The sequence below is a fragment of the Vibrio sp. 10N.261.51.F12 genome (genome assembly GCF_041471725.1).
GTDB lineage: Bacteria > Pseudomonadota > Gammaproteobacteria > Enterobacterales > Vibrionaceae > Vibrio.
Genome location: NZ_JBFROV010000021.1, coordinates 1 through 99468 on the forward strand (window position 1 = coordinate 1; position 99468 = coordinate 99468).

Here is a 99468-nt window from a genome sequence, read left to right on the forward strand (position 1 = left end):
ATTTTATAAATATAATTTTCCATATTTGCAATGAACTTTCTATAAAATTGAAATCGATCACATTTAAAAGCATATCGAGTTAGGAAATAGCAGGATAAAATGATATTGTCAGACAATTAATGTTGGCTTTTCGTTAATAACACTCGCGGAAAAATGTTAACAACCATGATGAGCATTGAGCATCTCGCAAATAAACAACCGAGATCGCCCCCGTCATGTGGTCGTTCTATCTAGCCTACTAGTGAGAAACACGATGACAAATCACCCACCTCTACTATGAAAAAGGCGCGCTTAAGACTTTAAACCTTTGCAGAAGTTCCACAATCCACCCATTTGTATTATAAAACATAGTAAAAGAACGGTAACGTGGCTCACAAAACCCACCCAATATCCGTGCTAGATAAAACCATCTTCCAAATTAAAAGTAATTAATAAAAACAGTAACTTAACTAAGGCTATTTATAATTTGTTTATATAAAAAACCCTAAAACCTCCTTTTTCGGTAGATCCAAATCACAGAAAAAAGTCATTTATAACCGTATTATATTTGTCATACATTAAAACAAACTAAAGTATTAAAGGGTTATAAATGAGTACTTTTAATAAGGTTACAGTAGCATTGGTATCAGTAATGGCAGCGGCTTCGGTAAGTGCTGCATCTGTCGATTTCCGTCAAGAATACAAAAATGAGTCCGGCGATTACGCAAGCCGTGTAAAGATTGGCTCTAGTGTTGGTAACCACTACTTTGGTGTGGAAGCAAAACAAAAAGGTAAGCCTTTCTCTGACCTAGAAGCGGGCGACAATGAATTTGAATATGGTTACAACTTTCAATTAGACGACCACTGGCGCGTACAAACTTCTATGCCTATTACCTTTGGTAATGGACAAACCACTTATAAGCCGCAAGTTCGTGTTCACTATAAATTTGACAGTGGTCTAACCGCTAAAATGCGTTATCGTCATGAGTTCAGAAACTATGCCGGAGATAACACAGCAACAGGTCGTGACGATGAGCAACACGGTTCCCTGAGCCGCAGCAAGTTAACCGCTAACCTTGATTACAACTGGAATGCGTGGCAACTAGGTGCAGAAGCCAACTATGCAAACGACCTACTCAACAAAGAATGGAAGATGGGCACTAACGAAGAATACGAATGGGATTACAACTTCAAAATTGGCTATAAAGAAGCGGATTGGGATTGGAGACCATACGTAGAAATGGGTAACGTACAATACAGCAATGGCGACGAAAAAGGCCGTCAACTGCGTGCTCGTGTTGGTATTACTTACAGCTTCTAATTGAGAAGTTAACAGCACATTCAATAAAAGAGGCGCTCCTAGGAGCGCCTCTTTTGATTTGATACATTAAATTAATCGCATCACGAGCTATTCGTACTTTATTACTCAGTCAACAAGACGCTTAGCCCGGCACACCTACTGACTGAGTCGGAACAACTTACCAATGCATGGGTATTGTTTGTGAAACAGGCGAGTACTTTGTGCAAGAAACAATTCCGCCGTCGCTATCGCATCAATGAGTGCATCGTGGCCATTATATTCGGGAAGCCCATATCTAGCGCGTGTTTCGGACAAGCGAACGTCTGTTTCAGTGTCTTTACTCACCGCATTCGCCATTGCCTTCTCAATCGCAAGAGTATCAAGCCACATAATGGGCAAGTTCTGCACACCGTAGTGGGTACTTAGATATTTTTCGACAAACGCCGCCTCTATCATCGACCCATGAGCAATGAGAATCCTATCTTTTGATGCACTGAAGAGCTGAGACATCGCATTATCCAAGGACACGCCATTTTGGAGCATTTCCGGGACGATATGATTAATGATAGCGGTTTCGGCCATGATACCTTCAGGCGACTCCACATAGATGTGCCTCGCACTATCAAGCTCAATAGTGTAATTATTAATGGCGACCCAGCCAAGGCTCAGTACAGAGTGTTGATCCGCATCCATACCTGTCGTTTCAAAATCCACCACGAGGTAATCGTGCATCGTGACAAGATCATCTATCTCAGGAGGGGCTGTTGTCAGGAACTCCGCAATATTGTCTGGCAATGCCGTCTGTGCCACATACTTCTGCCTTTGCTTTAAAAAATGCTGATAGACGTGAAACTGATTCAATACCGACTTTAACATGCTAGGCATACGTTATAGCCTCCCGCCAAATCGAACCTTCGCGGCTTCTTGCAAGTTCGCAATAATGCGGAATGCATCTTTTAAGTTACCGCGCTCAAAGCTACCAAAGCTGTCTGGGTTGATATGATTATCCGGTATCTCACCTTTCTTCAGTGCCTCGAGCTGATGATGCTGCCTAAACATCAAAATAAATTGATAAGCATTAATGATATTCTTCAGCGCATCGTCGCTTAACATACCGTGCTCATTTGCTCGAGTAAATCGCTCGTCGGTAGAGGACGAATCACACTCGACAGCCAATCCATAGATGCGAGCTAAATCAATGATTAAGTTAATGGCGTATTTCTTGATATTGAGTGTTTTCCGATTTTCACCCGTTTTTTGCAGTACCAGCTTGTTAAACACACCCAATGGTGGCTGCGTATTGATCGCATCCCGTACCAAGATACCCAAGAACTCACGGTTACTACGAATATTTGCGTGCAGTTCATCACGCAATACATCGGCATAATGAGCCTCACCAAAGACACAGCGAATCTCCAAAAACACGCTGATATTGAGAAGGCGCTCGTATTCAGGGTTCGCTACCCATTTCTTATAATAGTGCTTCCAAGTACTCAGTGGTTGACACCATTTAGGTGTCGCAGCCATATATTTGCCAGGGCATAACGGGTAGCTACAGGCATCTAGCCCATTGACTACATACTGAGAGAGGTGACGGAAATACACTTTATCGTTATCGGTCGCATCATCACTAAGCACGAGGGCATTATCTTGATCCGACAACATATGGACCTCATTTCGGGCATGCGAACCAGCAACAATCCATGCAAATTTACAAGGTGGTGGGCCAAGCTTATCAATCGCAATTTGAATCAAGCGACGGTTATAGGCATCCATGATCATGGACAACACTCGCCCAATAATCTCCGGTGCAACCTTGCCTTCAACCAGTGCTTCAAAAATAGCTTGTCGCTCAGCAGTAAAGCTCGATAGCGTTCGAACGCTCGTGGCATATTTGATTTTTTCAATCAAGAAGATGGCTTGCATACGGTGGTTTTGGACTAAATGCGTCGTTGTTAACAGACCAACAACTTCGCCGTTTGAGACGACAGGCAGCCCTCTAACATTGTATTGCATCATGAGGGAAGCCGCATGTAAGACAAGGTCATCTGGACTAACGACTAAAGGATTTTGAGTCATCACTTCTCGAATGGGGGCATTAATATCGTGCTCTTCGGCAATAACGCGCTTTGTCATGTCTCGGTCGGTCATCAAACCAACGAGCTTGCCATTTTCTCGAACTACGGCAGTAGAGCAGCGCTTTGTCACTCGCATTTCATGCGCGACTTTTTTGATTGGTGTATCCGCATCAACAACCGCAATCACACCACTTGCCACTTCCGAGACTTTCTTGACGAACAGGCCTTTTTCTTTGTTTGACCATACCACATCTAATGCCGACTTAAGACGCACCTGAGCTTGCGACGCAAAATGTTCCGCATACTCTGGGTGTTGTTTAAAAATACCCTCCAATACATTATGTGGTATCAGGTAGAGTAATGTATTTTCAATGGCGACGGCTTGGTAGCCCGTTTCCGATGTCACATCATCATCTAAGAACGTAAAACCAAACAAGTCTTCGGCGCCTAAGCGGGCACGAAGCACGCCGTCGGTCTTGCGTTGTTCCATTGAGCCCGTGCGAATGACATACAAGTACTTACGCTTTTTATCGCCGCACTCTTCTTGGTCTCCTTTGCTATGGGTGTCAACCAAACCGCTGCAAGGATCAATCACATCACCTTTACCCAGATAGATGATTTTTATTTCCGCTGCAATTTGTCTCAGCAGCGGATCAGAAAGCTTATCAAACGGGTCAATATGGCTCAAAAATTGGGTGATATTGGGTAACAAAGCGTGTGACATTGATGATCTCCTACGTTCTTTATGTCTTATTATATCAGTAGATAAACACTTTGGTCGTGACTGAGATAAGAATATCAAGATAAAAAAAGGGCAGCGAAAGTCGCTGCCCTTGATAAACGTTGTAAATTGGTTAGCTTGCGAGTGGCAAACGGTGATTTTCTTCTTTCAAATGACTTGCTGACGCTTCGCGAGCTTTATCACTATCTCCAGCCATGATGGCTTCATAAATAGCACGGTGCTCATTGATACATGTCGAGCCGCCTTCGGATGAATGCGCAATGAAGTTAACGAACATTGTCGTTAAAATATTGCCAAACGGCAGGAAGAAGTCATTCGCGGTTGCGTTAAAAATCAAACTATGAAAACGCATGTCCACGTCCAACCACTTATCTTGGTCGAAGTTTTCTTCTTTAGAAACTTCAACCATTTCTTGGAATGTTGCGGAAAGTTCAATGCGTTGATCGGCATCTGCAAATTTAGCCGCCAATGCGCAAGCCTCTGGCTCGATGGCACGGCGAAGGCCAAGGAATTGCGCACAAAATTGTTCTACGTCGTTTAAGCCATCCATCCACTCAATCAATTGTGGGTCAAGGAAATTCCAGTAAGCGCGGTCAACAACCTTAGTACCAATTTTCGGGCGTGACTCTAACAGGCCTTTCGAGGTCAATAGTTTTACCGCTTCCCTAAGTGCTGTGCGGCTGATACCGAATTGCTCACACAAGGCCATCTCGCCAGGGATAATTGAACCTTCAGGTAACCGACCAGAAAGAACACCACGAGCGATCTCTCGTGCAACCTGCACATGGATGCTTCGCTTGGAGCCTGAAATTGAATTAAACTTACTGCCTGACATATGTACTTCGCTTAGTGAAAGGTTTATGTATTATTTTAGCAGGTATTGTATCATCTAGCGTGCTTACCTCCTTGCGAAAATACCCATTTATTCGACATTCCTCTCTTTTTGTTCCACATTTTTAATACCGACATCACAGTAAACACCGCTTATTTTGAGACTTCCTTCACAACATTTCACCATTTACACAAATTATGTGACCGTAATTGTCTTTTTAAGCTAACAAACATTGACGCAATTAAGTGATATTGTATGATTAATACATATTGTAAAAATAGGTAATGCTGACATGTTCAATGATCTTAAGAACAAACGTGTTCTAATTACTGGCTCTACCGCTGGTATGGGTCTGGCAACCGCGCGCGTTTTTGCGAAATATGGTGCCAAAATTGGCATCAATAGTCGTCGCGCAGGGCCTCATGTTGAAGCAGCGATAACGGAATTAACCGAGCTCGGTGCTGACGTTGCCTATTTTCAAGCAAATTTAATGGATACGAATGAATGTGAAAAACTGATCGGCGAATTCACTGACCACTTTGGTGGCCTTGATGTACTGATCAACAATGCGGGTGGCCTTGGTGGGCGTGAAAACCTTGAAAGTATTGACGACGAGTTTTATGAACGGGTAATGAACCTAAACGCGCGCTCGGCCTTGATGACAACCAAGTTTTCCATTCCTCATCTACGCCAGTCGGCGCTTGAATCAGGCCAAACATCCTGTGTTATAAGTACCGGCTCGATTGCAGGGCGCGAAGGTGGCGGTGTTGGTGCGGGGATTTATGCAGCTTCCAAAGCGTGGTTGCACGACATTCATCGCAACTGGGTAAAAGAATTTACCAAGGACAATATCCGTTTCAATATCGTGTCTCCCGGTACTATTGATACTGCGTTTCACGACGGTAAGACTCACGAACTTAAAGAAGCCATTGCAAATGGGATCCCAATGGGCCGATTTGGCAATATTGATGAAGTGGCGCCATCATTTGCGTTTTTTGCCTCGCACGCTTGTAGCGGTTACATCACAGGTCAGATCCTTGACGTCAACGGCGGCCAATTAGCACCGTAGCAAATTCACGTTTCGCTTAGTGGTTAAGGGGAACGTTTTCTATTTATAAGGTCCATTTTATGGCTACTTTTCATGCAGTTGCAAGTTCAAGTCGACGAATTCACGTCCAGATAGCAAAAGAACTGGCAAGCAAAATATTAACCGGTGAGCTCAAAGAGGGAGAAAAGCTCCCGAGTGAACTTGAATTATGTGAACAGTTTGGTATCAGCCGAACCGCGTTACGTGAGTCGACAAAGCTACTTTCTGCTAAAGGGTTGATTGAATCAAAACCTAAAGTTGGTACCAACATCATGCCACGTCAGTCATGGCACTTTCTTGATCCTCAGTTTTTGGATTGGGTTAAAGATACGAACAACGTACAGCGATTTCTAACGCAGTTTTTAGGACTTCGTAAGGCTATCGAACCAGAAGCATGTGCGATGGCAGCAAAAAACGCGTCCATTGAACATCGCAAAGCACTATCTGTCAGCTTTCAGAATATGACACATGCGGCCGAAAATCATGACTATACTTCATGGACACTCAACGATCACGAGTTCCATAAGACGATATTCTTGGCGACTGCAAACCCGTTTTATATCCCTTTTTCTAATATTCTGGACGCCATTTTCAAAACCTTTATCGACGAAGCCGCTGTTGGCGGTCGATTCTGCCTTGAAGAACACCAAGATATCTATGAAGCCATTATGGCGGGCGACGCTCCACTCGCCCGCTCGGCTTCTCAACTACTACTCAACGACCATAATCAACGACTGTCGTCGTTAGATGTGGCTTGATAAACAAAGACACGAGGTTAGCAATGTTTGTATATAACAAAGATGTAGAATTAGAAGACTGTGGCGGCGGTTTACGTCGTAAAGTGATGGCGTACTGTGAAGACATGATGATGGTTGAAGTACACTTCGAAGACGGTACGGTTGCAGCGCTACATAGCCACCCACACGAGCAGATCACTTACGTTATCTCTGGTGAATTTGAATTCACTATTGGCGATGTAACTAAAATCGTTAAAGCTGGCGACGTAATGTACAAAGAACCAAACATTATTCACGGCGCAAAATGCATCAAAGCTGGTGTATTACTAGATAACTTCACGCCGATGCGTAAAGACTTTCTATAAAGCGTAAATATTCGCGATTATATAAAACGGCTAATCACTTGATTAGCCGTTTTTTTATGCAACCACTCAGGATTCTCTTACATATCGATACAAAAAAACACCCTTGCTCACACTATCAAATAAATGTAATTATAATAAGACAATATGCTTGATATTATATTCTTAATACCACATTGGAATATTTACGCATGGAAAGCAACTACATAAAAATATCTTACAGTATCGCAAGAAATATTATTACTGGCGCTTACAAAGAGAATGCACTTCCGACAGAGGTCGACTTATCCAAGCAGTATTCCGTTAGCCGGAGCAGCATAAGAGAAGCATTAAAACTTTTATCAGCGAAAGGGCTACTTGCATCTAAACAAAAATCGGGTACTCGTATTACACCGCGCTACCAATGGAATTTCGTGGACCCACAATTGTTAGAATGGTCATTTGACTTACCTGAAATGAAATGTGTTATCGATCGATTTGTTCGTGTTCAGGAGTTATTTGCCCCTGAAGTCTGCGCCGAGGCAGCAAATAATGCAACTATTGAGCAAAGAATTGAATTATCTAAAACGATTCAAGCTATGGAGACACATAAATCCAATTATGATATTTGGATAAAGCTATGTCATAAATTTCATTGCCTATTATTTTCCTCTTCGAACAATGAAGTATTCACTCCATACTCAAAAATATTTAACATTATTTATAGTAACGATAATGCGTCATCAATAAATATGTCACAAAGTAAAATGTCGCTCTATTTAGATGTCTACAATTCGATTATGGTTGCTGACCACACCAAAGCCAGGAAATGTGGGGCATTACTGTTTTCAAAAATTTAGCGCTTACCTGCTCATCAGTTAGAATGCCTATTGCCATTATTGGCAGTTAGGCGCTGACTATCCACACTATAACCGTATGTATTAGTACTGCTACTATCCATATTCAATGTATCTCAACCGCTAATATCCCTAACCTCTTCCATTAATATTGCAGTATTCGAATCGCAACGCTTGTCCTTACTATACGAATGGCCTATCACTATTCTTAACGGCGAATCCCAATAATACCTCTGGTTATTATTGGGTCATCCTCTACTTTTACTCATTACTTCACAGCATTGACGTAACAACAGATACGCTCTAAACAAGAAAACAGCGGGCCCTACTTACTTCCCACTCCGCACATAAAACCTGTGACATAGCATTGAACTCAATACAAAACTGATTAAGCCAAGTGAACGTCACTTTCTTTAGCCGGTGTCAGTCCTTACATTTTCATCCACTTTAATCTCCAAGTGACGACTTTATCACCAACGAAAGTAACCAGGCGAGAAAATTAAAGCAAAAAAAATGCGACACCCAAAGGCGTCGCATTTTCTGTTATTTATTTTCTATCAGACTTAGCTTTCTGTCGCTGCCTCTGCCTGTTTACCGCTATCGTCTACGGCTTTCACAAGCAGCACACCGACACCACCAACAATCAGACCACAGAGGATGAACACCAAACGTCCCCACATTGGGTTGCTTAGCAAGGCCATAAACATAATACCAATACCCGCTACTGCAATCAGTTTGCCTAGCATTTGACGTTGTTTGTTATCAAGTGCTTTTTGCTCTGCTGATTCAGAAACCAGAGGAGTAGATAGGTTGCCAAAGAACTTATCAACATCCGCTTGACGCTTTTCAGTAAGAGGCTTGTAGAACAGTGTCGACAGCATGAAGAAGCCGCCTGTCAAAGTAATATGTCCCATTAGGCCAATTGCTACTTTAACATCAGACCATTCACGTTTCGTTAGCTCTTCTAGGCCGAATACTGACGATACCATCTCTGCATTGATAACAAAGCCGACGTAGTAAGAGACAAATGCACCTACGATTAGCGTACCCCAACCAGCCCAGTCCGGAGTCTTTTTGATGAAGAAACCTAGGAATGCAGGAATAGTCATTGGGAAGCCGATTAGCGCACCAACATACATCATTGTATCAAATAAGCTCAGGCCTTTAAGTGAGTTGATAAACTGTGCAATAAGGATAATTGCAATACCAAACACGGTAGACGTAATCTTAGAGACGGTAACCAGTTCTTTCTCAGAAGCTTGTCCTTTACGAACAATAGTTTCATAGAAGTTCTTAACAAAGATACCTGAGTTACGGTTTAAGCCTGAATCCATTGAAGACATCGTCGCGGCAAACATCGCTGCCACTAGAAGACCCACCATACCTGCTGGCATGTATTCTTGAACAAAGTAAAGGTAAGCGAAGTCACCGGCTTTAGAACCTGCATCAGGGTATGCTGCCGCTAGGTCAACACCTTGACCAGCAATGAACCAAGAAGGCATAAACCAGATAAACACGCCGCAAAGCATAAGGATACAAGCTAGCAGTGCCGCTTTTTTCGCGTTCTTAGAATCTTTTGCCGCAAGATAACGGTAAGAGTTAAGCATGTTGTTCGTAATAGAGAACTGCTTAACAAAGATAAAGAATGCCCAGATGCTGAAGATGCTGAGGTAGTTAAGGTTATTACCAGAGATAAATGAACCATTGTCACCAACAGGGAAGTTGTTAACAATCTCACCAATACCGCCACCTTGAACAACCGCGACAACCGCACATGTTACGGTCACGGCCATGATGATAACCATCTGCATAAAGTCAGAGGCAATTACCGCCCAAGAACCACCTGTTACCGACATCGCCAGAACAACAAGACCCGTAACCCAAATGGTCATCGTCATATCAAAGCCAAAAATGCCTGATGCGATGATAGCCAGTGCATTTAGCCAAACACCTGCCGATACCACACTGTTTGGCATTGAAGACCAAGTAAATACTTGTTCGTTCGTTGCACCAAAACGCATGCGAATGGCTTCAATTACCGTCACAACTCGTAGCTGACGGAATTTCGGCGCAAAATACGCAAAGTTCATGAAATAACCAAACGCATTCGCTAGAAAAATAATAGCGACTGCGAAACCGTCGTTGTACGCTTTACCTGCTGCACCTGTGAACGTCCATGCTGAGAACTGGGTCATAAACGCAGTCGCACCAACCATCCACCACAACATGTTACCGCCCCCACGGAAGTAATCACTTGTTGTGCTGGTAAAAGTCCTAAACATCCATCCGATTGCCATCAGGAATAAAAAATAGACTCCAACAATGAGTGTATTCAGATCCATAACTCTATAATCCTTTTTAATATATTTATTTGCTGTTACAAATCAATATATCTCGTTACGACCCTTAATTGTAATACAATATACCTCAACGTGATCGAGTTATCGTTTTTTGACCAGAATGAAAGCCAGTTAGTTAACTGAGTCAAGTTTTGCTCTGCCAGCCTTGATGAATCATCGATTTATGTTCTCTTTTTGGTTTCTCAAACCATGAAACCAACTCAAGTCACTGATATTATTTCTAAAAATACATTATTGACACTAATGTCGATTAAATTTTAACCACGAACAATCAATGAGTTACAGATAAAACTTACTAACTATCTTTTTTCAGCTCAATGCATATACCCATACAATAACTGTGGTATAAAATTCTGAAACTATCTGTAATAAAGTGTGATCAAACCCCACCTATCGACAAAAACTCATTCCATCAATAGTAAATGTTGATGCATTTCACAGAATAATCCTGATATTCGAATATCATTTGTCATACATTAATTCAATACAACATGTTCGTGTTACACACCGCAGAAATGAGCGACGGTTAATAGCTGTTTAACATTTCAACAATGTTAACTGTAATCGCGAGCTTAATAGATATAAACGTACATAAAATGTAGCGAATTTGTATCGATAGTTAAGAAGCAAAAATAATAATCTAGCAATAATATACTTTATATAAGGGAAATATCAGTATGAAACTTAAGCAATCCGCAGTGGGTGTGGCACTCGTTTTATTGGCTGGTTCAGCGGCTGCAACGAATTTAGATTACCGTGCGGAATATAAGCACACTGATGAAAAATATGCGCACCGTATTAAAATTAGCGACTCTACTGAAGTTTTTGGTGGCAAGCTTGGGTTAGGTGTTGAGCAAAAATTCCAAAGTGAAGATCAAACTGACTTTTGGAAAAATGTATCACGTGGTGATTCAGAGTTTAGCTGGGACTGGACTAAGAAGTTTGATGATAGCAACTGGTATATACAGCCAGGTATGCCAGTTACATTTGGCTCAAATAAAACAACATGGAAACCTCAGTTCCGTGTTGGTTATAGAGCAGATTTTGGTTTGACAACCGCTCTACGTTATCGTCATGAGTTCCAAGTTTACGATTCAACAGCAGGCACTAAAACTACAACCGATGGTAGCAAACTTACTGTGGCGGATAGCACCGTTCAACAAGGTAAATGGACGCTAACAGGTGCCTACAAATTTAGTCAAGAATCTTTGAAGAACCTTAAGTTAAGCTACGAAGCAAACTTAAACAAAAACTATGATAATGTCCGCCTTGCGAACGGTAAAGACTGGGAGTGGGATTTAGGTCTTAAGATTGGTTACAAATTTGACGCTTTCACTCCTTACATGGAATTCTGGACAGTTGACGAAGGTTCATCAGCAGAAGACAACCGCCAGCTAAGAACTCGTCTTGGTGTGAAGTACAGCTTCTAGTCCCTTAATATTTAATTATGCACTGGTGAATAAATACATTCCTGCCTTAGTATTTATTCACCTTTATTCCCCCCTCAGTAAAATTAAAGTGATTCAAATATAGCAAGGAAGCTATATTGCTCCACTATATATAATGCGCTTCCTTCTAATTTTTTAATTTTATATTTTAAGCACTTCAATTTCGCTAGCGAGACAAGGAAAAGTTATGTCTGGTGTTCAGTTGAATAATATCGTTAAAGCGTACGGTGATATTAGTGTCGTACATGGTATTAATTTAGAAGTAAAATCAAAAGAATTTATTGTTCTCGTCGGGCCGTCAGGTTGTGGTAAGTCAACAACGCTACGCATGTTAGCTGGCCTAGAAGAAATTACCGAAGGTGATATTCATATCAATGATCGTCGCGTCAATGATATCGCCCCTAAAGACCGTGACGTTGCGATGGTTTTCCAAAACTATGCCCTTTATCCTCACCTCAGTGTTGCGGAAAATATCGCCTTTGGACTACGTATCCGTAAAGTACCCAAGGACCAAATTACCCAATCAGTTAACGATGTAGCAAAAATTCTTGGCCTTACGAATTTGCTTGAACGTCGTCCATCTGATCTTTCGGGTGGTCAACGTCAACGCGTGGCGATGGGACGAGCCATTGTTCGTCACCCAAAAGTGTTCTTATTTGACGAGCCGTTATCAAACCTCGATGCCAAACTTCGTACCCAAATGCGAGCTGAAATTAAACGCCTGCATCACCAACTCGGTGTCACCAGTGTTTATGTCACTCACGATCAAGTAGAGGCAATGACGCTCGCTGATCGTATTGTTGTCATGAGCGACGGAAAGATTGAACAGATTGGCACACCAATGGAATTATTCAATAACCCAGTCAATACGTTCGTTGCCACCTTCATTGGCTCACCACCAATGAACCTCATTGAGGCGACCGCTGAGCTCACACCCGACGGTTGGGTTGCCTGTTTTGGCGATTCGCGTTGCATACTTCCCCACGTCAAAGGCGTGGAACACAATCAGCCTATCTTGCTGGGCATCCGACCTGAATACACCGATATTACCTCTGTTCCCGACGCCTCCGCTATCTCTACTCACATTGATTTGGTTGAAACGTTAGGTTCCGAAGCGCTGCTTCATTGCCAGTTTGGAGGTAAGCCTTTTGTGGTTAAGACGGAAACACATGGGAAAGTCGACCACTTAGGGGGGATCGACACGCTCTATTTCCGTACCGATGCGATTACTGTGTTCGATAAAAACACAGGGCAAGCATTACCACGCGAAACGGTTAACTAACGGAGGTGTCACATGGACAATCTACAAGGCACTTCACAGCAAGGCACCTCGCAACAAATCATGCCACATGCTTCATGGCTTAGTGAACTCAAGGTTAAAGGTCGATGGCTACAGCGCCATTTCGCCAAGGAATGGCAAATCTATGTGCTGCTCGCCCCAATGGTTATTTGGTTCTTGGTTTTTTTATATAAACCTATGTATGGCTTGCAAATAGCCTTCAAGGATTACAGCGTTTTTAAAGGTATTTCGGCGAGCCCATGGGTTGGCTTCGAGCATTTCTTTACGTTGTTTGAGAACGATCAGTTCTTACGAGCGATTAAGAACACGGTCATGATTAGCGGTGCCAGTCTGATATTCGGGTTTCCCGTCCCCATCATTCTTGCGCTCATGTTCAACGAGATCCTCAACGCAAAATTTAAGCGTACAGCACAGACCATTGTTTATCTTCCCCACTTTATCTCTGCTGTCATTATTGCCGGTATTGTCATCACCGCCTTTTCCCCCTCGACTGGCGTCGTGAATTTAATGCTTAACGCACTAGGTTACGATTCGGTTTACTTTCTAACGAAACCAGAATGGTTCCGTACCATTTTTGTAGGGACAGGTATTTGGCAAGAAGCCGGCTTTAGTTCCATTGTATTTTTAGCCGCCATTGCCGGGGTTAACCCATCGTTGTATGAGTCAGCGGTTGTCGATGGTGCCTCTCGATGGCAAATGATGTGGCGCATAACCCTACCCTGCATTCTACCAACCATTCTTATCATGCTGATTATTCGCATCGGTAACATATTAGAAGTTGGGTTCGAGATGATCATCATGTTGTATCAACCCGCAACATATGAAACCGCAGACGTCATTAGCACGTTTATTTACCGACAAGGTATCCAAGCTGCCCAATATGATTTAGCCGCCGCCGCTGGATTATTTAACGCCGGCATCGCTTTCATCTTAGTGATGGTTGCGAATGGAATCAGCCGTCGCGTTTCACAAACGTCATTGTGGTAATAGGAGCCAGTTATGAGTCAAACAATGAACATGAACCTATACTCTCGCGGCGATAAAACATTTGTTTATATCAATATGTTACTGGTGGCGCTATTTACTATCAGTACGCTGTATCCCTTTATCTATGTCGCCTCTATGTCCATCAGTGCCGGGGATGCGGTTACGGCGGGAGATGTCGTCTTAACTCCGGTGGACATTACCTTCGCCGCTTATGAAAAAGTCCTCTCAGACCCCGCGTTTTGGGGATCATATAAGAACACGTTTATCTATACGTTTTTCGGTACATTAACGAGTTTGCTGATCATTATTCCCGGTGCGTATGCGCTCTCGCGTCCTCAGTTATTAGGGCGTAAGTACTGGAATATTCTTATCGCTTTCACCATGTGGTTCAACGCGGGTATGATCCCGTACTTCCTCAACATGCGTGACTTAGGGCTGTTAAATAGTTACTTCGGTATTATTGTTGGCTTCGCTTGTAACGCCTTCAACATCATCTTATTGCGTAACTTTTTTGAAGCGATACCGAAATCATTTGAAGAAGCCGCTCGCATGGATGGCGCGAACGATTTTCAGGTGCTTTGGAAGGTCTTTATTCCTCTGGCAAAGCCCGCGCTCGCCACTGTCGCTCTGTTTTGTATTGTTGCTCGCTGGAACGGATTTTTCTGGGCAATGGTCCTGTTGCGGGACGAAAGTAAGGTCCCTCTACAAGTCTATCTAAGGCAAGTCATTACCCAGCTAACCGACGATGATACGTTCGCCAGCTCACTGATCAATGCCGCCTACTCATTTGAAACGGTTAGTGCAGCCATCATGGTCTGTTCAATCATTCCTGTACTTCTTCTCTATCCGTTTCTTCAAAAATACTTCAACAAAGGGATCATGCTTGGCGGCGTTAAAGAATAACGCCCTAGCAATGAAATAAAGCAATAACAAAAACAAGGAAAAAAGGATGAATGTTAAAGTAACTACGACCCTATCTGCACTGATCGCAGCCGTCATTGCCTCCCCTGTTATGGCGCAAGATGGCGACTATAAAGTCTCGGATTCTCCACTCAAGTTGGATATCCACTTGCACCAAAAGAAGTTTGTCTACAACAACGATTGGCCGGTTGAAAAAGAGGCCGCGAGACTGACCAATGTGCACCTCAACAACGTTGCCTCAATGGCGACGACTAAAAGCGAAGAGGCGTTTAACCTCCTTATTGCTTCTGGGGAGTTACCCGACATTGTCGGCGGTTCCAGCATGAAGAATAACGTTAACACCTATGGTCCCGAAGGCGCGTTTGTGCCACTCAATGAGTTGATAGAAAAGCATGCACCAAACATAAAAGCATTTTTTGACGCCAACCCAGACATCGCCTCGTCAATCAAGGCATCAGACGGCAATATCTACTACATCCCATACTTGCCTGATGGAAAATACGGCCGTGGGTATTTTGTGCGCTATGACTGGCTGCAAAAGCTTGGGTTAAAGCCGCCAACGACTGTAGACGAGATGTACACTGTCCTTAAGGCGTTTCGAGACAACGATCCAAACGGTAATGGTAAAAAAGATGAAGTTCCCTTCTTTGCCCGTCATTGGCAAGAAATGGTTCGCTTGGTAACACTGTGGGATGGCAGAACCTCAGGTTCAGATGTCTTCCATGATTTTCATGTCGTTGATGGCGAGATTCGTCATGGTTACGCCGGTGAAGGCTATAAGGAAGGCATCAAAAACCTCGCCCAATGGTATGAAGAAGGCTTGATCGATGCAGAGGTTTTCACGCGAGGCAGTCGCTCACGCGAATATTTATTGTCGAACGATCTTGGCGGCATGACCCATGATTGGTTTGCCTCAACCTCTGGCTATAACGATTCACTTGACGATAAAGTCGCCGGATTTGAGTTCAAGGCCTTTGCGCCACCAGCGTCCATTTCAGGTCAACGAGTAGAAGAGCACCGACGTGCAAAAGTGAAACCAGACGGCTGGGCGATTTCTTACACCAATGAACACCCGGTTGAAACCGTCAAGTATTTTGATTTCTGGTTTACACAGCAAGGTAAGCGACTCGCTAACTTCGGTATTGAGGGTGAACACTACGACGTTGTAGACGGTAAGCCCACTTTCAAGAAGACGATCTTAGAATCAGATACCCCTGTCAACGCACAAATGTGGGCCATTGGCGCACAAATCCAGCGTGGTTTCCCAATGGATTACGCCAATGAAGAACAGTGGTCAAACAAACATGCACTGGAAGGCATTGCACTGTATGACCAGGGCGATTACTTACTTGAACCTTTCATGGGTGTCTCGCTCAATGCTAAGGAAAAAGATACGTACGATAAACACTGGATTACCATTCGTGACTTCATGGTCGAGAAGCAACAAGCGTGGATTTTAGGATCCCGTGATATTGAAAAAGATTGGCCAGAGTACATGGAGAGTATTGAAAGAATGGGTTATAGCAAAGTGGTTGCGGTCATGCAGTCTGCCTATGACCGAGCGTACGCCAGTAAATAAAGAAAACTGGGAGTAAATAGCCGACGCAAAACACTCAGCCTAGCAAGACTCACTAAAGGCTGAGTGTCATTGCGGGTAACCGGCACTTTTTACGACCTTTCGTACCGGAAGATTAAGTATCAAAAAATGCCCAAACACCTTTTTGATGGTTCACACTGGCATGAGATTACCTTCTCGATAGGTCTCGAGCAAGAATCAACGCCAATCCAAAAACCTGCAAAAACAAAGCAATATCTTTATAAAACGCCATTTGCTTCGTGATGAATTGCATCTCTTCAGCCAGCGACAGGTTATCGAGATACAGCTCATCAATGATGTCCCTTTGTGATTGCTGTGATTGATTAATAACTTGCATCAGATCAGGGAGGTTATTCATGGTAATGGCTGGAACAGGCTCTACTACCCATGCCGACAGTTGATGACGAAGGGCCTCTTGTACCACTGACTCCGATTGGTACAAACTGGCTTTTGGGGTATCCAAATGCAACATGACCCCTTCACGCTTACGCTCCAGCGTCTCTACTTGGTTCCAAGCCAATTGAATGGAATAGAGATTGGCTTCTTTTCTGTCTTCCAAGAGCGTCAATTCAGCCGTCATTTTATCCAATACCTGACTCGACATGACAATCGCCATAACGTTGAGGATTAACCCGATAGAAACCGTCACCCACGTTGGGGGAAATCGAAGCCTCATCGTTAAAATAATTGCTCAAAAGGCAAATACACAAGATTTGACACAATCAATGCAACCATCACCAATAGAGTCAATTGCATACCCAAGACTCGACCTTTGAACCATTGCGTTAGAATGCCTTTTGCATGAAGTATTCGGCCAAGTAGAAAGGCTATCCCCATTGCGTGAACCCAAAGCAAAGGTGCACCATTGTACTCAACAAAAGCCATTAAAATAATCGTGATGGGGATGTAGTCAACGGCATTGCCGTGTGCGCTACGTGCGATTTGTAGTCCTTCCACTCCCCCGTCGGCATAAGCAACTTGATTGCTTCTTCGTTGTTTAATGACTTGTATCGATAACCAAATCATCAGTATTGCGAGTAATGACGCGTACAAAGCGGTAACCATTAATAATCCTTATTTTTTGATGTTACTTTACGTTAAGTGCTGATTTTAAACATACAAGCACCTAGAGTATAGCGATTGCAGCATAGAGATTTGAGTGTAGAACATACCTTTGTTTTCTCCAGATATAACGAAGCCCAGCAAACGCTGGGCTTCGTTATCATCGAACGGTATCCGTTTTTCATCCATTGACGTGAATTACGACAATGGTGCGTCACCGGATAGCCCTCTTGTTGTTAGCCTTTATACTTGTAAAACACGGTCGATAACGGTGGTAGACGCAACGCAATAGATTGAGGTTGCGACTCACTTTCCACCGCTTCCGTACAAGCCTCTGCAACCACTTCAAAGCCACTGCCTGAGTATTTTACGTCATCCGTATTCAGCAATAACTCATAGCTTCCTGCCAATGGCATTCCCAAACGGAAGGCTTCATGAGGGACTGGCGTAAAGTTAGACACCACTAAAATACGTTGTCCATCTTCACTGATACGCTCATGTGCAAGAATACTCGCCTCTGCCGCATCTTGAAGACGCCATTCAAACCCTTTCGGTTCAGAGTCTAGTTCGAACAGTGGTTTCTCCGCTTTATACAGTGCATTCAGATCGCGAGTGACCGCTTGGACGCCCTGATGACGTTCAAACCCCAGTAAGAACCACTGTAATTGATCATCGTGGTTCCACTCTCCCGTTTGACCAAATTCAGCGCCCATGAAGTTAAGCTTTTTACCCGGTTGAGCATACATGTAACCCAAGTATGCTCTTAGGTTAGCCGTTTGCTGCCACTCATCACCTGGCATTTTGTTGTGAATAGAGTGCTTACCGTAGACCACCTCATCGTGCGAAAGCGACAGTACATAGTTTTCACTGTGTGCATACACTAATGGGAACGTGATCGTATCGTGGTGATACTTGCGGTTAATAGGGTCTTCTTGGATATAAGACAAGCTGTCATGCATCCAACCCATATTCCACTTAAACCCAAAGCCGAGCCCACCCATAAAGGTCGGTGCCGAGACGCCAGGGAACGCGGTTGACTCTTCCGCGATGGTCATCGCGTTAGGGAAGTGTTTGTAGACCTCTTCATTCATCCACTTTAGAGTCGCGATCGCATCGTAGTTTTCGCGTCCACCATCTGCATTGGGGATCCATTGATCATGACTACGCGAATAATCAAGGTAAAGCATCGATGCCACAGCGTCGACTCGAATACCATCAATATGGAACTGCTCAAACCAATACAGGGCATTAGAAACCAAGAATCGACGAACGTGTTCACGACCTAAGTCGTAAATGAATGAACTCCAATCTTGATGCCAACCACGGCGCGGATCGGGATCATGGTACAATGGCGTCCCATCAAAGTTTGCCAGCCCGTGATCATCTGACGGGAAATGCGCAGGCACCCAATCGAGCACCACGCCAAGCCCAGCTAAATGACACTGCTCAACAAAGTACTTGAAATCATCTGGTGAGCCGAAACGACTCGTCGGCGCAAATAAACCTACCGGTTGATAACCCCAAGACCCATAGAACGGATGCTCAGAAACAGGCATAAGCTCAACGTGTGTGTAACCCATATCCGTTAAATAAGGGATCAGCTCACTGGCAAGCTCTCGATAGTTAAGAAACTCACCTTGTTCATTTCGTCTCCACGAACCAACATGTAATTCGTAAAATGACAGTGCCTCGTTGCGCTTTTCGGTCACAGGACGAGTCTGCCATTGGTCATCTTGCCACTGATAGCGGCTATGATCATAGGTAACAGAAGAGAAAGAAGGGTGTTGCTCTGAGTAGAACCCCCACGGATCCGCTTTATGCGGTAAGCCTTCTCCGTTAGGACCTTTCATTTCAAATTTGTATTGTGCTCCTTCCTCTAGCTCGGGAATAAATAATCCCCAAATGCCGTAATCTAGTCGCTGCATTGGACTACGACGTCCATCCCAGGCGTTAAAATTACCGACTAAGCTCACCGCCGTCGCATGAGGTGCATAAACAAGAAAGCGCGTACCTGCGACCTGCTTACCTTCACGTTCTAACGAAATAAATTGTGCACCCATCTGATGATACATTGCTTTAGGGGTATGCAATTCTTCATATTCTGCGTACAACGCATGATATTGATATGGGTCATCAATAATCTGCTCGGTACCATTCCAATCAGCAGCCAACTGATAGTGGGTATATCTCAAATCGAGGTCTGATTCTAAGACAAAGCCGGATTCCGCTTCTCGTTTAAGCGGTAGACGTTCTCCCGACTCCAAAACAACAGCGACGCTATCTGCACCGGGGATCCATGTGCGCAGAGCAATACCATCATTTTGTAGATAAGGACCTAAGAACGAAAATGGGTCTGCGAATGATGCATTCGACAGTCGTTCATACGCCTGATCTTGTCTTTTAAGCCTTGTTTTATTCAACGTTCATCTCCCTCGACCAAATCTGTCTCCTAATTGTAATAATGTAAGCATTAGAGACATCATAAAAAAAGCCCGCGCAAGGCGGGCTACCAGCATTTTCATTGTACTTAAATCCAGTTATACAGGAAGTGATTCATTCGATATTTTTGTGTGCAAAATGTTATAACGCATCGGATTTACACTATAAACTGGACCGCAGCGTCAACGGCTCGAGTTCACCTCCAGCACATCTCTTTTTTTGAACACAAAAAAGCACAGCCACCCAGCTCGCTCAGCGCGATATCTGGATAGTACTGTGCTTTTTATTACTCAATTAATGCAAGAATAACCCAAAGGGATTAAACGTTATTCGCCGGCTTTCGAGCGCGCTTTAGACAGGCTCTTAGCAATACGATTGACGCTTTCTTTTGCAAAAACTTCGTCCAAATTCATCGACAGTTTACGACGCCAGTTAGGGTATTCATCGACGGTGCCTGGAATATTGACGGGTTTATCCATCTCTAACCAGTCTTCAAGTTGAACACTGAGCAGCGTTGATGACCCAGCGCCCAAATGCAGCTGCAGTGCCTCACTTAGGTGCGTATCCATAGGGACTAAACTTGCATCTCGACCCACACCTTCTGGTAGGTAACCGTGCCAAGCCACGCTATCTAAGATGCCTTGCTTACATTCTAGGCGGTCATTAAATAATTCTTTCAGCTGTGCTTCATCTGGATATAAACCAATGTCTTGACCCATTTTCAGATCATCACAATGCCAGAAGCCTCGTAGTGTTGGCATATCATGGGTACACAAGGCTGACATCGACTGTTCTGCATAGTGCTTAGGTGAAATAAAGCCACCATCTTCAGCGGTTTCGAAGAAGAACACCTTGTAAGAATGCACACCCGCATCACGCAAGATATCAACAATTTCATCAGGAACCGTACCCAAGTCCTCACCAATAACGCTGCATTGATGACGATGCGATTCTAATGCCAGAATGGCCAGCATATCTTCCACAGGGTAGTAGACATAAGCGCCCTTCGTCGCGTTCTCGCCTTTCGGGATCCACCATAAACGTAACAACCCTAACACATGGTCAATACGCAATGATCCACAATGCTTCATGTTGGCGCGCAACAGTTCAATGTATGGGTCATACGATGTGTCGCGTAACGTTTGAGGATTCAACGGAGGTAGCCCCCAGTTTTGCCCCAGTGGCCCCAAAATATCAGGTGGCGCGCCAATACTGGCATCCATCGCCAGGTTACCGTTGTCTGCCCATGTTTCTGACCCAGAATCCGCAACCCCTACCGCAAGATCACGATAAAGACCAACCGCCATGCCTTTCTCTTCAGCGAGTGCTTGCGCTTCATTTATTTGCGTATCAGCGACCCACTGCAGGTACATGTATAAATGAACTTTGTCCTGATTATCAGCGATGTATTTCTGTGTCGCCGCATTTTCAAAACGGCGATATTTTTCAGGGAATACTGGCCATCCCCACACGCTCGAATCTTCCGCGTGAAGGTCTGCATGGATGGCATCAAATGCCGCCTGATGAACGAGGCTTTCTCCGCCTTGTTCCACAAAATCTAGGAACAGGCTGCCGCGCTCAGACTGCTTGTCTAGATGACGCAATTTGAACTGAGAAAACAGCAGCGGCAGAACACTCATTTTCAAAGCCGCAACTTCTGTGTAATTGACCCAATGAGAATCACGTGCTTTTTGCAAACGAAGTTGGAACTCAGAACTGCCCACTTGTTGTTGAGCATCAGCGCTCAATGCAAATTCAGGCACAGAGCTCACGTCGATATACAGAATATTTAACCAACGACGTGACGATGGGCTGTATGGACTCGCGCCCTCAGGGTTCGCAGGGAACAACGAATGAATTGGGTTCAAACCAACAAAATCACCACCACGTGCGGCAATGTCGCTCACTAACTGCTTTAAGTCTCCGAAATCACCGATACCCCAGTTATGCTGAGTTCGCAACGTATACAATTGAACACTCGGTCCCCAAAGCTTTTTACCTTGATCAATCTGAGGTTGTTTGAAACAGGCTTTCGGTGTACAAATCAACGTCATCTCATAAGGTGTTTTACGACGCTTACGTTCCAAGTACAATTTGTGGTAACCCCAAGGGAGGTCACTTGGCAACGAAAATACTAAAGGGCCACCCTCGGCGCGCTCATCACGAACGATCTGAGATTGAAGATAGCCTTCAAGTACTTCTCCCTGCTCTGTTTCTAGGCGCCAACTAAAGTCACTCTCACGAGCACTCACACCAAGGTTAAGTTCTACTTCGATAGCATCGCCATCTTTCACTACTAGGACTGGCTCTAGAACTTCTTTCTTGTGTTTTCGTTCTGCTGACTTCAGCAGAGTCTCATCATTAGTCGTGTCATAGCCTAAAGACGCAAGCAAACGAAGAATAATATCGTCTTCTACTTTCGCTTCACTGCCCCACGCACTCACGTAGCTGTCGGCTATTCTTGCCATGTCAGCAACTTGCTTTAATGCTGTTTGTTCTTTCATCGCTCTCTCCGAAGGACATCATTACCTTCAAAACGGTAGGGTTATTAATAGATATAAGGAGTAAAAGCCAAGGCTCGAGGCCTTGGCTTAGGTTGCTTAACGAGTTACTGCTTCAAGCTTCCAAATATTGTTGACGTAGTCGCGTATTGAACGGTCTGACGTAAACTTGCCCACCAAGGCAGTATTTAGAATGGCTTTCTTCGCCCAACCCGCTTGATCTTGATACTGCTTGCCCATGTCTTCATGTGCTTGCACATAAGAGGCAAAATCAGCCAAACATAGATAAGGGTCACCACCATCTAGCAAGCTATCGTAGGTTGCACGAAGTAAACCTGGTTTACCTGGCGTAAATTCTTCGCCTAGCAGTAAATCCAAAGATGCTTTTAGTAGCGGGTCCGCGTTGTAGTAGTCGTAAGGGTTGTAGCCCTGAGCTTTCACTTCTTGAACGCCATCAACATCTAGGCCAAAGATGTAGATATTTTCGTCACCTACTTCTTCACGAATCTCAACGTTTGCACCGTCCATCGTACCGATAGTCAACGCGCCGTTAAGCGCCATTTTCATGTTACCCGTACCTGATGCTTCTTTACCTGCTAGCGAGATTTGCTGAGATACGTCCGCCGCAGGGATGATGATCTCAGCCATGCTCACGCGGTAATCAGGAATGAAGACCACTTTCAGCTTATTGCCGATGCGAGGGTCGTTGTTGATCTTCTCTGCAATCTTGTTCACCGCGAAGATGATCTCTTTCGCTAGGTGGTAGCCCGGCGCCGCTTTTGCTGCAAAGAAACAAACACGTGGCTCACACTCAAAACCAGGTTCGTTAAGAATACGGTGGTAGAGAGAGAGAATGTGTAGCAAGTCTAGGTGCTGACGCTTGTATTCGTGTAGACGTTTAATTTGAACGTCAAAGATCGCGTTAGTATCCAGCTCGATTCCCATGTTCTCTTGAACCCAATCAGCAAGACGCTGTTTGTTTTCTTTCTTAACGGCCATGAACTCTTTTTGGAATTTTGCATCGGTTGCAAACTGAGCAATACCTTCTAGCTGCTCTAGTTTCGCCGGCCACTCTGCACCGATCTTGTCAGTAATGAGTTTCGATAGACCTGGGTTACAGAACTTCAACCAACGACGTGGCGTGATGCCGTTTGTGACGTTAGTCAGTTTACCTGGGAAGATTTCGTTGAACTCTGGGAACAAGTCTTTCTTAACCAGCTGAGAGTGAAGTGCTGCTACACCGTTCACTTTGTAAGAACCAATCACACATAGGTTTGCCATGCGAACCATACGGTGGAAACCTTCTTGAATGATAGAAAGCTTCGCTTGCTTCTCACCATCACCCGGCCACATCTTGCGAACTTCTTGCATGAAGCGGTGGTTAATTTCAAAGATGATTTCCATGTGACGAGGAAGCAGACGGCTGATAAGAGATTCAGACCATGTCTCCAATGCTTCTGGAAGTAGTGTGTGGTTCGTGTATGCGAATGTGTGAGCACTGATTTCCCACGCTTGGTCCCAAGTTAGACCTTTCTCGTCAATTAGGATGCGCATTAATTCAGGAATGGCGATCGTTGGGTGCGTATCGTTAAGCTGAATCGTTTCCTGCTTAGGAAGATCCGCTAGTGCAAAACCAGCCGCTTCATGACGACGTAGAATATCGCGAACCGACGCCGCTGAGTGGAAGTACTGCTGCATTAGACGCAGAGTCTTACCTTTTTCGTGGTTATCATTCGGGTATAGAACCTTCGTGATGTTACCAGCATCGATTAGCGAGTGCTGTGCTTCAAAGTAATCGCCGTTGTTGAAGCTTGCTAGTGAGAAAGGTGCAATGGCCTGACATTCCCAAAGGCGCAGCGGGTAAACGGTGCTTGACTCGTAACCGACAATAGGTAGATCCCACGGCATTGCTTTTACTTCCATGCCTGGAACCCAAGTGCGTACTTCTTTACCGTCAACGTATTCAACATCTACACGACCGTAAAAACCAATCTGTTGTGCCAGTTCTGGACGAGCCACTTCCCACGGATAACCTTCAACACCGCGCCATGCGTCAGGTGCTTCTTTTTGACGACCATCTTGGAAAGATTGTTTAAAGAGACCGTATTCGTAGTGAAGACCGTAGCCTACTGTTGGGTATTCTTGAGCGGCACAAGAATCCATGAAACAAGCCGCAAGACGACCAAGGCCACCGTTACCCAATGAAGGATCACGTTCTTCTTCAAGCAGATCCGTTAGGTTGTGACCTAATTCTTTCATAGCTTGAGTGATTTGTTCATACAGGCCCATGCTGATCAAGTTGTTACCTGTCAGGCGGCCAATTAGGAATTCAAGAGATAGGTAGTTAACGCTTTTCGCGTTCTTGATGCGGTCGTCCGCTTCCGTTGCAAGTAAGTCAAAAGTGGTAAGCTCTGCCAGCGCGCGCCCCATTGCCAAATACCATTGGCGCTCGGTCGCGGTTTCTACTGTCGTAGCATAAGTCGCAGAAAGATGCTTTTTAACACTGTCTTGGAAAGAAGCTTTGTTGAATTTTTTCTGTTGCGCAGGTTTCATTAAGAAATCTCACTTTAAGTTTTATCCATCTGTCACATATCGTGCATGGTGACGTCTCCATAAACATCCTCCTACTTCCGACTCCTTGGAGGATGAGTGACGAGGGCGTAGAGGGCGTACTCCCCTTCAGAGAGTGATCAATATCCCATTTCAATTGGGCTTTGGCTTTTATCCGGTGATAACGATCACGCCAGCGTCACAATCACTGTAATCGCTAACTAAGACTGTACGGTTAAATAGGTGCATATCGAATTCGAAATTTGAGTCTGAGATCACAATTGAATTAAAAAATTCACCTAATCGGACGGTTTTTTTGTATACATGACGCCCAAGCAGTACGACCAGCACACAACTATTCGTGATAATGATCACAAATTCGTGGCGTAGTTGGCGTGTTGTTTGTTTTTAAAGCAAAATCTAGCCGTTGATCAAACACTGTAGAGCTAGACCTCGCCTAACATCAAAAAGGCAACTTTAAAGTCGTAGAATTCGTGTCTTTTTCCTCATCGAGGCCGCTCAGTATTAGCGAAGACACTAACTATAAAAATGATAGGAAATATCTATGTGGATTCCTTCAAAATTAACTCGCCCAGGACGCTTGCATAACGCTATCGTCCGTCCACGAGTTTTGGACCTACTTTCACAGGCCCCTTTTTACAAGCTTGTACTTTTTCGCTCCCCTGCTGGATATGGTAAAACCACCATGGCCGCACAATGGTTGTCTGACAAACCTCACGTCGGCTGGTACAGCGTCGATGAAAGTGATAACGACTCATTTCGCTTCGTCAACTATCTCTTACAGGCGATTAATAAAGCGACGCACAATAGCTGTCCTAATGCTCAGAAACTCGCAGAACGCCGTCAATTCTCCTCTCTTCATTCTCTACTCGGAGAAGTATTCTCAGAACTGACGAGCTACCACCACGAATGCTACGTCGTACTCGATGATTACCACCTCATCACCGATGAAGACATCCATGAAGCCATGCGTTTTTTCCTTAAGCACATGCCCGATAACATTACATTGGTCGTGACAAGTCGTGGTAATCCGCCACTAGGGACTGCAAACCTGCGTGTACGCGATTTAATGATTGAAATCGGCAATGAATTACTCGCGTTTGATACCGAGGAAACCACGCGTTTCTTTAATCTGCGTCTCGCGGATGATATCGATGATGAGACCGCTGACTCTTTGCGAACTTACGTCGAAGGCTGGCCTTCTGCTTTACAGCTGTTTGCCCTACAAGCTCAACATCAAAAGCGAACGTTAGCACAATCCGTCGAAACCATATCTCAGTTTAATCACGCTCACCTTTGGGACTACTTGATCGAAGAAGTGTTTGATTTACTAGATAAAGATACGCGTAATTTCTTAATGCAATGTTCCGTTTTAGATCACTTCAATGACGATCTGGTCACGGCATTAACCAAACGAAATGACGCGCTCAGCATGATTGAATCTTTAAATCGTTTTGGTCTATTTATCTATCCGCTTGAAGGCGAAAACCATTGGTTTCGCTTCCATAACTTGTTTGCTGAGTTCTTGTCGCATGAACGTAAAGCCAGAATTCCGCAGCAAGAATTGGATCTTCACCTCGCCGCGGCAAAAGCTTGGTTAGAACAAAGCGTTCCCCATCAAGCGCTCAGGCATGCAAGATTAGCCGCAAATAGCGAACTCACTGTGACCATCCTCAACGAGTTTGGTTGGAAAATGTTTAACCAAGGAGAGCTTGCTACGCTGGAGGAGGCCATTCAAATCCTAACGGATGATCAACTCTACAGTCATCCGAGGTTGTGTATGCTGCAAGCATGGTTAGCACAAAGCCAGCATCGCTATAACGAAGTCGGTGAGCTGATTGCTAAATCCGATAGCGAGATGGCATTACGCAAGGTAGAGCGTTCTCAAAAAGAAGATGGGGAATTCAACGCGCTGCGTGCTCAGGTTGCCATTAATCAAAACTCACCAGAAAAAGCACTTGAGCTGGCTGAACTGGCGTTAGGTGAACTGGATCATTCGGTCTATCGCAGTCGTATTGTCGCTACCTCGGTCGTTGGTGAAGTCAACCACGTCACGGGCCAACTCAGTCGCGCACTGCCAATGATGCAGCAAACCGAAAAGCTAGCGCGTCAGTATCATGTTTACCACCAAGCGCTATGGGCACAGCTTCAGCAAAGTGAAATTTTAATTGCTCAAGGCTATGTTCAAGCGGCTTATGAGGTGCAAGAAAGTGCGTTTAGACTGATCGAAGAACAACAACTGCACCAAGTCCCAATGCACGAGTTCTTGCTTCGTGTCCGAGCGCAAATCTTATGGTGTTGGAATCGCTTAGATGAAGCGGAAGAGTGTGCTTACAAAGGGCTAGATATCCTAGGTAAGCATGAGCCAAGTAAGCATTTACACAGCTACTCAATGATAGCTCGCATTGCCATTGGTCGTGGTGAATTAGACAAGGCTTCAAAGACCATTGAGCAGATTCAACACCTGATGAAACAGTCAACCTACCACGTAGACTGGACAGCCAACGCATCGCTTTCTTTGCTACTGTATTGGCAAGCAAGAGGCGACCAAGACTCGATTGAACAATGGCTTGAGACGGCGATCAGACCCGACAGCGCATGCAACCATTTCTTACAACTGCAATGGCGTAATATTGCTCGCGCTCAGATTTGCTTAAAGCAATTTGATGAAGCAAAAACAACGCTACAGTTTTTGGCGAAAGAAGCGGCGACCTATAACCTAGTCACTGACACGAATCGAAATCTCATTGTAGAAGCGATCTTATGGGTGCAACTTGGCGACGACGAAAGTGCCAAAGTACGCTTAAAAGAAGCACTCGTACTGACGAACCAAACTGGCATGATTGGTAACTTTTTGGTGGATGGTGCAACTATTGGTCATTTGCTTGAAAAACTCGCCTCACGCTCTGAGCTTGGCGACCTTGAACGTCATCGCGCCCAACTTCTGATGAAAGACATCAACACGACGCAACGCAGTCGTTCGGTGCATTTCAACGAGGAGTTTGTCGAGAAGCTCGTCAATCACCCCAATATACCGGAGTTAGTACGTACTAGCCCGCTAACCCAACGTGAATGGCAGGTTCTTGGGTTAATCTACTCAGGATTCAGCAATGAACAGATTGCTCAAGAGTTGGATGTCGCCGGCACCACAATTAAGACGCATATCCGGAATTTGTACCAAAAACTCAATATTGCCAATCGCAAAGAAGCGATCAGTACCGCAGAAAATCTGCTGCAACTGATGGGGTATTAACACACCCCGCACATGCCTCGGGTGGTTCACTCGCTATTAAGCGGGATAGCCAATACAGCCCAAGCACGAGATTCGCTTTTTCATAAAAATACGCCCAGCGGCTTACACCGTTTGGGCGTTTTTATTTATTCATATTTTACCTTTTTCGTACACCGTCTTCGCGGTGTAACCGGTTGCATTACAAAAGAAAGTCATGATTTATCGCTCGATGAGAAATGCGATTGCTTTTCTTGGCGGTTAGACGTACATATGAGCAGATTTCATCATTGAGCGCTTAACGTGCAACAACAGCTTGAGCCACTCTTCTTCATCATAACCCTCATCACGGTATTGCTGTTTAGCCATATCGTCGATGTCATTGGTTCGGAGCAAACAGCGTCCCATACCGTGGCAATAAGCCAACAAGGGACGCCGGATTTCACAATCGATACGTTGATATTACGTCACTCTAATTCTCGGGTTTTATCACAAAACGCTCAACCACCAGCCAAAGCTCGGCCTTCATGGTCATCGTTCATATTGACGCTTTCAGCGCTTCACGACCATGATCGTTTCACTCATTACGCCCCCTCTCGCTCCTTGACACTCAAAAACAACCGAATCGCTGGTTGGCAAGACGGCAACCTGCTATTTCGCTTTATTCACTCTCGCTGAACGCTTTCCATTCCCCACTAAGAATCCCCACCGTAATATTTACCGTTGGTATATGGAACCGCTATGTTTGAAACGATACAAGACGTCGTGATTGCCCTTTGGCATCAGGATTTTAATACGCTGCTGGCGCCAGAAAGCGCGATATTTATCTATATTTTGGTCACTTTTCTAATTGCCTTAGAAAGCAGCTTTTTACCCGCGGAGCCACTCCCCTGTGATAGCGTCGTTGTTCTCGTGGGCACCTTATCCGCTGTCGGAGTCCTCCACCCTTTTCTTGCCTTTCCGCTACTAATCATTGCCGCTGCAACAGGCAGCTGGTTAGCGTATTTACAAGGAAAGTGGCTTAATCGACTTCCTTGGGTTCGAGGTAGGCTCGCAAAAGTCCCCGAACGCAACATGCATACCGTTGACGCTCTACTTGGTCGCCATGGCTTAGTTGCATTGTTCAGTGCTCGCTTCATTCCGTGCGTGCGCTCTGTTGTCCCCATGATGATGGGGATGCGAACTCATGAAACGTCACGCTTTCATTACTTTTCTTGGCTTAGCGCTACCTTGTGGATTGCCCTGCTCGCGGGTTTCGGTTATTTACTGCCTTCGTTGCCAGAACCCATCAGCCGTTTCACAACCATGGGGCTAATGGCTGCACCTCTCATTACGCTAAGTGTCGCCGTTCTCAGTGTTATTACATGGCGAGTTCGTAAGGCCATCAGTGCAATAAAACGCGTCAAAAAAGAACCTATTTCATGAATGGTCACTTCATGACATGTCTACTTGGTCATTAACAACGTCTCTGTACAAGGAGGAGATTTGACGATCTCTTTATCAAAGTATTCCATGCCAAAATACCTCGCCCCACAGCTCGACAAGCCTATTTTGCTATCGATACTGTTACTTATGCTATTCAGCTCAATAACCATATGGAGTGCCAGTGGGTTTAGTGAATCAGTGATTAAAAATCATCTGATGCGCTGCGTCATCTCTGTGTTTTGTCTCGTTGTGATGTCAGCAATACCTGCGAAATTTTATCGTCGCGGTTCGCCCTACCTATACGTGCTGGCGGTGACGCTACTCATTGCCGTGATCTTAGTCGGCGATAGTACCAATGGCTCACAGCGATGGCTTGAAATTGGGGCATTTCGCTTCCAGCCATCAGAATTGATTAAGCTCGCAATTCCTATGATGATCGCTTGGTTAGTCCAAAAAGATGGCGAGCGTCCGACTATCACTAGAATACTTTACGCACTCGTACTAACGGCAATCCCTGCCGGGCTTATCTTCATTCAGCCTGATTTAGATGGCGCCATTTTCGGCGTTATTTATATGTTGTTCGTGTTGTACTTTGCGGGAATGAGTTGGACGATCATCGGTGGATTTGTTGGCCTCATAACCCTGCTAGTTCCGATGCTGTGGTTTTTTGTTATCGAGGCTTACCAAAAAAAACGTATCTTGCAGTTTCTTAATCCAGAGAGTGATCCGTTAGGTTCGGGCTATCAAATTATTCAATCCCATATTGCGATTGGATCGGGTGGCATGACAGGAAAAGGATGGGCCAATGCCACACAAAGTGCACTGGGGTTCATTCCCGAAAGTCACACCGATTTTATTTTCTCGTCTTATGCCGAAGAATGGGGATTTGCTGGATGCGTGGCCCTTTTGTCTCTGTATCTGTTTATCACGCTACGCACGTTGTGGCTGTCATGTGCGAGCCACCATATCTACAGTCGGCTAGTATGTGGTTCATTCGCATTAAGTTTTTTTCTCTATGCTTTTATCAATACTGGCATGGTGAGTGGACTGTTACCTGTCATGGGCAGCCCGCTTCCATTCTTTAGTTATGGGGGTACCGCGATGATTACTCAGGGAATTTGCTTTGGCATCATCATGTCGTTGTGCCGATCACCCTCGAGATATGCATAAGTCAGTAGATTAACTTGGCTCAAGTCCGCTTATGCTTATGCTTATGCTTATGCTTATGGCCATTATCTATTAACGAAATAGATAATAGCCACGCTACTCTCTTAATCTGGGAGGACAACCAGCCCTAGCGGCTCAAGCAACTGCTCTTGCTGCCATGAACAAATCTTAACCCCGCTGAGATCCACTCTTCTAGGATCGAGCCCCTCCAAATCAACATGGCACAGGTTCGCGTCTTGGAAACGAAATTGAGACCACGAATCCGCAGAAAACACACCACGGCTGAGATCAGAGCCTTTGAAAGATGCACCTTGAAGGTTTGCCCCTATCCATCGGTTCTCAAACAGGTCACATTTCTCAATGACCGCACGCTCAAGATTGGTGTACGACAGATTACAGTCCGTGATATATGCTGAGCAGAAATACATCTTGTGGCTGACTTGGTTTGCAAATCGAGCGCGTGAAAAATTGGCTCCCTTCAGGTCACACTCTCTCAACTCAATCCCGAAACAATCAGCCCCCTCAAAGTTGCACATTGCCATTTGACACTGTTTAAAGCTGGCATCTTTCAAGTTGGCATAATCAAAGTGACAACCTGCGAGATCGCTGGTTTCAACAAACTTACAGTTGAGAAAAGCACTGTCTCTTAGATCTGAGCGCGAAAAGTCGCAGCGCAAAAATTGGCAATGTTCGAAGTGATGATCGGACAAATCTTGATTAGAAAAATCATGGTGATCAAATATTTTGTTCTTAAAAATCATGTGAATGCTCCTGGCTATGACAGAAGACTACCACCCACCCTCATGACTTACTATTATTTTAACATCAATAAAATCAGTACATTAGGAGTTCGCCAAATCGCCATTTTAAGGCACTAAAGACGCCTGTTAAGGCGTCTTATTTTTATTGAGCGCACGCGGTTAAGAAAAAAATAGTTTGAACCAGTAGCGGCGCACTCAAGGTGCTTTCTTTGTTCAACACAAAAGCGCGGCTCTGGCTAAAAAACATCTTTCTCTGACTAGCCTTGAGTGCCGAACAACTGTTGAACGTCAACCCAACGGTCATTTTTCCTAATTAAATCAATGATCAATTGGTACTGACACCCATCTTTAAAGGTTTGATAAGGTGCCACTGAAACGCCACTAATATCTTTTACAAATTCGCTCGCTAAATGAGTCCAGCTTCGTTGGGTCTCACATTCGATATCCGGCAATTGTGCTCGAATGTCAGCCGGCAACGCCATTTCCTGCCACTGCCCATCTTGCCACAAGTATAACGGCCCATCGCCGTAGTGACCCTTAATATAGATGGACCCTTTTGTGCCATGAAACACAATGTGATCCTCATTAAAACGAGGCGTTAGACCACCATGCTTGAACAAGACTGAAACCGGTAGCGCCGCAGGTGTGCGACTTTCGATCTGCGCCAATACGGTATAAGACCATTCCACATCACAATCTCGCCACTCCAACGCTGGGTCGTTAATATCTTTAGGGATAAAGTTACGACGCTCTGTGAAATTATGGACACCTTCGACAACGGGGGCTTTTGGCATATCGTTGCGCACTTCTCCGCTGATGGCTAAGATATTATCGCCCACCACGGACGTAACAATAGACAATAAATGCGTAAAGTTATTGTTTAAACGCCCCCCACCCGCTTCAGTGCGGTGAGACCATCCAAATGGAATATGACGGTCAAGATTGAAATGAGAAATGCACTCAACCTCGGTCGGCTCACCAATGGCACCTGCCGCCACCAACTGCTTTGCATGTATGATTTCAGGAATGTATCGAAAGCTTGATGCAAAAGCGGTTTTTACGCCTTTCTCTTCCGCCAGACGATACAATTCAAGCGCCGTTTCACCACTTTCGGTTAAAGGTTTATCACAGAACACATGGCAACCGAATTGAATCGCTTCTTTGATGGCATCAACATGCGCCCCACCGGGCGTCGCGATTGATACAATATCGGGCTTACACAACTCGAGTGCTAAAGCCCAGTTTGTCCCTGAGTATGGGATCGCCATTTCCTCTGCGACACTTGTCACGATATGCTCAGTACGGCCTACGATACCGACAACTTCAGCACCGGCATCACGAAATGCCTTGGCATGGCCTTGACCCGCAAATCCCGTACCAAAAACTAACACTGTTTTCTTCATTACTTACCCTTAATTCAATGCTTACAACAAATACTCTTTCATCGAAAGAAAATGACCACCCTCGATGTGAGCAAAATAGTGATGAAGAAGGTCAACTTGCTCTCACGTACACTTTATTGAAGTGCTGCATTCGTTCGCTTTAACGACCTGCAACGTGAATGACCCGTTCCATGCTATTTTAACAATTGCTAGATCCTACCAATGCCACAACGTGCCATCTTCCAAACGGCTAACGGGTAAATACGAGCGCTTGTATGGGTATTGCTGTGCCGCAGTTTCATCAAACTCCACCCCTAAACCTGGAGCATCGCTCACTAGAATCATACCGTTTTCAAGTTTCATATCGTGGCTAAAAATGGACTGACATTCTTCGTTGCCAAAACCAACAAATTCTTGAATACCAAAGTTATGCGTCGAAATATTTAAATGCATATGAGCTGCGAAACAAATCGGTGATAAGTCTGGCGCGCCATGAGGGGCGGTACGGACATTGTAAACCGCAGCAAAGTCTGAGATTTTTTTCATTCCGGTGATTCCACCAGCATGCGTAGCAGCAGTGCGAATATAATCAATCCATTGATTTTGAATCAGGTCTTTACAGTCCCAGATCGTATTGTACGTTTCACCCAGTGCGAGAGGCGTGGTGGTATGGTGGCGAATTAACTTATAGTTCTCTTGGTTCTCTGCAATGGAAGCATCTTCCAAAAACAAAAGATTATAAGGTTCCAACATTTTGCCTAATTTGGCTGACTCAATCGGTGTTAAGCGACTGTGTGTATCGTGAAGAAACTCAGCTTGATCACCAAATCGCTCTTGTGCTTGTGCAAATAGCTCAGGAACCAATTTAAAGTATTTACTCGTTGACCATTCTTGCTCTGGTGGCAGTGGGCGATTGCCTTGCAACTCAAAGTAGTCTTTCTTATCACCAAGAACACCATACGTTTCAGATAAACCAGGAATAGCAGCCTGAAGACGCACAGCTTTAAAACCTTGCTCAATACATTGCTCTGCTTTATCAAGCGTATCTTCTATGGACTCACCGTTTGCATGAGCATAAAGTTTTACCCCTTCCCGGCATTTCCCGCCAAGAAGTTGATACACAGGAAGACCGGCCACCTTGCCTTTTATATCCCAAAGCGCCATATCAATGGCCGCGATGGCCGCCATTGTAATTGGACCACGTCGCCAGTACACACCCATGTATAAATATTGCCAGATGTCTTCAATTGAATGAGCATCTCGCCCAATCAAACAAGGCTTAACATGCTCTTCCAAGTACGTAGCCACAGCCATCTCACGGCCATTGACTGTCGCATCACCTAGCCCATAAACGCCTTCATCAGTCATCACTTTTACCGTGACAAAGTTACGGCCAGGACTGGTAACAAATACCTTCACATCTTCAATTTTCATTTCAATCTCTCTAATCTACAAAACAAGTAAATCGATTTAGTAAATCGGTTTACTTGCTATCATCTAGATCCATCGATAGAATGTCAACGTTCTGATTTTGAGCCAGTTAACAGTTTTAAGAAGCCAGTATGAAGAAAGTGCGAATTATCGATGTTGCCACACATGCAAGCGTGTCCAAAAGTACCGTTTCTCAGTATTTAAATGGTCGTTTTGGGCATATGTCTGCCGGGACAAAACAGAAGATCAAGTCCTCGATCGAAGAATTAAATTATGTACCGAACCCGATCGCGCGTAGCTTAAAAGTAGAAAAAACGAAGACCATTGGTGTGGTCGTTCGTGATATTGCCGGTTACAACACCAGCCGAGTATTGCGAGGGATTGACGATTTCTGTAAGAGCAACGGCTATAACGTGCTCATTTATAATAGTGATTTTGATGGGGAGGCTGAAAAACGAGCGTTGCTCTCTCTAAAGCAGATGTGTGTCGATGCCATTATCATCACCTCATCAGGTTTAAATTCTGAGTTGATCAATCAATTTATAGGCGGTGGCATGCCCGTGGTTCAATTTCAGCTAGAGCACCCTGATTGTCAGAGTCATATCGTACTATCGGATTACCGAGAAGCCGCATTCAACGCCACGGAACACCTACTACTCTTGGGACACAAGCGTATCTGTTTTATGACCCAAGAGTTTGAAAGTAGTTTGTCACGTAACGCCCGCTTTCAAGGCTACAGTAACGCATTGGCAAAACACGGCATTGAACCAGATAACGAGCTCATACAGTTTTGGGATAGAGAAACTGGCTTCAGGCACTCCCCAGTATCGTTAATTCAGGGGCCCGATGCCCCTAGCGCTATCTTCACTCAACATTTGGCCATCACAGCAGACTTACTACAATCTTTAAATAGTGCGGGGATCCACATACCACAACAGGTCTCGATCATTGGCTTTGATGAGATTCCAATGGTGGAATTATTCAAGGTGCCCATCACCGTCATTAAACAAGATGCTTATCTCATTGGAAAAGAAACGGCCAAGCTTGCCGTTGAGTCTAGCGAAGGAAAACATAAAGAATTTCAAAGGACTGTCGTCGCATGCAGCATAGTAGAACGTGATTCATGCCGTGCAGTTTAACTTTTAACTTTTAACTTTTAACTTTTAACTAAAAATAGCACGTTGAAAGATGGGGACAAATTGAACGTAAAAGTTGAGCTGGCACTCAAATAATAACATCTGTATTTGCAAGGTTATTACCATGGTCTATTTCTTAAGGGAAATACACAAACCAAGGGCTAATGATGGAAAAATGCAGAAACGGTTGCGCGCATTTTAATAGGGAAACACAGGGATGCGATCTGATTTCTGGTATGCCACCAGAGGTGATTGAAGATTTGATGGACAGCGATGCAGAGACACTTTTTCGTTTTCTTTTTCAAAATGAGTGCCACGGCGATTTTCAAAGCATGCTAAAAAAAGGGACAACCAAAACACCGAGCTTATAGCATCACTCTCGAAAGGAATAATGATATGAATCTGCTTTTTCAAATCGGACTGCAAAAATAAAGGTTGGCGCTTACCAACCTTTTTTATTCACATTCATAACGAGAGCCTGTTTGTCATGAATGTCCCGCGGTAAACATTACACAATACCATCGACTTCTGAGACCAATTCCAGCAACACTTGCTTATACGTATCTTGTGGGTGCGCCCCCGTCAACGCACTGGTGCGATTAAAGACGACTGTTGGCACACTTGACACGCCCATCTGATGCCATTGCGATTCTTGTTGACGAATCTTGTCCTTTAGGTGGCGTTCAGAAAGTTGCTGTTCGACTTCCAGCTTGGGCAATCCAACGGCCACGGCTTCCTCTATTAGCACCCTAGGGTCCGAGACATCTTTCTGTTCAGTAAAGAAGGCGCTGAATAAACGAAGCTTGAGTTCGGTTTTCTTGCCTACGGTGTGCGCGTACTCCAATAGGACATGAGCATCGAGTGTATTAACGATTTTCATGCCATCAAAGTAACGGAATTCGAAGCCATACTTTGCACCCGCTTGAGAGATTTGTTCACGAGCTCGGTCACTTTCTTCTTTGCTTGACCCATATTTTCTCGCAACATGTTCCCGCAACTCCTCACCTTCTGGGGGCATGTCTGGGTTTAACTCAAAGGGTTGCCATTCAATTTCAATACGGTTTTGTAGCCCCAGTTCGTCAATGGCTGCTTGTAGATGCAGGTACCCAACAATGCACCACGGGCAAACCACATCAGAAATAATATCTAGCTTAATTTTGTCAGTCATTGTTCACTTTCTCTCTAAATTCTTACCGATAGTCGGAAGTCTATGGCTACCGACTACGTATCATTTATCGTGTTCATCAATCCAAATCATGCAAGGTTGCAATGACTCGAGTTGGTTCAACTCCCCAAGGGTCAAGAATCGCCAGCGAGTTTCGCTTTACCCAAACGGCCTTTAATCCTGAAGATATTGCGCCAATCACATCAAACGAGTTACTTGAAACAAGCCAGGTTTGCTCAGGGGCGGTGCTGGTCTTATCGAGCAAATATTGATAGACCGACGGATCTGGTTTATAACTTTCAATCGCCTCGCAGCTGACCACATCATCAAAACAATCCATAATCTCGGCGTGTTGTAATAGGGATTCTACCGCACTGCGTTCGCCATTTGAGAAGGCAACCATCTTATAGCCACGCTGTTTTAGGGCTTCAAGTGCAGGTCGAACCTCAGGAAACGCTGGCAGCCTACGATAGCTTTCTAATAGTTGTACTCGCTGATCCAAACTTAACGTCACTTGATGAAACTCACACGCATAATCCAGTGCTTCACGAGTACAGACGGTAAAGGGTTGATATTGTTTCATTAAGCCAATTCTAAAAGAATACTCTAGCTGTTTATTACGCCAGGTTTGGCTGAACACCGATGCGTTATCACCGATCCATTCTTGCAACAGCGTCGTCACGCTGTGTGTATCAATCAACGTCCCATAAACATCAAAGGCTAACGTTTTTGTCATCGTAATACTCCTTAATCATGGTTTTAATCTACGAGGAATGATTAGACAGGGTTGAATAGCGATCCAATATCGCATATTACAAGGGCAGGCCTTGAAACCAGCATACCCACCAAAGGTGGGTATGCTGGTTTCCGTTATTCATAATCAAGCGCTACCTATCATTCATACTCATTATAGATAGTGCAGATTCAAGGTTATTTCCAAGCAAACTGCTCGAACATGGGATCAACTGGGGTTTGTGCGACATGATTGACGTAATTACTGATCACTTTTTGAGATAATCCAAGAATCACTTCAAGAACTTGTTGCTGACCGTAACCCGCAGCGTAAAAGGCTTCGAGTTGTGACGGTGATACATTACCTCGCTCACGAACCATACTGAGAGTAAAATCATGCAAGGCTTGAAGCTTCTCTGTTGGCATGGCTTCGCGGTTTCGTAGTGCCTCAGTCAAGACAGGATCAACCTTCATCGCATGCGCTATACCCGTATGTGCCGGTACGCAATAGTGGCACTCATGCTCTACGTTGATCGTTTGCCAAACGACAGTAAGTTCTTCGGCATCAAAAGACGTGTCGGTAAATGCTTGGTGCAGTTGTTTGTATGCTTTTAAGGTGCTTGGTGATTCCGCCATCACCCCATATAAACCAGGAATTCTTCCCATCTGCTTTTTCGCATCGACCAGAATCGCTTTGCTTTCTTCTGGTGCTGTTTCTTCTGTATGTCGTTTGAATTCGCTCATCTCAATATCCTTTCATACGGATTAATAATGTCATCGGGAGTGACAGTTTTCCTGTCGATGTAGAGACTATAATTAAATTTGAACGAACGTTCAAGTGATTTGTGAACGGCCGTTCAAGTTAATGTGTGACCCTTACGTTAACCCGCAACCATGCCATCCAAAATGGCTCCAGCCCGCTGGCGGGTAGCGATACGCGGACAAAAAGTCATTGGTAATAAAAAAGAGCAAGCCACCGATAAAGGGGACTTGCTCTGAATGAAGGATAAAAATGAAATTAAAGGTTAGTGAGCTTTGGGGTCAAGTCATTTTCGATCAAACAATTTTAGGATCAAACAATGGGACATTCTCACCAATAATGTATTTATGACGAAGCACACTAGACACCTTATCCATGACCATGACAATGACCACTAGCACCAAAGTAATAAACGTCACCACATCCCAGTTCCACAGGCGCATATTTTCTGCGTACACCAAACCAATCCCCCCGGCTCCTACAAAACCTAAAACAGCCGCCGAGCGCGTATTCGATTCCAATTGATACAGACTTAATGCCAAAAACGTCGGGAACGATTGAGTAAAAATGGCAAAGCGATGCTTTTGGATCTGATTGGCACCCAATGATGTTAGGCCTCGGGTTGGTTTTCGATCAGCCGCCTCATGACTTTCGGCAAATAGCTTCCCGAATAAGCCTAAATCTTGAACGAATACGGCCATGACACCAGCAAGTGGACCTAACCCTACCGCACGGACAAAGATCATTCCCCAGATGGCCATGTCGACCCCACGTAACACATCAAAGATTCGCCTCATCATGATAGCAATCACTCCGAATGGTCCAGTCATCACGTTACGTGCCGCCAGAAAAGAAAGAGGAAGTGCGACAACGGACGCCGTCAACGTACCACCAAATACAATCGCTAACGTAATACCAATCTGTGAGAAGTAATAAGCAAATGGCCAGTTCCAAAAATCTCGCCAAACAAACATATGCATAAAATAACTGCTGATCTTGCTATTGCCCATAATGAGCTGTTGCTCACTAATGCCAAAAAATGAAAAAAACGTAAGATAATAGGCCAAGACGGCGATGGCACTAAAAACGACCAAACGCAAATACCGCTTCTGGGTCGAGAATATTTCTTGGTGCTCCTGCTTTATTTGCTGCAATGCTTGCGTGCTCATTTCATGTCTCCACTGATCACTCGCTTTCTAAGCGATCCAGATAGCATATCAATTATCGCCACCACGAGGATGATGAGTAATAGCGTCATACTCACTTGATCATGACGCCCTAAACTAATATTGGTCATCAATTCTTGCCCAATACCGCCCGCTCCAACTAGACCCAAGATAGTCGATGAGCGGAAGTTAATCTCAAATCGAAGGAAAATATAAGACAAAACAATTGGCTTAACTTGCGGCCAAAGTGCAAATCTAACACGTTGCAATGGGCTCGCCCCGACGGCAGTAAGACCTCTCGTTGGCTTGTTAGATACCGTTTCAATCGACTCATAGAATAGCTTCGTGAGACTGCCGACGGTATGCAGCGCCAAGGCAACAAAACCCGGAAAAGTTCCAACCCCATAAGCCATGACAAACATCACCGCCCAGGCCAATTCAGGCATCGTCCTTAGAAAAGCTACCGACGCTCGTACCGCCATACGAACAGGTGCAGGGGCATAGCCGTTATTCGCGGCTAAAAAGGCTAAGATAATGGCAATACAAGAAGAAACTAAAGTAGCGGCAATGGCGACATTGATGGTCTCCCAAAGCAAGGGCAATTGAATCGGTAGTCGATACCCCCAGTAAATAAGCGATCCCGGCACAGCATGGCCCGAGTCATCACGGCTCGCGAAGAGGACATCCCAAGAAAGATTCGGAATCGTATCCAAGATGTAATCGAAGAAAGCGGGCGCATTAATGACGATCTGGCGAAGACTAAATTCAGCAAAGTGCCCAGAAATGAGGTACAGAACCATAAACATGGCAGACCACATGAAAGCGTCCATCTTTTGTTTACGTCGAACCTGTTGATAGTATTGTTCAAACGGCATGATGTTAAACCAAAAAGTGAGATAGCGAGTTCAAAACCCATTCGGTCCTGCCCTCGCCATAGATAGACAAGCAAGTGATAGACAAGCAAATGATTGCTAAGTCAGTATCACCTCTTTGAGCCTATACAGATCTTATAAATAGATTAGCCATTCCTAAGAAAGGCAACTATCTCTGAGCAAACTTGGTGGCTTTAACCAAGTCAATGATTGACTGATACTCATCTACACTGGTATCGGCCAAATGTAACTGCCCACCTGCGGCTTTACTAAAACACTCATTTTCTTCTTTATCGAGTTTCTTGACCGCAGCAACTAAATCTTCTTTAAACGCAGGGTCAAGCTTGTTGCTGACAATCGTCGGGCCGTTTGCAATCAATGGGGATTCCCAAATAATTCGAATTTTGTCCATCAATTCTGGATCATGATTCATGTAGCGCAGTAACGCTCCGGCGGTGTAACCCTGCTTCGCATCGCCCACCATTGATGACCATGTTACAGCCGCATCAAACTGACCATTCAGCACGCCAACAATATCCTGCTCATGACCACCAGAAAAGCTCACCGACTTAAAGAAATTATTGAAGCTGTTATCCATATTACCGCCTAGATTGGTCTCTAATTGGTTGTTTGGAATCAGGAACCCAGACGTTGAATTAGGATCGGCAAACGAGAAAGCCGTGCCTTTTAAATCCTCAATAGATTGGTATGGGCTATCTTCTTTCACCAAGATAACCGAATGGTAACCACGAGAATTATCGGTGTTATCAACGGTGATACCTATCAAATCAACGGCATTGGGATCATTTAGGTAGATCTCAGCATAAGATTTAGGTGACATGTTCATCACTAGATCAATCTTGTTGCCCAATAACCCTTGAATGACTGCATTGTAATCCGTGGAGTTGCGAATATTGGTCTTAACGCCTAATTCCTTGTGTAGAAATTCCGCCACACACTGGTTATCACCAATTTGATCCGAAGCATTTTGCCCCCCTAAAATCCCGAGGTTGATCTCACTTGGTGCTGCCGCTTGCGTGTGAAAAGAAAGTGCCGCTGCAATAATGCCGCTTACTGATAATAGTTTTTTCATTATGTCTTCCTTGTTCATTCTGACCACTGGTGACAGGATTGCCTACCAGTGAGATTGTGGGGGTTTAATCAACCAACCTGATCAAATTCATCACCATATAACTGGTGCAAAACCTCATCATTCAGCCCGGACGGGTGTCCGTCATAAATCACTCGCCCTTTTGCAAGACCAATGACTCGCGTGCAATATTGCTGCACCAATTCAATCGAGTGGAGGTTCACCATCACTGCAATATCATCAGTACTGATTTTTTGCAGCGCTTCCATAATTCTTACTGTGTTTTTAGGATCGAGAGATGCAACTGGCTCATCCGCCAGTAAAATTTTGGGGTTCTGCATCATCGCTCGGCAAATGGCCACACGTTGCTGTTGACCACCCGATAAATTTTCGGAGCGTTGCAGTGCATAAGGCAACATGTTTAACCATTTCAACAAACGGATTGCTTCTGCTCGGTCTTCATCACTAAAGACTTTGAAGAGAGATTTTATTGTTGAGGTGTGGCTCAGACGACCAAGCAACACGTTTGAGATGACATCAAGGCGAGGAACAAGACAAAAATCTTGGAAGATCATGCCGCAGTGAGTGCGCCATTCACGTAGTTCTTTACGTGTCATCGACAAAATATTATCCGTCGACTGGTCTTTGTGGACATTAAGGATCTCACCACTGCTTGCCGAAATGGTGCCATTTAACGTATGTAATAAGGTGGATTTTCCTGCGCCGGATCGGCCAACAATTGCTACAAATTCACCAGCATGCAAATCAAGGTTAATACCATCGAGAACTACTTTGTCCTGTTGATAGGACTTGGTAAGCGCTCGAGTTTGAAGTACTTTTCGCCCAAGTTTGGGTTGTACTATGTCACTCGTCTCACTGACAATGGTCAGTTCCGGCGCAATCATCGCCATAACTCTTCTCCGAATCACCTTTGATTTATTTAACTGGTATTTCATCGTAACTGTTTGACGATTTTTCGATGATTTTGTGACCATATTGTGAACATTGTTACTAGACGAATCCGTCACAAACAATTAGTTGACTCGATCAACCAAAATCAAGATAATAGTTGACTTACACAACTAAATATCAGAAATCGCTATGACGACCTATCGGGAAATAAACCATACCCTGCGTGAAATTCGCATGAAGACTCGTGGAAAAATGGTGGCTGAAGTCACTCGCCAAAAAGTCGAATTCTCTCCGCTCGAACACAAAGCCATGAGTGATATTCGAGAATTTGAGGGCGCCTCTCAACAGATGTTGGTCGAGTCGATGAATCGTGATAAAGCACAAATCGCGCGTATCGTGGCACGCCTGCATCGACAGGATTTGATCATCAAACAGGCAAGTGTCAGCGATAAGCGCTCTGTTGAGCTCACTCTGAGTGAGAAAGGTACGACGCTGCTTGAGCGATTAGACGACGTAGAAATGGGAATGATCAACGAGATGCTCACTGGCTTCTCTGACGATGAATCAGAAACGCTGCGCGTACTGCTCAAACGAGTGAACAATAACTTGGCTTACTAGCTCGTGACATCATCGACGATGTCGTTACATCTCCCCTTACGATAAAGCCAATAAAGAATCATTAGGAGTCACCACTTGAAACAAACACAACCTATATTGGGTAAAACCGGTATGTTATTTTTCCTCGTCATCATCAGTGCTTTTCCGCCTCTGACTATTGACTTGTACCTACCTGCGCTGCCGCAGATGGTCAGCATATTTAATACCGACCAAGCGATGGTAAACCTCACTTTAAGTAGCTATTTCGTTACCTACGCTGTCGGCTTACTCTTTTGGGGCCCGTTAAGCGAAAAATTTGGTCGTAAGCCTGTGTTATTAACGGGAATAGGCGGCTATATGATCGCCAGTATTTTTTGTGCCATGGCTGGTAATATTGAACAACTCATTGGCGCTCGAGTCTTTCAAGCCTTTGCTGGTAGTGCCATTACCGTCGTCGCCACAGCTATTGTAAAAGATCTTTATGAGGGACGTGAGCGTGAAAAAATAATGGCAACCATTATGTCGTTAGTCATTATCGCACCGATGGTCGCTCCGGTTATTGGAGCCTTCTTATTGCAAGTCGCATCATGGCGGATGATGTTTGTCACGTTAGCGGTGTTTGGTGCTTTCGCTTCTGTACTGGCATTTTGCTATAAAGAGACATTAGAGACTAAATACGACGGTTCAATGCTCCGTTCATGGGGAAGATTGGGGGTTGTACTAAAAAATCGAAGATTTATTGTATTGCTTGCCATTTTTTCCGTTACACCAATGGCACTCATGGCGTTCCTTGCGGCAGGATCATACATTTATATCAATGGGTTTGGGCTAAGCGAGCAAGAGTTTAGTTATGCCTTTGCGTTTAACGCGTTATGCGCCTCTTTTGGCCCTGCAATTTATATGAAGGTTTCTCGTCGTATCTCGGTCCAAAAAATCATTACCATGTGTTTCTTATTGCTTGCGGTTGCCGGTGTTCTCACGATTACAATTGGAGCTACATCACCATGGGTATTCGCCGGTATCGCTGCACCAGCGACCTTGATGGTCATTACAATGCGAGTACCAGGAACCAACCTAATGCTTGACCAACAAGACCATGATACGGGCTCAGCTGTTGCCTTGATTCAATTTTTTGCGATGATTTGTGGTTCTTTAGGGATGATGCTTGTCTCCATTCGACCGGAAGCTTTAATTGAAAATCTCGGACTCATACAGCTCGGGGTTGGCCTTACTGGTGGGATCTTATGGGTGCTAGTCAGGCACCGTCCGTTCGTTACGGAGAATCTCGTAGTAAACAAAAAACCTTAATCACACCAATAACGTAATCGAAACGTCTGTGCAGTGACAATGATCACTCACTCTAAAACAATGAAAGAATCAACGCTATAGGCGTTGGTTCTTTCATTATTGAAACGGTTAATTTTTACGATATTTATGCAGAATATTTTGAGGGATATGACAGTAATCGTTAGGTCGCAACGTAAGCCTATCTTGATGCTCATCATCACTTTTTACATAATTCGTCAACGGTAAGACTTCTATCGCGATCTTATCAGCATCTTCTCTCGCTTGCAGATAAGCGGTGACCTTTCGCAAATGTTCCGCGTGAAGGCTATAAATGCCCGTTCGATATTTTATCCCTACATCCTCACCTTGTTTATTGATGCTGTACGGATCAATAATCTCGAAAAAGTAATCCATGAGAGTTTCTACCGACACGATTTTTGGGTCGAATTGAGTCTTTACACACTCTGCATAACCGTCATAGTTCGCGCATGTCGTATCAGAACTCCCATTAGCACGCCCTGCTTGCGTTGTAATCACGCCAGGTAAGTGACGCATAAACTCCTGTACGCCCCATAAGCAACCTCCAGCAAAATAGATATCTTCCACTTGTTACTTCCTTCAATAATCAATATTTTCCCGACAAACTTTAGCCAATATCTTCTCACACCTTAACGACAAGTGCCTCATTACTGTGGTTATCCCATGTTCGTTCTTCCACCGCCTCCCCTAGACAACCCTGCAAGACAACGCTAATTTAATATTGACCTGTCTATTACTTCATAGTTTACAGTCCGTTTTGTACATCAATGATGTGGAGTTCTAACGTGTATCGAATCTCAGAACTAGCAGCCAAAGTTGGCTTATCGCGCACAGCGCTTCTGTATTATGAAAAACAACATCTAATTGAAGGACATCGACTCGAAAACGGCTATCGTGTCTACCAAGATAGCGATGTGCAGCGAGTACGATTAATTCAGCGGCTACAAGCTGGCGGGCTAACCCTTAGTGAATGCAAGGCTTGTCTACAAGCCAAAGTTGACCGAAGTTTGCTGCAGAAACGGCTTTCAGCGTTAGATGAAGAGATCGCAAAAAAACAAGCGTCTCGTCAGTTACTCGCGGCCATGTTAGGAGAGGGAGACATTCGAGCGTGGCATGAACAAACCGATAAGCTCGCCCCCGATGCACATTTAGATTGGATAATTAAGCAGGGCTTTAATGAAAAAGAAGCGTTGCGATTAAAATGGTTATCAAAGAATATGAATGAACACGAACAATACATGGCCGACTTTATGGCTGTTTTTGAGACACTTGAACGCTGGGGCCCAGGCAGTGAAAATGAAACCCTAAAAGCGCTCAATCAACTGCCAACCCGTCCGTGCAATATCTTAGAGATTGGCTGTGGCAAAGGTTTATCAACCACGATATTAGCAGAAAACAGTACTGCAAAAATTACGGCGGTTGATAACGAACCCGCAGCGCTTTCGCGACTCGAGCTTCGCTTGCAATCTACCCCGTTTTCTTCCCGTATCACACCGGTGTGTGCAAGCATGACCGAGCTTCCTTTTGAAAAGAAGCAATTCGACCTCATTTGGTCTGAAGGCAGTGCGTATATTATGGGCGTGACGAAAGCGCTCTCACAATGGAAGCCATTACTGGAAGAGGATGGCCTATTGGTAATAAGCGATATGGTGTGGCTAACCGACGCTCCAACGCAAGAGGCAAAATCGTTTTTTCAAAATGAATACCCCGATATTCAAACGATTGAGACGCGCTTAACGCAAATGACAGCGGCGGGTTATGAGGTGGTGAACCACTTTACGTTAAGCCGCGAAGCATGGCTAAACTATTACCAACCTCTACAACATCGTATTGAAAGCCTACCAGAAGACAAACAAGCGTCTGAGGCGGTCTGTGATATTGCTAAAGAGATTGAGGTGTTTCAGCAATGCATTGGGGAGTATGGTTACGAAATGTTCATACTACGTAAAAACAAGTAATCACCATTCGCAACGCAGGGCATTGATATCATTCTAATATCGATGCCCTGCGCTCATTTACGTAGCAAGAACTGGTTTCTTGATGTGTATTCGATAGTAACCAATAACGCTACTCAGAATAAACAGAACATCCAGTAAAACAGCGACCGGTGAACCCACTATTACGTCGTGAATCCCCCAGACAACCGTTCCTATCACCATAAGCCAACGCATGATTTTATCATTATGACTAAACGACGCTTTAGTATGGAATAGCGAACCAATACAACTCAGTATACTGGTTAAGCCACTAAAAGTGACGGCTGTTCCCAACAGCGTCGCCGAATAAAACAACCACTTCATTCTAGGGTCTGAGGTGAAGATCCCTGCTAGGTATCGACACGCACCAACAATGAGTAAACAAGCCGCTGTCCATTCTTCTAACAATGCAAAGTGCGCGGCAATGAACAACGCAGAGATAAACAACGTAAGTAGCAGCTTGTGACGGCTTTTAAACTGAAATGAAATGACATCGCAGAGTGCTGCGATCCCGACCAATATTTGCGAAGCAATAAAAAATGACACAATTTCCCCCAAGAGGAGACAGTATTAATTTGAGATACGTAATGGTATTCAACGACTTGTACACTGTAGGCTAACGGGATGAAATCTGAACAGCTCACATCTATAATCTATAAACCACACATCACTCGCCATGACAGGCCGACTGATTTCTTTTAAGTGAAATCAATGACGTCGTAAACTTAGTGTTAGGGCGCTTGGTTAGATGAATACTGTTTATTTCACGACACGATAAAAAAAAGCCAGTGTATAGCGTGAACACATAACAAATTTAGTCACAGGGGAGGTAAACGGAGAAGGCTCGACAACTACGATCAATACTGTGTAAACCAGGTAACAAAAGGTGCAATAGATAACACATGGGTTTGTTCCTCCTGTTGAGCGTAGAAAATTAATGCGGAAGTGTATCTGCTCGTTGCACAAAAATATACAAGCCATCACCTTTCGTTACAATTCGATCGTTAAAACTTAATGGACCCTACCAAGACTCAACGTGGCCTTACTTAAGTGATAAATACTATTCACTTGAGTCGTCATTATGTTGATGTCCGGTTTATGCCTTGGCTTACACCTAACAAAACACCATATTTTGGGGCCTATCAACCCCATGACAAGCGTCAATTTTTTCCTCGCTGCCTTAGTGATCTCCACCTATATCAATGATGACATGCTCTCACAGTCATCAGTCAGTCTAATGTTGCCACTATAAGTGGGTATTTTGCTAACAAAAGTGCCGAGATCACTTTTCAAATCATGCTCAGCATTAAGTATAGCTAATCAACAAACATACTAAATGGATGTCATTTTACACCGCGTTAATATTGCCCTGACTCTTCACCAGACAATGACATAGACTTCATTTCCCCCTGATTTAGCTGCGAGTTTTCGCCTTACCATACGGCTCAAACCAAATATAACTAGGAAAAAACATGACAATGAAAGCAGTGGCGATAGCAGTAACAGGGGTGTTTTTACTCTCAGCATGCAAAGAAGAAGCACCGACTCATGCAACCATTACGCTGGTCGAGGCCGTCACCCAATCTATCAAGACGCCACATCAAGTATGTAATGATGTGGTCGTAACAAAACAAGCTGATATCAAAGATGAAGGGAAGGTTCTCGGGACGTTAGGAGGCGCTGCCGCTGGCGCGGCACTGGGTAACCAAGTGGGCGGCGGCTCCGGAAAAACCGTCGCGACCGCCGTTGGTACGGTTGCGGGTGCCATGACGGGAAGAAAGATTCAGGACAATGCTCAAAAAAATGATACGGTGAGCACCACAGAAAAGCGCTGCACCACCGAATACACAACCTCCACTCAGGTCGCGGGATACGATGTCACTTATGATGTTGCGGGCACTTCAACAACCGTACACATGGATAAAAAACCGCAAACTGACACGTTTCCGATTGTTTCTGGCCAAGTCATCATTCCTCAATAGCTGAACCTGTCCCACCTATACCACAGCTCAAGACTCCAATATGTGTGGCCTATTTACGCTGGTGATTAACCAATAGGCTACACACATTCTGATCGTCATTTTTTTCAGCATTACGGATGACCGTTAAATAACAAAAAATTATCATTTTGAGAATTATTAATAATTTCTATTGATTAATTCCTTTCCATATACTCTCCTCATCGAAACAAATACGACATAAATTCTTAAGAGAGTGGAACAGATTATGAAAATGAATCACGTAGGCATCATGGTTGGCGATATGGACAAAGCGGTTGAGTTTTATACCAAAGCACTCGGTCTTAAAATTGTCATGAACAATACAAAAGTAATGGAAGAGCGTGAAACGGCTATTGGCCGCATGTGTATCGCGGTATTCGGAGAAGGCTTTAAAGGCTTTAACATTGCACACCTCGTCACTTCTGACGGCATCGGTGTTGAAATGTTTGAAATGAAAGAGCGCCAAGAGCGTCATGAGGTTGATTTCTCTCGTCTTGGTATCTTCCACTTCTGTTTACAAACCGATGACTTTGCTGGCGCTATTGAACGCACTGAGCAATATGGTGGTAAGGTTCGTATGGATATCATGCGCTATCACCCCGAAGACGACAACAAACTGGCGCAGATGGTTTATCTAGAAGACCCATTTGGTAATTTGTTCGAGCTTTACTCGCACTCTTACGAAGAGACTTATGCAACTGATTACGAGTAATCGACACAAGAATGATGAATAAATGGGGTTGGCATGCAGTCAACCCCATTTTGTTTTAAAGCCTAATCTCCATAAACTATTGAGGTTGCGCTCTCATATACTTAATCACATCATATACAGCTTCATATTCTTTATTGAAGTGATCGTAAGGCGCGGGTAATTCCGATTGCACCATACTATTAATCGCAATAATCACGCCAGAATCCGGGTCAGCCCAAATCAACTGTCCTGCCCAGCCACTGTGACCTAAACCGTATTCATTCATGATGGCTGACTTATAGTAATGGCTATCAATGTGAGTGAGTAAAGAGGGGACTGGCTGTCCCATTTTATGGGCGTCTTTCATATCTTTTTTCGCTTGATTTTTGTTACTGATCAACAGACGGCCATAACGGGCGAAATCAATCGTTGATGACATCATAGAGGCACCAATAACGGGGGTACCCTCAAAATCTGTTCCCATAAACATGGTATTTTCCCCACCTACCTCATGGAACAAGTCACGTACCTGTTTATCGAGAGCGACACCAGTAGCCGCTTCAACCAACCAACCAATCACGCTGGTATTAATGGTCGCATAATTGGCGATATCACCTTGCCACTCATTGGTTTCATCCATTTTTTCGACCGACTCGATCCATTCACGTAACTCAATGCGCTCATCATTACGCTGCAGTCCGATAACCCTTTCATCTTTATCAAAATTATCTAACGCTTTCGGGTCACCAGTATAAGCCGCCAATTCAGCAACCGCATGGTTAACATTCATGGCTGCAACATCACCAACCGTTCGGCCTTTAAATCCAGAACCTATAGACGGAATAAACTTTTCCACCTTATCGGTAAGCTTGATTTTTCCGTCGGCAATCGCCTTGTTCAACAAAATGTAACCAATAGATTTTGTCGCAGATTGATCAGAAAATGTCGTATCTCGGTTATGACCGTTACGATACTGTTCCAATAAGACCTTTCCTTCTGTCGTCATAATGACAACTGAGCCAGTCGCAGGGTGATTTAAAATACGAGCAACGGATGGGATTTCATGCAGATTATAATCACGTTGTTGGTGATCTACCCTAAACACATCTTGAGCATTCACCGCCAACATATTGGGATAAAACGTTGGCATCGCCGCTTGCCCAACGTGGCGCTGCTGCTGCCAAGTATCAATGTTCAATGGTACTTGGTTCGATGGTGACGTCTCTGCATAAGCAAGGCTTATTGAGGTGGCGAGTGAAACCACAACGGCTAGTTTTTTAATGGCGTTATTCATAATGAGCCTCTTCAGTGTTTAAGGTGACTTGTCGAAATTTCGTTCATTATCTATAATATTTTCAATAGGTGATAATAGGTTTCCTATGGTATTTACATAGGATTAATAACGAGAAGCCGTTCATGATTAAACCTGATTTATTAAAATGCTTTATTGCCGCTGCAGATTCTGGTTCTTTTAGCGCCGCTGGACGTTTGTTAGGGAAACACCTTGCGACCATCAGTGGGAATATCGCACGACTGGAAGATGAATTGGGCGTATTACTTTTTGACCGAGAGGGGAAATACCCTCAACTCACCGACGCAGGAAGAAGCTTGTACGACGGAGCCAAAGTGGCCGTTGACAGTATTGAGCGATTCACCCGCAACGCCCAGCAATTGTCGATGGGTATCCCCGCACACTTTACCGTGGCAATTGACGAAAATATTGACTTAATGCCGTTCGGAGCGATTTTCAGTGCTCTACAACGCCAATGGCCTGATCTCAAGTTATCGGTATTGAGTTTGGGAACTCAAGAGATATTAGATCGCACACGAAGTCAGCATGTCGATTTTGCCCTAACTCCAAGCGTCGAAGGGAATAGCCAATTTTATGAATTCAGAGCCATCGGATACGGCAATATTGATATTGTATGTGGGCACCGACATCCGTTAGCAAAGAGGCGCCATATCTCGAATGATGATCTTTTAGCGCATACTCAGGTAATAGGTTCTTCAATACTTGAAAACAAAATCCTTCATGATAGTTTTAAGATGTCATCATCGCTGTGCGAAACCAATGGGTACGCTAACCTCCTAGCCTTGATTAAAGCGGGACTTGGATGGGGCTTCCTCGTTCGGTTAGGTGACACACCACAAAGCCTCGTCACTTTACAGCCTGAGTTTGCCCAGACACAACTGCAGTTGCAATATGATGTGATCTGGCCAAAAAATCAGTCTTCCACTGATATCCATCAATTCTTACTTGAGCAAATCGAATCGCTTTTTAAAAGCACGCCATGCAGTTAGAACAAAGAAATCGAACTATTATTAACTATCTATTTTTAAGATGGATATTTTTTATTTCCAATGCAGAAAACAGCATGGTGTTACAAAAAAGTAGATATTCAGTTCTTTTTTTATCAAAAAAATGATAGCAACTGTCGCGACAACCCTGAATATCGAATGGATTCTAATTAGAAGTATCATTAAATCAAAAATAAGATGAGCGCCTCCCTTACCGATTCCAGAGGTCCTCATGCGCCACTCCAAAACGCTCATTGCTTGCCTGATTCCGCTGATGTTAGCGGCTTGTCACTCTCAGCCTGAAAGCGTCACAGACGTCACGCCTTCGGTTGATGTCCTGACCGTTAACACGCAGCCTTATTACCACCAAGAACAGTTTATTGGGAAAACCGCAGCCATCCACAAGGTGGATATTGTTCCTCGTGTATCGGGGTACCTAAAGTCTCGTCACTTTACTGAGGGGGAGCATGTTACAAAAGGAGACTTGTTGTTTGAAATTGATCCTGCGATGTTCGAGATTGAAATTCAGCGCCTTGATGCGGCATTAAAAGAAATCGAGGCTGAATTTAATATCATAGACAAAAAGCATCGAAAAGCCGTTGCCTTGGTGGCCAAACAGGCACTTTCTTCTTTGGAGCTCGATCAACTCACCGCAGAACGGACCTCTTCTCTGGCGAAAATTGAAGCTGCAAAATCTGAGCTATCCCGAGCTAAGTTGGAGCTTTCTTATACACAAATCACCGCCCCTTTTGACGGTATTATCGGCGCGAGTGACTACAGTCAAGGTGCACTAGTTGGCCCCGATACTGGCCCATTGATTCAAATCATCAGTTTTGACTCTGTCTACGTGAATATCCAACTAGACGAAAAGCAGCACGTCAACAACCTTCAAAAGCAACTCTTTGAAGGCGGTGATATTACCCCCCCAGACTTCTCACTTAAGCTCGCTAATGGCACAGAATATGATCACTTAGGTGAATCCAATTTTATTGATAACCATATGGACAGTTTAAATGGGTCAATTCGTTTCAGAGTTAAGTTCCCTAACCCTGATAATCTATTGATTCCCGGACAATTTGTTACGGTAACCAGTATTGATAAATCCCCAACATCCTCCATCTTCATCCCACAACACGCCGTTCAAGAAAATCAACAAGGCCGCTATGTACTTGTCGTCAACGATAACAACATTATTGAAGCCAAATATCTTGAAGTAGGCGAACGCGTTAATGATCAATGGTTAGTCGAGTCAGGCTTATCCGTTGGTGAACAAATAGTAGTAAAAGGATTACAAGCTATTCGGTTAGGTACGGAAGTCGAAGTCAATCAGCGAGGGTAACAACATGGCTGAATTTTTTATTAACCGCCCTAAGTTTGCGATAGTATTATCCATCGTGATGACCATTGCCGGCCTTCTCACCCTAGCAAAAATGCCGGTTTCTCAATTTCCTAATATTGTCCCCCCTTCAATTGAGATTTACGCCGTCTATCCTGGCGCTGATCACAACACCATTCGTGACACCGTCGCCACTGTCGTTGAACAAGAAATTAATGGCGTCGAGGGCATGATTTACCTCGAATCCAAATCCAATAATGACAACACCTATTTAGCTTATGTTACGTTTGATATTGGCACCGACCCCGATAAAGCTCAGGTCCTAGTGCAAAACAGGGTAAATAAGGCAATGGCAAAGCTGCCTGAAGAGGTTAAGCGTCAAGGTGTCACCGTAGAGAAGGTGGCCAACTCAATCTTGATGACCGTCAGCCCGTATTCTCCCGAAGAAAAGTTCGACAACCTTTACCTTTCTAACTACGCCTCACTCAATATTAAAGACGCGCTACTTCGTGTCGAAGGCGTAGGTAAGGTACAAGTCATTGGAGAGCAAAACTACTCCATGAGGGTGTGGCTCAATCCAGAGAAGATGGCCGCTAGACATGTGACAGCGTCACAAATAGCCAATGCCATCTCTGCACAAAATACGACCGTTGCAGCGGGTAAAATTGGAGAAAGACCGACCGCAGGCAATCAAGTATTCCAATACACGATTCAAACCAAAGGACGATTACTCGACGCCGACGAATTTGAAAACATCATCTTGGCTTCAAATAATGACGGTAGCTTTGTTCACCTTAAAGACGTTGCACGCGTTGAACTCGGAGCAGAAACTTACGCTGCAATAGCCACATTTTCTGGTAAAGACAGTCCTATCCTTGCGATTTATCAAGCGCCGGGTGCCAACGCGGTGCAGGTTGCCGAAGATGTACGAAGCACGATGGAAAACCTAAGCAAACGCTTTCCACAAAGCATGGCGTATGAGGTATCTTATGACTCCACGACCTTTATTAAGGTCTCAATGGACGAGGTATTTGAGACCCTGTATATCGCGGTCTTCCTTGTTATCGCGGTTACTTATTTATTCTTACAAAGCTGGCGCGCTACCCTTATCCCAGCCATCGCAATTCCAGTCTCTTTGATTGGCACATTCGTGGTGATGGCGGCAATGGGTATTGATATCAACACCATCTCGATGTTTGGGCTTATCTTAGCCATAGGTGTGGTCGTGGATGCCGCTATTGTCGTCATCGAGAACGTCGAACGTTTGATGGAAGAAGAGCATCTCGATGCTAAATCGGCGACCTCAAAGGCAATGAAAGAAGTGACAGCGCCACTCGTGGCCTCCGCATTGGTTCTGCTTGCGGTATTTGGTCCTGTCTCCATTGCACCAGGCATGGTCGGCCAAATGTATCAGCAGTTTGGTGTGACCATTTCCGTTTCAACCATCATTTCAACCATTGTGGCATTGACCCTTACTCCGGCATTGTGTGCCGTGATGCTCAAACATGAGGAGAAGAAAAAACGTGGCATACTTGCTGCCTTCAACAAGTTGGTCACCACTGTCACCGGTGGCTATGTTAGCTCGGTTAGTTTCCTAGGTCGTCGATTAGTCCTGTCTACTTGTCTTTTTGCCGCTATTTTAGGCGGGATTTATACCTTAGTCGTCACGACGCCAACGGACTTCATTCCGGCCGAAGACCAAGGCTCATTCATTATTGACGTCAATCTTCCTGAGGCTTCCGCACTCGACCGAACTGATCTGATGGTTGACCAGATGGTTAATGAACTTTCCTCACTTGATGGCATAAAGCACGTTATTGCCGCCAAGGGATATTCATTACTCAAAGGCGCATCATCCCCCAACTCAGGCATGATGATTGTGGTACTTGATGATTGGAGTGAGCGCCCAAATGCGGAGCAAAGTGAATTCGCACTGGTCGCACAGGCCCAAGCCATCATCGATAAAAATAGTGATGTTTCAGGGATGGCTTTCTCTATGCCTGCGATACCGGGACTAGGGAATGCTGGCGGCTTAACACTGCAGATTGAAGACCTAAATGGGCGCTCAGTCGAAGCAATGGCACCCGCGTTAGATAGCTATCTTAATGCACTCAACCAATCAGAAAAGATTGCGATGGCGTTTACTACCTATAGCGCCAACGTACCACAACTTTATCTGGATATTGATCGCGCTAAGGCGCTAGCACTGGGTGTTGACCTGCAAGACGTCAACCTGACACTCTCCGCCATGATGGGTAATTTGTACGTCAATGACTTCACAAAATACGGCAAAAACTATCAGGTCAACCTGCTTGCCGAGCAAGAGTTTCGAAACAATGAAAGAGACCTAAGCCGACTTTATGTGCAATCAGAGAGCGGAAAAATGGTAGCCATTTCGACCTTTGCTCGCTATGAACCTCTTGTAGGGTCAGACAACACGGCGCGCTATAACCTTTACAATACCGCACAAATACTGGCTATCCCTGCACAAGGCTTCAGTTCTGGTGAAGCCATCGCAGAAATGGAACGGCTCGCCGATTCAGTCCTTCCATCCGGTTACGCGTATGAATGGACGGGCATGACTTATCAGGAATTGGCGGCAGGCGATGCAGCGCCTTACCTGTTTGCATTGGCGCTTTTGTTTACCTACTTGTTCCTAGTCGCGCAATACGAAAGTTGGTTAATTCCGATGGCTATTATTCTTTGTGTACCCACTGGTTTAATTGGCGCGCTGGGGTTTGTGTTCGCTGCAGGTGGCACGATAAACCTATATACCCAAGTTGGCCTAGTCCTCCTTATTGGTATGGCAAGTCGAAACGCAATATTAATCGTTGAGTTTGCTAAAGTACTGAGAGAAGAATCCAAACTATCGATTATGGAGTCAGCCAAGCAAGCTATCGCCTTACGTATTCGCGCCGTCATGATGACTGCCTTCTCATTCATTCTTGGCGTATTACCGCTCGTTATCGCCAGCGGTGCTGGTTCTGCAAGTCGCAATGCGTTGGGGCTTGCAAGCTTTGGTGGCATGCTAGCAGCAACCGCGATTGGGTGTGTGCTGGTCCCGGTATTCTTTATCGCACTGCAAAGGTTGCGTGAGTATTGCAATCAAAAACGTTCGATGAAGAATGATGCGACAGCGATAGAGTAACACCGTCACCTATCGTGACTTAAATGGCGTCCTATACTCGCGGCTCAATCGCTAAAATCGGTCGTAGTAATGCTCAGCCAAGTCTTATTCATATAAGGCTTGGCTTTTTTGTGAGTGACAATATCCTCCCCAACGTTCATTTAATATCTCGATTGCAAGCTTTCTTCTGGCCCACCTATTCAAACAATTAATAGCTCATATTTTCTCATTCCTTTAAATGCTAGGTAAAGTAGCTCCACGTCAAAGGAAGGACCGTTAATACCATCTAATCATTTGTTTTAAAGGTAATTTCAATGAAAAAATCCATCCTACTCATGACACTTATCGCGACTGGCGCTCAGGCTTATCATCCTTGCGAGGCAGGCAACGAAATCACTGACGCTGTAGAAGGTGCGGTTGTTGGTGGTGTCGTTGGTGCCGTCGCCGGTAATGCCACCGCAGGCGCTGCAATTGGTGCAACCGCTGGCGTCATATCAGGCGCCTATGATGACGTTGATTGCGAGAACTACCTCGCAGACGAAATGGTGTCCGGAGCCATTGAAGACGACATTGAAGATGAAATTATTGCCGACGCAATGTGGGATTAAATACGTGCAGGTCATTTATACGGTCACGATGAATGACCTGCCATTCGCCAGTCTTGACGAAAATCTTATTGAAGGTTTTCAAAGTGCGCCAAAAACTCACCACAATCTCGTTGAAAAATAGGTAATGCTAACGCAATTTTTTCTTCGCTCCAGTGCCACCAGCCCAGCTTATCTAGCCGATCAGCGTAGCTGTTATCCTCAAATCTTGGACGTAGAACACGCGCAGGATTACCCACGACAATGGTGTAAGCGGGCACATCTTTGGTCACCACACTTCCTGCACCAATAATGGCACCGTTACCCACCGTCACGCCAGGTAAGACAATCGCGCCATGACCGATCCAAACGTCATGACCAATCATAACTTTATCCTCTTCACGCCAAGAAAATACCTCGTCATCGAGTGTCGCTGGGTTTTCTCCTAGTCCATATTTTCCCGGACGATAGGTAAAATGGTGCAATGTGGGCCGCCACCAAGGGTGGTTACTTGGGTTAACCCGTACATTGGAGGCAATGGAAGTAAACTTACCAACGGAAGTAAACATGAGATTACAGTCATTTTGAATGTAACTGTAATCCCCCAAAGAGACGTTATTAAGCACACAACGGTCCGACACTTCGGTCCAATGGCCTAATTCCGTTTGGTGCAGTTTCACACAAGCAGAAACACTCGGTTCAGCCGATAATGGGGTAGAAAGTGGTTGGCTCATAGCGTGATCTCCTGACCGTCGCAAAGTAGTTGAATTGAATGGGGAAGAGTATGACTATGGCGGCTCAGCCAATTGACGGTATCGTGGCTGACATGTACCAACCCTAAGTTATCTGGCTGGCAATCTGCGACCATCTGAACAACTTGATTCACATCATTATGGTTTTGTCGTAACCGCGTTGCTTCACACTCTATCGGGGCATAATTACAATCAGTAATTATCCATTGAACGGAGCGAGCGGCTAGCCACTCTTTGGTTTGATCAGGCAGCCCATTGGTGTCAGTCAAGTACGCAAGACATTGGCCATTCCATTCGAATGCATAACCAAGACAAAGTCTGGAGTGATTCAATGGCAGTGGCGTGATCGTCACGTCTTGCCAACTAAACGCTTGAAACGGATAGGCACGAGTCGAAAAATCAAGCAAACCGGCATGCTTGTAGAGATCATCACAGCCGATGGGATCATCGGGGGAGATCACGGGAATGGGCTTCCCTACGCCCCAGCGAAGATCAAACAAACTGTGTACATGATCCATGTGATAGTGCGTCACTAATATCGAATCCATGCTTCCGGCAGGGAAGCGCTGGAGAAGATCAGGCGCATTGGCATCAATCAACAACTTGCGTCCATTGTGCTCAATGTAAGCCGAGGTTTTTTCACGTTTCAACTCAGGATGAACAAGCGCCTGTAAACACGCCTCACATTGACAACCATATACAGGCAACATCGCGCTATTTCCTGTCCCTAGCATCACAAGTTTCATTGTATTCCCACTGACTGTACTTCTATCGAGTCGACTTTTACCGATTGCTCTTTTGCCGACTGAACCTCATTGTCGTTAAGCACTCGACGTTCGTGTAATAAGGTAAATTGCACGATGCTCTCTTCAACAGTGCCACTATTATTGATTATCCAGGCTCCCTCCCCTTCCGGGGCATAAGCCTGCGCACGTTGCAGTCTTTGTTCTATCTGCTGGGGCGTCTCTCTGCCTCTACTCATTAGGCGATCCCTTAATACCGATGTATCCACCGCAACAAGCACAGGCAGCAACTGATCGCCAAAGACAACCTTAGCTTGTTCAAGTTCGGCACGAGATCCATTAACAACCACAGATAGACCTTGCGATAGCCACGCTTTCACCTCCATCCCTACACCATAATGCAGGCCATGAGCTTGCCAACTCAAAGAAAACAGCCCCTGTTGTTGGCGGCTGTTAAACTCGCTTGTCGTCAGCGCGACATGGTTCTCGCCTCCCGCATCTGCCGCTCGAGTGATGTAGCGATGCGCGACAATAATCTCACCGATAAATGCCGCCCTTATCGCATCAATCAGCGTATCTTTTCCTGCTCCAGACGGACCAATTACATAATAAAGTTGGGGGTGGTGACGACTCGGTTCGAACGAGTTTTCTTGTGTCATCGAGTGGTATTGCATGGATTAGAATACCTTCTTACCTTGTCGCCACACTCGTGCCACCAGCGGATGGCCATCGACTTGTCTAGCCAAGACTAAATCGGCACGTTTTCCCTCCGCAATCACACCACGGTCGTGAAGATTTAATGCCTGCGCGGGGTTTATTGTGGCCAGTTGCACCGCTTGCGGCAGCGTGAGTGTATTGCGCTCATCCGCCGCTAAGGTATAAACCGCTTCCAGTATGCTCATAGGGTAATAATCGGATGATAAAATATCCAAAACACCCAATGATGCCAATTCGTGCGCTGCCACGTTGCCAGAGTGGGACCCGCCACGAACAACGTTTGGCGCCCCCATTAAGACCTTAAGACCTAACTCATGGGATTTTTGTGCAGCCTCGACGGTGGTAGGAAATTCCGCAATCGCCATGCCCAACGCTTTGGACTCTAAAACATGTTCCGTTGTCGCATCATCGTGGCTCGCCATTGGGGTATTATGCTCGCGACATTGGCGGCAAATTTCGTCTCGATTTTGTTTTGACCAACGTTGCGATAGCTCAACCTGCATTTTTTCAAATGCCGCCATCTCCGTATCACTCATGTTGTACTTACCTTGGTAGTAAGTACGGTACTTCTCTACATTCACAAACTGACGCTGACCAGGTGCATGGTCCATCAATGACACTAGCTGTACTTCTGGTAGGTCAATAAAACGCTCAAACATGCCCACTGTCGTTTCGTGAGGGACTTCGCAGCGAAGGTGCAAGCGGTGTTCTGCACGCGTTAAACCCCGTTTTTGGCTGTCGATAACCGTATTAATGAACAAGTCTAAATTGGCTTGTCTTTTTTCTTCACGAAAGTCCCCTAGTGCAACGGCATCTAACACCGTCGTAATGCCGGAGCCAATAAGCTGAGTATCATGTGCACTCATGGCAGAAAACGGCGGCCAATCAACCTTGGGGCGAGGGGTAAAATACTTCTCGAGGTTATCGGTATGTAGCTCAATAAAACCAGGCATTAGGTAGCCATTTTCACCATCATAAGCACCCGCAACCTGGCTGTGAGAATCCGACATACTGACAATATTGCCATCTCTGAGCTCGACAGAGCCTTTGACCACTTCATTATCTAAAACGAGATTTACGTTAGTAATAATCATGTTATGTTCTCCGTTACACACACGCTGAGATGGATGATGTCGTTAGATTGGATTCAACACTTGAGCAAGGCTGAACGAGCTTCTGTTCCGATTGACTAGGTTGACCATTGTTTGTTAAAGGTGCCGCCCCCTTTTTCACATCATAAAGACGGTCAGCGACCTGATCACGCGTCAGTTCATCATGGAATATCCCTACGATGGCAGCCCCTCTTGCTTTGGCTTCTTTGATGAGATTGACCACAACGGCACTGTTTGTCGCATCCAGCGACGCCGTCGGCTCATCGAGTAATAAGATGGGGTAATCAACGATGAAACCGCGAGCAATATTGACGCGCTGTTGTTCACCACCAGAAAATGTCGCAGGGGCTATATTCCACAAGTGCTCTGGCACATTCAGTCGTGTTAATAATGATTGTGCTTTGGCTTTGGCTTGCTCACGGCAACCGCCCATCTCAATCATGGGCTGCATAACCACATCTAAGGCACTAATCCGCGGAATCACACGTAGAAACTGACTCACCCAACCAATAGTGTGCTTGCGAACATTCAGTATTTCACGAGGCTGTGCCACGGCTAGATTGATCCAGCGCCCTTGATGGATCACGTTAATGTCACCACTATCGACCAAGTAATTAGCGTACAGCGCGCGCAGTAGCGTTGACTTGCCTGAACCTGAGCGACCGTTTAACACCACACACTCTCCCTCAGAAACGGAAAAGTTGGCATTAGACAGAACCGATAGTTCAGCGCTTTCTTGATTGTGTAAAACAAAGGTCTTGCTGACATTCGATACATGCAATCGGGCATTGTGTAAATGAGCATTCATTGAGGCGTTCCTTAGTTCTGCAATACAGAAGAGACAAGAAGTTGAGTGTAAGGGTGCTGTGGATCATCGAGGACTTGATCCGTTAATCCGCTCTCTACGACTTCACTGCGGCGCATCACCATGAGTCGGTGCGCGAGCAAACGAGCAACCGCAAGATCATGAGTCACGATCACAACAGCAAGATCAAGCTCAGTCACTAAGCGGCGCAATAGATCCAACAACTTAGCCTGCACTGATACATCCAGCCCTCCCGTTGGCTCATCCATAAAGATCAACTTAGGATGTGTCACCAGATTACGAGCGATCTGCAATCTTTGCTGCATACCCCCAGAGAAGGTTGTTGGCATGTCATCGATGCGATCGAGTGGGATCTCGACATCCGCCAGCCATTTACTTGACGCTTCACGGATGTCGCCATAATGGCGTTCGCCTACTGCCATGAGACGCTCACCAATGTTGCCACCCGCAGATACGCGAGCCCGTAACCCATCCATAGGGTGTTGGTGCACCACACCCCACTCCGTGCGAAGCAGTTGACGTCTTTGGCTTTCCGCCATTTCATACAGGTCTTCCAGCTGACTCATTTGCTCGCTCCCTTTACCTCGGACATACAGTACCGATCCACTATCTGGTACTTGTCGTCCAGACAATGAAGTCAGTAAGGTACTCTTACCGGAACCAGACTCTCCAACGATGCCCAAGACTTCACCAGGGTAGATATCAAAAGACACGTTGCTAAAGCCCTTACCCGGTGCATAAAGCTTAGTGAGCTTGCGTACTGACAATAATGGTTGTTCTGTACTGGCTGGCCGTTCCGTCTCTACTGACGACGCAAAAGCGGCGGCTTGTTTAGGGGCATCATTTAACTGCATGTTCATGCCACACCTTCCTGTGATTGCATCGGGTCATTCTCTGCCACTCGGTCGCGACAGTAATCGGTATCGGAGCAAACAAACATATGATTGCCTTTATCATCCATCACCACCTCATCTAAGAAGGTGTCCGTCGAGCCACAGATCGTACATGGGTCTTCCCACTGCTGGATCTCAAACGGATAGTCTTCAAAGTCGAGGCTTTGCACCTTAGTAAACGGTGGAATCGCGTAGATACGCTTTTCACGACCGGCACCAAATAGTTGCAACGCGGCCATGTTGTCCATTTTGGGGTTATCGAATTTAGGAATCGGCGACGGGTCCATAATGTAACGGTCATTAACACGCACCGGATAAGCATACGCCGTAGCAATATGACCAAAACGAGCAATATCCTCATACAGTTTGACGTGCATAATCCCGTACTCTTGCAGGGCGTGCATTTTTCGTGTTTCGGTTTCGCGAGGCTCGATAAAACGCAGTGGCTCAGGAATCGGCACTTGATACACTAAAATTTGGTTTTTCTCTAACGTGACTTCTGGGATGCGGTGACGGGTTTGGATGATCGACGCCTCACGCGTTCTTTCTGTTGTTTGCGCGTCGGCGACCGATTTAAAGAACTCACGAATGGAAACGGCATTGGTCGTGTCGTCAGCGCCTTGGTCAATCACCTTTAGCGTATCCACCGAGCCAATAATTGCGGCGGTAATTTGCACTCCGCCAGTGCCCCAACCATAAGGCATCGGCATTTCTCGTCCACCAAACGGTACCTGATAACCTGGGACCGCGACGGCTTTAAGTAATGCTCGACGAATCATGCGCTTGGTTTGTTCATCCAGGTAGCCGTAGTTGTAGCCCGTATCGGTATACGACGGTTCGTTATCAGCGACAGCGCTCGAGGCAGTATTGTGACCACCTTTCACGTCTTGCAGGTGTGTATGCGTGTTGTCGTGGTTCATGACTGTTTCTCCTGCGTCACGGCATCATGTTCAGCGTGCATCTTACGAAGCAGCTCAAGTTCTGCTTGGAAATCTACATAGTGTGGAAGCTTTAGGTGTGATACAAAGCCAGCGGCCTCTACGTTATCGGAATGCGACAGTACAAACTCTTCATCTTGTGCGGGTCCATCCACCGCTTCACCGTACTCTGGTGCCTGCAATGAACGGTCCACCAGCGCCATCGACATCGCCTTGCGCTCGGTCGCACCAAACGTCAGGCCATAGCCGCGAGTCAGGGCAGCCTTTTCTGTCTTACTACCAACAAAGCCATTGATCATCTGACACTCGGTAAGTTCTATCTCACCAATATCAATGGAGAAACCCAGCTCTTCGGGCGTCAGTGACAGGGTGGTCATTCCGGTGCGAATCTCTCCGGCAAACGGGTGGTTTCGACCGTAACCGCGCTGCGTTGAATAACTCAATGCGAGTAAGAACCCCTCATCACCTCGAACAAGATTTTGCAACCGAGCCGAGCGGTCACACGGATAATTCACAGGTGCCATGGTGATGTCTTCTGGCACTTGCTCATTGTCTTGTTCCTCTTTCATCAATTCGAGACGCTCTAAGATACCGAGCACCTGCGGACAAGGTTCCATTTCAGCGCTGACCTGCTGCTCCAAGTTCGATTCTGTGCATGGTGGCTCACCTTCTGCCAACAAGCTAAAATCCAGCAATCGATGCGTATAGTCATAGGTTGCACCCAATATCTGTCCACCGGGTAAATCTTTGTAGGTTGCCGAAATTCGGCGCTCGATGCGCATATCGCTGGTATTCACTGGGTTAGATGTGGCGAGGCGTGGCAACGTCGTACGGTAAGCGCGCAATAAAAAAATAGCCTCGACTAGGTCGCCATTGGCTTGCTTGATCGCTAGTGCTGCCAGCTGTGGGTCGTAAATACCACCCTCGGTCATGACTCTGTCCACCGAACCGGCGAGCTGCTGGCTGATTTGCGCCACGCTTAATTCTGGTAACGCCTTGTTGCCACGACGTTTTTTAGCTTGAAGTTTATGGGCTTGCTGAATCGCTTTTTCACCACCCTTCACGGCTACATACATGGAGAAACCTCAACGTTAGTGGTACGGGGTAAACACAGTATTTGTTCTTCATGAACCAACACCAAATCGATGCCAAGAGGAAAATCAACGCGCTCCTGGCGAGACTCGAGAAATGACAAAAAGCCGTCTGGCACATCACCAACGAATGCCTCGTCAGTCGTTTCAATGCCAGGACCTGATAACAATAATCGTTGACCGGACGTCAGCGAATCTAGCTCAATAATCACGGTTGTCGCGGCATCTGGGTACTCTTCACAACCAGATTTGAAATCGAGGAGTTGTTGACTAATCTGAGCGATATCTGACTTGGCGATCACAGCGAAATCGGCATCTGCTTGCTCAAATACAATCGGAGCGCCGCAGTGAAAGCGCACGTTATCCAACACAGCCTTATCGTTTTGCAAAGTGGGCGACAACCAAATATTGGTGGCGTTATCCGCCAAACTCAGTAAGGTTTGTGCCGCGGCGGCATGCATGATGCCAAATCCTTGGCTTCTATCTAATGTCACCAACTGTCCGGGTTCAGACATGGCTTTTAACAGTTGTCTGAAACAGTATTGGCTATCGTGTACCGCATCTTGAAAGGCGGGTGTAATGGTTGTCATAGTGGTTACCTGTTGGGTTGGCACCTTGGCCACGCCGTTATCATATTGTTGATGTAAAATAATGAAGCTTTACACAGCACTCACTCGAAAATGGACGGCTGCAGACTCGCGTTCTCGACGAACATATCTTCTCTGCAAACTATTTTTCCCGTGGGCTAATCTTCTTCGCGGATGACACTTCCACGTGGATGCGTCTTTCCCACAAATTCTTCTTTCCCGCTGATTAGTCTTCCCCGCGAACTAAAGTAAAAAAGTCCACTTTCGTCGCCGCAACTTCAGCGGCTTTTAATTGATCTCGCTCTTGCTTTATTGCCGCCAACGGTTCAATGATGCGAGTCAACAACGATGTTTGATTCGATGATATTTGTAATAACCCATCCAGCACGGCAGCCAGTTCAGCATGTGCCTTATTGCGTCCGCGAATGTAGCTGTAACCCAACTCACCACTTGGCAGTTTTATCACTGCTCTGGTAATAGTGGCGTCACCCATATTGAACTCACGCCCAGTACCGCCCATCCTTGCTCGAATTTGTGTCAGCCCGATTTCAGGTTGACGTACCATTTGATAGTCCGTATCAATACTGGCGTCTTTCCAATGCTGCTGTAGCTCTTCAAATTGACTTTGTGCTAATACAGACATCCACTTTGATCTTTCGGTCACCGCCGTCATTTAATGCTCCATTATTATTTCTGTGGCATCAGAACGGCTGTTCGAGCTTGAAAACTCGGCAACAATGTTCGTGCCTTTAATGACATTTTTCGTTTTAATTTTTAGGATTGGCGTCGTACTTGGAATCTGTAGTAAACGACAATCTTCATTGGTCGGTGCTCGTGCACCCACACTGGTTTCTTTTCGTGTCAGCTCAACACCCAAGCCACGTTTTATGAACTCGTGCAATGAACCACTCTTGAAGTTTTTTAATACCGTCCACCACTCTCGGTTGGCGAGGTAATGGTCAATCACCGTGCGTGGCATGTTTTCCGTTTTTCGCAGGGTTCGAATGTGCACAATGCGCTGCCCCTCTTCTATGCCTAGGCTTGCCGCAATCTTTAATGGTGCGGACATCACTCGCGATACCATGACCTCACAGCGAGGCTGTGCCCCTTGCTCTATGAGGTTTTTGGTAAAATGGGCCCCAGAGTGAATGCGGTATTCATTTGGCTGCCTAACCACCATATTGCCTTTGCCTTGATGGCGTTGAATCATGCCGGTGTTCACCAATTCATCGACAGCGCGACGCAAGGTATGGCGATTAACATCAAATCGCTGCGCCAGCCTTGATTCCGGGGGCAGGTAATCACCAGGGGCAAAATTGGCCTTCACTTCCTTTTCAAGCACTGAGGCAATATCCAAATACACAGGCATGTTTTCCCTTATTACTTATCTAGACATGTTTAGGTAAATAGACTGACGAGCGGTCTAGATGAATTTTTTACGAATAATCTGAGAAACAAAATCGATGATGCTGACCGTGACAATCACAATAGACATAATGGCGGCCGTCTGTTGCAGCTGAAACCCTGAGATAGATTGCCAAAGCAAGACTCCAATCCCCCCCGCACCGACCATCCCAACAACAGTGGCAGAACGAATATTGGACTCCAAACGATACAAGGAGTAAGAGATCCAAAGTGGCAATACTTGGGGAATGACGCCATAGAGAATCACTTCAAATTGGTTGGCACCCGTCGCTTTCACGCCTTCCATCGGGCCGGGCTCTATTGCCTCAATCGCCTCAGCAAAAAGCTTGGCAAGGACACCCGTCGTATGGATAAATAACGCCATCACACCAGCAAAAGGACCCAACCCCACAACGACGACAAACAACATGGCAAATACCATTTCGTTAATTGCACGTAGGCAATCCATCAGGCGACGAATGGGAAAGCTGACCCAAGTCGGCATTAAGTTTTCAGCGCTCAGGATGCCGAATGGAATGGCCAACAGTACCGACAGTACCGTTCCCCAAATGCCCACTTGAATCGTGACAATCATTTCATTGAGATAGAGGTGACTTTCACTAAAATCAGCAGGGAAAAAGTCATTAAGAAGTTGAACCATGTTTTCTGGGTGTTCAAAAAAAAGCGCAGGGGCCATTTCAGCGCCGTTCCATGCCCATACCAGAACAAGCAACATCACAACGCCAATGATGCTGTTCTTGATTGATAGTTTATTTTCTGGGTTATAACCGGTTGTCATTGTGTTCATTTTATTTGCTCTGAGAGAGCGCTGCCCACGGACAGCGCGGTGCTGTCCATTAGCCTTTAAGGGCATCCATTTGCTGCTGCAACGTCTCTATCTCTGCGGTCAGCTTCTTCACTCGTTTATTTTTTTCTTCCGTATCTAGGCGAGTATTGTTCTTTGCCTCTACTAGCTCTTTATAGGCCTCAAGTTGACGGATTGGCAGCAATTGATTGTTGTCCGTTTCCGAAAAACCAGACCATGACAGCTTATGTAAGTTATTGATCTCTTCTTTATTGCCATCTTTGCCATAGTTGATAAAGAACGCTTTAGCTTTCGCTTTCATCTCTTCCGGTAAGGCTTTACGGTAGGTCACGACGTCGGATGGAATGAGCACTGATTGCCAGACCACTTTGATCTTGGCATAGCTGTCTGGGCTGTTTTGCTGTAAACGAAGCAAGTTCATGCTGTTGTTCGTGGCAACATCCACTCGCTTGTTAGCCACCGCCATTAGGTTTGCGCCATGACTTGCGGCAACCGAACGTTTAAAGTCATTCGACGACACGTTGTTCTGTGCAAAAGCATAATAGTTAGGCACTAAAAAGCCGGAGGTAGAGTTAGGATCACCATTACCTAGATTCAGCTCCGAGCGCTGCTCAATCACATCTTCAAGGGTATTAATGTCACTATTGTCTTTGTTCGTGACCAGTAAACTGTAATAGCCTTCTTGGCCTTCTAAATCGATATAGCGAGCAAATATTTCCGCATCCGCACGATCAACAGCTTCAATCGCAGACTTATTGCCGTAGTAAGCAAAATCCACTTTTCCGAATCGTTGCCCTTGAATAATGCCCGCGTAGTCTGGCGCAAAATAGGCTTTCACTGGTACGCCAAGCTCTTCGCTGAGATCTTGCAGTAAAGGCTCCCAACGCTGGCTTAGGTTTTGCTGAGCGTCGGTGGCGATGATGCCAAAGTTAATCTGTTTAGGCATATCCTGCGCAAAGGTCGCCATGGCCGAAGACGACATAGCCAAGGCAAAGGCTGACAACGTAAGTGATTTTTTAAATCCTGATTGCATCGAACGAAACATGTTCATTTTCCCAATGATAATAAATGACAAAAATTAAAACGAAGGAGCCAGTAGGCTTGAGGGACACGGCGATGGTTCTTCCGTCGTTGATCTTGCACGATAAAGCCCCTCAATTTGTGATGAACTGAGGCTTGAGCTTGCTCCTTGATAGAAGACCTCACCGTCCTTCAGCGCGACAATTTCCGAGCAATACTTGAGCGCATGATCCACTTGATGAAGCGTCACAATGATTGGAATGCCTTCCTTTTGATTGATATCTTGTAGCAATTCCATGACGATACGGGACGACTCCGGATCCAGTGATGCTATCGGCTCATCCGCAAAAATAATCTCCGCTTGTTGCATCAACGCTCGGGCAATAGCCACACGCTGCTGCTGACCACCAGATAAATGGCTAACACGCTGCGACGCAAATGACGCCATACCAACACGGTCTAACGCATCTAAGGCTTGTTGTTTTTGCTCTTGAGTAAACATTCCCGTTAATGTGCGCCACTTCGGTGTCGCACTCATGGCACCAATCAATACATTGGTCATGACAGATAGACGATTCACGAGGTTAAATTGTTGGAAGATGTAACCCGCTTTCGCACGACATGCGCGAACGGATTTGTCGGCCTTGCCTTGTGACTGAACAGTGCGCCCTTGCACCTGAATCTTTGATTGAGCGTTATTGTCACCAATAATAAGCCCACTTAGATGTCGAAGCAGTGTCGACTTCCCAGAGCCAGATGGCCCTAATAATGCCGTCATGTTTGGGTTCGTGATGGTTAAGTTAATATCTTTTAGCGCTTTATTGTCGCCAAAGGTCTTATTCACCTGCTTCACTTCAATGATGTTGTTCATCTCAATCGTCCCTATTCGGTTTAGGAACACTTTGACGACCTAATATGAACATTGCGTGTCGGCAATATGTCAAAACCGTCACAAACCCGGACCAAGCGCCACTTGTCTAGACAAGATTAACAATCTGATATAAAAGCGTTTTTACTGCCATAAAGACAGATTTACCACAACCTATCTAGGCGGAAGATTCACAATTGTTTGACGTACCTAATGATATTAAATTTCGATCACTCTCTAGGTGCATACAAACACGCATCCATATATACTTTGCGACAACTTTTCTAACCTAAAAGATAATATGAACTATTTGACGACCTTTCTAAAAGGAATGGCAATGGGCGCGGCTGACGTGGTCCCTGGCGTTTCAGGCGGCACCGTTGCCTTTATTACTGGTATTTACGACATGCTGTTAGAAAGCATTCGACGGGTGAATCCAAGCCTATTTGGCATCTGGCGACGTGACGGCTTTAAAGCCGCGTTTAATCATATCAATGGGTTCTTTTTAATTGCTTTGTTTGGCGGTATTTTGACGTCAATCCTAACGCTAGCGAAATTCATTTCTTGGGCACTAGAAACGCACCCTGTTCCAGTGTGGTCGTTCTTCTTCGGTCTAATTTTAGTGTCGGTTTATCACATGCTAAAACAAGTCGAACAAAGAACGTTATCCCGTTTCTTGTGTCTTGTGCTTGGTGTTGTTTTTGCTTATACCATTACGGTTTTACAGCCATTACAGATGGATCCAACACACTTAAATATTTTCCTTGCTGGCATGATTGCAATCTGTGCGATGATTCTTCCTGGTATCTCTGGCAGCTTTATTCTTCTTATTCTAGGCATGTACGGCCCAGTACTTGGCGCAGTAAAGGGGCTACAACTTGATATTATGGCGTTGTTTGCTTTCGGTTGTCTGATCGGACTGCTAAGCTTCTCACACGTGCTCTCTTGGCTACTAAAACGTTTCCGCGACTTCGCATTGGTTTTCTTAACCGGTTTAATGCTAGGTACACTACCGAAGCTTTGGCCTTGGAAAGAAACCATTTCTTGGAGAACGAACTCTTCAGGCGAGCAGGTTCCACTTATTCAAGAAAACCTATCACCCTTCAACTTTGAGTTAGTGACGGGTCACCCTTCTCAGCTGGCGATTGCTATCGTGATGATGCTGATAGGCATTGGCTTGGTATTGGGACTAGAAAAAGTTGGTGAGCGTGGTGAGAAATAATCTTACGTAGCGCTAGAATTATGAAAGCCCCGACAGTGTCGGGGCTTTTTTACATCAAATTCTAGCTAACACGTGTAGCGTCTTAGAAAACAAAATTCAGCATAACCGTATACAAATTGGCATCAGTGTCTGGGCTAGGGTTATCCACAAACGCACCATTTCCGCCATTGTAGGTATTGAAATATTGCCACTCGGTGTTTAGTGAAACGTTATAAAGCAGGTCATAGCGCAGACCCAACGTTGTGCTAGCACCCGTCTTATCATTATCCCCATCAAAATCCTGCCCATAGACTACGTACGGCGTAAAGTCAGATATTTTATAAGCCGCGCTACCGTACCATGCCATCGATAAATCATTTTTCTGACCTTCAGCGGTTAATTTGAGGTTTCCTAAGTCATATTCTCCTCCCAGAGAATAAAGCTTAATATTTTGATCAGGCGATGTTGACTCAACGTATGGGATAGTGCCGAAGCCAGGGACAACCAAGTTTTTAATTTTTGCCGTTTGGTCAAAATTTGAATCTAAATAAGCAAAATTCAACCGATAGTTTTCGCCTGTCAGTTGGACATTTGCACCCCACATGTTCTTAGTTTCAAATTCCAATGTCGTCGTGTCGTTAAAGTCGACTTCATTGTTGTCTTTAAAGCCCACAAACGGTGTCAATGAGAGCTGAGTTTCGTCCGAAACATTATAATTCCACGTCACACTCGCTCCGTTAAAAGCGGTCACTCCTAAGATACTGTTATAGACCTCTTCTGGGGGCCTCGCGGTCGTGTAGGCTTGTCCAACATAATAATATTCAGAAGCAAGAAAAACAGGTAAACGCAAACGTCCGCCTCGAATCTCAAAATCACCTATGGAGTACCCTAAGTAAGCCCATTCTAACTGAGGCTCACTCCAATTATCCTGTGGGCGCTTAACGACCTGTACCGAGGCTTTAAATGCCTCTCTATAATAATCAAGTTGAATACCAAACGTCGTGTCGCAGTCAAAGCAGTTTTCATCAGTGATATTTCGATTCACCATTAAAGGCGTTTCATTATCAGATTTAGTCCAAGAAGTAGAACCAAAGCCACTGATCGAAAAATTATCCGTAATATCGATGGCTGCAAATGATGGGACACTCATCACGGATAGTGTCAATACAAGAAGTTTATTATTCATGGTTATTTCTCCTTACTAACGACGTATAGAATTTTGGCTTCTTGAGGCAAAGCATCAATAGGTGCATACCCAATTCTATTCGGCTTTTCTTGTAACCAATGAATAAGCGAGTTTACCGACGCGTCTCCAATTTCCTTCGGTGGTCTGGCTTTTCCTGAAAATGACAAACTTGCCCAGTAGGCATTCATTTGCGCGACATCCTTCCCTAATAGATACTCATAAAATTCAGAACGTTCCGAGGAGCTTTCCGGCCAATCAGAGATTTCTATACGTTGTCCTTGTAAGGATTTAGCTTTCCCTCTGTACACCATTCTCGCTTTACTTCGCGTCAATACTTCGAAGTCAGCATCAAGTGTAAACACCGCATATTCATTCGCGGCAAACGCTCGGCTATCGGAAGACAAAAATATCATCAAAGCTAGCCCGACTGCTGTTAACCCACTCAGCAGCTGCTGTTTAATATTTCCATACTTATTATCAACTTGTTCCATTTCATTACACTCTTACGGATTCCTATCCTAGACTACTCATAGATTAGTTCAGAGCCTTTGATGTTCAAGAATATTATCAAGGATTAGTGATATGGCTTTATTAAATAAGACGTCGATCAAAAGTAGAATAATTATCCTAGCGATTTTACCGCTGATCGTCATTTTAGTATTGTCATCATGGGAAGCACTTAGAGCGAAACGTGATTTGCAACAAATGTCGATTTTATCCGCGGAAGTGAAGGCATTAAGTTACATCTCAAACTACAGCGCGATTGTTCACAGCTCACGGCTAGAAAAACTACAACATACCTTTGAAGACAACAAAACCATCATCTATGGCAAGCTAAATGAATGTTTAGACAAGCTACAGGGCGTTTTATCAACGGCTTACTATCTTGATGATACCTCCACGGTTGAAAACGCATTAAACGAGTTACGTGAAGCGCAAGGTGAACTTGGCGCGATGTCAACCATCGAGGAGGTGGAAGATTGGAACATTTGGACGGTAGATCTGATTCAACAGCTTTTATCCCAATTGGAAGGCGTCAAGGTAGATACTGGGTCTATCATCCTCGAATCCCACCTCAATGCGTTATTCACATTGGAATGGATTCGGCTGTGGGCGACAGAAGAAAACTGGATCATCCATACTGACATCTACTTAGGTCACGACGACCATCATGACGAAGAACATTCAGCATCGGTGCAGCTGACCTCCTTGTTTGAGCGCCAGCAATACCTCATTGACCGCTTTCTCAATATCAACGCTGATGCCTCACAAGTCAGCTTGCTTCTAAGAACCTTCTCGGACGAATCATTTGTCGATAGCATTCTATTTCGAGATCGAGTCCTTGATGAATCCAGAGAAGCGCTAACCGTACAAGAGATCACTTCCGGTGTAGCGGCACTGGATAAACGACTCACACTTATTCAGCAAGCCACCACAGAAATTAATGCACAGTTGTCCAACGACATGGAGCAAAGCATCCTACAACTTGAGCAACGGATGTGGACAACCATTCTTGTCGCAGTGCTGATCATGGCCGTGCTTTTTATATTAAGTATTAATATCACAAGAAGAATTATATTCTTTTTGAACAACACGTTAGAGACATTTGAGAATCTAGACAAACACGATACACCAGATATTAAGGCGTCGACAGAAGGCCACGATGAGTTTAGTCACTTTGGTGAGAAAATGAATAAGCTTATTGCAGAGCGACGTGAGAATGAACAACGAATGATCGCAGCTAAAAACGAAGCAGAACGGGCCAATGTGGCCAAAAGCTCCTTTCTCGCCAACATGTCACACGAAATAAGAACGCCTTTAAATGGCATAATCGGTATGTCTGGTATCTTGTCAGATTCCACGCTAAACCCCATTCAACGTGACTACTTAAACACCATCGAGACGTCTTCTCAAACCTTACTTATTTTGATCAATGATATCTTGGATATTTCTAAGATCGAATCTGGCAACTTGTTGATCTCTTTACACAGTTCGAATCTAAGAGAGATCGTTTACGATACCGTCGCAATCGTACTTTCTAAAGCACAAGAAAAATCATTGGATCTCCATGTTGAATTTTCATCCAACTTTCCACATTTGTTGCTTATTGACGATCATCGGTTACGTCAAATTTTAATGAATCTCATGTCCAATGCGGTCAAGTTTACTCAAACCGGATTTGTTAAAATTAAGGTCAGTATTGAGCAAATTGACGAGGAACAATGCCAGATTCTATTTGCCATACAAGATACCGGAATCGGTATTGATAAAGATAAACAAGACGCCATCTTTAAGCCATTCACACAAGAAGACAGCTCCGTGACGCGACAGTTCGGTGGTACAGGCTTAGGGTTAGCGATTTCGTCTCAGCTTGTTGAATTGATGGGCGGAAAAATCGCTATTGAGTCAGAAAAAGGGGCCGGCAGCACTTTTCATTTTGAGATAAAAGCCACCATCGCAAAATTCAATCCCCCCATAGTTAACTCATTGATGGCGCGTCACTTTTGTATTATTGATAATGGACAGACGATTGCTGATCAGCTCACTGATGAGATGGGACATTATTCATTACCATTGTCCCATCGATTTTCCTCTACGGAAAACATGATGCAACATGCCATAGGTGAAACGACGATTCTGTATTGTGTATCCGCCTCAATCGATGGTTCAAACGAACTAGCAAACATTGCAAAAACACATCCCCAGTGCCCACTGATATTAGTTCAGCGACAATCCATTCCAGTTGGTGACTATGAAGCCGTATTGTCTGGCCTTGTCACTTTCCCATTACTTGGTGCACGCTTAATTGATACATTAATGAATGCCGCGATGCAGCATGCCAGTTTAAAAAATAGGACTGCGCTGCACGATGCTTTGCCGCCAACTGACCAAAACCCCGCAATGAAGGTCATGCACCACAACCGCGACAAAACGATGTCAACGGATGAAAGCCAATCATGCGAGCTCACCGGTGATAGCGGTGCACTCTCCATACTATTAGTAGAAGATAATGCAGTGAATCAGAAGGTAGCGTCGCTGCTGCTCAAAAAATCCGGATATCACGTTGATATCGCCAATAATGGGCAAGAAGCACTTGATTATCTTTGTGATTCAAAAAACCGTTATCACACTGTTCTAATGGACTGCATGATGCCCGTTAAGGACGGTTTTACCGCTTCAAAAGAGTTTAGGGCTTACGAACAGCAGTATAATCAAGGTCGGACCCCAATCATTACACTAACTGCAAGCGTCCTTGACGAAGACATTCGACGTTGCAGCGAAAGCGGCATGGACGACTATGTCTCTAAGCCATTTAATAAGTCCGTACTCCTTGAGAAAATTAAAAACATTAGAGAATTATCAGAGCCGCTACCCCGTCATTCACTATAATCTTGCTTGAAAGGCGAGAAGTTACTTTTTATCCTCGCCTTTTTTTCCTAAAATCCTTACTTCTATTTCCCATTCATCGATAGTAGTAAAACTATGAACAAAAGCATGATCACCAACCTTATCGCTTTAGGGTTATTGGGTGCAGGCTACCAGCTTAACAACGATATTCTTCTCTATGCGGGTTTATTTGCCTTTTCAGGCGCGGTCACAAACTGGCTAGCCATTCACATGTTATTTGAAAAAATACCAGGTATTTATGGCTCAGGTGTCATTCCAGCACGCTTTGAAGACTTCAAAGTGGCGATTAAGAATTTAATGATGGAGCAATTTTTTACCGACAATAATATTGATAAATTTCTTAAACAAGAAGTCGGGACAGGTCTCACACTTGACCTTGAGCCTGTGATTGAAAAAGTGGACTTCAACCCAACGTTTGATTCGCTGGTGGACGTCATAGAAAACTCACAGTTTGGCGGTATGCTGGCGATGTTTGGTGGCACAGAAGCATTACAACCACTTAAAGCACCCTTTGTCGAAAAAATGAAAGCAGAAATGGCATCGATTGCACAAAGCGATTCCGTAAAACAAGCCCTCGTTGAGCAGTTCGAATCCCCTTCGATGATGGATGAAGTAAAAGGCAATATCGACTCCATCATTGAACAGCGCCTGAATGAGCTAACACCTCAAATGGTCAAAGAAATCATACAAAACCTAATTAAACAACACCTAGGCTGGCTTGTTGTCTGGGGGGGTATTTTTGGTGGCTTGATTGGGATCATTTCATCGCTAGTGATGTGACGGCATGCTCGCACTAAGCGCTTAAAAAAAGCCAACCACAACAAAAGCGTGATTGGCTTATAATAGTGTGAACAATAGTCATTCACTAACAACGTCAGTTGGCTAGGTGACTCTCGGCTTAAGAGAGTCGCTTTCATTCTATGCGCATAACAAGAACCGCCGCAAGCACGCCATTACATTCACCACCACTATATATTCAACTATTGGATCTATGTCACATTCCTCTAATGTCTGAAAAATCATATAATTACATCTTCTTCGCATCACACTTATAAAATACTCAACCTCTTTTTAGCCATATGCTGTAAGGCTAATACGTTACAAGTCATCAGATAATTCCGACACTCGAATTGATTATTAAACGATAACCCACTCAATACAAACCATAAGCCTTGCGAATGTTTGGTGCCAAGAACCGCCAGCCAACACTGTCTTACTTGAAACAAATGTCAGCCCAGCGAGCCAAACCAGCGGTTACTGAACCAAAGTAATTGCCTGCGACGAGCGGTGTATTAGGGAGTATGTCATTGACCGCTTGGCGCAAAACAGATGAACGGGCTGAACCTCCCGTCATAAAGACAACATCCGGTTGTATTCCAGCTTGATTGACCGCTTCCTTCACCAGTTCTTTTATTTTTTGTTTCGGATTATCAATCGCACTTTCCATTTCGTCTCGAGAGATAGTTACACCGACTTGCTCGGAAATAAGCTGGATAAGCGCCTGATATTGATTAGCGTCGCCCAGTGCTATTTTTGCTTTCTCCGCCTCTCGTATTACCGCATAACCTAACGTGTCTTGATGCAGTTTAACCAAGCGAGTCACTTTATCTGGTTCTCTCGCTTCTTTAGCCAACATCTTCAGCTCTTTCAGGTTATCGTGCGCGTAAAACTTCCTTTGTGCTTGTACGTCATTAATCGCAATTGGATTCCAAAATTGGGTCACCGGGATATCTAACCCAGAATGGCGCTTGGTTCCCATGCCAAATTCATTCATGAGGCGACGAAATGCAATATAGATATCAAGATCGTTGCCACCGACTCGTTGGCCGGTATGCGCAATCAATGAGTCGCTTCTGTCCGCTTTTCCCGCCCACGTTGGTCCCATCTTAATAAATGAGCAATCGGTTGTACCACCGCCAATATCCACCACCAATACGTGTTTGTCTTCGAGTAATGTCGCTTCATAATCCAATCCAGCCGCAACAGGCTCTAGTTGAAACTCCACATCTTTGAACCCAGCTCGATTTGCTGCACGACGTAATATTCCCTCGGCTTGGCGATTAGAAGCATCACCGCCTCTTCCAAGAAAGTTAACAGGACGTCCGATGACGGTTTGGGTGGTTTCACGTCCTAGATGAAGCTCTGCTTTATGTTTCACGTTTGCCATCATCGCACATACAAGGTCTTCGAAAAAAGACAGCTGCATGTCGCGTAGCCCGATGGTGCCGAGAAATGACTTAGGTGATTTAATGTAATAAACATCTTTTGGATCTTCTAAATATAAATCAAGGGCTTGATGGCCAAATAAAACATCTGAAGATGTGACTTCAATGCCTTCTTCACGATTAATTTTAAGGGCGCGACGAAGCACCATCTCCCCAATGTCATTAGAAGGGCGAATATTTAAGGTGCGAAATAGGTGCTCTGATACTGACTCTGCTGTCGGCGCACAAAGTGTTGAGGGGATATAGTATTCATCGCCCACTAAAGGTATCTGATTTACCGAACCATTGACAATGTGTGCAACGGAACAGTTCGCAGTTCCATAGTCAAAACCGATAGCCATAAATATTTACCTCTAAATTATCAAATAGGAAATAACACGATATATGTCGTTTTTACACGAGGGGAAGTGTCGATATGAAAATAGGTCGGCAAGGATACCAACCTTGACCTGAACTTCAATAGAATAAAGTCGATAGCGATAAACGGGTCAAGGCGTATTTAGAGTTCGCCTGTCATTAGGGGGCAAGACGGAAAAATCAGGCTCGTTTACACTGTAAACCTAAGAAAATTCGCCTAGGCGATTCCCTGTCTCGTGCAACAAATTAATCAAATATCGCGATGCTTTGACGACTAATCGCAACCAGTTGCCCAACATTATTCCATACATTCGCCTCAGCGTGAGCATAACCTTGTGCGGCTTGGCGAGTATGCGATTGATAAGCAAACCAGTCTTCGACGCCAACAGGCTCATGAGGATGTATAAATTCTAGGTTCCACATCATGGTGCTCGCCGGAGCGGGCTGTGACATCATTTGTAGGACACCCGGAGGCCATGCGTCCACCAAACATATGAGGTGTGCGTCGGTAATAACGGATGGAGCCTGCTTAAAGCGCATCCAGCCATAGGAATGTGAATCTTTACTTGCAGTAAACGGTAAGTGCCCACGAGCCAATGCGAGATCAATATGAGCGGTGTAGTTTGGTGCGCCTTTCGCTACGTCGGGAAAACGTGGTAACTCATCAGGGCTAGGCATGATGTGATTGTTGGAGTTTTCAACTCGGATCTTTGAATCTCTCTCAAACCCGAAACACGCTTGCTGAAACACGACAACTTGATCGTTCTGGATCAGGCGTGCGCTGAGTTGAGACACGCTTTTTCCTTCTCTTAATACTTCCACTTGAAAGTGAAAGGGTACATCAACCAACAAAGGCCCAACAAAATTGGTATTGAGTGTTCGAAGCTCTCGCTCAGTGTTCAATTTAGACTGCATTGCGGTATATAGCAGCGCGGCGGACACCCCACCAAACACAGTACGTCCCTGTCCCCATGAAGAAGGAATCGACATCTCGCCCTCTTCTTGGAAACGCTGTCTTGCTATTTTTAGCAACTCGTCAAAATGCATACCATCACCACATGTTAATACCTTGTTATACAAAACAATAACTGGTCTGACTAGGTTACGCAAATGTTACAATCGCGATATGTTAGCAAGTTCAAAGTCTCACGACTTCACCGCTTTGTTTTTAGAAATCGATGATGCCGGAAGGATAACCGATTCACAAATAGCCTCTTCTTTTAAGTATCATCGTTTTCTAGGTGGGAGCATGTCCGTCATTGTTCCCTCGACCAATTCAGCAGCAAATGCGAAGGTTTCAGATAACGTGGGATGAGCATGAACAGCATGAGCGATATCGCAAGCTTTTGTCCCCATAGTTAAACCTATCACGGCCTCATGAATAAGCTCTCCTGCGTTATCCCCGCAAATACTTGCGCCAAGTAACGCACCATCTTGTTTATCAAATAAGGCCTTGGTGACACCATTTGTCGCATTGACGCTTTGCGCACGACCACTCACTAACCAAGGGATCTTTCCAACGGTATACTCAACACCTTGTGCTTTTGCCGCCTTTTCAGTCAATCCAACCCATGCTAATTCTGGTGAGGTATAAGCGACCGATGGTATTGATACCTCCTTTTGCGACACGCAGAGTCCAGCAGCAGACTCTGCAGCAATTTTACCTTCATGCGTTGCCTTATGTGCGAGCATTGGACCCGCGACAACATCCCCTATTGCGTATACCCCTGACGAAGATGTTTCCATATGACTATCAACTGGGATACATTGGTGCGAATCAAGTGTTATGCCAAGCCTCTCCAGACCAATATTTGCTGTATTAGGTTGACGACCAACAGCGACAAGAACAGAGTCAAACACCACTGGCTCCATGACCTTTTTTCCTTCCATGGTGACGCTTACCCCCTCCTCAATAATCGATACATCAACGACTTTAGTTTTAGTTAAAATTTGGTAGCGCTTTTTGATACTTTTCAGCAATGGTTGGAGAATGTCTTTGTCTGCCGCTGGAATGAGTTGTTCTGATGCTTCAACTATCGTGATGTTTGAACCGAGCGCTGCGTATACTTGCGCCATCTCTAGTCCAATAATACCGCCGCCAATAATCAAGAGGTTGTCAGGGATTGTTTTTAGGTCAAGTGCTGCACTCGAGTCCCATATACATGCATGCTCGGGCATCTTTGGCAACTTAACTGGAGAAGAACCGGTAGCTACAATAGCTTTTCCAAAACTTACGGTAACCGTCGAGTTAGCGCCAACCACCTCCAGACGATGCACCGCTTTGAATGTGCCCTTTCCTTGTAACCGTTTGATTCCGCGAGCGTCTGCGAGATTAGCAATACCTGTCGTGAGCGTTTTAACCGTTTTAACTTTGTGATTTCTCAACGTTTCGATATCGACCTGAATCTGACCAAAGGAAATCCCCATCTCTTGCGCATGATTGGCCGCCGTTATCAACGAGGTCGCATGAAGCAGTGTTTTTGACGGGATGCAGCCTTCATTGACACAAACGCCACCAAGCGTAGCAGCGCTTTCAATTAAACCGACCGAAAGCCCTAGGTCAGCCGCTCTAAAAGCCGCAGTGTAGCCCCCAGGACCGCCACCAATTACGGCAATATCTACATGGATGGTGTCTTTGGTATCAATGGCTTCTGTTCCTTGGCAATTTTCTGACATCAACTATCTCCTACTCATTCAGTAAAGCAATCACTAAGATACAACCAATAGAATCCGAGTGGTCACTCATTGCGTTATCAGCAGTATAAGCGTTCTAAATGTCTGAGTAGTGTCAATTTTTCTTAGATAGTGACCTCAGGTTGGTTCAATATATTATTTATGTAACTGAGCTGATAGTATCCTTGTCCATTCTCTGCCACCACCGTGAACAGTACTTTTACTATGGTCAAAAGACTCTCCTTAGCGTTGATGACATTATCGCTCTCTGCTTGTTCGTCACATCAAATGAGCCAACTAGGTTTACGCTCTTCCCCTGTTGATACCTACCCAAACAATATGAACTCGGTCGAGCTTTGTGAAGTAGCCAATGGATACCGATTGTCGAACCAAACAAGCGTCTCTGTTGACTCTGAAGTGTGGCGCAGAGGACTGTCCAACGAACAATGCGATAGCATCGTCAAAGAATTGTACTTAAGCCGATTTGTACGCTCGCTTTCTAACACGAAGGAGACCACGCAACCAAACGACACAACGCCGCCAACACCGACCCCGCTGCCTGCAGAGCCAGTTACTCAATAGCTGATTGATATAAAGATAAAAATATGCGGTGCCAATAGGTAGGAAGTTTACGTGCAGAAAAGCGATGAATGAACCGTTAATAAAGACTAATTAACCACATAGTTGTCGATTAAAATACGAACCACTCAGTCCGAGTAGTCGATAGGCAGGCTTAGTATCCCTTTGGTACCAAGCCTGAGTGAGTAGCATCACACAGCAACATCTTCTTCTTTTAACTTGGGGACAAAACTCAACACATTGTTTTTCAGTTGGAAAACCGCTGGCCCATGAGTATTTTTGGTTGTGAGTTTCTCCCCTCCAATCGACACAGTCACTCGAGTGTGTGTTTGTACTAGGGACTCAACCGTACTGGTTTCTAATTTAGCAAACAGCTCTTCTTCAATTGCTGCTTTCTTTTCGTTTAGCTTATCAATAGCCTCGGTGTTGGTACTATTAAGTGCTTCTAATTCTTGATTTTCATCGTCGCTTCGTGCCGACTTAGGGATTTTCTTAAGTTCAATCTCCCTTCGAATCGCCATCATTTTATGTTCTTGCAATGCCGTATAGTCGTCCTGCAGTTGCTCTAATTCAGAGATATATTTTTTATGGTTAGAAAACGCGTTAATGTAGGTGGCGGTATCACCCTCAACGCCAAGGTGGTTACATACGACTTTACCGCCAACATCAGCCAAGCCACCGCTCAACGTCCCTTGCTTTCTATTTGCACTCTGGACGATGAGGTCGCCAGCACATCGCATATCATTGTTTAAGCTATGAACCGCTAACTTGATGTCTTCATCTGCTGTAAGATTGGCAAACTGAGCATAATTCGCCACGATATCGCCACCGGACTGGATTAGACACGTTTTACTTTCGCCATCATCGACATTGTGACCAATAATGCCTTTAGCAATAATGACATCTCCTTTTGCGTCTAACTTAGCAGATTCAACAAACCCACCCACCGTAATGGAACCCGTAGCGGAAATTTCCATTTGCGCCTCGACATTACCAGACACAACGACACTGCCCTCAAAGCGAATATGCCCAGTTGAGATATCGACCTTTGCTAAGCATAGCGCTTCATCGACATCAATCCCGCTTGTTTTAATGATTGGCATCCCAGAAATATCAGAAATTAAAATATTTGGATCTTCAGCAGAGAGCTTCGTCCCTTTCCCTGGTTTTAAAGGGGTATCGTTTACGGCTTTGGGCGGAATAATGGCACCAGTAACGGTATAGCCATTCTGGCCACTAATAGCGGGGATACGCTTCATTATCTTCTCACCAACCCCTACTGTAACCATCTGCCCAAGATCTCGCATATCAACCTTGTCAGACTCGCCTCGGGTTTGTGGTTTGAGGACTCGCGCTTTAGGATCGTCAATAAGAGCGATGAACTCACTGTTTCGACCTTCTATCGGACGCTTGCCAACGGCAACAGGCTGGACGTAACTTTTACCTGGCTCTAATTGGCGGCTCAACAGCAGAACCTTTTTAAGCGCTAATTTATTAATACCTTTTATAACTTGGGAGTCAGCTAACGTTTTGATTACCTCAGCACCCGTTAATGGCAATCCTCCATAAGCACCTTCTACTGTCATTCGTGCGATCATATCTTGCTCGCAGAGTGACACGCTCACTGACGCGTCTTTCGTGTACGCTATTTTGATACCCTGAAAGGCTTCTTTCTTAGCAAGCTGTGCACAGCTAATAAATTGATTAACGGCAGAATCATCAAGGAATAAATGCTTCGCTTCCATATCCGAGAGTGCATTCTCAAGAAGAAGCTTCTCAAGGCTGAGTCCCTGCTCGTATTCTTGCGGCAACATCGCCACAACAGAGTTTTTATCGCTAGTTTGTTGGAGAACACTTTTCCACATGATTGGTGTAACGTCCTTATTTACTGCTCACGCTTTTAAAACAAAGTGTGATCGCGCTTCAACGAATATATATTTATCTTAGTGTAGTCTCAATCTTGAGACTACAGAGAATTCATAAAACTAGGTCTGCGGTCACGTTGTTGTACTTGATTTATTTGATGTCAAAGGGTCGATTCAAATTCTATCATACGGAAATGGTTTGTTGACGTGATGAACGGATGTGCATGAGGAGGCTAATTTACACTGTAAACAATCAAAGAGTAGATTCAATTTACAGTGTAAAAGCATACTTTAGCCTTTTACACTGTAAATCAGACATTCTTCACAAAGGCAATTTACACTGTAAACGTTGGATATAAGATAGTAGGTCTTTCCTGAATGCTGCCTCAGCCTGTTTCTTGCCAGCAAAACCCGCGTTCGCACAGCAATCTTTCCACGTCCAATGCAGTAGTGCTACACCAATCACAACCTTACTATCAACCATGATGCCATTTTCAACCAAACGCTGTAGAAAAGGCAATAAACCCCATCGGCAGGATTCTAACGCATTTCCACCTTTAGCGTACAACTCAAGCAACGGCGTAGTTGGAAGCGCCACTGACGACGAATAGGTTTGACTAAAAAGAGCCCACGCCAATGAAGGTTCGAGACTGCGATTGGATGAAGTGAACTGGACAGGCAAACTTAACGATAAGTTATCACGACCTAGTTGCGTCCATGACGATGCACACTGACGGATCGGCTTTACCAAACCAAGACTATACGTACCACTAGACTTATCTTTCGATGCGCCTAAGCGAACAGGAGCGTAATTATTTTCAACCCAAAACCGCAACAGTGGTTTTGTAAGACCGAAAGAAGTGGCAAGGTAATCAACCGACTCCGGCAAGAACTGCGTCAAACGCGCTAACATCTCGCTTCCTACCCCCTGCGATTGAAGCATAGGATGAACAGCAATCCTCATAATACGAGCGCAACGCTGGAGGCCTGGCTCAATTAGTCCAAGATGATTACTCAAATCACAAGGGATAAGATGCCCTTTAGGTCGAGCGCGCCCCAACATAATGTCATCGACCAGTTCCTTAGAGAGTCCGCCTTCACTATGGAGCAACACGCTACCAACGACGTTTTCATTTAGCACCATGACATACAGGCTAACGCTTTCATCATTAAGTAGCAGCATTAAGTCATTAGGAGAGGTTTGATAATGCGCGTTAACAAGCAACGAAAACGCTTGTTTCAAATGCGGACTATTACGTAACGCGTGTTTATCTTTGAAGGTATGAAACTGCCACACTGATGAAGACACGGATTCTATCGTTATATCGGGTGTTATTGATGCCATTTCACAATCGAGCAAAAATGTGTCCGCACACCACGCCTCAAGCGGATCGCGTACAACCCAACGAATAGGTTGCTTCATCTGATATTGCTTCATACCAGGGCGATACTCTTGCAGCCAAGGAATAAACTTCAAGCTGAAGCCCCTACCACACCCCTCGTAACCATGCTCAGTGCTAGCAAAAACAACACGGTGATAGTGTTCAATAATCAATTTAAGCATTGGAACCGGTATGGCGGCGGCTTCATCAACCAAAAGCAAATCACAATCAGGCAACTGTTCCAATAGGTCATCAGGAGAAATGAAGGCCAATACAGAATGGTTATCTGCGCAAATGGTCCCGTTCCCGACATTAGCATCACCCTGAATTGTTGAAGATTGGGCGTGTTCGAAAATAGGTAACACCGCATTTTTACTTGGCGCGGTAACTAAAATGCGCTTGTTGGGCTCACATAATATTTTTTTAGCCGCTAAACCGAGAGCGCTACTCTTCCCACGCCCGCGATCTGCAGTCAACACTAATGGACGCTTTCTATGCCCGGTCAACACTTTTTCAACCAATAAGATTGCCGAATGTTGCTCAACAAAACGCGTGTTTGCATCTTCAAAGGTCAAGGCTTCATAGCGGCGATGCCAATCAGCATCGTTGATAAAACTAGCGTCAGACTGCTTCAGCAAAGGTAACTTCAAGATGTGATTTTTGATCCAGGGTTGCAGTTGATTGAGGTCGCTGCAGATGAACACCAAAACCCCTCCACCGATGACACTTCCAACTGCGGCATTGAAACTATTGGCGTCAAAGTTATCGTTAAGGTCCACAACCAAGAGGTGATTTTCACGCCCAAGAAGCTGACGTCCTTGGTGACTAGAATAATAGTTTGTTCCACTTAGGGGAACGCCGCCCAACTGACAACGAGCATCAATGGCAACACTCGTCATCAATTGATTAATCTGGGTTTGAGCCCAAGAGGTAGAACCCTCAAATACAACAACACCACGAGCGAAACGTTGTTTCGCGGCGTTAATAAGTGAACAGAGAGATTGAGAAAGACTTGATTCAATGTGAGACATAGTTATGTAATTCAAATGAGGCTATGTCTATACTAGCAAAAAAGTACCCCGCTTGAGCGGGGTATTTTATCAATGCAATTTTGACTTAATAAACGCCAATATTTCATCCATCGTTTGGTCATCGATTTTTTTAAGATTAAGCGCCAAATTTGGCCCCTTACGGCTATAAGATGCTCTTCCCTTCACCAAATCAGTTTTGCTAACTTTCGCTCGTTTTGGCGGGACCAGTTCATGCATCCAGTGCTCTAATGTTTCAGACACATCTTTCGTTATTCGCGCGACGCCATGTGCTGAACTTTGTTGCCATACATAACCGTCTGACCCTCGACAGCGTCCAATCAAGGTCAATTGATTTTCATCACCCAGCTCATTAAATTGCTTGTGCAGTTTCACAATGGTAGGTCGACCAAGATCACTAACATTCGGGTAAGCTTGAAGTAATTCAAGAGGCAAATCAGCCGCCTTTAATGCACCACTGACAAGTGCTTCGCTGCACTGAAACATTTTTGCCAGTGCTTTTTGGTCGTCTGCTTCACCGCTATCCAGTTTCGCTTGCATCTCCTTGCCCTTCTCGTAAAGAGACAAAGGCTTATGTGCGTTCGCGACGTCAGAAAGAAACTTAGCGTGATTACCATTGATATTATTAGCGACATAAATCAGGAACTCTTGATTAGCAATGATGCACGACATTCGACGTCGGCTGCCATCAAGCACTTCGATACTTCCGTCTTCTTGACGGCGACCTACCGCTGGGTACTGTTGCCCTTTATCGCGTAACGTAGCAAGCACGTCTGACAAGGCATGTTCATTAAGAAACGACTGCTCACGTGCATTTTCTTGAAAAACAAAAGTAGAAGATTCAATCTTATCGGCTGGAATTCGAATAAGTTCGAATGAAACCAGATCTTCTCCGGCAACTGCAAGTTCAATGACTTGCGCTTGTTCTTTTGCGGCAGTCTGAGCTTCCTGAGGTGTTGAGGCTCGGCGTTTATTTGCCTTACCAAATAATTTTGCATTCAGATCAGAAGTTTTAATCGCCATGTTCTATTACCCTTGATTCAATGAAGCCCAGTTACTATGTAATACTCTTTCTAATTCTAGTGCACTTTTTTGCACGGCATCTTGAGCGGTTGCCAAGGTTTTCTTCCCCCCCTCAAAATCAGAGGCGGTCAAGTCAAACACAGTACTGTAAGTGTCTGCACAGGTTTCAAAGGCTCGACTTCTTGGAATTGTCGCCATCATGACCTGATCGCCCAACAAATAATTCATCTCTGTGAGAACCGATACTTGTTTTTTATTGTCATCTTCAAAAATGGTCGGCATTAATCGAACGAACTCTAAGCCCTTCCAATCTTCAGGAAACATCTCATAAACCGTTGGCAAATGTTGAAAGAAATTAACCGTAGATGCCCAGTCTAAACGTTTCGCCGCACATGGAATAAGCAGCGCATTAGACGCGTACATTGCGTTCCATACCAACGGATCGACGTGCGGACCGGTATCGATCATAATGACATCAAAGTCATCAGCAATTTTATCAATTAACTGCTCTTTAAGAAGCTTCACAATATCAAGAGATTGATTTTGTGATAGGTCTTGCCACGCTTCAGCATTAAACATGGCATCTTCGGGGAATGCCGAAATGGTTTTTAAATTTGGATACTGGGTTGGCAGCAGAACATTTTTACGTAAAAATTCGATATCGATATCGGTATCTTCAGGTACATTTTCCAGCATGATATCGACGGCAGAATAAATATTGTCATGCTCAGAGGAGCTAATTTGAGGATTTAAGAAAAGCCTAAGCGACCCCTGTGGATCCAAATCAATAAGACAAATACGATAACGCTTTTCTAAATTCAATGCTAAGCAGGCAGCCAGATGCACTGCGCTCATCGATTTTCCTGTACCACCCTTTTGATTCTGAACATTAATAACCCAAGGCTTATTTTCTTGGCTATTTTTTCGTTCATGGAATTTAGGGACGGCAGCCGCATCCATTAACATATGGGCTTCTTGCAACGAAATCGAATAATGGTTGGCATTATTCTTAGTAAATTGATGGCCACTTGCCTCCAGTTTACCAATCGCATCATCGAGTTTTCGACGGGTCAAACCAGAACGAGTTTCCATCATCGCTTTAGACATTGGAGGAAAATGTTCGTCGCTGCGCTCTTCTAACACAAGTTCGATACGGTCTGCCTGCACTTGTTGAGTCAGTTCAGCCAGTCGGTAAAGATTATCTATCGTTTGCTCTCTTTTCATACCTAAGTCCGGTCAAGTAATCCAAATTAAATTACGTACAGCAATATCCTACATTTTCATAAAAAAGCTGTCTATACATTTAATGTCATTCCTTACACTTATTTCGGTTCTGTATTGTCAATTTGTGATATTGGGCTATTCCTTGAACGAAAATTCTCTGTAGATTTTGTCACAATCTGCAAAATCATAAAAGTGTTACGGCGTCACCAATTTACAATGTAAACATACATTATATCGGAACGATTACAAAAGAGCGCTAAACTACGGCGAGTGATATTTGGAAAATAACCAATATGAATCCATAGACTAATCCACGCCACAAGATAACGAATAGAGAATTTAAGGACTTTTACCCGAGGACTTTCATTAGCCAGTAACTAATCTAAATAACAGCAAGGAAGACTATGTAGGAAACATGATCAAGGTAAGCCGCAACATAGAAGTATGAAAGTCGTCACTTCAGACGCATGATCAAGGAAAAAAAACGGGCCTCTCAGTAAAACCAGAGTATTAGATTATGATCTAAACATTGGAAGAATGATCAAGTGATATTCTTGACCGGAAGCATGTTAACATTCAACTAAACTACGGTAGATGCTCGGTTGAATAAGGGCTTTGAGTGAACATTGCTCATGCAGAACGGCAATTGAAATACATTAGTCGCACTTTTACTAGCATGATCATCGTTCCGTTACATTACTGGCAAGACGGTCCCCCATCACTTTCTCGTCCAAATGAACGTCATAAACTGAATTGCATTGTAAAATGATTAAAAACCCACCAAAGATGCTATCTTTATTTGATAAGCCTCATCATCTTGATCATGCTTCCATGTGTTTTTTACGATATCTATAGGACAAAGAACCGTATTTCAAATAAAGATCTGAACAAGTTGTGGATAACTTCATTTTCCCTCTTGATCATGCCTCCCGGTTGTAATGATCATGCTTTCCTTTTTATCATGATCATAGATTCACTTTGTAATGATCATGCTTTCAAATAATAATGATCATCGTTTCGGTGGGCTCCTGATCATGCTTCCATCAAGGCTAAAATATAAACCTACAATAACAATGACTTACAAGCAAAAGTGCAGCCAGATCATTAGATCACTTAATCATATTAGATCAGTATTATCAGATAGATCATAATAATAAAAACCTAAAAATAATCCTTTCTTTATGATCTGTTTTTCTTTATTCTTTGGAACAATATCGGAATTACGGATAGTGTGATATAGATCTAATCATGAGTGACCATAAAAAAGTTTTGATCAAGCTACCAAGAGATCACAAAGGGGGCCACCTCTTTGAAATTACCGAAGCGTCCGTTGATTGGATCGAGCAATACCAACATTTCAAAGGTGTTACCAAAAGCATTCTTGAATTACTTAATTTGATTTCATTGCGTGGATTTAGTTCTAAAGACGGTTATGTGTCTACAACTGAATTGATCAATGCTACAGATGGTAAACTGACTCGCGCGGCAATACAGCAAAGGCTACGTGCTGCTGTGGGTATAGGTCTTTTTACCCAACTCCCCGTTAAATTTGAGGAAGGCCTTGCTGGTAAAACCATGCTCCATCGATTTATTAACCCTAATCAACTCGTGTCCGTTTTGGGTGCCACAAGCTTGATTACAGAGTCGGTGAAGCAATCTGAAAAGCAAAAGAAATCGAAGGCACTCGCACAAACTCAAGTCAATAAGCGATTGCTTAATGAACATGGTCTTTACACACCACCAGCAATGCGTGACGAAGCGGACCAGTTTATTGTTTCACCAACAAACTGGGCAGGGATCATTGATCAAGCGTTAGCACCACCGAGAACGCGAAAAAGCTATCAAAAATCGATGGTTTCAATCTCTGGAACTCGTGCTGTTATTGAAACAAGATCATCTAAAAATATCATGACAGTTGATGATCTCATGACGTTATTTGCATTATTTACTTTGACGGTTCAGTACCATGATCATCATCATGAAGAGTATCAACTTGATGCGAAACATGTACCCAATAAAACACCCCTTTACATTACCGACATACTGGCATTAAGAGGTAAAAAAGATAGTGGCCCGGCACGTGATTCTATTCGTGATAGCATCGATAGAATTGAGTTTACAGACTTTCAGCTACATGAACTTACGGGTCGCTGGTTAAGTGAGAACATGCCAGAAGGTTTCAAAAGTGACCGTTTTCGGTTTATTGCTCGAACGATAACTGCCTCTGAAGAAGCACCACGTGAAGGGGCTGATGGCGAGATTAAAATCAAACCAAATTTGTACATTTTGGTTTGGGAGCCTTCGTTCTATGAAGAGCTCCTCACTCGAGATTACTTCTTCTTGTTCCCTCCAGAAATTTTGAAGCAACATACGTTGGTGTTCCAGCTTTACTCCTACTTTCGTAGCCGTATGGCTCGACGTCATACCGACTGTCTGCTGCTATCCGAATTAAATCAAAAACTAAGCCGTAACATTGAGTGGCGGCGTTTTTCGATGGATCTTCTTCGAGAGCTAAGACGATTAGGTGAAGATCAACAAACGGAAATAGAGTTTGATGTAAATCTATGGGGTTATCACCTGACGTTAACGTGTCTTGATCCTTCTGCTAAGCTCCCAGACTATCAAGTCGACATACGTTGCGATGTTGAGGAAGTACTTCGCTATTCACGAGCGAGAACGACGAATGCCGGTAAGCGGAATATGGCTCCAACCCTACCTAACCCGCTTCGTCATGAATTAGTGAGTCGCAAACAATTGGACGAGTTGTCGTCGATCATCGATGGTGAGTTTGAACCCATTCAGCGTAAATCACCATCTCCGAAAGGTAATTTGGGTCGCAGAGTGAAGCAGCGTAAACACCTTGTTGAAATTAACGCGGATGAAATTACGATAGTCCTATCCAAATATACTTCACCAGAAGCTCTAGAACGCAGTATAACGGCTTTGTCGGCTATGACTGGACATCCACTCGCGTCAATCAAACAAGAGTGTTCTGAATTGATGGAGAAGCTTGATTGGTTGCGTGTCGACGGTAATGTGATCCCATACGAAACATTGAGTGAAGTGGTCGAGTCGTATAACTCACGACAAGAGAATAAACACTTGTCTATTGAAAGGCTGATTTCTGCATTAGCGGTACGTAAGAAAATTTGCAAGAGTGTGTATCAGGGTAAGGTTGATGAGACGGTATTTCGTGTGTTGGACGAAGTCTCTATCTAGTTATTGTACTCGAGACAATGATTTGTCTAGAAGCGCACAGAACGCTGACAGAGCATTGACAAAAGAAGGCAAGGTACTGGCTATTATTTATCCCGAATAGACAACCTTTTGTCCTCTCTAATGAAACATGTAGATTGGCTCATATTGTTACATTCATTCTGATATATTTTTGGCGAGTTCGTTTGAACTCGCTATTTTTTTATCTGTAGAAAATGTGTGTTGATTCGATGAGAGGTTTGGTACCAGTAGGCCATAGAGGCTAAGGAAAAAGGCTAGAAAAAGAGGGATCTAGATCACGTCGAATTTTGACAGCGTAATTCCCAGAATGTACTGCGCAATTTAGTCAAATTCAAAACTTATATTCCCCATTTTTTAACTTCTATTCAGAACTATTGAGTAAGTCACAATCTTGGCTTATTTCCCTTAACAACCCTATTTTCCTTTGCTACAGATTAGGTGTCCTAGACATGGTTTATCTGGAGGAAACAATGTCCATTAATTCTATCGACCATGATGATATGACGTCCATCACGACTAAATGGGATCACTCAGAAGAGTACACGGAAGAACCACGTCTTGCTAAGCCTGCCAAATCAGTGGAAGCAAGACGACGCATAGAAGCGTTGAGAGAAATTAAAGAAAGCGGGTTAACACTCGAGGAAGCTCGGGAGCTTGGTTTAATCCATTGATGGAACGAACGTCAAAGAGGGTGGCAATTGCCACCCTTTCGTATTTTTGATGACTTGATTTGAGTTCAACACTTCATCGGTGTTATATTCGCAGACCACCTGAACTAACCAATGAATCACTATGTCTCACAACTTATCTTTACTGCCTGCCGCAGAAAAAAACAAAGTTGAGCTGGATAAGCAGGCGTCCTATATCGTCTGGCAGCTTAAAGAGGCCAAAGCAGGTCCTGAGGCACTCAGAACTCAGCTTGAAAATATTCGTGATGACGCTGAAAAGGCGTGGTTTGAACAATGTGTAGTCAAATACAAGAAGATGATGGGTGTGTTGTGATTGTTTACATGACTTATCACAATTGATTTGCTTCCGTGATTTGATAAAATCCCCGCATTACACTGAATAAGAGAGAACATCCCGATGGGAAGAAGTTTTGAAGTGCGCAAAGCCTCTATGGCGAAAACTGCAGGCGCAAAAATTAAAGTTTATTCCAAATACGGTAAAGAAATTTACGTTAGTGCTAAAAATGGCGGTAGCGACCCAGATATGAACTTATCGCTGAAGCATCTCATTGCCAAAGCGAAAAAAGACCAAGTTCCAGCACACGTTATCGACAAAGCGTTGGACAAAGCTAACGGTGGGGGTGGTGAAGACTACCATGCTGCTCGTTACGAAGGGTTTGGCCCTGGTGGCGTTAGCGTTATCGTTGATTGTTTGACTGACAATGGCAACCGTACGTTCCAAGATGTTCGTCAGTGCTTTGTGAAAACAGGCGCTAAAATAGGCGGCCCTGGTACTGTTGCGCACATGTTTGAGCACCAAGCTGTATTCCAGTTTCAAGGTGATGACGAAGAAGCCGTATTAGAAGCACTGATGATGGCTGATGTCGATGTGGCGGATATTGAGCTAGAAGAAGGCGTTATCACTGTCTTCGCACCGAATACTGAGTTCTTTAAAGCAAAAACTGCACTCGCAGCTGAATACCCTGACCTGGTACTCGATGTAGAAGAAATCACATTTGTACCGCAAGTTCATACTACGGTTGCAGAAGAAGATGATGAGAAATTCCAAAAATTCCTCGATCTTCTTGATGACTGTGATGATGTTCAACAGGTTTATCATAACGCTGAAGCGTAATGAACGACAAGTAATATGCCGAGAAGAGCCAGTGTTTACTGGCTCTTTTTTTGTTTATATAAACAATATAATCGTCTAATTTTCGACTATTCGTCTCCTACCAAATGTGCGCTTGTTAACATTCCTCAGCACGATGGCTCCATCCTAAGTCAAAAGTTTTTTACTGTGTTTGTTATCACTCGATATGAGCAGCATGATAATGAATGTAAATCAGCATGATACATACTTAACTCCCTCGACCGTAGGGGTAATTTTGCCTATGTTGAGTGGCTTTTATATGGGAGAAATCACGAGTACATTGAGATTCCATGCTCAACGATTAGGCGTCAATCTTGTCTTTTATCGAGTGGGTCATAGACGGGATTTTGATAGCTCGTTTGCTTTTGAGCATATTGATGCGTTGCTCGTTGTGTTGCATGCTGCCGCCTATCCGTTGATTGAAAGGGCTTTGGATAAGGACATTCCCGTGCTGTCAATTGGAGCAAGCTATGCGCCGCTTATGGTGGAACAATTGTCGAGTGATCAGGCCTGTGGGATCGCCGCTTTATACCGCCACTTAGTCGAGCTAGGTCATTCAAAGATAGGGTTTTGCGGTGACCTATCGGTTAACGACGTGCGCATGCGCTTCAAGTCGTTCCAGAGCCAGGTTAAAACGTTTCAACACGAATTTACACTAAACCAACTCTTCAATGTACGTGATGCTTCTTTGCATGGTGGAAGAATCGCGGCTAAACAGTTCTGTGAACGTAACGCTCCCTGCAGCGCTATCATTTGTGCCACTGATCATTGCGCTATCGGCTTAATGGAAATGCTGGCATTGGCCGGGGTTGAAGTTCCAAAAGAGGTCGCCGTTGTTGGAGTGGACAACATCTTTTTAGGAGAGCGATGTCATCCGACGTTAACCACTGTTGACCAAGGATTAGAACAATTGGCGCAAATGGCCATAAGAAGGCTCCTAGAGCGTGTGAATGGTGCACCGTACCAATCTGAAGTTAGCTTGCTTGCGCAGTCTTTAGTCGTGCGTGAGTCATCTGGTGAAGTCGACACCACGAGTTCTGCTCGCACAGAAGGACAACGACCCACCGATCGTCAATTGAACTCAATGTCATCACGGTCGATAAGAGCACAACTACTCTGCCATTCTGATCACTCCCCTGCTGAATTGCACGAGACGTTATACTCTCAAGGTCAGGCCGGATTCTCTTCAATCGCTAATGCTAATTGTCTCTTTGACATGAATATCGCATGGGCAATCGACGGTTCACGTGCTAAGGGAGAATCTTTTGTTTATTCAGATAATTACATTTTGGATCGAACACCCGCCTCGAGCTTAGCCCAGCGTATTTCCCTTGAAGCGTACCCCTCCAACGATGCAACATGTTTTCCTCATCACTTCGTCATGACATTGCTGTGTGTCGCAATACCAGAAGAAAACCGTGAGCATATTCTAGCAGTGTTGGAGGATATATCTGGTTCGCCAAATCTAAGTAAATTAGCCAGCTATCACCACTACCTTGATATGTTGGCGTTGTTCCTTGAGCGAGATGCATTATTGGAAAGTGCAAAGTCTAAAGCTAAGTACTCCAGTGATCTTGCTAATCAGCTGCAGATCGTGAATAACTCTTCAAATGACGCCATCTGGGATTGGGATTTAACCTCAGATCAACTCCATTGGAACAGTCGATTATTGGATATACTGGATTTTCCAAAAGTTGAAGAATATCAGGTGTTTCCAAGCCAAGAATTTTTTAAAAGAGTTCATGCAGATGACCTTGCAGAGTTAGAAGAAAAGTTGACGAGTCATTTAGATACAAACAATACGTTTAAGGCGCAGTTTCGGTTGCAACACAGCGATGGCCGCTACTTATGGGTGTCTGCAAGCGGTCATGCGATTAGGGATGCCTATGGTCGCCCTGAACGTTTGCTTGGAGCAATGACGGATATCACCGAGCAGAAAAGATCCGCAGAAAAAATACAAAGACTTGCCTATTTCGATCCCTTAACTGGTGTCGCTAACCGTCGCCGCATGACTGATACCTTGACCACACATATTAATGAGAATCAGGGGCAGCCCAAAGCAATCATGCTGATGGATCTTAATCGCTTTAAGGTTGTTAATGATACCTATGGGCACGGTGTAGGTGACGCTTTGTTATGCTATGTCGCGAGTGTGCTGCAAAAAGCGGTAAGGAAAAATGACCTCATAGCGCGCTTTGGAGGTGATGAGTTCTTATTTATGTGCGATGTTGAAACCACCGCGCAAGCTTTGGAGTTGGCAGGGCGACTGCTCAGAGCCGTGGAAACACCGTTTGTTCATGATGGCATTGAGCTGCGCACTCAAGGAAGTATAGGTATTGCTTTTTATCCTCACGATGCCCTTCAGGCCGATGATTTGATAAAAAAAGCCGACATGGCAATGTATCGTGCGAAAGAATCAAAGAGTAGAAAAGCCGTACATTACAATGCGTCGATGGCAACGGAGAGCTTACGACTTATCTCTATAGAGGTACAACTTAAATCAGCGATTAAGAACGAAGTAATAGAGGTGTGGTATCAACCTATTTTAGGGGTTAATGATCAACCAACAAAGCGAGTAGAGGCTTTATCTCGTTGGAAGAATGATCAAGGTGTAGAGATCTCACCCGATGTTTTTATTAAGATCGCTGAGGAGTCCGGTCAGATCAAACAACTCAGTGACTATGTACTTATGGTTGTGTGCCAAGATATGGTAAGCCGACGTATCCCATCAGACTACATTGTGTCGATAAACCTGAGTGCTAGTCAGTTAACCCGAGCTCATTTTGCTACGCAATTTATTCAATGCATCCTGTCACATGAATTAAACCCCGAACGCTTTATCATTGATATTACGGAAACGGTAGCGATTACCGATTTAGATCAGAGTATTATCTCGTTGAGTGAGTTACGAGGAGCGGGTATTAAGGTTGCTCTTGATGATTTTGGAACCGGCTTTTCTTCGCTTTCTTTGCTTAAAAAGCTGCCGCTCGACGAGGTAAAGATTGATAAAACGTTTATACACGATCTGGACGGCAACTCAGCCAATCAAGTAATGCTAAAATCCTTAGTATTGATGTCGCACGCGTTTGGTTATCATGTTGTCGCAGAGGGCGTCGAAACAAAAGATCAGCTGCAAATTATTCAATCACTGGGTTGTGATTATGTCCAAGGCTATCTCTTTGACAAACCGATGTCGATCGAGAATTTGTCTGGTCACCTAATTGATCGATACCACGATATGTTCGTTGATTAGTCCTTGATCATGCTTCTGTGAGCGCCCGCGGATCGTCTTCTCTGATGTTGTCAGCATTGCATGTAAGTGATGGCTGCCTGTAACAATGTATACTATTTCTTATTTTCTCAAAGAAGCTATGAAACAATGCGTTAGTGATTCCTCGAAGGTTTTCGTGTAAAAACAACACTTGCTGACGGTAATTTGAGTTTTGGTATCGTGATTTTCTGTTCGTAACACATCATCACAATGCAACGTACCTATTAGCAATAACCTACCTATTAGAAATAAGGAAGAGACAATGAAGGTGAGTTTTATTGGCCTTGGCGTTATGGGTTACCCAATGGCAGGGCACTTAGCAACATCAGGTTTTGAGGTGACGGTTTACAATCGAACAACAGAAAAAGCACAACGTTGGACGAGTGAATACAACGGGAATTATGCAGAAACGGTCGCAGAGTGCGTAAAAGACGCTGATGTCGTGGCGGTATGCGTGGGGAATGATGACGATGTACGTCAAATGACCATTGCCGAAAACGGCGCACTAGCTGCCATGAAGTCGGGTGCAATTCTTATCGATCACACAACCACATCGGCACAACTTGCCGAAGAGTTAGGGGCTGCTGCCGCAGCATCTAGTATTCAGTTTATGGATGCTCCTGTATCTGGTGGACAAGCTGGCGCAGAAAATGGTGTATTGACGATTATGTGCGGTGGTAGTGACGCTATTTTCTCTAAGCTGCAACCAGTATTTAACGCTTATGGTAAATCCTCCGTTCTTATGGGGGCGATTGGGCAAGGCCAACGAGCAAAAATGGTCAATCAAGTTTGTATTGCTGGCGTGTTGACTGGGTTATCTGAAGGTCTGCTTTTGGCTCAAAAGAGTGGTCTCGATATACCATCGTTAGTCGATTGCTTAAAGAACGGTGCTGCTGGATCTTGGCAAATGGAAAATCGTGCTAACACAATGGCACAAGATAAATTTGACTTTGGTTTTGCTATTGATTGGATGATTAAAGATTTAGGTTTTTGTCTTGATGAAGCATCCCGTCAAGGAATCACCTTGCCTTTGACTCAGCAATCTATCGAGCGCTATCGTGACCTATCAGAGCAAGGTGAAGGCCGTTCAGATACCTCTGTACTGTTTAAAGCGGTGAAAAAACAAGCGACATCATAATTTTACACTGTAAAATTATGATGTAAAAACAAAACAAGAAACAGAGGTACGAGTGGATATCACTTTCGTACCTTTGTCTATTTGGACGACTACCATGGCTATGATTCTTCTTCGGTAGGCTCCTCTATTTGCAGCACATAACGCCAGTTCTCATCAATCTGCATAAAGGTCTGTACGCATACTTCTTTTCTTTCATCTCGGTAATCTTGTTCTACCTCATCGAGAAGCGTTGGGTATTGTTCAGGGTTGCTGCCGTATACAAGGCACAGCGCGCTAAAATACCTTTGTAAGTCAAAGCTATGTTCGCCGATATATTCAGAAATATCATAGTACTCAGGACGACTTTCTGATTCGAATGAAAACATGTCAGCAGCGCTGATAACGGCATCAGCCCCACCTTCCACATAATTAATCATTAACACCGCGGCAAAGTTATCGACGGCATCTTCTTCTTTACCGAGAATTGGAATGCGTTGGTCAGCAATGTAAGCATGACCAATTTCATGGAGGAGGGTGTGTAACATGACATCCACCGCCCCTTGAGAAGCGGGTTTGCCAAACTTCTTTTCGTACTTGTGTTTTAGAAAGTAGTTGAGCGAATCGATATAAAATTGGTAAGGGATGAGGATTTGATGCTGTTGTGGGTCATAGAGTGGTCCGTCGTCTGCGCCATAAGTAATCGTGAGTGCTTGGTCAAATTTGAAATACGATTGAGATAATTCAGAGACGAGATCATCCAACTCACTCTCTTGCAACGCTTGTTGCGCTTGTTTATCTGTCGTGCTAGTTGCTGGATTGTATTCAAAATTGATTGCAGAGAATCCATTGCTGGAAAAAGCAAGTGTGAGTAATCCGATTACGAGAGTTGACTTCATTTTCATTCATTCCTTCCTTGTCCTGAATTGTCGACCATTAGGATTAAAGTATGTCGTGTGCTATAATCCTTCGCCTAAAACTCACGTTGTGTAGTGATTTTTTGCCTATTTTGTCTCGCTCAGTATAGACGGTTTTTTGATTAACTCGATGTTTATCAGACCAAAAGTCATCTTATATGTCAGTATCTTGAGTTCAAATCGCACCCTAAATTTACAAACTGGATTGACCCTAACAAGGTTGTTTGGTGATGTTGTTATTGTCGCTATTTATCCTAAATTGTTACTACACGTACATAAATTAGCCTAACCTCATTAAGGAAGATGAGCGATAAGTATACAAAGAGGTTATATGAACAACACTATCTCTGTTGGAACATTAGAATCCTTCTTGATCGCAATCAGCGTTCTTTTTCTCGGACACCTGATCAACAGTAAATTACCCGCCTTAAAAAAATACAACATCCCAGAGCCGATTGTCGGCGGTCTGATTGTTGCTTTTATCATCACCATTATGCATTTTAATGGCATCAATTTAGAGTTTTCATTACCGTTACAAAAAACGTTTATGCTGATGTTTTTTAGTACGGTCGGGCTCGCTGCGAACTACACTCAGTTGCTAAAAGGTGGGGCAAAAGTATTCTTGTTCTTGGCGGTCGCCTCAGCTTACATCATTGTCCAAAACGCTGTTGGTGTGGGTATGGCGAGTGCACTTGGCTTAGAACCTATTATGGGGTTAATCGCCGGTTCTATTACGTTATCCGGTGGTCACGGTACCGGGGCCGCTTGGGCGCAAACCTTCACCGACACCTTTGGAATTGAGAATACCCTTGAGATTGCCATGGCATCGGCCACATTTGGTTTAATTATTGGCGGTATTATCGGTAGCCCAGTGGCACAACGACTTATCGACAAGAACAACTTTGAGTCGGAATACGGCCGCGGCAACGATACACATGAACGTTTCCCTGAGCTTGTGACTTATAATGAATACGAAAAAGACCGAGTTACAGCTAAAAAAGTCATTGAGATGCTGTTTATTTTATTACTCTGTGTCACTGGTGCTAAGTATTTGCATGAATGGGTTAATAGCTTTGAAGTCTCGTGGTTGATGATCCCAGACTTTGTTTATGCCTTGTTTATTGGGGTATTTATTACCAATGTGTGCGAAGTCTCGAAATCGTATAAAGTCGATGCGGAAACCATCGATATTCTTGGGACGGTATCATTGTCGTTGTTTCTTGCAATGGCGTTAATGAGCCTGCAACTATGGAATATTTTCGATTTGGCGATCCCGTTTTTGATTATTCTTGCTGTTCAATCTGTGATTTTGGGGTGCTTTGCTTATTACGTGACATTCCGAGTGATGGGTAAAAATTATGACGGGGCCGTGATTGCCGGTGGACACTGTGGTTTTGGTTTAGGCGCGACACCAACGGCGGTCATGAATATGGGGTCAATTGTTAATCGTTTTGGACCATCACCACAAGCGTTTATGGTGGTTCCTATTGTAGGGGCGTTCTTTATTGATATCGTTAACCTCATCATCATTCAGGGTTTCATTACCGTAATAGGTTGAATACTGAAACTGCTTAAAAAAAGTCTCGCAATTGCGAGACTTTTTTCGTTTTTGAGACAATACAAAAAAACATGGAAGAATAGTTTCAATTAGATGAATGCTCTGGTATCTAAATGTAATGAGAATGTAGGTTTTTTGGTTCGCCTGCAGTTAAAAACATTATATATAGAGTTAGCTAGGTCTGAATACGACGTTATTTCCGAAAGCAGGGAAGTAACACAAGGAGTAAGTCATGAGTGTATTGTCTCTAATTGGATTGGTGCAAGTTTCTGGTACGTTGGTGCTTGATAGCGCGGGTAAGCTAGCGTTGCTACCTGAAGGGGTCGCTCCTAGAGTCGGTGATGTAATCATTGATGTATTAGAAAATGCTGAGATTGAGAATGAATTATCAGTTCAATTGATTCAAGAAGATGGTTCTGGTCAAAATATTGTGGCACCAGAGTTGGATGCAGAGCAAATTATCGCCCAAATTGAAGCGGGTGATGACCCTTCCGAGAATCAAGAACAAGCTCCTGCTGCTGGTGAGCTGCAAGGATCAAGTCTCATCGCTTCAGGCAGCCTTCTTCGTGAAAACGCTCAGACAATTGCACAGACCCAATTTGATACAACAGGCCTTGAAGCACAAGGGCTTAACCGGACCCAATCCCTCGTGTTGCTTCAATTTCTAAGTAACTCTGCACCTGTTACCTTTAATCAGTTCAGAAATTTCGACGAAGAGTCGCAAGACAACTTGTTGTCTTTGGCACTACCAACGGATGCGAACAATGACCAATTGACAATCAGGGTCACCTCACTTCCGTTGCTTGGCGCGATTACGCTGGGGGACGGCTCTGAAGTTTCTGTCGGTGATGAGCTAACACTAAACGAACTCGCTAACCTTCAGTATGACGCACCGTCAGATTATCAAGACGGCGAAGAGGTAGGTAGCCTTGATTATACTGTTGATGATGGACGAGATGCACCCAACTCAGTTCAGTCTGGTGGTGTCGAGATAACACTCAATGAGGTTAACGACGCTCCTGTCGCCTATGACGATGATGTTAATACGGACGAAGATTCTGTTTTAAATGGTGTGCTTCCTGAGGCAACGGACGTTGACGGCACTGTTAACGCTTATGCTTTGCTTAATGATATTCCTGAGGATAAAGGTGATTTAACCTTTAATGCTGATGGTACGTATTCCTTCAATCCTGGTGATGACTTTCAACAACTGACCGATGGTCAAACTGAAGACGTGACCTTTACTTACGTTGCGATTGATAACGAAGGGCTCTCAAGTGAGCCACAAACCATCACCAT

The 99468-nt window shown here is 44.5% G+C and carries 82 protein-coding genes; 36 read left to right on the top strand and 46 right to left on the bottom strand.

Features of this window, described 5'->3' with window-relative positions:
- The first annotated feature begins 589 nt into the window (after positions 1–589).
- Positions 590–1300 carry an oligogalacturonate-specific porin KdgM family protein gene (locus tag AB4405_RS13910; protein ID WP_372061384.1) on the top strand — a complete coding sequence of 237 codons (711 nt, stop codon included), beginning with the start codon at positions 590–592 and terminating at the stop codon, positions 1298–1300.
- A gap of 135 nt (positions 1301–1435) precedes the next feature.
- On the opposite strand, the gene AB4405_RS13915 is transcribed toward AB4405_RS13910, so the two are convergent.
- From AB4405_RS13915 to AB4405_RS13925, 3 genes are all read right to left on the bottom strand, one after another.
- Positions 1436–2164: a 3'-5' exonuclease gene (locus AB4405_RS13915; protein ID WP_241903177.1), complete on the bottom strand. Its 729-nt coding sequence runs from the start codon at positions 2162–2164 to the stop codon at positions 1436–1438.
- Positions 2165–2167: 3 nt separating this feature from the next.
- A complete protein-coding gene (locus AB4405_RS13920) occupies positions 2168–4081 on the bottom strand; it encodes a DUF294 nucleotidyltransferase-like domain-containing protein (RefSeq protein WP_102468922.1) in 1914 nt (637 codons plus the stop codon).
- Positions 4082–4211: 130 nt separating this feature from the next.
- Positions 4212–4934 carry a FadR/GntR family transcriptional regulator gene (locus AB4405_RS13925; RefSeq protein ID WP_372061386.1) on the bottom strand — a complete coding sequence of 241 codons (723 nt, stop codon included), beginning with the start codon at positions 4932–4934 and terminating at the stop codon, positions 4212–4214.
- Positions 4935–5223: 289 nt separating this feature from the next.
- On the opposite strand from AB4405_RS13925, the gene AB4405_RS13930 reads away from it, so the two are divergent.
- From AB4405_RS13930 to AB4405_RS13945, 4 genes are all read left to right on the top strand, one after another.
- Positions 5224–6000, top strand: a complete 777-nt coding sequence (locus AB4405_RS13930; protein ID WP_372061388.1) for an SDR family NAD(P)-dependent oxidoreductase — start codon at positions 5224–5226, stop codon at positions 5998–6000.
- Positions 6001–6059: 59 nt separating this feature from the next.
- Positions 6060–6776: a FadR/GntR family transcriptional regulator gene (locus AB4405_RS13935; RefSeq protein WP_102468919.1), complete on the top strand. Its 717-nt coding sequence runs from the start codon at positions 6060–6062 to the stop codon at positions 6774–6776.
- A gap of 23 nt (positions 6777–6799) precedes the next feature.
- The gene (locus AB4405_RS13940; RefSeq protein WP_102468918.1) at positions 6800–7120 is read left to right on the top strand and encodes a cupin domain-containing protein; all 321 of its coding nucleotides are present in this window, start codon (positions 6800–6802) and stop codon (positions 7118–7120) included.
- A 188-nt stretch (positions 7121–7308) separates the two neighbouring features.
- Positions 7309–7956 (top strand): FadR/GntR family transcriptional regulator, encoded by a 648-nt coding sequence (locus AB4405_RS13945; protein WP_102468917.1) that lies wholly within the window; start codon positions 7309–7311, stop codon positions 7954–7956.
- A 560-nt stretch (positions 7957–8516) separates the two neighbouring features.
- On the opposite strand, the gene AB4405_RS13950 is transcribed toward AB4405_RS13945, so the two are convergent.
- Positions 8517–10295, bottom strand: a complete 1779-nt coding sequence (locus tag AB4405_RS13950; RefSeq protein WP_372061390.1) for a sodium:solute symporter family transporter — start codon at positions 10293–10295, stop codon at positions 8517–8519.
- Positions 10296–10990: 695 nt separating this feature from the next.
- Here AB4405_RS13950 and AB4405_RS13955 point away from each other — a divergent pair.
- From AB4405_RS13955 to AB4405_RS13975, 5 genes are all read left to right on the top strand, one after another.
- Positions 10991–11743 (top strand): oligogalacturonate-specific porin KdgM family protein, encoded by a 753-nt coding sequence (locus AB4405_RS13955; RefSeq protein WP_102468915.1) that lies wholly within the window; start codon positions 10991–10993, stop codon positions 11741–11743.
- Positions 11744–11948: 205 nt separating this feature from the next.
- On the top strand, positions 11949–13043 hold the full coding sequence (locus tag AB4405_RS13960; protein ID WP_372061392.1) for an ABC transporter ATP-binding protein: 1095 nt from the start codon (positions 11949–11951) through the stop codon (positions 13041–13043).
- 12 nt (positions 13044–13055) lie between these two features.
- A complete protein-coding gene (locus AB4405_RS13965) occupies positions 13056–14048 on the top strand; it encodes an ABC transporter permease (RefSeq protein WP_372061394.1) in 993 nt (330 codons plus the stop codon).
- 12 nt (positions 14049–14060) lie between these two features.
- A complete protein-coding gene (locus AB4405_RS13970) occupies positions 14061–14951 on the top strand; it encodes a carbohydrate ABC transporter permease (RefSeq protein ID WP_372061396.1) in 891 nt (296 codons plus the stop codon).
- A gap of 46 nt (positions 14952–14997) precedes the next feature.
- Positions 14998–16548 carry an extracellular solute-binding protein gene (locus AB4405_RS13975; RefSeq protein WP_372061397.1) on the top strand — a complete coding sequence of 517 codons (1551 nt, stop codon included), beginning with the start codon at positions 14998–15000 and terminating at the stop codon, positions 16546–16548.
- Between the two features lie 166 nt (positions 16549–16714).
- Here AB4405_RS13975 and AB4405_RS13980 read toward each other — a convergent pair whose 3' ends face one another.
- The 5 genes from AB4405_RS13980 to AB4405_RS14000 form a co-directional block, all read right to left on the bottom strand.
- Positions 16715–17242 (bottom strand): DNA mismatch repair protein, encoded by a 528-nt coding sequence (locus tag AB4405_RS13980; protein ID WP_372061399.1) that lies wholly within the window; start codon positions 17240–17242, stop codon positions 16715–16717.
- A gap of 2 nt (positions 17243–17244) precedes the next feature.
- Positions 17245–17631 (bottom strand): MAPEG family protein, encoded by a 387-nt coding sequence (locus AB4405_RS13985; RefSeq protein WP_372061401.1) that lies wholly within the window; start codon positions 17629–17631, stop codon positions 17245–17247.
- Positions 17632–17864: 233 nt separating this feature from the next.
- A complete protein-coding gene (glgB, locus tag AB4405_RS13990) occupies positions 17865–20048 on the bottom strand; it encodes a 1,4-alpha-glucan branching protein GlgB (RefSeq protein ID WP_372061402.1) in 2184 nt (727 codons plus the stop codon).
- 345 nt (positions 20049–20393) lie between these two features.
- Entirely contained in the window at positions 20394–22571 is a 2178-nt protein-coding gene (gene malQ / locus AB4405_RS13995) for a 4-alpha-glucanotransferase (protein WP_372061403.1), read from the bottom strand.
- A 96-nt stretch (positions 22572–22667) separates the two neighbouring features.
- Positions 22668–25121, bottom strand: coding sequence for a glycogen/starch/alpha-glucan phosphorylase (locus AB4405_RS14000; RefSeq protein ID WP_102468907.1), 2454 nt, complete (start codon positions 25119–25121; stop codon positions 22668–22670).
- Positions 25122–25683: 562 nt separating this feature from the next.
- Between AB4405_RS14000 and malT the strand changes: the two genes are divergently transcribed.
- From malT to rodA, 4 genes are all read left to right on the top strand, one after another.
- Positions 25684–28392 (top strand): HTH-type transcriptional regulator MalT, encoded by a 2709-nt coding sequence (gene malT, locus AB4405_RS14005; protein WP_372061405.1) that lies wholly within the window; start codon positions 25684–25686, stop codon positions 28390–28392.
- A gap of 279 nt (positions 28393–28671) precedes the next feature.
- Positions 28672–29046 carry a hypothetical protein gene (locus AB4405_RS14010; protein ID WP_372061406.1) on the top strand — a complete coding sequence of 125 codons (375 nt, stop codon included), beginning with the start codon at positions 28672–28674 and terminating at the stop codon, positions 29044–29046.
- A 63-nt stretch (positions 29047–29109) separates the two neighbouring features.
- Positions 29110–29793: a DedA family protein gene (locus AB4405_RS14015; protein ID WP_372061407.1), complete on the top strand. Its 684-nt coding sequence runs from the start codon at positions 29110–29112 to the stop codon at positions 29791–29793.
- Between the two features lie 87 nt (positions 29794–29880).
- Positions 29881–30963 (top strand): rod shape-determining protein RodA, encoded by a 1083-nt coding sequence (rodA, locus tag AB4405_RS14020; protein ID WP_372061471.1) that lies wholly within the window; start codon positions 29881–29883, stop codon positions 30961–30963.
- A 101-nt stretch (positions 30964–31064) separates the two neighbouring features.
- On the opposite strand, the gene AB4405_RS14025 is transcribed toward rodA, so the two are convergent.
- From AB4405_RS14025 to manD, 3 genes are all read right to left on the bottom strand, one after another.
- A complete protein-coding gene (locus AB4405_RS14025; protein WP_372061409.1) occupies positions 31065–31721 on the bottom strand; it encodes a Qnr family pentapeptide repeat protein in 657 nt (218 codons plus the stop codon).
- Positions 31722–31978: 257 nt separating this feature from the next.
- Complete coding sequence (locus tag AB4405_RS14030; RefSeq protein ID WP_372061410.1) at positions 31979–33124, bottom strand: Gfo/Idh/MocA family protein; 1146 nt, start codon at positions 33122–33124, stop codon at positions 31979–31981.
- 195 nt (positions 33125–33319) lie between these two features.
- Positions 33320–34537 (bottom strand): D-mannonate dehydratase ManD, encoded by a 1218-nt coding sequence (gene manD / locus AB4405_RS14035; RefSeq protein WP_102468899.1) that lies wholly within the window; start codon positions 34535–34537, stop codon positions 33320–33322.
- Between the two features lie 128 nt (positions 34538–34665).
- On the opposite strand from manD, the gene AB4405_RS14040 reads away from it, so the two are divergent.
- Positions 34666–35673, top strand: a complete 1008-nt coding sequence (locus AB4405_RS14040) for a LacI family DNA-binding transcriptional regulator (RefSeq protein ID WP_372061412.1) — start codon at positions 34666–34668, stop codon at positions 35671–35673.
- A 505-nt stretch (positions 35674–36178) separates the two neighbouring features.
- On the opposite strand, the gene AB4405_RS14045 is transcribed toward AB4405_RS14040, so the two are convergent.
- The 7 genes from AB4405_RS14045 to phnC (AB4405_RS14075) all read right to left on the bottom strand — a co-directional run bounded on the left by AB4405_RS14045 (position 36179) and on the right by phnC (AB4405_RS14075) (position 42366).
- Positions 36179–36838 (bottom strand): DsbA family oxidoreductase, encoded by a 660-nt coding sequence (locus AB4405_RS14045; protein WP_372061414.1) that lies wholly within the window; start codon positions 36836–36838, stop codon positions 36179–36181.
- Positions 36839–36914: 76 nt separating this feature from the next.
- Entirely contained in the window at positions 36915–37571 is a 657-nt protein-coding gene (locus AB4405_RS14050) for a haloacid dehalogenase type II (protein ID WP_372061415.1), read from the bottom strand.
- A gap of 194 nt (positions 37572–37765) precedes the next feature.
- Positions 37766–38311 (bottom strand): carboxymuconolactone decarboxylase family protein, encoded by a 546-nt coding sequence (locus AB4405_RS14055; protein ID WP_372061416.1) that lies wholly within the window; start codon positions 38309–38311, stop codon positions 37766–37768.
- Between the two features lie 312 nt (positions 38312–38623).
- Positions 38624–39496, bottom strand: coding sequence for a phosphonate ABC transporter, permease protein PhnE (gene phnE, locus AB4405_RS14060; RefSeq protein ID WP_372061418.1), 873 nt, complete (start codon positions 39494–39496; stop codon positions 38624–38626).
- Positions 39493–40368, bottom strand: coding sequence for a phosphonate ABC transporter, permease protein PhnE (phnE, locus tag AB4405_RS14065; protein ID WP_372061419.1), 876 nt, complete (start codon positions 40366–40368; stop codon positions 39493–39495). The genes phnE (AB4405_RS14060) and phnE (AB4405_RS14065) overlap by 4 nt, the downstream gene beginning before the upstream one ends.
- Before the next feature lie 166 nt (positions 40369–40534).
- On the bottom strand, positions 40535–41458 hold the full coding sequence (gene phnD / locus AB4405_RS14070) for a phosphonate ABC transporter substrate-binding protein (RefSeq protein ID WP_372061420.1): 924 nt from the start codon (positions 41456–41458) through the stop codon (positions 40535–40537).
- A 68-nt stretch (positions 41459–41526) separates the two neighbouring features.
- Positions 41527–42366 carry a phosphonate ABC transporter ATP-binding protein gene (gene phnC / locus AB4405_RS14075; RefSeq protein ID WP_372061421.1) on the bottom strand — a complete coding sequence of 280 codons (840 nt, stop codon included), beginning with the start codon at positions 42364–42366 and terminating at the stop codon, positions 41527–41529.
- Positions 42367–42556: 190 nt separating this feature from the next.
- Between phnC (AB4405_RS14075) and AB4405_RS14080 the strand changes: the two genes are divergently transcribed.
- Together AB4405_RS14080 and AB4405_RS14085 are read left to right on the top strand one after the other, a co-directional pair.
- Complete coding sequence (locus AB4405_RS14080; protein ID WP_102468889.1) at positions 42557–42985, top strand: MarR family winged helix-turn-helix transcriptional regulator; 429 nt, start codon at positions 42557–42559, stop codon at positions 42983–42985.
- A 111-nt stretch (positions 42986–43096) separates the two neighbouring features.
- On the top strand, positions 43097–44272 hold the full coding sequence (locus tag AB4405_RS14085; RefSeq protein WP_372061473.1) for a multidrug effflux MFS transporter: 1176 nt from the start codon (positions 43097–43099) through the stop codon (positions 44270–44272).
- A 108-nt stretch (positions 44273–44380) separates the two neighbouring features.
- Here the strand turns inward: AB4405_RS14085 and AB4405_RS14090 are convergent, their stop codons facing one another.
- The gene (locus AB4405_RS14090) at positions 44381–44857 is read right to left on the bottom strand and encodes a peptide-methionine (S)-S-oxide reductase (RefSeq protein WP_372061423.1); all 477 of its coding nucleotides are present in this window, start codon (positions 44855–44857) and stop codon (positions 44381–44383) included.
- 218 nt (positions 44858–45075) lie between these two features.
- On the opposite strand from AB4405_RS14090, the gene AB4405_RS14095 reads away from it, so the two are divergent.
- On the top strand, positions 45076–46248 hold the full coding sequence (locus AB4405_RS14095) for a MerR family transcriptional regulator (RefSeq protein WP_372061425.1): 1173 nt from the start codon (positions 45076–45078) through the stop codon (positions 46246–46248).
- A gap of 57 nt (positions 46249–46305) precedes the next feature.
- Here AB4405_RS14095 and AB4405_RS14100 read toward each other — a convergent pair whose 3' ends face one another.
- The gene (locus AB4405_RS14100) at positions 46306–46812 is read right to left on the bottom strand and encodes a YgjV family protein (protein ID WP_372061427.1); all 507 of its coding nucleotides are present in this window, start codon (positions 46810–46812) and stop codon (positions 46306–46308) included.
- Between the two features lie 926 nt (positions 46813–47738).
- Between AB4405_RS14100 and AB4405_RS14105 the strand changes: the two genes are divergently transcribed.
- Together AB4405_RS14105 and AB4405_RS14110 are read left to right on the top strand one after the other, a co-directional pair.
- Entirely contained in the window at positions 47739–48248 is a 510-nt protein-coding gene (locus AB4405_RS14105; protein ID WP_372061428.1) for a glycine zipper 2TM domain-containing protein, read from the top strand.
- Positions 48249–48492: 244 nt separating this feature from the next.
- Complete coding sequence (locus tag AB4405_RS14110) at positions 48493–48978, top strand: VOC family protein (protein WP_372061429.1); 486 nt, start codon at positions 48493–48495, stop codon at positions 48976–48978.
- Positions 48979–49054: 76 nt separating this feature from the next.
- Here AB4405_RS14110 and AB4405_RS14115 read toward each other — a convergent pair whose 3' ends face one another.
- Positions 49055–50251: a serine hydrolase domain-containing protein gene (locus AB4405_RS14115; RefSeq protein WP_372061430.1), complete on the bottom strand. Its 1197-nt coding sequence runs from the start codon at positions 50249–50251 to the stop codon at positions 49055–49057.
- A 122-nt stretch (positions 50252–50373) separates the two neighbouring features.
- On the opposite strand from AB4405_RS14115, the gene AB4405_RS14120 reads away from it, so the two are divergent.
- From AB4405_RS14120 to AB4405_RS14135, 4 genes are all read left to right on the top strand, one after another.
- Positions 50374–51258 carry a LysR family transcriptional regulator gene (locus AB4405_RS14120; RefSeq protein WP_372061431.1) on the top strand — a complete coding sequence of 295 codons (885 nt, stop codon included), beginning with the start codon at positions 50374–50376 and terminating at the stop codon, positions 51256–51258.
- A gap of 229 nt (positions 51259–51487) precedes the next feature.
- On the top strand, positions 51488–52594 hold the full coding sequence (locus AB4405_RS14125) for an efflux RND transporter periplasmic adaptor subunit (protein WP_372061432.1): 1107 nt from the start codon (positions 51488–51490) through the stop codon (positions 52592–52594).
- A 4-nt stretch (positions 52595–52598) separates the two neighbouring features.
- Positions 52599–55739 (top strand): efflux RND transporter permease subunit, encoded by a 3141-nt coding sequence (locus AB4405_RS14130; RefSeq protein ID WP_372061433.1) that lies wholly within the window; start codon positions 52599–52601, stop codon positions 55737–55739.
- Between the two features lie 293 nt (positions 55740–56032).
- Entirely contained in the window at positions 56033–56326 is a 294-nt protein-coding gene (locus tag AB4405_RS14135) for a hypothetical protein (RefSeq protein WP_372061435.1), read from the top strand.
- 65 nt (positions 56327–56391) lie between these two features.
- Here AB4405_RS14135 and AB4405_RS14140 read toward each other — a convergent pair whose 3' ends face one another.
- From AB4405_RS14140 to phnC (AB4405_RS14205), 14 genes are all read right to left on the bottom strand, one after another.
- A complete protein-coding gene (locus AB4405_RS14140; RefSeq protein WP_372061437.1) occupies positions 56392–57036 on the bottom strand; it encodes a DapH/DapD/GlmU-related protein in 645 nt (214 codons plus the stop codon).
- Positions 57033–57800 carry a phosphonate metabolism protein PhnP gene (phnP, locus tag AB4405_RS14145; RefSeq protein ID WP_372061438.1) on the bottom strand — a complete coding sequence of 256 codons (768 nt, stop codon included), beginning with the start codon at positions 57798–57800 and terminating at the stop codon, positions 57033–57035. The genes AB4405_RS14140 and phnP overlap by 4 nt, the downstream gene beginning before the upstream one ends.
- Positions 57797–58471, bottom strand: coding sequence for a ribose 1,5-bisphosphokinase (gene phnN / locus AB4405_RS14150; RefSeq protein WP_372061439.1), 675 nt, complete (start codon positions 58469–58471; stop codon positions 57797–57799). Before phnN ends, phnP begins: the two co-directional genes overlap by 4 nt.
- Before the next feature lie 3 nt (positions 58472–58474).
- Complete coding sequence (gene phnM, locus AB4405_RS14155) at positions 58475–59608, bottom strand: alpha-D-ribose 1-methylphosphonate 5-triphosphate diphosphatase (RefSeq protein WP_372061440.1); 1134 nt, start codon at positions 59606–59608, stop codon at positions 58475–58477.
- A 13-nt stretch (positions 59609–59621) separates the two neighbouring features.
- Entirely contained in the window at positions 59622–60434 is an 813-nt protein-coding gene (gene phnL, locus AB4405_RS14160) for a phosphonate C-P lyase system protein PhnL (RefSeq protein WP_372061442.1), read from the bottom strand.
- A gap of 11 nt (positions 60435–60445) precedes the next feature.
- Positions 60446–61312, bottom strand: a complete 867-nt coding sequence (phnK, locus tag AB4405_RS14165) for a phosphonate C-P lyase system protein PhnK (protein ID WP_372061444.1) — start codon at positions 61310–61312, stop codon at positions 60446–60448.
- The gene (locus AB4405_RS14170; protein WP_372061445.1) at positions 61309–62265 is read right to left on the bottom strand and encodes an alpha-D-ribose 1-methylphosphonate 5-phosphate C-P-lyase PhnJ; all 957 of its coding nucleotides are present in this window, start codon (positions 62263–62265) and stop codon (positions 61309–61311) included. Before AB4405_RS14170 ends, phnK begins: the two co-directional genes overlap by 4 nt.
- Positions 62262–63359, bottom strand: coding sequence for a carbon-phosphorus lyase complex subunit PhnI (locus AB4405_RS14175; RefSeq protein ID WP_372061446.1), 1098 nt, complete (start codon positions 63357–63359; stop codon positions 62262–62264). The genes AB4405_RS14170 and AB4405_RS14175 overlap by 4 nt, the downstream gene beginning before the upstream one ends.
- The gene (gene phnH, locus AB4405_RS14180) at positions 63350–63964 is read right to left on the bottom strand and encodes a phosphonate C-P lyase system protein PhnH (RefSeq protein ID WP_102468873.1); all 615 of its coding nucleotides are present in this window, start codon (positions 63962–63964) and stop codon (positions 63350–63352) included. The genes AB4405_RS14175 and phnH overlap by 10 nt, the downstream gene beginning before the upstream one ends.
- Before the next feature lie 223 nt (positions 63965–64187).
- Entirely contained in the window at positions 64188–64634 is a 447-nt protein-coding gene (gene phnG, locus AB4405_RS14185) for a phosphonate C-P lyase system protein PhnG (protein WP_372061447.1), read from the bottom strand.
- Positions 64635–65330: a phosphonate metabolism transcriptional regulator PhnF gene (phnF, locus tag AB4405_RS14190; protein ID WP_102468871.1), complete on the bottom strand. Its 696-nt coding sequence runs from the start codon at positions 65328–65330 to the stop codon at positions 64635–64637.
- Positions 65331–65384: 54 nt separating this feature from the next.
- A complete protein-coding gene (gene phnE / locus AB4405_RS14195; protein WP_372061474.1) occupies positions 65385–66164 on the bottom strand; it encodes a phosphonate ABC transporter, permease protein PhnE in 780 nt (259 codons plus the stop codon).
- 58 nt (positions 66165–66222) lie between these two features.
- Positions 66223–67236: a phosphonate ABC transporter substrate-binding protein gene (gene phnD, locus AB4405_RS14200; RefSeq protein WP_372061448.1), complete on the bottom strand. Its 1014-nt coding sequence runs from the start codon at positions 67234–67236 to the stop codon at positions 66223–66225.
- 33 nt (positions 67237–67269) lie between these two features.
- Positions 67270–68082, bottom strand: coding sequence for a phosphonate ABC transporter ATP-binding protein (gene phnC / locus AB4405_RS14205; protein WP_372061449.1), 813 nt, complete (start codon positions 68080–68082; stop codon positions 67270–67272).
- A 298-nt stretch (positions 68083–68380) separates the two neighbouring features.
- Between phnC (AB4405_RS14205) and AB4405_RS14210 the strand changes: the two genes are divergently transcribed.
- Entirely contained in the window at positions 68381–69301 is a 921-nt protein-coding gene (locus AB4405_RS14210; protein ID WP_372061450.1) for a DUF368 domain-containing protein, read from the top strand.
- Positions 69302–69383: 82 nt separating this feature from the next.
- Here AB4405_RS14210 and AB4405_RS14215 read toward each other — a convergent pair whose 3' ends face one another.
- Together AB4405_RS14215 and AB4405_RS14220 are read right to left on the bottom strand one after the other, a co-directional pair.
- Positions 69384–70466, bottom strand: coding sequence for a sulfate ABC transporter permease (locus AB4405_RS14215; protein WP_372061451.1), 1083 nt, complete (start codon positions 70464–70466; stop codon positions 69384–69386).
- 2 nt (positions 70467–70468) lie between these two features.
- The gene (locus AB4405_RS14220; RefSeq protein ID WP_372061452.1) at positions 70469–70957 is read right to left on the bottom strand and encodes a hypothetical protein; all 489 of its coding nucleotides are present in this window, start codon (positions 70955–70957) and stop codon (positions 70469–70471) included.
- A gap of 91 nt (positions 70958–71048) precedes the next feature.
- Between AB4405_RS14220 and AB4405_RS14225 the strand changes: the two genes are divergently transcribed.
- A complete protein-coding gene (locus AB4405_RS14225; protein ID WP_372061453.1) occupies positions 71049–73856 on the top strand; it encodes an ATP-binding protein in 2808 nt (935 codons plus the stop codon).
- A 93-nt stretch (positions 73857–73949) separates the two neighbouring features.
- Positions 73950–74654, top strand: a complete 705-nt coding sequence (locus AB4405_RS14230) for a DUF445 family protein (RefSeq protein WP_102468864.1) — start codon at positions 73950–73952, stop codon at positions 74652–74654.
- Between the two features lie 433 nt (positions 74655–75087).
- On the opposite strand, the gene yegD is transcribed toward AB4405_RS14230, so the two are convergent.
- From yegD to lpdA, 3 genes are all read right to left on the bottom strand, one after another.
- Positions 75088–76440: a molecular chaperone gene (gene yegD, locus AB4405_RS14235; RefSeq protein WP_372061455.1), complete on the bottom strand. Its 1353-nt coding sequence runs from the start codon at positions 76438–76440 to the stop codon at positions 75088–75090.
- A 262-nt stretch (positions 76441–76702) separates the two neighbouring features.
- On the bottom strand, positions 76703–77503 hold the full coding sequence (locus tag AB4405_RS14240) for an acyl-CoA thioesterase II (RefSeq protein WP_102468862.1): 801 nt from the start codon (positions 77501–77503) through the stop codon (positions 76703–76705).
- A 180-nt stretch (positions 77504–77683) separates the two neighbouring features.
- Entirely contained in the window at positions 77684–79132 is a 1449-nt protein-coding gene (gene lpdA / locus AB4405_RS14245) for a dihydrolipoyl dehydrogenase (protein ID WP_372061457.1), read from the bottom strand.
- 222 nt (positions 79133–79354) lie between these two features.
- On the opposite strand from lpdA, the gene AB4405_RS14250 reads away from it, so the two are divergent.
- The gene (locus tag AB4405_RS14250) at positions 79355–79711 is read left to right on the top strand and encodes a hypothetical protein (RefSeq protein WP_372061458.1); all 357 of its coding nucleotides are present in this window, start codon (positions 79355–79357) and stop codon (positions 79709–79711) included.
- Positions 79712–79899: 188 nt separating this feature from the next.
- Here AB4405_RS14250 and AB4405_RS14255 read toward each other — a convergent pair whose 3' ends face one another.
- From AB4405_RS14255 to AB4405_RS14270, 4 genes are all read right to left on the bottom strand, one after another.
- Entirely contained in the window at positions 79900–81573 is a 1674-nt protein-coding gene (locus AB4405_RS14255; protein WP_372061460.1) for a DUF342 domain-containing protein, read from the bottom strand.
- A gap of 322 nt (positions 81574–81895) precedes the next feature.
- Positions 81896–83986, bottom strand: coding sequence for a GNAT family N-acetyltransferase (locus tag AB4405_RS14260; RefSeq protein ID WP_372061461.1), 2091 nt, complete (start codon positions 83984–83986; stop codon positions 81896–81898).
- Positions 83987–84055: 69 nt separating this feature from the next.
- A complete protein-coding gene (locus AB4405_RS14265; protein WP_372061462.1) occupies positions 84056–85027 on the bottom strand; it encodes a ParB/RepB/Spo0J family partition protein in 972 nt (323 codons plus the stop codon).
- A 6-nt stretch (positions 85028–85033) separates the two neighbouring features.
- A complete protein-coding gene (locus AB4405_RS14270) occupies positions 85034–86251 on the bottom strand; it encodes a ParA family protein (RefSeq protein ID WP_372061463.1) in 1218 nt (405 codons plus the stop codon).
- A 1248-nt stretch (positions 86252–87499) separates the two neighbouring features.
- Between AB4405_RS14270 and AB4405_RS14275 the strand changes: the two genes are divergently transcribed.
- The 6 genes from AB4405_RS14275 (at position 87500) to AB4405_RS14300 (ending at position 95718) form a co-directional block, all read left to right on the top strand.
- Positions 87500–89470 (top strand): replication initiator protein RctB domain-containing protein, encoded by a 1971-nt coding sequence (locus AB4405_RS14275; protein WP_102468855.1) that lies wholly within the window; start codon positions 87500–87502, stop codon positions 89468–89470.
- 488 nt (positions 89471–89958) lie between these two features.
- Positions 89959–90159, top strand: coding sequence for a PA3496 family putative envelope integrity protein (locus AB4405_RS14280; RefSeq protein ID WP_102469091.1), 201 nt, complete (start codon positions 89959–89961; stop codon positions 90157–90159).
- 121 nt (positions 90160–90280) lie between these two features.
- Positions 90281–90490, top strand: a complete 210-nt coding sequence (locus AB4405_RS14285; protein ID WP_102468854.1) for a DUF3283 family protein — start codon at positions 90281–90283, stop codon at positions 90488–90490.
- A gap of 84 nt (positions 90491–90574) precedes the next feature.
- Positions 90575–91291: a YebC/PmpR family DNA-binding transcriptional regulator gene (locus AB4405_RS14290; protein WP_102468853.1), complete on the top strand. Its 717-nt coding sequence runs from the start codon at positions 90575–90577 to the stop codon at positions 91289–91291.
- Positions 91292–91490: 199 nt separating this feature from the next.
- On the top strand, positions 91491–94562 hold the full coding sequence (locus AB4405_RS14295; protein WP_372061466.1) for an EAL domain-containing protein: 3072 nt from the start codon (positions 91491–91493) through the stop codon (positions 94560–94562).
- A gap of 280 nt (positions 94563–94842) precedes the next feature.
- Positions 94843–95718 carry an NAD(P)-dependent oxidoreductase gene (locus tag AB4405_RS14300; RefSeq protein ID WP_372061467.1) on the top strand — a complete coding sequence of 292 codons (876 nt, stop codon included), beginning with the start codon at positions 94843–94845 and terminating at the stop codon, positions 95716–95718.
- Positions 95719–95816: 98 nt separating this feature from the next.
- Here the strand turns inward: AB4405_RS14300 and AB4405_RS14305 are convergent, their stop codons facing one another.
- Positions 95817–96599: a DUF4344 domain-containing metallopeptidase gene (locus tag AB4405_RS14305; protein ID WP_372061468.1), complete on the bottom strand. Its 783-nt coding sequence runs from the start codon at positions 96597–96599 to the stop codon at positions 95817–95819.
- A gap of 343 nt (positions 96600–96942) precedes the next feature.
- Between AB4405_RS14305 and gltS the strand changes: the two genes are divergently transcribed.
- Both gltS and AB4405_RS14315 read left to right on the top strand, forming a co-directional pair.
- Positions 96943–98169: a sodium/glutamate symporter gene (gltS, locus tag AB4405_RS14310; RefSeq protein WP_102468850.1), complete on the top strand. Its 1227-nt coding sequence runs from the start codon at positions 96943–96945 to the stop codon at positions 98167–98169.
- Between the two features lie 232 nt (positions 98170–98401).
- Positions 98402–99468 (top strand): Ig-like domain-containing protein (locus AB4405_RS14315; RefSeq protein ID WP_372061469.1); only part of this gene is annotated, 1067 nt, incomplete at its 3' end.

What these genes read in the sequence shown, in the direction of transcription:
- AB4405_RS13910 (WP_372061384.1), top strand. Translation starts at nt 590, where the DNA reads ATGAGTACTTTTAATAAGGTTACAGTAGCATTGGTATCAGTAATGGCA.
- AB4405_RS13915 (WP_241903177.1), bottom strand. Translation starts at nt 2,164, where the DNA reads ATGCCTAGCATGTTAAAGTCGGTATTGAATCAGTTTCACGTCTATCAG.
- AB4405_RS13920 (WP_102468922.1), bottom strand. Translation starts at nt 4,081, where the DNA reads ATGTCACACGCTTTGTTACCCAATATCACCCAATTTTTGAGCCATATT.
- AB4405_RS13925 (WP_372061386.1), bottom strand. Translation starts at nt 4,934, where the DNA reads ATGTCAGGCAGTAAGTTTAATTCAATTTCAGGCTCCAAGCGAAGCATC.
- AB4405_RS13930 (WP_372061388.1), top strand. Translation starts at nt 5,224, where the DNA reads ATGTTCAATGATCTTAAGAACAAACGTGTTCTAATTACTGGCTCTACC.
- AB4405_RS13935 (WP_102468919.1), top strand. Translation starts at nt 6,060, where the DNA reads ATGGCTACTTTTCATGCAGTTGCAAGTTCAAGTCGACGAATTCACGTC.
- AB4405_RS13940 (WP_102468918.1), top strand. Translation starts at nt 6,800, where the DNA reads ATGTTTGTATATAACAAAGATGTAGAATTAGAAGACTGTGGCGGCGGT.
- AB4405_RS13945 (WP_102468917.1), top strand. Translation starts at nt 7,309, where the DNA reads ATGGAAAGCAACTACATAAAAATATCTTACAGTATCGCAAGAAATATT.
- AB4405_RS13950 (WP_372061390.1), bottom strand. Translation starts at nt 10,295, where the DNA reads ATGGATCTGAATACACTCATTGTTGGAGTCTATTTTTTATTCCTGATG.
- AB4405_RS13955 (WP_102468915.1), top strand. Translation starts at nt 10,991, where the DNA reads ATGAAACTTAAGCAATCCGCAGTGGGTGTGGCACTCGTTTTATTGGCT.
- AB4405_RS13960 (WP_372061392.1), top strand. Translation starts at nt 11,949, where the DNA reads ATGTCTGGTGTTCAGTTGAATAATATCGTTAAAGCGTACGGTGATATT.
- AB4405_RS13965 (WP_372061394.1), top strand. Translation starts at nt 13,056, where the DNA reads ATGGACAATCTACAAGGCACTTCACAGCAAGGCACCTCGCAACAAATC.
- AB4405_RS13970 (WP_372061396.1), top strand. Translation starts at nt 14,061, where the DNA reads ATGAGTCAAACAATGAACATGAACCTATACTCTCGCGGCGATAAAACA.
- AB4405_RS13975 (WP_372061397.1), top strand. Translation starts at nt 14,998, where the DNA reads ATGAATGTTAAAGTAACTACGACCCTATCTGCACTGATCGCAGCCGTC.
- AB4405_RS13980 (WP_372061399.1), bottom strand. Translation starts at nt 17,242, where the DNA reads ATGAGGCTTCGATTTCCCCCAACGTGGGTGACGGTTTCTATCGGGTTA.
- AB4405_RS13985 (WP_372061401.1), bottom strand. Translation starts at nt 17,631, where the DNA reads ATGGTTACCGCTTTGTACGCGTCATTACTCGCAATACTGATGATTTGG.
- malQ (WP_372061403.1), bottom strand. Translation starts at nt 22,571, where the DNA reads ATGAAAGAACAAACAGCATTAAAGCAAGTTGCTGACATGGCAAGAATA.
- AB4405_RS14000 (WP_102468907.1), bottom strand. Translation starts at nt 25,121, where the DNA reads ATGAAACCTGCGCAACAGAAAAAATTCAACAAAGCTTCTTTCCAAGAC.
- malT (WP_372061405.1), top strand. Translation starts at nt 25,684, where the DNA reads ATGTGGATTCCTTCAAAATTAACTCGCCCAGGACGCTTGCATAACGCT.
- AB4405_RS14015 (WP_372061407.1), top strand. Translation starts at nt 29,110, where the DNA reads ATGTTTGAAACGATACAAGACGTCGTGATTGCCCTTTGGCATCAGGAT.
- rodA (WP_372061471.1), top strand. Translation starts at nt 29,881, where the DNA reads ATGCCAAAATACCTCGCCCCACAGCTCGACAAGCCTATTTTGCTATCG.
- AB4405_RS14025 (WP_372061409.1), bottom strand. Translation starts at nt 31,721, where the DNA reads ATGATTTTTAAGAACAAAATATTTGATCACCATGATTTTTCTAATCAA.
- AB4405_RS14030 (WP_372061410.1), bottom strand. Translation starts at nt 33,124, where the DNA reads ATGAAGAAAACAGTGTTAGTTTTTGGTACGGGATTTGCGGGTCAAGGC.
- manD (WP_102468899.1), bottom strand. Translation starts at nt 34,537, where the DNA reads ATGAAAATTGAAGATGTGAAGGTATTTGTTACCAGTCCTGGCCGTAAC.
- AB4405_RS14040 (WP_372061412.1), top strand. Translation starts at nt 34,666, where the DNA reads ATGAAGAAAGTGCGAATTATCGATGTTGCCACACATGCAAGCGTGTCC.
- AB4405_RS14045 (WP_372061414.1), bottom strand. Translation starts at nt 36,838, where the DNA reads ATGACTGACAAAATTAAGCTAGATATTATTTCTGATGTGGTTTGCCCG.
- AB4405_RS14050 (WP_372061415.1), bottom strand. Translation starts at nt 37,571, where the DNA reads ATGACAAAAACGTTAGCCTTTGATGTTTATGGGACGTTGATTGATACA.
- AB4405_RS14055 (WP_372061416.1), bottom strand. Translation starts at nt 38,311, where the DNA reads ATGAGCGAATTCAAACGACATACAGAAGAAACAGCACCAGAAGAAAGC.
- phnE (WP_372061418.1), bottom strand. Translation starts at nt 39,496, where the DNA reads ATGAGCACGCAAGCATTGCAGCAAATAAAGCAGGAGCACCAAGAAATA.
- phnE (WP_372061419.1), bottom strand. Translation starts at nt 40,368, where the DNA reads ATGCCGTTTGAACAATACTATCAACAGGTTCGACGTAAACAAAAGATG.
- phnD (WP_372061420.1), bottom strand. Translation starts at nt 41,458, where the DNA reads ATGAAAAAACTATTATCAGTAAGCGGCATTATTGCAGCGGCACTTTCT.
- phnC (WP_372061421.1), bottom strand. Translation starts at nt 42,366, where the DNA reads ATGGCGATGATTGCGCCGGAACTGACCATTGTCAGTGAGACGAGTGAC.
- AB4405_RS14080 (WP_102468889.1), top strand. Translation starts at nt 42,557, where the DNA reads ATGACGACCTATCGGGAAATAAACCATACCCTGCGTGAAATTCGCATG.
- AB4405_RS14085 (WP_372061473.1), top strand. Translation starts at nt 43,097, where the DNA reads ATGTTATTTTTCCTCGTCATCATCAGTGCTTTTCCGCCTCTGACTATT.
- AB4405_RS14105 (WP_372061428.1), top strand. Translation starts at nt 47,739, where the DNA reads ATGACAATGAAAGCAGTGGCGATAGCAGTAACAGGGGTGTTTTTACTC.
- AB4405_RS14110 (WP_372061429.1), top strand. Translation starts at nt 48,493, where the DNA reads ATGAAAATGAATCACGTAGGCATCATGGTTGGCGATATGGACAAAGCG.
- AB4405_RS14115 (WP_372061430.1), bottom strand. Translation starts at nt 50,251, where the DNA reads ATGAATAACGCCATTAAAAAACTAGCCGTTGTGGTTTCACTCGCCACC.
- AB4405_RS14120 (WP_372061431.1), top strand. Translation starts at nt 50,374, where the DNA reads ATGATTAAACCTGATTTATTAAAATGCTTTATTGCCGCTGCAGATTCT.
- AB4405_RS14125 (WP_372061432.1), top strand. Translation starts at nt 51,488, where the DNA reads ATGCGCCACTCCAAAACGCTCATTGCTTGCCTGATTCCGCTGATGTTA.
- AB4405_RS14130 (WP_372061433.1), top strand. Translation starts at nt 52,599, where the DNA reads ATGGCTGAATTTTTTATTAACCGCCCTAAGTTTGCGATAGTATTATCC.
- AB4405_RS14135 (WP_372061435.1), top strand. Translation starts at nt 56,033, where the DNA reads ATGAAAAAATCCATCCTACTCATGACACTTATCGCGACTGGCGCTCAG.
- AB4405_RS14140 (WP_372061437.1), bottom strand. Translation starts at nt 57,036, where the DNA reads ATGAGCCAACCACTTTCTACCCCATTATCGGCTGAACCGAGTGTTTCT.
- phnP (WP_372061438.1), bottom strand. Translation starts at nt 57,800, where the DNA reads ATGAAACTTGTGATGCTAGGGACAGGAAATAGCGCGATGTTGCCTGTA.
- phnN (WP_372061439.1), bottom strand. Translation starts at nt 58,471, where the DNA reads ATGCAATACCACTCGATGACACAAGAAAACTCGTTCGAACCGAGTCGT.
- phnM (WP_372061440.1), bottom strand. Translation starts at nt 59,608, where the DNA reads ATGATTATTACTAACGTAAATCTCGTTTTAGATAATGAAGTGGTCAAA.
- phnL (WP_372061442.1), bottom strand. Translation starts at nt 60,434, where the DNA reads ATGAATGCTCATTTACACAATGCCCGATTGCATGTATCGAATGTCAGC.
- phnK (WP_372061444.1), bottom strand. Translation starts at nt 61,312, where the DNA reads ATGAACATGCAGTTAAATGATGCCCCTAAACAAGCCGCCGCTTTTGCG.
- AB4405_RS14170 (WP_372061445.1), bottom strand. Translation starts at nt 62,265, where the DNA reads ATGAACCACGACAACACGCATACACACCTGCAAGACGTGAAAGGTGGT.
- AB4405_RS14175 (WP_372061446.1), bottom strand. Translation starts at nt 63,359, where the DNA reads ATGTATGTAGCCGTGAAGGGTGGTGAAAAAGCGATTCAGCAAGCCCAT.
- phnH (WP_102468873.1), bottom strand. Translation starts at nt 63,964, where the DNA reads ATGACAACCATTACACCCGCCTTTCAAGATGCGGTACACGATAGCCAA.
- phnG (WP_372061447.1), bottom strand. Translation starts at nt 64,634, where the DNA reads ATGACGGCGGTGACCGAAAGATCAAAGTGGATGTCTGTATTAGCACAA.
- phnF (WP_102468871.1), bottom strand. Translation starts at nt 65,330, where the DNA reads ATGCCTGTGTATTTGGATATTGCCTCAGTGCTTGAAAAGGAAGTGAAG.
- phnE (WP_372061474.1), bottom strand. Translation starts at nt 66,164, where the DNA reads ATGACAACCGGTTATAACCCAGAAAATAAACTATCAATCAAGAACAGC.
- phnD (WP_372061448.1), bottom strand. Translation starts at nt 67,236, where the DNA reads ATGTTTCGTTCGATGCAATCAGGATTTAAAAAATCACTTACGTTGTCA.
- phnC (WP_372061449.1), bottom strand. Translation starts at nt 68,082, where the DNA reads ATGAACAACATCATTGAAGTGAAGCAGGTGAATAAGACCTTTGGCGAC.
- AB4405_RS14210 (WP_372061450.1), top strand. Translation starts at nt 68,381, where the DNA reads ATGAACTATTTGACGACCTTTCTAAAAGGAATGGCAATGGGCGCGGCT.
- AB4405_RS14215 (WP_372061451.1), bottom strand. Translation starts at nt 70,466, where the DNA reads ATGAATAATAAACTTCTTGTATTGACACTATCCGTGATGAGTGTCCCA.
- AB4405_RS14220 (WP_372061452.1), bottom strand. Translation starts at nt 70,957, where the DNA reads ATGGAACAAGTTGATAATAAGTATGGAAATATTAAACAGCAGCTGCTG.
- AB4405_RS14225 (WP_372061453.1), top strand. Translation starts at nt 71,049, where the DNA reads ATGGCTTTATTAAATAAGACGTCGATCAAAAGTAGAATAATTATCCTA.
- AB4405_RS14230 (WP_102468864.1), top strand. Translation starts at nt 73,950, where the DNA reads ATGAACAAAAGCATGATCACCAACCTTATCGCTTTAGGGTTATTGGGT.
- yegD (WP_372061455.1), bottom strand. Translation starts at nt 76,440, where the DNA reads ATGGCTATCGGTTTTGACTATGGAACTGCGAACTGTTCCGTTGCACAC.
- AB4405_RS14240 (WP_102468862.1), bottom strand. Translation starts at nt 77,503, where the DNA reads ATGCATTTTGACGAGTTGCTAAAAATAGCAAGACAGCGTTTCCAAGAA.
- lpdA (WP_372061457.1), bottom strand. Translation starts at nt 79,132, where the DNA reads ATGTCAGAAAATTGCCAAGGAACAGAAGCCATTGATACCAAAGACACC.
- AB4405_RS14250 (WP_372061458.1), top strand. Translation starts at nt 79,355, where the DNA reads ATGGTCAAAAGACTCTCCTTAGCGTTGATGACATTATCGCTCTCTGCT.
- AB4405_RS14255 (WP_372061460.1), bottom strand. Translation starts at nt 81,573, where the DNA reads ATGTGGAAAAGTGTTCTCCAACAAACTAGCGATAAAAACTCTGTTGTG.
- AB4405_RS14260 (WP_372061461.1), bottom strand. Translation starts at nt 83,986, where the DNA reads ATGTCTCACATTGAATCAAGTCTTTCTCAATCTCTCTGTTCACTTATT.
- AB4405_RS14265 (WP_372061462.1), bottom strand. Translation starts at nt 85,027, where the DNA reads ATGGCGATTAAAACTTCTGATCTGAATGCAAAATTATTTGGTAAGGCA.
- AB4405_RS14270 (WP_372061463.1), bottom strand. Translation starts at nt 86,251, where the DNA reads ATGAAAAGAGAGCAAACGATAGATAATCTTTACCGACTGGCTGAACTG.
- AB4405_RS14275 (WP_102468855.1), top strand. Translation starts at nt 87,500, where the DNA reads ATGAGTGACCATAAAAAAGTTTTGATCAAGCTACCAAGAGATCACAAA.
- AB4405_RS14280 (WP_102469091.1), top strand. Translation starts at nt 89,959, where the DNA reads ATGTCCATTAATTCTATCGACCATGATGATATGACGTCCATCACGACT.
- AB4405_RS14285 (WP_102468854.1), top strand. Translation starts at nt 90,281, where the DNA reads ATGTCTCACAACTTATCTTTACTGCCTGCCGCAGAAAAAAACAAAGTT.
- AB4405_RS14290 (WP_102468853.1), top strand. Translation starts at nt 90,575, where the DNA reads ATGGGAAGAAGTTTTGAAGTGCGCAAAGCCTCTATGGCGAAAACTGCA.
- AB4405_RS14295 (WP_372061466.1), top strand. Translation starts at nt 91,491, where the DNA reads ATGAATGTAAATCAGCATGATACATACTTAACTCCCTCGACCGTAGGG.
- AB4405_RS14300 (WP_372061467.1), top strand. Translation starts at nt 94,843, where the DNA reads ATGAAGGTGAGTTTTATTGGCCTTGGCGTTATGGGTTACCCAATGGCA.
- AB4405_RS14305 (WP_372061468.1), bottom strand. Translation starts at nt 96,599, where the DNA reads ATGAAAATGAAGTCAACTCTCGTAATCGGATTACTCACACTTGCTTTT.
- gltS (WP_102468850.1), top strand. Translation starts at nt 96,943, where the DNA reads ATGAACAACACTATCTCTGTTGGAACATTAGAATCCTTCTTGATCGCA.